We start from the raw sequence: 112,564 nt of genomic DNA, 5'->3' as shown, positions 1-112,564 counted from the left end.
TGTCGACGACCTGTTCAAGTTCCCCGACGACGGGAACCGTTACGAGCTCTTCAACGGGAGCCTAGTAGTGAGTCCTGCCCCCACCCCCCGGCACCAGCGGGTCATCACCCGGTTGCTGACCATACTCCAAGCTGCGGCACCGCCTGAGCTGGAGTGCTTGACAACCGTCAACGTCAGCCCGAGCAACGAGGATCTCTACATCCCCGAGCTTGTCGTCGTGCCCGAGCAGGTGTCTGAGGCGGTTGACCTCATGTACGCGCCCAGCGACCTACTCTTGGCCGTGGAGGTGGTCAGCCCGAGCAGCAAGGCGCATGACAGAGCGACCAAAGTGGCGGCATACGCAGAGGCGGGTATCCCCCTCTACTGGCGCGTCGAGCCCATGGAAGGGCCGACGGTCTACGTCTACGAGCTCGATGGTCGCACCTACGCAGGACCTGTGGCCTACAAGGCAGGAACCACGGTCGCCTTGTCGTCGCCCTTCCCTGTGAGTTTCGACCCCGCTGACTTGATGCGCCTCCGCGGCTGGAACCCGTAATCTTCGGCTGCTCCTCGGGCCGTGACGCGCCCGGCCTCGAGGTCGGCCAGGATCGCCTCGGGGTCGCGTCCGGCGGGTGGGCCGAGGCCGGCGCCGCCCGTCGTCTCCACGATGAACGCCTCCCCGGCCGCGAACCGCACGTTGTTGACCTTGGACGCCAGCCGTTCCACCGTCCCGTCCAGGTGGCGCCTGAAGAAGCCGCCGAGCCGCCCCGGCTGCCCGCCGGCACGGCCAGGGGGCGGAAGGCGGAGGCGGTCGCCGCGGGTGGTGACGTGGCAGTCGGCCAGGAAACGGTAGACCGTGCGCGAGCCCAGCCCGCCGCGGAACCGGCCGGGGCCGCCCGAGTCCGGGATGGTCTCGACGGACTCGACGATCAGCGGGCAGCGGCTCTCCACCGGCTCCGCCTGCGGGACCGAGTTGCGGCCGATGCCGAAGTGCACGCCCGTGGCGTCCGGGCCGTCCAGGCCCCGGCGGGCGCCCACGCCGCCGAAGTCGTAGGAGAGGTGGATCCAGTACGGCGCCCCGACGGCGGCGATCGAGAACGGCTGCAGGATCCCGCTGGGGGCGATGGCACGCTCGGGGACGGCGTCGGACATGGCCTGGAAGACGGCCTCCATGGCGGCGTAGATCGGGACGTACCGGCCGCCGCACGGGTAGGGGGAGCGGGCGTTGAGCAGGGAGCCCTCGGGCAGGCGTACGTCGATGGCGCGCAGGCAGCCGTCGTTCATGGGGATCGTGGGGTCGAGGAAGCAGCGGACGGCGAAGACGGCGGCGGCGAGGGACTGCGAGGCCGAGGCGTTGATCGCGGCGGGGACCTGCGGGCCGGTGCCCGCGAAGTCCAGCACGGCTCGTTCGTCGCCGAGGGTGACGGCGACCCGGATTTCATGCGATTTTTCGGGATTTATGCCGTCATCGTCGATCGGATATGCCGCCTCGAACCGGCCCTTCGGCAGCTCGGCCAGCGCCGCGCGGGTCCTGGCCTCGGTGTAGTCCAGGTAGTCGTCGACGCCCGCGCTCAGGCCCTCCGCGCCGTACTCGCCGACCAGGGTCTCCAGCCGGGCGGCGGCCACCGCCGTCCCGGCCACCAGGGCCCGCACGTCGCCCATGACCTTGTCGGGGGTACGGCTGTTGGCCCGCAGGATGGCCTCCACGGTCGGATCCAGGCCCTCCTCGGTGGCCAGGCGCACCGGGGGGAGCTGGAGGCCCTCAAGGAAGATGTCGGTCGCCAGCGGGGCCATGCCGCCCGCCGAGAGGCCGCCCAGGTCGGAGACGTGGATCATGGTGGCGGTGAAGTACGCGGGGGCCTGGCCGACGAAGACCGGGCGGTAGACGAGCAGGTCGTTGGTGTGCACACCGCCCCGGTAGGCGTCGTTGAGCACGTACACGTCGCCCGGGCTCATCCGGTCCGCGGGGATGTCCTTGAGGAGCTCGGGGAGCGCCACCTTGAGCGCCATGCTGTTCATGAGGGTGGTGGCCATGGACTGGGCGATCAGGCGGCCCCGGGCGTCGAGGACGGCGGCCGAGGCGTCGGAGCCCTCCACGATGAACGTCGAGTACGCGGAGCGGACCACCACGATGCTGGCCTCTTCCGCCGCGACGACGAGCGCGTTCCTGAGCACCTCGGCGGTCAGGAGGTCGGGCATGTCGTGCTCCTGGTGAGGTGGACGGCGCGGGTCTCGGCGAGGGTGGCGGTCCAGCCGGGCGGGACGACGATCGTGGACTCGGCGTCCTCGATGATCGCGGGGCCGTGGAGCGGGCCGCCGGCCATGGTGTCCCTGGTGTGGACGGGGACTTCGGCGTAGCCGCCGGTCTCCGGGAAGTACGCCCGCCTCGCCCGGGGCACGGCCGCCGCCGCCCCGCCCCCGGCTGTCGCGTCCCCGGCCGTCCCGTTCCCGGCGGCCTCATTCCCGATGATGCCGGGGGGTGGGGAGGTGGGGGCGGTGAGGTGGATGCGGTAGCTGACCAGTTCGATCTCGCCCCGTTGCGCGATCCCGTACACCTCCTCGTACCGCGCGAAGAAGCGGGCCGCCAGCTCCTCCCGGGAAGACGTCCACTCGACGGTCAGGTCGTGGGACTGGCCCTTGAAGCGGACGTCCACCGACCGTGACACCAGCACCCCGGGGTCCGAGAGTGAGACGCCCAGGTCGGCGGCGGCGTCGGTGGCCAGGGAGGTGAAGACGGCGGAGGGGTCGGGGGCATCCAGGCGGGACAGGACGCGGTCCGTGGAGAGGGCGCCGGTGAGGAGTCCGGCCGCCGAGGCGACGCCGCAGTGCGCGGGCACCACGACCGTCCCGATCCCGAAGCGCTCCGCGACCCGGGCCGCGTGCATGGGACCGGCGCCGCCGAAGGCGACCAGGGCGAAGCCGCGCGGGTCGATGCCGCGCTGCACCGTCACCACGTGCACCGCCGACGCCATCGAGGCACTGACGATCTCGTGCACGGCGTACGCGGCCTCCTCCCGGGAGACCCCCAGCGGTGAGGCCAGCCGGTCGAGGGCCTTGGCGGCCAGGTCCGGGGTCAGGGGGAGCGAGGCCGAGGAGAGGTAACCGAGGACCAGGTTCGCGTCCGTGACCGTGGGTTCGGAGCCGCCCAGGCCGTAACAGGCGGGCCCGGGGGAGGAGCCCGCCGAGTGCGGGCCGACGCGGAGCGCGCCGGCCGCGTCGAGCCAGGCGACGCTGCCCCCGCCCGCCCCCACCTCCGCCAGGTCGATGGCCGGGGTCTTGATGGGCACGCCGGTGCCCGCGCGCCGGCCGCCGAAGCTGCCCTTGCCGCCGACGTGGAACTCGTTCGTGATCTCGGGCGTCCCGCCGCGTACGACGCACGCCTTGGCGGTGGTCCCGCCCATGTCGAACGAGATCACGTCCGGGAACCCGGTCCCGGCCGCCGCCAGCACCCCCGCCGCCGGGCCCGACTCGATCGTGGCCACCGCGCGCCGGGCGGCCAGCTCGGCGGAGATCACGCCGCCGCTCGACTCCATGACGTGGACGGGCGCGCGGATCCCGATCTCGGCCAGCCGCTCCCGGAGCTGCGAAAGGTACGAAGCCATCAATGGGCCGATATATGCGGACATGATGGTGGTTGTGGCGCGCTCGTACTCGCGGATCTCCGGCCAGATCTCCGACGAGGTCACCACGTCCGGGATCGACTCCCGCAGGAGCTCGGCGACCTGCCGCTCATGGGCCGGGTTGGCGTACGAGTGCAGCAGGCAGACCGCCGCCGACGTGATGCCGCGGGCCGTGATCGCCGCGGCGGCCCGGCGTACGGAATCGAGGTCCAGCGGCGTGAGCACCGCGCCGCGCGCCGAGACGCGTTCCACCACCTCGAAGCAGTCGCCCGCGGCCACCGGCGGAGGCGGCGGCGAGAAGCGCAGATCGTAGCGGTCCTCCTCGACCCGCGCGTAGCGCCCGAGCGGGACGGCGGCGCGAAAGCCCTGGGTGGTGACAAAAGCCACCCGGACCCCCTTGCGTTCGAGCACCGCGTTGGTGGCCAGCGTCGTCGCATGGACGACCCGTGTGACCTGCGCGGGGTCGCGGTCGCCGAGTGCGCGCGTAACGCCGACCACGATGCCCGCGATGGGGTCGTAGTGGGTGCTCAAACATTTGGCCACGGCAATCGCGCCGAACGTGCCTCCAAGGACCACATCGGTGAAGGTGCCACCGACATCTACGCCGATCGTGTAGCCCACCCAGGTACGTTATGCCCCCTAGCAAGCGCTTGTCTACGTGGCGGTCTATTGACTTACAGCATGCGATTGGGACCCTGGTCCTAGACCTGCGTTGGGAGCGGAGATGGCGCGCCTCACAGCTCTTGCCGGTGGCGTCGCGACGGCACTGGTGCTGATCGCCATGCCGGCCGCGGCTCACGAACACCCGAGCGGGATCACCGACCTGGTGACCCCGGCCGTGGTGCGACTGGAAGCCGTGTCTCATGTGGAGATCACCCTGCTCGACCACATCGGCGAGCTCAAACATGTGGAGCGGTCCTACGACATCCCGTTCGCCGCGGGCACGGGGACCGTCGTCAACCCCGACGGCACGATCGTCGCACTCCGGCGCCTGGCCGTGAACCCCAACGACGTCGCGATCTACGCGGCGAACAAGGTCTTCGCCGAGCACCACAAGGTGAAGATTCCCCTCGACTACGAGAAGCACAAGCTCAAGGACGACCTGCTCAGCCACCACCTGGCGGAGTGCTACCCGCCGAAGACCGACACCGCCACCTGCATCATCAACGTGACCACCGAGATCACGGCCTATCCCAACGTGTCGCCGCCGACCCCCAACGGCATCAAGGTCAAGTGCATCAAGGCCGGCCCGACGCCCGACAGCCCCGCCGTGCTGGTGCCGGTGACCCCCATGACCGGAGGCGTCGGCATGCCCACCGCGCCGCTCGCCGACCAGGTGCCCGAGCAGGAGGGCGCGCCCACCAACGTGGCGGGCTTCCTCGGCCGGCCGGGCCCGAAGGTCCTGGAGACCGTCGAGATCGCCCACCTGGGCAAGGGTGGCGGGGGCGGTGACAACGGCAGGCCGTTCGCCGACCCGGAGAAGAAGGTGGACGAGCCGGTCAAGCTGGGCGGCCTGGCCGACCAGGGACTCATCGGCGCCCCCGTGATCGGCGACAAGAACGGCCACATCATCGGCCTGCTGGTGGGTGGCGGCAAAGAGGGCAGGATGATCGGCGTCAGGGAGATCAACGGCATCCTGGCCGCCGCCAAGGTGGTGCCGCGCAGAGGCGCGATCGACACGGCGTTCGAGGCGGCGCTGACCCGCTATCACACCAAGTACTACACGGAGGCCGCGCCCGGCTTCCAGCGCGTGCTGGAGCTCTATCCGGGCAACGTCGTGGCCGCCAAGCTGCTGAAGACCTCGCTGGAGAAACGGGGCGGGCCGGAGGACCAGGGCACGAAACAGGTGGCGGCCACCACCACCCGGTCGACCCCGCTGTGGCCGTTCATCGTGGCGGCCGGAATCCTTTTCATGGCAGCCGCGGGCGGGGCGTATCTGCTGTGGCGCCGCCGTGCTCCTGAAAAGGTGACAGAGCCGCCAGAACCACCGGGGGCGGCCGCGCCACCGCTCGACGACGGGGCCAACCAGACCGTGGTCGTACGGCGGTCGCAGGCCTTCCCCATGGTCCCGCAGCAACAACAGCAGGTGATGACCGCGCCGAACCCGGCGATCAAATACTGCACCTCGTGCGGCATGCGACTCGGGCCCGCGCATCGCTTCTGCGGTTACTGCGGCCACCCCATCGAGACGTGATGCCATTGAACGAAAGATCGCTCATCGGCCAGGAGGTGGCCGGGTACTACATCGAGGACATCGTCGGCAAGGGCGGCATGGCCGTGGTCTACCTTGCGCTCGACCCCAGGTTGAGCCGCCGGGTGGCGCTGAAGATCCTCAACCCGGTGCTCAGCGTCGACGACCGGTTCAGGCAGCGGTTCATCCTGGAGTCCAGAACGGTCGCCAGCATCGAGCACCCCAACATCATCCCGATCTACGAGGCCAACGCGGACGCCGACGGCGTCCTCTACATCGCCATGCGCTACGTCGACGGGCTCGACCTGCGCCGGCTCATCTACGACCGCGGACCGCTGCCGATCGCCCAGGCGAACCAGGTCTTCGCCCAGGTCGCCGCCGCCCTCGACGCCGCGCACGCGCACGACCTGATCCACCGCGACGTCAAACCGGCCAACATCCTGATGGCCGGCGACCACGTCTACCTCACCGACTTCGGCATCACCAAGCACCGCTCGTCGATCTCCGGGCTGACCCAGACCGACCAGTTCATCGGCACGCCCCGCTACATGTCGCCCGAGCAGATCAACAAGGAGCACATCGACGGCCGCGCCGACCAGTACGCGCTGGCCTGCGTGGTCTACGAGGGGCTGTCGGCGCGGCTGCCGTTCCAGCGCGAGAACGACATCGCCCTGCTCTGGGCCCACCTGGCCGAGCAGCCGACGCCGCTGTCGCAGCTCAGGCCCGACCTGCCCGCGCAGATCGACGCCGTGATGATGCGGGCGCTGGCCAAGGCGCCCGAGCAGCGTTACGCCACCTGTACGGAGTTCGTGACCGCGCTGCGTGACGCGATCAGCGGGCACCAGCCCGACCCCATGAGCGGCCCCACCAGCGGGCCCCACCTCGTGCCCCGCCAGGGTGCCCACTCCGGGCCGCACCCGGCGCCGTACCCCGCGCCTGTCCCGGGGCCCACGACCGGACCCACGACGGGCCCCACGACCGGCCCTCCGACCGGCCCCGCTTCTGGGCCCACCTCAGGCCCGCGTCCCGCGCCCGTCCTGGGGCCCCCGTTCACGCCGATCGGGTCGGACCGGGCCCCCGCGCCCCCCACGCATCCGACCGCGCCCAAGAAACGCCCGGGACGCGTCCTGATCGTGGCCACCACGCTGGTCGCCGCCGTCGCGGCCCTCGCGCTCGTCGCCATGATCATCATGAACCACCGCGGCGACACCTGGTCCCGCTACAAGACCAGCTCGGCCGCGCCGCTCACGTTCGAGTACCCGGGCGACTGGACCGTGCGCACCCACCAGGACCTGTTCGCGGTGGTCTCGCCGCACGCCCAGGAGTTCGAGTCCCTGTTCGTGGCCGGCCCCGGAGCGGACTGGTCGGCGATCTCCCAGGTCGTCGAGGACGACCCCGACTCCGCCTCGGGCGTCTACGTCCAGGTCTCCGACACCCTCGACGCCGGCGGCAACTCCGAGCAGATGAAGGCCAAGATGGAGGCCCTGCTGCCCGGCCAGGTCGACGTCGGCAAACCCGTGCCGGACCAGGCCGGCACCAGCCCCGCCACCCGCTTCGACGGCTCCCTGCACGACCCCGCGTCCGGCACCAGGCTGGGCTTCGTCAGCTACGTGATCGACCGCCAGCCCAAGACCATGCTCGTGATGTACTTCTGCGCCAAGGCCACGTGCGACGACGCCACCCAGACCCGCATCCGGCAGAGCGTCCATGTGTCGTGACTTGTGACTCACTTGCGTGCGGCTTGGCCTGGGTGTTCAAGGCGGGTGCCCGGCGTCTACCCTCCGGCTTGTGGGCATTCGCATAGTCATCGCCGACGATCAGGCGATGGTCAGGGCCGGGCTGCGCATGGTCGTCGACAGCGACCCCGGCATGGAGGTGGTCGGGGAGGCGTCCGACGGGCGCGAGGCTGTCGCCGTGGTCAGGCGTACGCGGCCGGACATCGTGCTCATGGACATCTCGATGCCCCGGCTCGACGGGCTGGCCGCGGCCAAGGAGTTGCTGGACGACCCGTCGCCGCCCAAGGTCATCACGCTGACCACGTTCGACACCGACGAGAACCTCTACGCCGCGCTGCGCGCCGGCACCAGCGGGTTCCTGCTGAAGGTGTCGCCGCCGGAGCAGCTCCTGGAGGCGATCAGGGTGGTGCACGCGGGTGACGCGCTGCTCGACCCGGCCGTGACGAGCCGGGTGATCGCCACGTTCGCGGGCCGGGCCGAGCCGACGCCCTCGCCCCGGCTGGCCGAGCTGACGCCGCGCGAGCTGGAGGTGCTGCGGCTGCTGGCGCGCGGCCTCACCAACGCGGAGATCGCCGGGGAGCTGTACGTGGGGGAGGCCACGGTCAAGACGCACGTGGCGCGGGTGCTGATGAAGCTGTCGCTGCGCGACCGGGCGCAGGCCGTGGTCTTCGCGTACGAGACCGGGGTGGTCCGGCCGGGTGCCGCCTGAGGGTTTGGCGGAACATGGAGCATCATGTGTATATTTTCCGTCAGAAGGCGGTAGATACAGGAGATATTTCATGCAAGCGTTCCCTCGGGTGCTGTTCGACGAGGCTCACAGCGAGTCGTGGACCGTCCGGCGCGAGGTGGCCGAGGCCATCAACCCCGCCCATCCCGACGACAACAGCTACGCCCGCGCGGCCGGGCTGCTCCGGCACCTGGGGCACACGGTCGGCGCCCACACGTCCGGCGCGCTCACGCCCGAGACGCTCGCCGAGCAGGACGTCTTGGTGATCGCGCACCCGTCGGGAGAGCGGTGGGAACGTACCATCGGGCAGGGCAGCCCCCTCTTCACCGCCGCCGAGCTGGACGCGATCGAGTCCTTCGTCGCCGACGGCGGCGGGCTGGTGGTGCTGGCCGAGGAGGAGCAGGACAAGTACGGCAACAACCTGCGTGAGCTGCTCGGGCGGTTCGGGGTGGGCGTGGCGCACACCACCGTGCGCGACCCGAAGCACGCGCACCGGGATGTGGCCACCTGGGTGCTCGCCGAGCCCGCCACCACCTCCGGCCTGCTCGCCGGGGTCCGCGCGGCCTGCTTCTACCGCACCGGCGTCCTCACGATGGCGAGTGAGGGAGCGGGCGCGGGCGAGGTGCTGTTCGCGACCTCGCCGACCGCCGACCCGGCGGGCGCGCCGCTGGCCGCCGCCGTCCGGTACGGCAAGGGGCGCGTGGTAGCGTTCGCCGACTCCGACCTCTTCGGCGACGACTCCATCGAGGACTACGACCACCGGCGCCTCTGGGGGAACGTGGTCACCTGGGCCGCCCGCGTCCCGGACGCCGGCGGCGCCGCAGCGTCACGCGACGAGGCCAAGGCGGCCGGGTTCGCCCGGCTCAAGGCGGCCGTCGAGGAGCTGCGTCCGCTGCAGGTCAAGGACGGCTCGGTGCCGGAGGAGAAGGAGCGGGCGAAGGCGCTGGTGGCCGAGATCGGCGCGCGCCTGGGCGAAATATCGCCATATTTCCCGCATGACGCCGCGTACCTCCAGGCCGTCCAGGGTGACCTGGCGAAGTGGGCCGAGCAGGACCTCGGCGTGCCCGACTTCCTCGACTCGCTCGACCTGTTCCACCCCGACACCCAGCGCGAGGACGGGCTGGAGCACGTCGTGGTCTTCCCCATGTACACCCAGAACGGCAACCCCGCCCGCAACCTGGAGGCCGTCTGGATCCGGACGATCTGGCCGGACTGGCTGGCCGGGCTGGAGGCGGGCGGCTACGACAACCCGATGTTCGTGCCGATCGCGTTCGAGGACTTCACCTCCGGCTACGACACCCACTCCGCCGTGCTCTTCCCCGAGACTGTCGCGGTGCGGCAGGCTCCGGCGCGCTTCACCTGGGGCGGGATCTTCGCCGACCGCGAGGCCGCCAGGTTCAGGCGGGTGTCGCAGGCCGCCGCCGAGACGCTCAAGCTCGACCTGCCGCCGGACGCGGCCAGGCTGCTGGCCTCGCAGCGGCTCGCGCAGGACACGTTCGTGCTCTGGGACCTGGTCCACGACCGCACCCACAGCCACGGGGACCTGCCGTTCGACCCGTTCATGATCAAGCAGCGGATGCCGTACTGGCTGTACTCGCTGGAGGAGCTGCGCTGCGACCTGACCGCGTTCGGCGAGGCCGTCAAGCTGGAGGCCCAGGGCGTGCCGCACGCGCGGTACGTGCAGGTGGCGATCCTGTTCGACCGGCTGTTCAGGTTCCCGATCACCGGCGAGCGGGTGCGGAACTACGACGGGCTCGGCGGGCAGCTGCTCTTCGCGTACCTGCACCGCAACGACATCGTGCGCTGGACGGACAACCGGCTCACGATCGACTGGGAACGGGTCGCGGACGGGGTCGCCGACCTGCGGGGCGAGGTCGAGAAGCTGTATCGCGACAGCATCGACCGGTCCAAGCTGGCGCACTGGCTGGCGGCGTACGAGCTGGTGGGCGCGTACGTGGCGCCGCATCCCGGCTCCGTCTGGGCCAAGGGCGTCCAGGCGCTGCCGGAGGAGCAGAAGGCCAAGGTGGACGCGGTGCTGCCGGACGAGTTCCCCCTGAGCATGTTCTACGAGGCACTGCGCCGTAAGCTGGGCGAAGTGGTCGAATCGACTAAGGGACTTCGCGCATGATCATTCTGGTTACGGGTGCTGGAGGGCCGACGGGGGAGGCCGTTTCCGAATATTTCCGGAAAAATGGTCATACGGTGATCGGGGTCGACAAGGAGGACGTGGACCTGCTGGACCGTACCGCCGTACAGGGCCTGGCCGACTGGATCGAGCGCGATCACGGCCGCGTGGACGGCGTGGTGCACCTGGTCGGCGGCTGGCGCGGCGCCGGCTCGTTCGCCGAGACCAGCCTCGACGACTGGGATCTCCTGCACGACCTGTTGATCCGCACGCTCCAGAACGTGTCGCTGGCCTTCGAGCCGCTGCTGCGGGACAGCGACAACGGCCGCTTCGTGATCGTCTCGGCCAAGGCGGCCGAGCGGCCCTCCGCCGGGGGCGCCGCCTACGCGGCGGCCAAGGCGGCGGCGGAGGCGTGGACGCTCTCCCTCGCCGACTCTCTCTCCGGCACCGGCAGCGCGGCCACCATCCTGGTGGTCAAGGCCCTGGTGAACGACGCCATGCGGGCCGAGAAGCCCGCCGCGAAGTTCGCCGGCTTCACCGACGTACACGACCTCGCGGAGGCCATCGGCGGCCTCTACGACCGCCCCGCCGCCGAGGTCAACGGCACCCGATTGGACCTTACTGCGTGACTTCCCGGCACGACCCCCGGCTCAAGGCGTTCGCCAGCGACAACTACGCCGGGGTGCACCCCGAGATCCTCCAGGCCATCGCCGCCGCCAACGGCGGCCACCAGACCGCTTACGGCGAGGACGTCTACACCGAGGCCATGGCGGAGGTCTTCAAGCGGCACTTCGGCGAGCAGGCGCAGGCCTGGCCGGTCTTCAACGGCACCGCCGCGAACGTCGTCTCCCTCCGTTCGATGACCGCCCACTGGGAGGCGGTCATCTGCGCGGAAAGCGCCCACATCCACACCGACGAGGGCGGCGCGCCCGAGGTGGCGGGCGGCATCAAGCTGCTCACCGTGCCCACGCCCGACGGCAAGCTCACGCCGGAGCTGATCGACCGGCAGGCGTGGGGGTTCGGCGACGTGCACCGGGCGCAGCCGCGCGTGGTGTCCATCTCCAACACCACCGAGCTCGGCACCCTCTACACGGCCGACGAGATCGCGGCGATCTGCTCGCACGCCCATGACCTGGGGCTGCTCGTCCACCTCGACGGCTCCCGCCTCACCAACGCCGCCGCCGCCCTCGACGTCCCGCTGCGGGCCCTCACGACGGACGTGGGGGTGGACGTGCTCTCCTTCGGCGGCACCAAGATCGGGCTGCTGTACGGCGAGGCCGTCGTCGTCCTCAACCCGGCCGCCGCCAGCGGGGTCGACTACATCCGCAAGACGTTCATGCAGCTGTCGTCGAAGATGCGCTTCGTGTCGGCGCAGTTCGAGGCGCTGCTGTCGGGCGACCTGTGGCTGCGCAACGCCCGCCAGGCCAACGCCATGGGCCGGCGCCTGGCCGGGGCGGTCAGCGGCATCCCGGGGGTGACGCTCACCCGGCCGGTGGAGGCGAACGCGGTCTTCGCGATCCTGCCCCGGGACGTGACGGAGCGGCTGGCCAAGCGGTTCCGGTTCTACACGTGGAACGAGGCGACGGGGGAGGTGCGGTGGATGTGCGCCTTCGACACGACGGAGTCCGACGTGGACGCCTTCGCCGCCGCTCTGGCCGACGAAATGCACCCCTGACCCCTGCGTCGCCGGTGGTCGTTATGGTTTGGCGGGGGTGGCCTGCAGGGCGAGGCGGGCCGCCTGCCAGCCGCCCATCCCGTGTACCGACGGGCCGGGTGGGGTGGAGGCCGAGCACAGGAAGACGCCCGGCAGCGGGGTGCGCCACGGCGCCGGCGACCAGACGGGGCGGCGGAGGAACTGGACCAGGCTGGTCAGGCCGCCGGTGATGTCGCCCCCCACCAGGTTGGGGTTGGCGGCCTCCATCGCGGCCGGGCCCATCGTGTGGCGGGCCAGGACGCGGTCGCGGAAGCCGGGCGCGTACCGCTCGATCTGGGTCTCGATGGCGTCCGTCATGTCCACCGTCGAGCCGGCGGGCACGTGGCAATAGGCCCAGAACGTGTGCCCGCCTCTCGTCGGATCCGCCGCGTACGGCTGGACCGCCAGCACGTACGGCCGGGGCGAGTGCCGGCCGGCGGTCGTCTCCGCCTCGCTCAGCGCGATCTCCTCCAGCGTCCCGCCCAGGTGCACCGTGCCCGCGTCCGCCACCGCCGGATCCCGCCACGGCACCGGCCCGTCCAGGGCCCAGTCCATCTTGAAGACGCCGGGACCGTACCGGAAGCGGGCCAGCCGCCGCCGGTAGCCCGCCGGGAGGTCCGCCATCGCGAGGAACTGCCGGGGCGAGACGTCCAGCACCACCGTCGGCGCGGACAGCTCCGACAGCCGGCGCACGCGGTGGCCGGTGACCGCCTCCCCGCCCAGCGACCTGAGCTCGGCCACCAGCGCGTCGGCCAGCACCTGCGACCCGCCCCGCACCAGCGGCCAGCCCGCCAGGTGGGCCAGGGACGCCAGCATCAGCCCGTATCCGGCGGTGATGGGCGCGCGCAGGTCCCGTACGGAGTGGGCGGCCATGCCCGCGATGAGCGCCCGCCCCTCCACGGTCCGGAACGCCCGCCGGGCGAACGTCGTGGCGGGCAGGGCCGCCGCGAGCCCGAACCCGGCCGCCTGCGCGAACGTACGCGGCCCCGTGGCCCGCCACGGGCCGAGCGGCTTGAGGAGCAGGTCCACCAGCGGGAGCCCGGCGCGGGCGGCCGCGCCCACGGTCGCCAGCCAGGCGCCCGCGTCGCGGCCCAGGCCCTGGGCGGTGCGGTGGGCGTCGCGGTGCACGAGTACGGCCGGGCGGTCGTCGAGCGGATGGGCCACGGGCACCGGAGGATGCGCGAACTCCACACCCGGAAGGTCCAGCGCCCGGAACGCGGGAGACGCCACCGCCATCGCCATCACCGTCGCGCACAGGTCGTGTACCCGCCCCGGCAGCGTCAGCTCGCCGGAGCGCAGCCCGCCGCCGAACCGGTCGGCGGCCTCCAGCAGCAGCACCCTGCGCCCGGCGCGGGCCAGCGTGACGGCGGCGACGAGCCCGTTGGGCCCGGAGCCCACCACGACCGCGTCGGCGTCCCCGTCCACGGCCGGCCTTACTGGGGCTTGAGGATCGACGGGTAGGGCTGCGCGCCGCGCTGCTTGAGCAGCTCCGTCATGAGCTTGATCTCGCCGCTCTGCCCCTGGACGATCTTCTGCGCCATGCTGACGACCTCGGCGCGCGTGGACAGCTTGAGCAGCCCCTCGGCCATCTGCACACCCCCCTCGTGGTGGCGGATCATCAGCTGCAGGAACAGCACCTCGGCCTGCGTGCCCTGCGCCTCCTTGAGCTGGGTCAGCTCCTGCGGCGTGGCCATGCCGGGCATGGAGCCGGGCGCGGCCCCGTTGGCGGGCGTCGCGGTGCCGCCGTGGCCGTGGCCGGCCATCCAGGCCATCGGCTTCTGGTCGGTGGCCTGGTCGAGACCCCACTGCTGCAGCCAGCCCAGGAACATGCCGCGCTGGTTGGCCTGGGTGTTGATGATGTCGAAGGCCAGGTTTCTGATCTCCTTGGCCGGGCCCTTGTCCCTGACGATGAACGACATGTCCACGGCCTGGGCGTGATGCGTGGCCATGTCGCGGGCGAACCCGGCCTCGGCCGAGGTGTCGCCGGGCGTGCCGTCACGGCCGAACAGGAAGAATGCGGCCACGGCGAGCACGAGCACGCCGCAGGCGATCAGGATGGGTTTACTCACGGGCTTTTCCATGGCCCGTCCAGCGTACCCACCGATGACGTCGTGATCGGACGCTTATAAGCGCCTTATTCTCCGCATACGCCGGGAGGCAATAGGGTGACCGGAGTTGGTACGCCGATGGAGGAACGATGACGAAGGAGAAGGCGCAGGCGAGGCGCGAGCATCTTGCGAAGATGCGGGCCGAGCAGAAGCGCAAACAACGCCGCGCCGCGCTGCTCATGTGGGGGACGGGCGGTCTGATCATCGTGGTGCTCGTCGGCGTGGTCGGCTTCTACCTGGTCAAGCAGGCCAGGGAGACCTCGTTGGACGCCGTGGCCAATTACAAGTACGAGGCCGGGCAGCACGTGTGGAACGCGGTCACCTACAAGGAGAACCCTCCGGTGGGCGGCCAGCACAACAACTACTGGCAGGCGTGCTCGGTCTACGACAAGCCCATCCACAATGAGCACGCCGTGCACTCCATGGAGCACGGGGCCGTCTGGATCACCTACCGGCCCGACCTGCCCAAGGCGCAGGTCGACAAGCTGAAGGAAGTGGCGTCGTCCACGGGCCAGCAGGACTACATGCTGGTCAGCCCGTACCCCAACCTGCCCGCGCCGGTGGTCGCGTCGTCGTGGGGGCACCAGCTCAAGCTGAACGACTCCGCCGACCCGAAGCTGGGGGCGTTCATCAAGAAGTTCCAGAACGGTAAGGACACGCCGGAGCCCGGCGCCACGTGCGGCGGCGAGGACGCCATCACGACGACGGCCGACCAGGCGCCGCTGCCGCCGGAGCCGAAGGGCAACCAGCAGCAGCCGCCGATGGAGACCATCTCGCCGACGCCCAGCCAGTCGCAGAAGTAGCCCGCGCGGGGCCGGTGGGCATCGGCCGGAGCCGGGAACGGCGGTACGCCGGAGGGGCGGGTGGGTGGCCCCTTCGGCGGCGTGGCCGCCCCCTCGTGGGTGTGGGAACTCCGGCCGACGCCCGTGACGGGGCTCTCACACCCCGTCGATGAGGAGGCCCTGACGGGCGCGGGAGTACTCCTCGAAGGAGATGCGGCCGTCACCGTCGGCGTCCACCCGGGAGAAGGCCGCGGCGAGGTCGGTGTCCGCACGGTTCCAGACGGTCCGGAAATCCTCCATGGTGATCCAGCCGTCGCCGTCGCGGTCCGCGACGGCGAAGGTGGCCCGGGTGATCGGCGCGAGCACGGCTTCGAGCGCGCCCGTGCGTACCAGCGACTCGAAGGACGTGACGTACTCCTCCTTGCTGATCCGCCCGTCGCGGTCGGTGTCGAGGGCCCGGGCGTGGGTGTCCCAGGCGTTGAGGAACGCGTTGACGACCGCCTCGGCCTCGGGCGAGTCCGCGCGCACGCCGGTCTGCTCCAGCCGCCGCTGGGCCAGCGACAGGTAGTCGTATCGGGTCAGGAAGCCGTCGCCGTCGGCGTCCAAGTCCTTGAAGTTGCGCTCCGCGCTCTCGCGGAAGCTGCTCTTCTGCGCCATCATGACTCCGATCAGTTACTCTAAGTAGTCTAACGCTACTTAGAGTAACTCGCACCGGATGTGATGGACAGAAGGCTCACGAAAGAGCGTGTTCGACGGGCGTCCACTCCAGACCGTGCGCCTCGGCCACCGGGCGGCTGGTCAGGTGGCCGTCGTAGGTGCTCAGGCCCAGCGCGAGCGCCGGGTCCTCGCGCATGGCCCGCTTCCAGCCCAGGTCGGCGATGGCCAGCGCGTACGGCAGCGTCACGTTCGTCAGCGCGAACGTCGAGGTGTGCGGCACCGCGCCGGGCATGTTGGCCACGCAGTAGAAGATCGAGTCGTGCACCCGGTACGTGGGCCGCTCGTGCGTGGTCGGCCGGGAGTCCTCGAAGCAGCCGCCCTGGTCGATCGCGATGTCCACCAGCACCGAGCCCGGCTTCATCCGGCTCACCAGGTCGTTGCTCACCAGCGTCGGCGCCTTGGCGCCGGGCACCAGCACCGCGCCGATGACCAGGTCGGCCTCCGTCACCGCCTGCTCGATCTCCAAGGTGTTGGAGGCGACGGTCTGGCAGTGGCCCTGGTAGATCAGGTCGGCCTGGCGCAGCTTGTCGATGTTGTTGTCGAGCAGCAGCACCTCGGCCTGCATGCCGAGGGCGATGGCGGCGGCGTTCATGCCGGACACACCGGCTCCGATGACCACGACCTCCGCCGCGCGCACGCCGGAGACGCCTCCCATCAGCACGCCCCTGCCGCCTCCCGAGCGCATCAGGTGGTACGCGCCCACCTGTGGCGCCAGCCTGCCCGCCACCTCGGACATGGGCGCGAGCAGCGGCAGCGCCCGGTCGGCCGTCTGGACGGTCTCGTAGGCGACGGCGGTGCTGCCGGAGTCGAGCAGGGCCTGCGTGCAGGGCCTGGACGCGGCCAGGTGCAGGTACGTGAACAGCACCTGCCCCTTGTGCAGCCGGTGGTACTCCTCCGGCACCGGCTCCTTCACCTTCATGACCATGTCGGCGGTCGCCCAGACCTCGTCGGCGTCCGGGACCATGACGGCCCCCGCCGCGGCGAAGTCGTCGTCGGGGATCGCGGAGCCGACGCCCGCCCCCTGTTCCACGAAGACCCGATGCCCGTGGCGCACGAACTCGTGCACTCCGGCCGGGGTAAGGGCCACCCGATATTCGCTGTTCTTGAGCTCTTGCGGAACACCGACTTTCATGGCCGAACTCTTCTCGCTCTTGTGCGCTTACGCTTCCATTCTTCCTCTCTCCCCCGAATAGGTGAGGATTATCGGGCTGATTACCCCGGTGCCGCCGTACCTCGATAGGCTCACCGGCAGTCCGAACGTCAGGATGGGATCGCCATAGATGGACAAGCCGGAAGAGCCGCCGCCCGCGGACCCCGGGGAGCCGAAGGCCAGCAAGGCCACCACCATCTTGCTGATCGTCTCGCTCGTGCTCGTCGTGCTGGTCGCGGGAGTGGTCGGCTCGATCGCCGTCCTGATGACCAAAAATCCCGACACGCCGCTCCTGGGTGCCGCGCCGGCGCAGCAGCTGGCCGTGCCCATCCACTTCGCCCCCGTACGCGAGGCCAAGGCCGCGCCGTGCCCCGGCGCGGAGGCCGTGCTCGACCAGGAGCAGAAGAACTGCTACTTCCTGGAGGACGGCGTCACCGTCGACGCCGTGCAGCGGATCGAGCCGGTGCGCGAGAAGGACGGCCAATACTCCGTGCGCATCGCGATCGCCCCGCGGTTCAGGGAGCGCCTGGTGCAGCTCATCGACGAGCTGGTGCCCGACCAGCGGCAGGTGGCCATCGTGCTGGCCCCCGCGCAGCCTGACGCGCCCAAGGTCGTGCTGGCGGCGCCCGTCGTCACCCAGTACATGGACGGCGACAGCATGAGCATCTCGGGCTTCGAGAAGCAGGAGGCCGACGCGCTGGTGACCCGCCTGCTGGGCACCACGCCGGGCGCGTCCACGCAGCCCACGGACCCGGCCTCGCAGCCGCAGCAGCCCGGCGGCACCCCGCCGCAGACCAACCAGACCCCTCCCGGCCAGCAGAACAACCCTCCGGGCCAGCAGAACACCACCCCCGGCACCGCCACCACCCCGGGCACCAACCCCGCCGCCACGGGCCCCGCCACGGGCCCCGCGTCGGGCCCGCGGCGCACCCCCGACAAGCGCTACGCCAGCTGCAAGGAGGCCGTGGCCGCCGGGGACGGCCCCTACTCCAAGGGCACCCACGAGGAATACTCCTGGTACGTGGACGTCGACGGCAACGGCGTGGCCTGCAACAGCGGCGACATGCGCTAACCGAACAGCTCCTCCAGCCCGTCGATCGCGAAGTAGGCCACGAAGATCAGCGAGACGATCCAGAGCAGCCACGGGATCTCGGAGAAGCGCCCTCTGGCGGCCTTGACGAGGGTGTAGGCGATCACGCCGGCGCCGACCCCGTTCGTGATCGAGTAGGTGAACGGCATGAACGCGATCGTCAGGAACGCCGGGATGGCCACGTCCAGCTCGTCCCAGGGCACGTTCCTGCTCTGCGTCATCATCAGCGCCCCGACCAGCACCAGTGCGGGCGCGGCAGCGGCGGCGGGCACCACCGAGGCCAGCGGCGTGAACAGCAGCGTCAGCCCCAGCAGCGCCCCGGTCGCCACGCTGGCCAGACCGGTGCGCGCGCCCTCGCCGACGCCCGCGGCGGACTCGACGAAGACGGTGTTCGCCGAGGAGCTCACCGAGCCGCCGATCATGCCCGCCACGCCGTCCACGGTCAGGATGCGGCCCAGCCGGGGCACCTGGCCCCGCTCGTCCACCATCCCGGCCTCGTCGCTCACGCCGATGATCGTGCCCATCGCGTCGAAGAAGCCCGACAGCACCAGCGTGAACAGCACCACGGCCGCCGTCAGCGCCCCCGCCCTGCCGAACCCGCCGAACAGGTCGAACGCGCCCACCAGCCCGAAGTCCGGCGCCGCGACCAGGCGCTCCGGCACGCGCGGCGTGACCACGCCCCATGACCGGGGCGGGATCTTGGCGACCGAGTTGACCAGGATGGCCAGGGCCGCCGTCACGACGATGCTGATCAGGATCGCGGCCGGGGTCCTGCGTACGAACAGGACGATCATCAGGAGCAGGCCGAAGCAGAACACGACGACCGGCCAGCCGACGAGGTGGCCCGTGGCGCCGAGCTGCACGGGCGTGCCGGTTCCCCGCGTCACGAACCCGGAGTCCACCAGCCCGATCAGGGCGATGAACAGCCCGATGCCCACGCTGATGGCGTGTTTGAGCGCGAGCGGGATGGCGTTCATGATCAGCGTGCGCAGGCCCGTCACGGCCAGCACGATGATGACGAAGCCCTCCAGCACCACCAGGCCCATGGCCTGGGCCCACGTCATGTGCGGCGCGGCCTGGTAGGCGACCACCGCGTTGAGGCCGAGCCCGGCGGCCAGGCCGAAGGGCGCGTTGCCGACGAAGGCCATCAGCAGCGTGGAGACGGCCGCGGCGAGCGCGGTGGAGGTGGTGAGCTGGGCGATGGAGAGCCGGGCGCCCGTGACGTCCGTGGCGCCGGCCAGGATGATCGGGTTGAGCAGGATGATGTAGGCCATGGCCACGAACGTGGTGACCCCGCCACGCACCTCGCGGCCGACGGTCGTCCCCCGCCCGGTGAGCTCGAAGAAACGGTCGAGCACCCGCCATCCCCCTTCGCATGATCAAGGGGGATGGCGCATAGCTACCCGGCGGGTGAGGAGATCACGCCTTCTCGTGGCGCCCGTGACCCACGAGCCCCATGAACTCCTCCAGCCCGATCGTCCCGTCGCCGTCGTTGTCGGCCGACTTGATGAACGCCTCGATCTCGCTCTCGGACGCCCCCTGCCCGCCCAGCGCCTCGTTGGCCCGGCGAATCTCGTCGGCCGTCAGCAGGCCGTCGCCGTCGGTGTCGAAGCGCCGGAACTCCGCCTCGGCCGCTTCACGAGCGCTTGCCATCGGATACCCCCATTGTCGATCCGTCATCAAACAACGCGATATCTTCTGGCCTAATCGGAACCCGAGTCAACCGCAGCCCGGTCGCGGCCCGCACGGCGGCGGCGACGGCGGGGGTGGAGGAGAGCGTCGGGGGCTCGCCCGCGCCGCGCAACCCGTACGGCGCCGCCGGATCGGCATTTTCCAGGATCTTCATCTGCATCGGCGGCATGTCGAGGATCGTGGGGATGAGGTAGTCCGTGAACGACGGGTTCAGCACCCGGCCGTCGCGGACCTGGATCTCCTCCATGAGCGCCAGCCCGAGCCCCTGCGCGGACCCGCCCTGGATCTGGCCCTCGAGGGCCTGCGGGTTCAGGATGCGGCCCACGTCCTGGACGGCGGCCAGCTCGACCACCTTGACCAGGCCCAGCTCCACGTCCACGTCCACGACGGCCCGATGCACGCACAGGGCGAGCTGGGTGTGCGAGTCGCCCTGCCCGGTGATCGGGTCCATCGGGTACGTGGGGCGGTGCCGGTACTCGCGCGTCTCCTCGATCGGCCCGAACTTCTCCAGCGCTTCCTCCGGCGGCAGCCCGTTGAAGCGCTTGCGCACCGCCTCGCAGGCGGCCCGCACCGCCCCGCCCGTGACGTACGACTGGCGCGAGGCCGACGACGAGCCGGCCGAGCCGACGGAGGTGTCGGCGGTGGCCACGGTCACGTTCGCGATGCCCAGCTCGGTGCGGGCGATCTGGGCCTGGATCGTCACCAGGCCCTGGCCCACCTCGGCGGCGGCCGTGTGCACGGTGACGTGCGGCTCACCGCCCACCAGCTCGGCGCGGACCCTGGCCGTGGAGTAGTCGTCGAAGCCCTCGGAGAAGCAGATGTTCTTGATGCCGACGCCGTAGCCGATGCCGCGGCGCACCGACTCGCCGTGCGTGGTCTGGGACACGCCTCCGGGCATCGACCGCAGGTCATCAAGGGGTTCCGACGGTAGCGGCATCGCCTCCAGGTCCCGCAGCATCTCCGCGAGCGGGGCCGGGGAGTCGATCACCTGGCCGGTGATGAGGTGGGAGCCCTGGGAGACGGCGTTGCGCACGCGGATCTCCACGGGCGACAGGCCGCACGCCTCGGCCAGCCGGTCCATCTGCGACTCGTACGCGTAGCACGCCTGGACCGCGCCGAAGCCGCGCATCGCGCCGCACGGCGGGTTGTTGGTGTAGACGCCGGTGGCGTCTATCTGCACGTTCTCCACCTCGTACGGCCCCACGCCCAGCGACGCGGCGTTGCCGACCACGGCGGGGGAGGAGGAGCAGTACGCGCCGCCGTCCAGCAGGATGTCGGCCTTGACGTAGACCAGCTTGCCGTCGCGGGTCGCGCCGTGCTCGTAGCGCATCCGGGCCGGGTGGCGGTGCACGTGGCCGAAGAACGACTCCTCCCGGCCATACACGATCTTCACGGGCCGGTTCAGCCGCAGCGCCAGCATGCACGCGTGCACCTGCATCGACAGGTCCTCGCGGGCGCCGAACGCGCCGCCGACGCCGGACAGCGTCAGGCGCACCTTGTCCGGGGGCAGGCCGAGGCAGGGGGCGAGCTGGTCGCGGTCCACGTGCAGCCACTGGGTGGCGATGTAGAGGTCGACACCGCCGTCCTCGGCCGGGACCGCCAGGCCGGACTCGGGGCCGAGGAAGGCCTGGTCCTGCATGCCGACCTCGTACTCGCCGGTGACCACGACCTCGGCCTCGAACGTGTCGCCCCGCCGCACCGGCTGGTGCCGCACGAAACGCCGGGCCTGGCGGGGGTCGGTCACGGCCTCGCGCACCTCGTACTCGACCACGATGGCCGCCGCCGCCCTGCGCGCGGTCTCGGGGTGGTCGGCGGCGACCACCGCCACCGGCTCGCCCTGGAAGCGGACCTGGTCGATGGCCAGCACCGGCTGGTCCTTGTGGTCGAGCCCGTAGAACTTCTCGCCCGGCACGTCCTCGTGCGTCAGCACGGTCAGCACGCCCGGGATCTTCAGCGCGGGCCCCACGTCGATCGACCGGATCCAGGCCGACGGGTGCGGGCTGCGCAAGGTCGCGCCCCACACCATGCCGTCCAGCCACAGGTCGGAGGCGTAGGCGAACTCGCCGGTCACCTTCAGCGTCGCGTCGGGCCGCCGCGCGCTCTCACCGACCCCCGCGCCGTGCAGGGTCGTGTACGCGGTCTCCGTCATCTTCCGAGTAGAGCACCGCCGCCGCGCCGGATCCTATGCGCGTCGCGTGAAATCCAGGTCAGCGGTTGGCCTCGGCGCCTTGTATATTCCTCCAAGTGCGCATCTCTGACCTGCTGGCCATCGACGAACTGCGCCTGACCCTGCTCGCCGGCGACCCCTCGCGCGAGTTCGGCACCGTGCACATCACCGACCTGCCCGAGCCGGGGCGCTACCTGAGCGGCGGCGAGCTGGTGCTGTCGGGGCTGATGTGGTGGCACGAGCCGGGAGACTCGGCCAGGTTCGTGGCGGCGCTGGTGGAGGCGGGGGTCGCCGCGCTGGGCGCCGGGCAGGCGTGGCTGGGCCACGTCCCGGCCGACCTGGTGGCCGCGTGCGAGGCCGCCGGTCTGCCGCTGGTCGAGGTGCCGACGGAGGTGTCGTTCCGGACGCTGGCGGAGCTGGTCGTGCCGCGGCTGGCCGGCGACGTGCGCGACGCGCTCGGCCGCCACCGCAGGCTGGTCGCGGCCATCGCCGAGGGTGCCGACCTGCGCGAGCTGTTCGCGCTGACCGCCGCCGAGCTGGGCGTCACCGGCGCCGTGCTGTCCGCGTCGGGCGAGGTGATCGTGGGCGCGGCCAGGGATCCCGTACGGCTGGCGAGGGCGTACCTGACTGCGCCGCGGCTGCCCGCGCGCGTCGGCGACCACACGATCTTCGCGGTCGGGCGCGGCCACCGGGCCGCGGGCTGGGCGCTGGCCTGCGACGGCGACCTGATGGGCCGCGCCGACCTGGGCTACGAGCTGGCGTCCTGCGTCGGCCTCGAACGCAACCGCATGGAGGAGGGCCGCCGGGTCGAGCGCCGCCTGACCGAGCAGCTCATCGTGGCCGCGCTGGCCGAGTCCGACGCGGCCGAGCTCAACGCCAGGCTGCGGACCTGCGGGATCGACGCGGCGGAGCCGTACGCCGTGGTCAACGCCACCGCACCCAGGCAGGGCGCCACCCGCGGGCCCGACCCCGCCACGCTCGGCGGGCAGGTCGTGGAGGAACTGCTCGGCCGCGAGGTCGTGGCGGCGGCGGGCGCGGACGGCGCGATCGCCGTGGTGCCGCTGCGCGATCGCACCACGGCCGAGCTGGCCGACCGGCTGCGCGCCGGGGCGCAGGTGCTCGCCGCCCTGCCCGACACCCGCCTGTGCGTCGGCGTCAGCGGCGCGCTGACCGGTGCCGGCGCCCTCAAGGGCGGCGTGGAGGAGGCCGGGCACGCCAGGCGCCTGGCCGAGGCCCGCGCCGGGGGAGTGGTCACCAGCGACGAGATCTACACGCACGCGCTGCTGCTGGCCACGGTGCCGGGAGACGTGCGCCGCTCGTTCACGGCGCGGCTGCTGTCGCCGCTGCTCGACTACGACCGGCGGCACCAGTCCGACCTGGTGCGCACGCTCGGGATCTTCCTCGACTGCGCCGGCTCGTGGAACACCTGCGCGGAGCGGCTCCACGTGCACGTGAACACGGTCCGTTACCGGATCCGCAGGATCGAGGAGCTGACCGGGAGGAATCTGGCGACGATGGCCGACCGGGTCGACTTCTTCCTGGCGCTCAGGGACACGGGCCCGCCCCGCTAGCCCCCCGTGCCTCGTCCACGGCCGCCTTCTCCTCCCTCAGCCGCCGCTCCCAGCGGGCGTGGCCGAGCCCGCCACCGCCGGCCAGGGCCTCGTCGACGTAGGACAGGGCCCGGCCGGGATCCTTGAGCATCCGGTACGCCCGCGACAGCCCGATCAGGCAACGCACCTTCCCGATCCGGTAACCGCTCGCCTCGAAGAGCTCGCGAGTCCGGAGAAGGTGCGGCAGGGCCTGCTCCGGGTCGTCCAGGCCGAGGTAGGTCTCGCCGAGCGCGAGCCGGCTGTTCGCCTCATGGGTGGCGTCGCCCGCCTCCTCGGACTCGGCCAGCGCCTCGTGCAGCGCCTCACGCGCCATTTCCGGGCGTCCCATGCCCAGGTGGGAGTGCCCGATCATCAGCAGCGCGTACCGGATCCCCACCTTCGCGCCGATGCTCTTGGCCAGGGCGAGCTGGCGCTCCGCCCAGGGCAGCATCTCCTCGTAGCGTTCGCCCGAGTTGTAGGCGTTGGCCACGTTGCCCAGCGCGCGCATCTCGCCGAAGGCGTCGCCGATCCGCCGGGCGAGGTCCAGCGAGGACAGCTGGTGGGCGACGGCCTCGTCCGTGTGTCCCGTCATGCGCAGGGCGTTGGCGATGTGGCCGTGCGCGACCAGGGCGCCGGCCTCGTCACCGAGGCGCTCGCTCACCCGCAACGCCAGCGTGTTCAGCTCCTTCATCCCCGCCATGTGGTAGGCCCGCTCCTGGGGCCAGATGAGGCCGAACGTGAGGTTGACGCCGAGCCGGGCGATCGCGTCGTCGGGGGAGTTCATGGCCTGCACGGCCGCGGCCGACAGGACGGCCTCCTCCTCCCGCAGCCACGCCTTCGCCTCCTGCGCGGTGCGGACCTCGCGCGGGACCGCGTCGAGCGGGGTCGCCGGCTGCGTCCGGTGCGGGTCGCTGACGTGGCTGGCCAGGCGCGTGGAGGCGGCGTAGTACGACAGCGCGCGGATCAGCGGCCCGCGCCGGTCGGCGGGACGCAGTTCGCCGGCGAAGAGGCGGACGAGGTCGTGCAGCTGGTAGCGGCCGGGGGCGGCGCGATCGAGCAGGTGGGCGTCCACCAGCCGCTCCAGGGCCGCTTCCGCCTCGCCGGACGTGACGTCGGCCAGCGCCCCCGCGACCTCCGCGGTCATCTCGGGCACGTGCAGGAGCCCCAGCAGCGACAGCATGCGCGCGGCCAGCCGGTTCACGGGGCGCGAGCCGCGTTCGAGCGCGGTGTGGCTGGCGGCCAGGCTGGAGCGGACCGCCAGGTCGCCGGTCGCGAGCTCGTGCAGCCGGGTCCGCTCGTCGCTCAGCCGGGAGGCCAGCGCGGAGACGCTCCAGTCGGGGCGACCGGCCAGGCGCGCCCCGGCGATGCGCAAGGCCAGCGGGAGACCGTCACACAGGCGGACGAGCCTGGCCGTCTCGCCCGCGTCGGCCGAGATCCGGCTCGCGCCGGCCAGGTTGGCCAGCATCGTGGCCGACTCCGCCGGCGACATCCTGGCGAGCTCCAGCTGGACGGCGTCCTCGCCCCAGCTCATGGTCTCCCGGCTGGTCACGAGCAGCGTGTTGCCGAGCGAGGCCGACAGCAGCGGCCGGATCTGCGCGAGGTCGGCGGCGTCGTCCAGCACGACCAGCACCCGCCGGTCGTGCAGGCGGCTGCGCCACGCGGCCGCCGCCTCGTCCAGGTCGGCGGGCACGAAGGTGGGCGGCACGCCGAGCGCGCGCAGGAACCGCCCGAGCAGGTCGAGCGGGGTGAGCGCGGGCAGCTCGGGCGTGGCGCCCCGGCAGTTGACGTAGAGCTGGCCATCGGGGAATTGGTCCATGGCCAGGTGGGCGACGTGGGCGGCGAGCGCCGACTTGCCGACGCCCGGCGGCCCGGTGATGATCAGCAAAGGGCTCGGCGAGGTCGCGAGCCGCTCCTTCAGCCGCGCGATCTCCGCGGACCTGCCCACGAACTCCGCCAGCGGCCTGGGTAACTGGTGAGGCGTCTCTTGAGGTGCCGGCGCGCTCGGGGCGGGTGCCGCATCGGCCCGCAGCACCATCTCGTGGCACCGGCGCAATCCCTCGCCGGGCGACAGGCCGAGCTCCTCGGCGAGCAGGACCCGGCCTTCCTCGTAGACCGTCAGGGCCTCGGCCGGGCTGCCCGAGCGGAACAGGGCCGTCATGAGCAGCTCGCGGACCCGCTCGCGCAGCGGGTTGCGGCTGGTGAGATGGCGCAGCTCCTCGACGATGTCCCGGTGGCGGCCCAGGCGCAGCAGGCTCTCCGCGCGCAGCTCGAGGGCGGCGAGCCGGAGCTGCTCCAGGCGGTCGCGCTCCGTCTCCACGAACGGGCCGGACAGCCCGCTCAGCGCGGTGCCGCGCCACATCGCCAGGGCCTCGTCGAGCAGGCGCACGGCCTGGGGGTCGTCACCGGCGCGCCGGACCCGCCTGGCCTCCTCGACCCTCTCGGCGAACAGCAGCGCGTCCACCTGGGCGGACTCCACCCGTAAGACGTAGCCGGCCGGGGTCCCCGCCAGCACCCGCGACGGCTCGCGCCGCCCGCGACCGGGCTCGAAGGCCCGGCGCAGGCCGGCGATGTAGGTGTAGACGCTCTGCTCGGCATTGCGCGGGGCGTCCTCGCCCCAGATGCCGGCGATCATGTGGCTCATGGGAATGGGCCGGGCCACGGCGGCGGCCAGGATCGCGAGGGTGGTCTGCTGCCTGGCGGGCCCGAGATCGACATGCTCTACGGCCGTTCCGCGGTGGAGCTCCGCGGTCACCGCCCCCAGCAGGCGAATGAAGATCCCCTCGCCCACACGACCTCCTTGACTCGCCCTCGAACCGCGTCAACAGGGCAGCGTAATCAAGATCGTCGTTCCGTGAAGGCCTGCGGGACCGCTGTAGATCGAATGTAGACGTGGCCGATACATTGCCTAACAATCCGTGCCCGCCGGGCAGCAGGCCACATGACCTGACTGACCGGCGACTCAGGCAAGGTCGCCCGGACGGCAGATGGCGGGGCCAAGAGGCCCCTCACCGGCCGGGCCACGGTACGACGGGGCACGGAGTGCGGTTGCGTGCCCGGTATGCCGCCTTGCCTCGCCTGACGATTGCTGCTCAGCAGCAGTACACGTCCGATTGTCCAGAGGACAGGGAAGACGTTGCGGCACTTGTGGCCGTAGCATTACCTCCAACGGTTACCGCGGCGGTGATCACGGCAACCAGGACGGACAGGACAATGCGCATGCGCACGGGGGTTCTCCCTAGCCTATGTGAGTTGCTTGGACTTCATCTTCTCAGGGAGCGGCTGCTGTGACCACATCTGACCTAGTCGGTCTCCGCATCAAGACGGTTCGGCGGCAACGCGGCTTGTCACAGGCCCAGCTGGCGCACCCCGAACTGTCCGACAGCTACGTCTCGTTGATCGAGAGCGGAAAGCGTACCCCCACCCCTGCGGTCTTGGAGCTGCTGGCCCAGAAGCTGGACTGCTCGCTGTCCTACCTGATCAACGGCGTCACCGCCGAACAGATGGAGGACATCGAGCTCGCCCTCGGCTACGCGCGGCTGGCGCTCGAGAACGGCGAGGTCGCCGAGGCCCGGACGCGCTTCGAGGAACTGCTGGGCAACAGCAACCTGACAGGTCTTACCTCACTTCGTCAAGAAGCCGAATTCGGTCTGGCCCTCGCCACCGAGGCCGGGGGCGATCTCGACCGGGCGATCTCGATCATGCTCAAGCTCCGTGAGGAGGAGCTCCCCGCCGAGCAGAACATCGAGGTGGCCATCGCGCTGTGCCGCGCCTACCGGGAGCGCGAGCGGCTGAGCGAGGCCGTCGAGGTGGGCGAGCAGATCCTCAGCGGCAAGTCCCGGCAGGGCTGGACCGACCTGCTGGTCGAGCTGGGCGCCACGCTGCTGGCGGCCTATCTGGAGCGCGGCGACATGCTGCGCGCCAGGCAGTTCGCGGCCGAGCTGCTCAACGCGGCCGACGCGCTGGGCACGCCGCGCTCCATCGTCGCGGCCAACTGGAACGCCTCCATCGTCGCCCGCGCCACCGGGCACAACAGCGAGGCGGTGGCCTTCGCCGAGCGGGCCCTGGCCGTGCAGGTGGAGCACGGGCAGCCGCGCAACACCGCGAGGATGCGGCTGCAGTTCGCGCGGACGCGGCTCAGGACCGGCGCGCAGGACGCCGCGGCCGTCCGCGACGGGCTGCGCACGGTGGTCGCGGAGTTCGAGCAGACCTCGACCAGCACGATCGACCAGGCCATGCTCTACATGGAGCTGGCCAGCGCCGAATACATGACCGGAGACCTCGACCAGGCCGCCGAGCACGCCGTGATCAGCAGAAACCTGCTCCCCGAGTTCGGCCACGTGCTGGGCGCGGAGGCCAACCTGCTGCTCGGCCGGGTCTGCGGCGCGGTCGGCCGGGTCGACGAGGGGCGCCGGCACGCCGCCGCCGTCAAGGGCTGGCTCACGCCGCTGCCCGACTCCCGCCGCTCGGCCCGCACCTGGTACGCCGCCGCCGAGACCATGGAGTTGCTGGGCGAGACGGACGAGGCGGTGGAGGCGTACCAGCGGGCGCTGGCCTGCGCGGGGCTGTAGCGAGGTCCGGACCGGGCGGTGGCGTCGGTAGCCTTGGGGGTGCCATGAAGAGATCCCCGCTTGCGGCCCTCGCCGCGACTGCCGCCGCCCTGCTCGTGCTCGTGTTCGGCATGGCGGCTCCCGCGCTGGCGCACGACGCGCTCAAGAGCAGCTCCCCGGCCAAGGACGCCGAGGTCAAGAGCCTCGACGAGGTGCGGCTGGAGTTCACCGCGGGCGTGCGCCTGCCGTTCGTCATCGTACGCGGCCCCGGCGGCGCCGAGCTGCAGAGCGGTAAGCCCGAGGCCGACGGCAAGGTGGTGACCCAGGCGGTCAAGGAGCCGCTGCCCGACGGGAAATACACGATCGCCTACCGCGTCGTGTCGTCCGACGGGCATCCGATCGAGGGCGAGATCCCGTTCAAGGTGAAGGGGGCGGAGACACCGTCCCCCAGCCCGAGCACCGCGAGCCCCAGCGACTCCGCCCCCGCGACGCAGGCCGCGCCACAGCCCGCACAGACGTCGCCCGCCACCGATCAGGCCTCGGCCGGCCAGCCGGTGGGCTTCCCCGTCTGGCTCGTCATCGTGATCGGCGCGCTCGTCGGCATCGGCATCGGTTTCCTGCTCAGCGCGCGGAAGAAGAAGCCATGAGCAAGGCGGCGCGGCTCGCGCTCGGCGGGGCGGCCGCCGCGGTCGTCGCCCTGGTCATCGGCATGATCGCCGGCGGCAGGGCGTTCCCCAGGATCATCCCGGGCCTGCCCGACTCCGGCGCGGTCGTCCGATGGGGGCTGCCGCTGTCCAAGCTGCTCATGGACGTGGCCGGCGTGACCACCGTGGGCCTGCTGCTCATGGCCGCCGCGCTGCTGCCCAACGACAAGGGCGTGCTCGGCAGGACCGCCGGCCAATACGTCAAGGCCGGCTCGTGGGCGGCCCTGGCCTGGGCCGGCTCGGCCTTCGTGGCCATCGTGTTCAGCACCGCCGAGTCCATCGGCAGGACCGTTCCCCAGATCCTCGACCGCACCTTCCTCACCAGCTACGCCACCCAGACCACGCAGGGCGTGGCGCTCACGCTCGTGGTGCTGTTCGGGGTGGCGATCGCGCTGTTCTCCCGCGGCGCCATCACCGCGGGGGCCGCGGCGGGCCTGCTGGTCTTCGCGCTGGTGACGCTGCTGCCCGCGCCGCTCACCGGCCACACCTCCTCCTCGCCCAACCACGACCTCGCCACGTCGGCGGTCTCGCTCCACCTGCTCGCCCTCGCTCTGTGGGTGGGCGGGCTCGCCGTGCTGGCCATTCACGCGGTCCGCAAGCAGCCGCAGCTCGAGGTGGCCGCGCGCCGGTTCTCCGACATGGCCGTGTGGTGCTACGCCGGGGTGGGGCTGTCCGGCGTGTTCAGCCTGATCGCGCGGCTGGGCGCGGTGTCCGACCTGTGGACCACCCAGTACGGCCTGCTCGCCGTGGTCAAGATCGTGGCGTTCGTGCTGCTCGGCTACGTCGGCTACTGGCACCGCCAGCGCACGCTGGCCGACCTCGACAAGGGCAGACCGCGCGCGTTCACCCGGCTGGCCGGCGGCGAGATGCTGCTCATGCTGGCCACCATCGGGGTGGCCGTGGCGCTGTCGCGCACGCCGCCGCCCGACTTCAGCGTCCCCGCCGACCGGGCCTTCGAGCTGCTCGGCTTCCCCCTTCCGGCCGAGATCACGCTCGGCAACGTGTTCACCATGTGGTGGTTCGACCTGTTCTTCGCCACGGTCGCCGCCGTGCTGGCCGGGCTCTACGGGTTCGGCGTGTGGCGGCTGCGCAAGCGCGGCGACAAGTGGTCGTGGGGGCGCACGGCCTCCTGGTACGTCGGGGTCGCGCTGCTGGTGTTCGCCACGCAGAGCGGGCTGGCCCGCTACGCCAAGGTCATGTTCGACGTCCACATGATCGAGCACATGACGCTCTCCATGGTCGTGCCGATCTTCCTCGTCATGGGCGGGCCCGTCACGCTGGCCCTGCGTGCGCTGAAGCCTGCCAACCGGCGGGGCGACAGGGGGCCGCGGGAGTGGATCACGACGATCCTGCACAGCCGCTTCACCAAGGTCGTCACGCATCCCGCCATCGCCACGGCCATCTTCATCGCCTCGACGTACGCGCTGTACTTCACGCCGCTCTTCGAGTCGGCCATGGAGGAGCACCTCGGGCACATCTGGATGACCCTCCACTTCCTGCTCAGCGGGTGCCTGTTCTTCTGGGTGATCGTCGGGGTCGACCCCGCGCCCAACCGCCTCCCGTACGTCGGGCGGCTGCTCATGCTCTTCATCACCATGCCGTTCCACGCGTTCTTCGGGGTCGCGTTGATGATGATGGGCACGGTGATCGCCTCCGGCTGGTACGAGCAGCTGGGCCGCACCTGGGGCGCCACGCTGCTGCAGACGCAGCAGGACGGCGGGGCCATCGCCTGGGGCTTCGGCGAGATTCCGACGCTCATCGTGCTGCTGGCCATCGCCATCCAGTGGTATCAGGACGACGAACGGCAGGCGCGGCGCACCGACCGCAAGGCCGACCGCTCAGGCGGCTCAGGGGATACGGAACTCGATTCCTACAACGCCTACCTCGCCCGTCTCAACCGCGCGGACAAAGGTGAGTGACAAGGTTTCCGGCGAGTAGCCGTTCGGCCATGGCCTTCTATCTTCCCACTACAAGTCTCTGTACCGCCAGGTAGCCTGTCTCCCAGGGGAGACGGGCATAACCCCATGACCAGCGTGCGTAGGCCTTGAGGGGGGACGCGCACCGCCAGGTGAGGGCGCCGGAGTGGGGACCGGCGTGAGCCCGGTGTGCCTAGGAAGGCGAGAGCCATTGTCGGAAGAGACACGGATGCGCGGGGGGCAGAGCCTGGCCGAGGCTCTTGAGAGCTGTCTGGCCGAATGGTCCGAGCGCACGGGGATCGCCGTCGAGACGTGGGCGCTGCCGGCCACCGACGTGTCTTCGCGGGTCTCCAGGGCCGTCATGGCCACGATCGACGAGGCCCTGTCCAACGTCGAGCTGCACAGCCGGGCCCGGACCGTGTCCATCGCCGTGACGGTCTCCAAGAGCGGGCTGCGCATGACGGTCAGCGACAACGGCCAGGGCTTTCACCCCGCGGGGGCGGGGAGCGGGATCGCCAGGATGCGGGCCGCCTTCACCGAGCTCGGCGGGAGCCTGTCGGTCAACAGCGTGCTCGGCGAGGGCACGACCGTGACCGGAGTGGTGCCCCGACGCGCCTGACGGGGTCAGGAGAGCGTGAGGATCTCGCTGCCCGTATCGGTGACCACGATCGTGTGCTCGAACTGGGCCGTGCGCTTGCGGTCCTTGGTCACGGCCGTCCACTTGTCCGGCCAGATGTCGTACTCGATGGTGCCCAGCGTCAGCATGGGCTCGATCGTGAACGTCATCCCCGGCACCAGCTCCACCCGCAGCGACGGGTCGTCGTAGTGGGGAACCATGAGCCCGGAGTGGAAGCTCGTGCCGATCCCGTGGCCGGTGAAGTCGCGGACGACGCCGTAGCCGAAGCGCTTGGCGTACGCCTCGATGACCCGGCCCACCACGTTGAGCTGCCGCCCCGGCGCGACCGCCCTGATGGCGCGCATCATGGCCTCGCGCGTGCGCTCCACCAGCAGCCGCGACTCCTCGTCCACCTCGCCCACCAGATAGGTGGCGTCGGTGTCGCCGTGAACGCCGCCGATGTAGGCGGTGATGTCGACGTTGACGATGTCGCCGTCCTGGAGCACGGTGTCGTCGGGGATGCCGTGGCAGATGACCTCGTTGATCGACGTGCACAGCGACTTGGGGTAGCCCTTGTAGCCGAGCGTGCTCGGGTAGGCGCCGTGGTCGACGAGGAACTCGTGGCCGACCCGGTCGAGCTCGTCGGTCGTGACACCCGGGCGGATGTGCTTGGCGACCTCGTCGAGCGCCTGGGCGGCGATCCGGCCGGCCACCCGCATGCGCTCGATGATCTCGGGGCTCTTCACGTCGGATTCGCCGGTCTTGGGGCGCTTCTTGCCGACGTACTCCGGCCGCTCGATGTGGGCGGGGACCTTTCGCATGGGCGAAACTCGCCCGGGCTGGAGCAGTGTCGTCATGAAACATGAGTCTACGGGGCAGAATTGACCCCGTGAGCGAAGGCCAGTGGTGGTTCTGTCTCAAGCACATGCGGGTCGAGCCCGAGAAGGGCTGCCCCAACAAGGACCGGATGGGTCCCTACACCTCCGAGCAGGAGGCGGCCGGGGCGCTGCAGCGCGCCGCCGACCGCAACAAGGCCTGGGACGAGGCGGAGAATGACGACGACTAGGGCACGACCGCGTACGCCCTGACCGGGAAGGTTCCCATGCCCGCGACCATCGGGGGCGCGGCGTGGAACCGGAAGCCGTCCTGAGGCAGCGCGGCCAGTCCCGTCAGATGCTCTACCAGCGGGATGCCCGCCTTCAGCAGGATCGTGTGGGCGGGGCGCTCGCCATGCGGCGGGGTGTCGTCGATGTTGAGCGAGTCGATGCCCACCAGCGCCGCCCCCTGGTCGGCCAGCCACTGCGCCGACCTGGGCGCGAGGTAGGGGTGGCCGTGCAGGTAGGCGTCGGTGCCGAAGTGGCGGTCCCAGCCGGTGTGGATCAGCACGGCCCGTCCCCGTACGTCCAGGTCCTCGCCGATCACCACCTCGCGGCCCGCGCCGGCCCGCACCACGAGGCCCGGCAGGTCGGCCAGCTTGCTCACCGGCACCTGTGACAGGTCGGGCCCGTCGGGATAGCGGTGGTACGGAGTGTCGAGGTAGGTGCCGGTGTTGGCGGCGAGCGCGATCGTGGCGATGTGGAACTCCGTGCCCGGCGCGTAGACCTTGCGCGAGTCCTCCCGGCTCAGGTGCACCCCCAGCGTCGGGCCGGGAATGCCGGGATAAGTGACCATTCCGTCAACGATGCGGTGGCTGAGTTCGACGATCATGCGGACGCTCCTACCCGTGCGAGCTTGATCAGGGCCAGGACGCCGATGCCCGCCCAGATCAGGTTGAGGCCGGCCGACGGCCAGGCGGAGCTGTAGGCGCTGTTGGCCATGAGCCCGAGCGAGCCGGCGAGGTTCATGAGCTGGTACGCCGCGCCGTCGCCCGGCAACCGGGACTGCGTGACCAGGACGTACCCGGCCAGCAGCAGGGCGGCGCCGATCCAGCCGACGGCGGCGAAGAGGAGGTCCATGGCCGTCATTGTCGGGACTGACAGTCGTAAAGTACAAATAAAGAATGCTAAAGGTGCGCGTAAGCTGACCTGCATGGACATCGATCCACGGCGGCTGCGGATCCTGCACGAGGTCGCCCGCCGCGGCGGCGTCATGCGGGCCGCCGAAGCGCTCTATCTGACCCCCTCGGCCGTCTCCCAGCAGCTTGCCCAGCTCGAACGCGAGGTCGGGCTGGCCCTCATCGACCGCTCCCAGCGCAGCGTCTCCCTCACCCCGGCCGGGCGCGTGCTCGCCGGTTACGCCGAGCGGGTGGAGGAGGAACTGCTGGAGGCCAGGCGCGAGCTCACCCGGTTCACCGAGCGCCTGGCCGGGCCGGTGCGCGTCGCCGCCTTCCCCACGGTCATCACGCACGTGCTGGTGCCGGCCATGCGGGACCTGGCCGCACGCCACCCCAAGATCACCCCGGTCATCCACGAGGTCTTCGGCCCGCCCGCGCTGCAGGAGTTGCGCATGGGCGCGGTGGACGTGCTCATCACCGAGCAGGACATGGGCCTGCCCGGGCTGTCGCAGCCGTCACTGAGCGCACGGCTGCTCTACGTGGACGAATACCGCATCGTGCTGCCGCCCGACCAGCCGGACCCGGGGTCGGTCCCCGAGCTGCTGCGGTTGCCCTGGGTGGCCAGCGAGCCGAACCAGGCGTGCGGGCAGGCGCTGGAGCGGCTGGCGGGGCTGCACGGGTTCGAGCCGCGCAAGGTGCACGTCATCACGGAGTTCGGGCCCACGCTGTCGCTGGTGGCGGCCGGGCACGGGGTGGCGATCGTGCCCGCGCTGGCCCTGCTGGACGTGCCGGAGGGCGAGGTACGGGTGAGCGAGGTGCGTGACGTGGGCGCGCGCCGGCTGGACGCGGTCACGCGGGTGAGCCGTACCCGGTCGGGGGAGCCCGACCCCGTGCAGGCCGTGGTGATCGGCGCGATCGAGGAGGCCACGGCGGCGCTGGAGACGTCCCTGAGCGGACGCCTGCACAGTGCTCCCAGTGCCCGCAGTGCCACCAGCGCCTCCGAGCCGGAGCGGTCGCGTCCCTAGTCGGCCTGTTGGGGGCCGCTGACCTTGTCCAGCAGGCGGGCCAGGCGCTCGCGCAGGCCGGGGCGGCGTTCGGGCTCTCCGGCCGCCGTGCTCACCAGGTGCTGCGCCCCGTCGAAGGTCACCAGCCCGTCCCGCGGCACCTCGATGCAGTCGTGCGCCAGCCCGGCCAGCTCCCGGTCGCCGCCCTCGATGGCCAGGATGGTCGCTCCTGTACGCCGGGCATCGTCCACGCGTTCGAGCAGCGGCACCGGTGCCTCCCGCTCGGCCAGCACGAACAGCGTCTCGCCCCGGGCCGCGCGCTCCAGGCGTTCGATGCCGACGCGCAGGTGGGCGGGCGCGTCGGCGGGCGGCGCCCAGCGCACCAGCGTGGGCGTGAGCTGCGCCATTCCGGAGAACCTGGCCTCGTCGGCGAGGTGCGCGGTCAGGTGCCAGGGCTCCTCGTCGGGGGTGCCCACCAGCAGCAGGCCGCCGGGCGAGCGGGTGGCCCGCAGGGCGACGCCCAGCTCGCGGGCGCGTTCGAGCCAGCCGGTCTCGGCCAGGAGCTCACGCAGCAGTGCCACCGATCCTGAGTCCATTTCCCCATGGTGCCTGACGTCGCACGCGCGGGGTGGCTGATTCGGGAGTGATGTGTTGACACGAGGTGCGTTTCCCCGTCATTTCGGGCCTTGACAGGAGGTTACTCCCGGGTAACGATCGGCTCGCGGCGCCGCCGTCCCAAGTATGTGGTCCTCACGGAGAGGGGCGGTACATGTCCTTACGTGTCCGCGTCAGCATGTCCATGGTCCTGTTATTGATCATGTCCCTCATCACGACCCCGGCCCGCGCGGCGACGCCGGGCGACGTGGTCTCCGCCCAGCCCACCACCGTCTACCTCCTGCCGGGCAAGCTCCTGGAGGTTCCGGTCAACGCTTGGCACCTCCTCTACAACTCCACGTCCGCCACCGGCTCGATCAACACCGTGTCGGGGACGCTGCTCGTGCCCAAGAGCGGCTACCCGCTCGGCGCGCGCCCCATCGTCGGGTACGCCGTCGGCACCCACGGGCTCGGCGACCAGTGCGCCCCCTCGCTCAGCATGAGCCAGGGCCGGGAGGCGGAGCTCGCGCTGGTGAGCCTGTTCCTGCTCAAGGGGTACGCGGTGGCCATGACGGACTACGAGGGGCTCGGCACGCCCGGGCCGCACACGTACATGGCCGGGATCTCGCAGGGGCATGCCGTGCTCGACTCGATCAGGGCGGCCACCCGCGTGTCCGGGGCCGGGCTGTCGAACCGGGCGCCCGTCGCCGTCATGGGCTACTCCCAGGGCGGGGCGTCGGCCGGTTGGGCGGCGCAGCTGCAGCCCTCGTACGCGCCCGAGCTGCGGCTGAAGGGTGTCGCGGCCGGAGGCGTGCCCGCCGACCTGCACGCGGTCGCGGACCATCTGGACGGCGGGTCCGACTTCGGGCTGGCGGCGGCGGCCGGGGTCGGGCTGGACGCGGCCTACCCCGAGCTGAACCTTCAGGCGGACCTCAACGACCGCGGGCGTGCCCTGCTCGCCGACGCGGCCGACGACTGCGTGGGCGACCTCGGCAAGCTGTCCGGGTTGAGCTTCTCCGACCTGAGCCCGATCGACCTGCTCAACCAGCCGAAGTGGCTGGCCCGGCTCGGGGAGAACCGCCTGGGCGCCACGGCTCCGCGGGTGCCGATGTTCCTGTATCACGCGCGGGGGGACCAGATCATCCCGCTGTCCGTGGGCTCGACGTTGCGGTCCGAGTACTGCCGGGCCGGGGTGAACGTCCGCTGGACCGCGCTGCCGGCGCCGGACCACGTCACTGGAGCCGTCGAAGGAGGGCCGCTCGCCATCGAGTGGCTGGCCCTGCGGATCCTCGGGCTGCCCGCGATCGGCAACTGCTAGCCCGTACGCCGGCCGGGCCCGCACGACCGGGCCCGGCCCACCCGGTGGCGGGTACCGGGCGGCCGAGCTGGCATGATCGGGCGTATGACAGATGTGAGCGGGCTTTCCATCGGCATCCTCGGCGGTACCGGTGACCAGGGGAAAGGGCTGGCGCGGCGGTTCGCGCTGGCGGGGCACCGCGTGCTGATCGGGTCGCGTAGCGAGCAGCGCGCCCAGGACGCGGCCGGTGACATCGGGGCGGGTGCGAGCGGGGGCGCGAACGCCGCCGTCGCCGCCGAGGCCGACATCGTGATCGTGGCGGTGCCGTACGAGGGGCACAAGGCGCTGCTGGAGTCCCTGCGGGCCGAGCTGGCCGGGAAGATCGTCGTCGACTGCGTGAACCCGCTCGGGTTCGACAAGCAGGGCGCCTACGCGCTGCCGGTGGAGGAGGGCAGCGCGGCGCAGCAGGCGGCGGCGGTGCTGACCGAGAGCCGGGTGGTGGCCGCCTTCCACCACGTGTCGGCGGTCCTGCTGATGGACCCGGCCGTGGAGAAGGTGGACCTCGACGTGCTGGTGCTCGGCGACGACCGCGAGGCCACCGACACGGTGCAGGCGCTGGCCGAGGTCATCCCGGGCGTGCGCGGCGTGTACGGGGGGCGGCTGCGCAACTCCCACCAGATCGAGGCGCTCACCGCCAACATCATCTCCGTGAACCGCCGCTACAAGGCCCACGCCGGGCTGCGCATCACCGACATCTGACCCGCCACCCACTTCGTCCACCGGCGGCACCGTCCACCGCCCGCACCACCCATCGGTGGTGCCGGTGCCCTTCCGCGAAGGGACCTCAGCCCCGGTCGGCGGGATGGGTGCGTCACAGCCAGCCCGCGTCCTCCGCGATGCGGATGGCGTCGATCTTGTTGCGGGCTCCCGTCTTCGTGATCGCCCCCGTCAGGTAGTTGCGCACGGTGCCGGGGGAGAGGTGGAGGCGGGAGGCGATCTCCTCGGCCGAGGCGCCCCGGGCGGCCTCCCTGAGCACGGTGGACTCGCGCGGCGTGAGCGGGCTCTCGCCGTACTGCATGGCCGAGGACACCAGCTCGGAGTCCAGCACGCGCAGGCCGGTGGCGGTGCGCCTGATCGCGTCCGCCAGCCGGTCGCCCGGGGCGTCCTTGACCAGGAACGCCTCGATGCCCACGGCCAGAGCCCGGCGTACGTGGCCCGGCTGCCCCATGGCCGTGAGCACCAGGACGCGGCACGACGGGAGGCGCTCCAGCAGCGTGGCGGCGGCGGTGATGCCGTCCACCACCGGCAGGTCGATGTCCACGACCGCGACGTCGGGCCGCACCCGCAGGGCCTCGGGCACGATCTCGTCGCCCCGGGTCACCTCCGCGACCACCTCGATGTCCTGCTCCAGGCGGAGGAGGGCGGTGAGGGCGGCGCGGATCATGTGCATGTCCTCGGCCAGCAGCACCTTGATCACGCCGCGACCTCCATCGCCAGGAGGAAGCCGCCGGCGCCGGTCGGGGCCGCGGTGCACGAGCCGCCCGCCTGGGCCGCGCGTTCCGCCAGCCCGGTGAGGCCCCCTCCGTCGGGGCCGGGCTCGGCGAGGACGCCGTCGTTGGCCACCTCCAACCGGAGCGTGCCGCCGTTCACGGACGTGGTGATCGTGCAGGTCGTGGCGCGGCTGTGGCGCAGGACGTTGGTGACGGCCTCGCGTACGGCCCACGCCAGCGCCTCCTCCGAGCGGCCCGGCAGCGTCACGTCCGCCAGGTGCGCCTGCACGCCGACCCCCGAAGACTCCAGCAGCGCCACCGCCCGGTTCACCTCGCCGGCCAGCGACAGGGCCCGGTAACCCCTGGCGACGTGGCGTACGTCCTGGGCCGCCTCCCTGGCCACCTGCACCAGCTCGCCCACCTCCGTCCGGGCGGCGGCCGGGTCGCGCTCCATGAGCCGGGAGGCCAGGTCTCCCTTGAGCGCGATCGCGGTCAGGCTGCGCCCGAGGCCGTCGTGCAGGTCGCGGGAGATGCGCAGGCGCTCCTTGAGCACCGCCGCGTCCGCCAGCTCGGCCCTGGCCTCCTCCAGGTCGGCCGCCACGCGCGTGAACCGTACCAGCGCGTAGGTCATGGCACCCGTGGTCGGCACGGTGACCACGTAGAAGAGGACGACGATGTAGGGGACTCCGCCCCACCACAGCGCCGTGCCCTCGTACAGCATCATCAGCACCACCAGCGCGCCGCCCCAGCCCAGCGGCAGGAACACCAGCAGCGTTCCGGCCAGCATCGGAGCCGTCACCCCCGACATGCCGCCGGGCAGCAGGTCGGGCAGGTACGTGACGACCGCCTGGAGCACGATCGTGAGCGGGTAGGCGGGCGGGCGCTCGCCGCGCAGCCCGGCCCGCATGTTCAGGTAGTGCGTGCAGATCACGGCGATCGTGGCGACCGCGGCCGCGGCGCCGTAGCCGGGGCCGTGCAGGAAGTAGGTGAGGGCGAGCAGTGAGTAGGCGGCCGACACGGCGGTGATGAGGCCGGTCGCGAGCCGTCTGGCCGAGGAGGAGACCACGGGGTGATTATCCTTATGATCGGCGCGGTTCCCAGCGGAACCACAGCCGGAGCGCGACGAGCCCGACGACCGTCCAGGCGGCCAGGATCAGGGCGGGCACGGCCAGGTCGCCGGTCTTGACGGCGTTCACGACGGCGCTGGTGGGCAGCAGGTCCAGGGCCGGCCGCAGCCACGAGGGCAGCGGGATCGGGCCCATCGCGCCCGCGGAGACCCCCGCCACCAGGAAGACGGGCATGGTGAACGCGGCGGCCAGCTCGGCGCGGGGGATGGCGGCCGTGTACGCGGCGCCGAGCAGCGACAGCACCGCCGACCCCGCCACCGTGATCGCGGCGAACCCCAGCGGGTCGTCCGGGAGCGGCACGCCGGCCACGACCCGCACGGCCACCGTGCTCAGCGCGATCATGGCAATGGTCTGCGTGGCCGTGCTGGCGATCTGGCCGAGCAGGATCTGCCCGTCCGTCAGCCGGCTCGCCCGCAGACGCTTGAGTACGAGCTGGTCGCGGCGGGTGGCCAGGGCGACGGCGACGTTCATGAACGCGGTGATCGCCAGCAGCACCGAGATCGTGCTCTGGAAGATCGCGGCGGCGGCCGAGGGACCGACCACGTTCCTCATGAGCAGCGGCATCCCCACGGCCAGCCCGACAGGGGTCACCACGGAGGCGAACAGCATGGACCTGTCCCGCCAGAACAGGCGCGTGCCGAGGCGGTAGGTGGCGGTCAGGCTCATCGGGCGCTCTCCAGGAAGAGGTCTTCGAGGGTGGCGGCGCGGACCTCCAGACCCGACAGGCGCAGGCCGCGCCCGGCCGCCCAGGTCAGCAGCGTCTGCGCGGCCAGGTCGGGGTCGTCGGCGCGGCAGACGGCCGTCTCGCCCTCCATGGTGACCGGCAGCGGCAGATCGGCCGGGTCGACGTCCGCGGGCAGCCGGAACGCCACTCGCCCCGACCGGGCGGCCAGGGTCTCGGCCATGTCGCCGGACGCGACGATCTCGCCGGCGTCCAGGATGGCCATGGCCGTGGCCAGGCGCTGCGCCTCCTCCAGGTAGTGCGTGGTCAGCAGGATCGTGGTGCCCTGCCTGGCCAGGTCGCGGACGACGGTCCAGGTGTTCCTGCGGGCCTCGGGGTCCATGCCGGTGGTCGGCTCGTCGAGGAACAGCACGTCGGGGCGGCCCAGCAGGGCCAGCGCCAGGTCGAGCCGGCGCTTCTCGCCGCCGGACAGCTGGCGCACCTTGGTGCCCCGCCTGTCCGCCAGCCCGGCCAGCTCCAGCACCTCGTCGCGGGGACGGGGCGCGGCGGTGAAGTCGCGCCAGGTGTCGACGGTCTGGGCCACCGTCAGGTCAGGGAAGAACCCGGCCTCCTGCAGCATGATCCCGGTGCGCTGCCTGACGGCCGCGCGGTCGGTGTACGGGTCGAGGCCGAGCACGCGCACGGTCCCGCCGTCGGCCCGCTGGAAGCCCGCCAGCACCTCGACCGTGGTGGTCTTGCCGGCGCCGTTCCTGCCGAGGAGCGCGAAGATCTGCCCCTGCGCAACCTCGAACGAGATGCCCTTCACCGCCTCGAACCCCTGGTGGCTCTTCCTGAGCCCGGTCACTTCGATCGCTGTCATGCGTACGAGTGTTTCCGGGGCGATCGCGGGGCGACAGTGAAGAATTCACGACTTGCGCGAGAGCTTAAGCAGCGCGTCCGTGACGCCCTCGGGGTCGACGAGCTGGTGCAGGTGCCGGCCGGGCACGCGGACCACGGGCCAGCCCCGCCGCCCCGCCTCCTCGGCGACCTCCTCGTACGGCGGGCCGAACCACAGGCACGAGCACCTGACCTCGTCCCACCCGGCGGGCACGGGGACGGGCTGGGTGTAGTAGTCGAGCGGCAGCCGCGGCTGCTCCGCCGCCACCTTGATGCGCACGGCGGGGTCGGGCAGCATGGCCACCACGTCCTCCTCGTCCCACCAGTCGGTCCAGCGCGGCAGCACGCCGTCGGGCCCGGCCAGGTCGTGCAGGAACGGCAGGAAGCTCTCCTCCGCGACCTTGATCAGCCCTTCGCGCGGCGGGATGTGCGCGTCGGCGAAGACGCACGCCACCACCCGCTCGCCCAGCCCCTCCTTGATCAGCGGCAGGAAGAAGCCGGCGTTGCTGTGCGCGGCCAGCACGACGGGCGTGTCAGGGGTGACCGCGCGCACCGCCTCGACCACCCGTGGCCAGTACGGCGCGCCGCCCGTCGCCACGCCGGTCAGGTCGGGCACCACGGCCGCGTGTCCGCGGCGTTCCAGCGACTCGGCCACGGGAGCCCAGGTCGAGGGCCCGACGGAAGGGCTGTGCACGAGTACGAAGGTCGTCTGCATAGGCCCACCCTGTCAGACCACGAGGGTGTGCCGGGACACCGGGCGATCGGTGCCGTCGAAGAACGCCCAGGCCACGGCCAGGTTGTTCACCGCTCGCGAAAGCTCGTCCTCGGGGAACAGGAAGTGCAGGCGCATGCGGTCGGTGTGCCCGCCCAGCGGGTCGAACGATCTCCCCGGCGGCACCGCGACCCCGTGCCTGAGCGCCACCTGGGCGAAGGAGTCCACGTCGCCGTGCGGGATCCGCACCCAGATGGTCTGGCCGCCGAGCGCGGGCTCGAACTCCCACGACGGCAGCCGTTCGCGCAGCTCCGCGCACAGGTGGTCGTGGCGCCGGCGCAACGTGCGCACGCGCGCCGCCCGTACCTCCTCCAGGCGGCGCAGCAGCGCGACGGCGGCCAGCTGGCTGAAGACCTCGCTCCCGAGGTCGAGCACGGCCCGCAGCCTGGCCAGCCGCGACACCAGCGGCGCCGCCGCGCGGATCCACCCGACCCGCAGCCCGCCCCAGACGAGCTTGCTCAGCGAGCCGACGGTGATGAGGTGCTCCCCGCGCTCGAACGACGCCAGCGGCGGCGGCGTCTCGCCCGTGAAGCAGAGCTCGGCGCACACCTCGTCGTCGATCAGCGGCACGTCGTGCTCGGCGGCCAGCGCGGCCAGCCGCCGGCGGGCCGGGGTGTCCATGACCGCGCCGTCCGGGTTGCGGCTGGTGGGGACGAAATAGGCCAGTGCGGGGCGTTCGCGCAGGTCCTCCGCCGTCCCGGGCCGGACGACGGCGGCGGCGTGCCGGAACACCTCCAGCGCCCCCGGGTACGTCGGCGCCTCGGTCAGCACGGTGTCGCCGGGGGCCACCAGCAGCCCGGTGAGCAGGGTGAGCGCCTGCTGGGCGCCCGTCGTCACCATGATCTCCTCGGCCGTCGTCGGCACGCCGCGGCCGGTGTAGTAGGCGGCCAGCGCGGCACGCAGGGCCGGGTTGCCCGCGGGCTGGTAGCCCAGGTCGCGGGTGCCGGCCAGCCGCGCGCCCGCCTCCTCGTACGCCTCGAACATCGCCGCCGGCATGTCGTCCGGCGCGGCGCACGTCAGGAGCTGCACGCCGTCCGGCGGGTGCAGGATGTGGAGCAGGAGCGGATTGGTCGGCACGCCGTCGGCGGCGCGCGTCGCGGGCAGCTCGAGCGCGGCCACCCGGGTGCCGCTGCCCTGGCGGCGCACCACGCGGCCCTCCTGCTGCAGCAGGTCGTACGCGGCGACCACGGTGCCCCGGCCCACCGCGAGCCGCTTGGCCAGCACCCGGTCCGGCGGGAGCGCCCGGTCCGGCGGCAGCACGCCGTCGTCGATGAGCGCCCGCAGCCGGGCCGCGAGCAGCAGGTAGAGCGGGCCGCGGCCCGACGCCCAGCGGCCCAGGAGATCGACGAGGTCGCCGTCGGCGAGATTGGCCCCATTCATGGACCAATTCTGCCGGATTGGCTCTGATGCCGGACCGTTTCGCGGGCGATCCTTGACGCATGACCGATTCTCATCCCTCTGAGCTCCGCCCCGAGACGCGCACCGTCCACGTGCCGCAGCCCGTCATCGAGGGCAGCCGGCCGATCACCGTGCCGATCTACCAGACCTCCGGATTCGTCTTCGACGATCCCGCCGTGATGGCCGACGCCATGGGGCGGGCCGACGGGCCGTTCGTGTACGGGCGCTACACCAACCCCACCGTCCGCTCCCTGGAGGAGGCCGTCTCCGGGCTGGAGGGCGGGGTGGGGGCCGTCGCCACGGGCTCGGGCATGGGCGCGATCAACACCGTCCTGCTCGGCCTGCTCAAGCCCGGCGACCATCTCATCGCGCAGAAGTCCCTGTACGGCGGGACCGCCGCCATGATCAACGACCTGGTGGGCAGGTTCGGGATCACGGTGACGTACGTGCCCGAGAACGACCCCGCCGCCCTGCGCGCCGCCGTCCGCCCGGAGACCCGGCTCGTCTACCTGGAGACGATCAGCAACCCGATGACGCTGGTCGCCGACCTGCCGGGGATGTGCGCGGCGGCCCGCGAGCTGGGGATCGTGTCCGTGGTGGACAACACGTTCGCCACGGCCCTGCTCTGCCGGCCCATCGAGCACGGGGCGGACATCGTCGTACACTCCACCACCAAATACCTGTCCGGGCACACCGACGTGGTGGGCGGGCTCGCCGTCTTCGCCTCCACCGAGCTCTACGAGAAGGTCTGGCACTTCGCGATCGAACTGGGCGCCTCCGCCGACCCCTTCGCCGCCTGGCTGTCGCTGCGGGGGCTGCAGACCCTCGCCCTGCGCATGGAACGCCACTGCTCCAACGCCCGCCTCCTCGCCACCCGCCTGGCCTCCCACCCCGCCGTCACCGCCGTGCACTGGCCGGGCCTGGCCACGCATCCCTCCCACGAGCTGGCCGGGAAGCTGCTGTCCGACTTCGGCGGGGTGCTCTCGTTCGACCTCGCCGGCGGGCGGGCGGCGGGGGAGAGGTTCATGAGCTCCGTACGCCTCATGCTCCTCGCCCCGTCGCTGGGCGGTGTGGAGACGCTCGTCATGCATCCGGCGACGACGTCCCACCGCTCGCTCAGCGCCGGGGAGCTGGCCAGGCACGGGATCGGCGAGGGCACCGTACGCATCGCCGTGGGCATCGAGCACCCCGAGGACCTGTGGGCCGACGTGGCGCAGGCGCTGGCATAGTGGCGTGTGTGGATTACTCGGATGTGCTGGCGGCGGCCAGTCGTATCGACGGGCTCGTGCTGCGTACGCCGGTGCTGGAGGTCTCGCCCGGCGTCTTCTTCAAGCTGGAGCTGCTGCAGCATTCGGGGTCGTTCAAGGTCCGCGGGGCCTTCAACCGGATGCTGTCGGCGGGCGAGCTGCCGCCCAGCGGGGTGGTCGCCGCCAGCGGCGGCAACCACGGGCTGGCCGTCGCCTATGCGGCGCGGGTCCTGGGGGTGCGGGCGGAGATCTTCGTGCCCGAGGTGACGAGCCCGGTGAAGGTCGCCGGGCTCGAGGCGCTGGGGGCCCACATCACGCAGACCGGGGCCATCTACTCGGAGGCCGCCGAGGCCGCCGCCAAGCGGGCCGCGGAGACGGGGGCGTTGGCGGTGCACGCGTACGACCAGGCTGAGGTGGTGGCGGGGCAGGGGACCACGGGGCTGGAGATCGTCGAGCAGACGGGTGGCGTGGACACGGTGGTGGTCGCCGTCGGCGGGGGAGGCTTCGCCGCCGGCATCACCCTCGGCACCTCCGGCGCGAGCCCTTCGCCGGGCCACACGCCCGCAACCCCACCCACCCCGGTGCCTGGCTCCGCCGTGGCGCCCGGCTCTGCTGTGACGGCCGGCTCCGGGCCGCGGATCATCGCGGTCGAGCCCGAGCGGATCCCGACCCTCCACGAGGCGCTGCGCGCGGGACACCCGGTGCCCGTCGAGGTGAGCGGGGTGGCCGCCGACGCGCTGGGCGCCACCAAGATCGGCACCATCGCGTTCGAGGTCCTGTCCTCACCTCGGGTGGAGAGCGTGCTGGTGACCGACGAGGCGATCGTGGAGGCCCGGCGTACCCTCTGGGCCCGTCACCGGGTGGCGGCCGAGCCCGCGGGCGCGACGGCGTACGCGGCACTGCTGTCGGGCGCGTACACGCCGGCTCCGGGGGAGCGGGTGGCCGTGGTGCTGTGCGGCTCCAACACCGACCCCGGCACCCTCACCCCCTGACCACCTCCCCCACCTCATGCCCAGCGTCGGACGCGGCGCCGCCCCCGTGCCCAGCGCCGAAGGCGGCGTCGCCTGATCCCCAGCGACGAACGCGGCGCCGCCCTGTGCCCAGCGGACGGGCGCGGCGTCGCCTCACGCCGCGCCCGAGCCCTTCGACGCCGGGCCTGAGCCCCGTCGCCTGACGCGGGTGCCCCGCAGCGCGGATCCGGACCCACGGCCCAGAATCCGCGCGCTCGGAACAGCAGCCCAATAGCGGTGGCAACCTCAGTGGTCATCCCGTCGCAGGCGGCCGTACCGCCGAGTAGGGGGCGCGTCGTCGGGCCGCCGTCAGTTGTACGTGTGCTCAGCAGCCGGGAAGGCGCCCGCAGTCACGTCGGCGGCGAAGGCGCGGACGGCGCGATCCATCTCGGCGGCCAGATCCGCGTAGCGCTTGACGAACCGGGCGGGACGCGGGGTGAGCCCCATCAGGTCCTGCCACACCAGAACCTGCGCGTCCGTCCCCGCGCCCGCGCCGATGCCGATGGTGGGGATCGTCAGCGACGCCGTCACCCGCTCCGCCAGATCCGCCGGCACGCATTCGAGCACCACCGAGAACGCCCCCGCCCGTTCCAGGTCCTTGGCGTCCGCCATGAGCTCGTCGCCCGATTGGCCGCGCCCCTGAACGCGGTAGCCGCCCAGGACGTTCACCGACTGCGGGGTCAGCCCGAGGTGGGCCATGACCGGGACACCGGCCGAGACCAGCGCCTCCACCTGCGGGACGACCCGGCGGCCGCCCTCCAGCTTGACGGCGTGCGCCCCGGCCTCCTTCATGAAGCGCGCGGCCGACTCCAGCGCCTGCTGAGGTGAGGACTGGTACGACCCGAACGGCAGATCCGCGACCACCAGCGCCCGGGACGAGCCGCGCACCACGGCCGCCGTCAGGGGCAGGAGGTCGTCGACCGTGACGGGCAGCGTGGAGTCGTACCCGTAGACGACCATGGCCGCCGAGTCGCCCACCAGCAGAACGGGGATGCCCGCGTCGTCGAAGACCCTGGCCGTCATCGCGTCGTAGGCGGTGACCATGGGCCACCGCTCTCCGCGCTCCTTGGCGGCGGTGAGGTCGCGAACGGTGACCCGGCGCCCGGAGACGCCCCCGTACAGTGTGTTTGAAGAGGACATGTGTGAACCCTCCAGAAACGTCTCGAGGCGCCCCAGTGGCGTCCCCGGACCCTTCCGATGATGGCACGCGCCGTCACGTGCCGAAAAACCTGTGGCGAAACTGTCGGTGCCTCTTGCGAGAATCAGCGCGGAGGTTGAAACGACATGGCTCTCGCCCCTTACCGACGACTGGTCAAGATCCCGGGCGTTCCCGCGTTGCTGCTGATGGGGCTGCTGGCGCGGGTTCCGTCCACGGCCATGGGGATGACGCTCACCCTGCACGTGGCCATGGCGCTCGACCTGGGCTACGGCAAGGCGGGGCTGGTCACCATGGCCAACACCATCGGCATGGCGATCGGCTCGCCGTTGTCGGGGAGGTTCGTCGACAAGCATGGGTTACGTCCTGTGGTCATGGTCACGACCGTGGCGCAGGCGGTGTTCTGGGCGTGTGCGTGGGCGCTGCCGTTCCCGGCCCTGATCGGGACGGCGGCGGTGGCGGGGCTGCTGGCGTTGCCGGTGTTCAGCGTGACCAGGCAGTGCCTGGCCGCCATGGTGCCGGTCTCCCAGCGGCGCAGCGCGTTCGCGCTCGACTCCATGCTGGTCGAGCTGGCGTACATGGCCGGTCCCGCTCTCGCGGTGGCCGGGCTGACGACGCTGGACAGCAGGGTGACGATGACGATCATCGGAGTCGCCACGGCGGCGGCGGGCCTGGGCATGTTCATGCTCAATCCGCCCACCCGATCGCCCGACGAGCTCGAGGCGCAGTCGATCAAGGTGTCGAGGCGGCAGTGGCTGACGCCCGGGTTCGTGGCGTTGCTCGGGACGGCGGCGGCGGCCACGTTCGTGCTCACGGCCACGGAGCTGTCCCTGATCGCGACCATGAACAACGCCGGCCAGACCCAGTGGGTCGGCCTCGCCGTCGCCATCTGGTGCGTTTACTCCCTGATCGGCGGCTTCGTGTACGGCGGGCTGTCACGTGGCTTCTCACCCTTGGTGCTCATCGCCTCCATGGGCCTGCTCACGATCCCGGTCAGCCTGGTGAGCAGCTGGCAATGGCTGGTCGTGATGCTCCTCCCGGCAGGCCTCCTCTGCGCGCCGGCACTGTCGGCCACGGTCGACGTGCTCTCCCGGTGGGTGCCCGCCGCGGCGCGAGGCGAGGCGATGGGCTTCCACGGCACGGCCCTGCTGATCGGCGGCGCGAGCTCGGCCCCCATCGCGGGCGCCGTGATCGACGCAAGCGGGCCGACGTGGGCGTTCGTGCTCGCGGGCCTGGTGGGAGTGGCCATGGTGCTCGCCGCCGCCCCCTTCTGGCCCCGCCGCCCCGCCGACCCCCTCCCAACCTCCACCCAGACCCCGTCGGCCTCGCCCCCTTCGACCCTCACCGAGCCCACTCCAGCACCAGCCGAGGCCCCTTGAGCCGGTGACCAGCAGGGCCCCGGCGATCGGCGGCTTCTTAAGCCGACGGCCGGTGGTCCTCCGACCGGTGCGCGCGGGGGACGGGTGATCGTCGGCGGCTCGCGCGGCGGCCTGAGAACACGACGGCCAGTGGCTTCACGCGCCCGCTGGCACCGAGTCGGGTGCGCCATCGCGTCGGACGACAGCAGTCCGGGGCCACGCGGTGGTGTGGGGGATGGGTGCGTGGTGATGCGGCCGTAGCGCTCCGGCGGTCACAGGCAGCGCCCGCGGGAGCACTACGGCCGCGGGCGCCGGCTGTCGCCGCAGCCGAGGCCTTGGGCGCGCTTCCTTGCCAGCGGCAGGAGCGAGGACGGCCGGAGAAAGCGGGAGACGGCTGGGCGAAGATGATCCCGAAGCAGCGGCCGACCGCGGTCAGCACCTCGGCTCGCGAGCGTTGGCGAGAGTTAACCCAGGGTTTACGAAACGGGACCGTTGCGTATCGGAATACCTTGCGATACGGTGTCGTTGCGAAACTCGTACGTATCGAAATTGGGGGCTCTTCGTGAGAGACGTAGTAGTGGACCCGAACGCGGGCCATCCACGCCGATGGGGGATCCTCGGCGTGCTGGTGTTCAGCCTGCTGGCCGTCGTGCTGGACAACACCATCCTCAACGTGGCGATGAAGACCATCGCCGACAAGACGGTCGGTTTGGGGGCGACGCAGAGCGAGCTGGAGTGGGCGATCAACTCCTACACGCTGGTGTTCGCCGGGTTGCTGTTCACGTTCGGGGTGATCGGCGACCGAACAGGGCGCAAGCGGATGTTGTTCATCGGCATGGCGCTGTTCGGCCTGGCCTCGCTCGCCAGCGCCTACTCGCAGGATCCGATGCAGTTGATCCTGGCGAGGGCGGCGATGGGCATCGGCGGGGCGGCGATCATGCCGGCCACCCTGGCGATCATCTCCAACGTTTTCCCGCCCGGTGAGCGGGGCAAGGCGATCGGCGTGTGGGCTGGTGGTGTGGGTCTCGCGGTGGCGATCGGGCCGATCACGGGTGGTCTGCTGATCCAGCACTTCTGGTGGGGCTCGGTCTTCCTGATCAACGTGCCGATCGTGATCATCGCCATGATCCTCATCGCGACCCTCGTACCGGAGTCGCGTGACCCGAAGCCGTCCAGGCTGGACCCGGTCGGTGTGCTGTTGTCGATCATCGGGTTGGTGGCCGTGGTGTACGGCATCATCCGCGGCGGCGGCCTCGGCACCGTCTTCAGCGCGGAGGTCCTGGTGCCGACGCTGTTCGGGCTGGTGGTGCTGGGTGCGTTCGTGTGGTGGGAGCGGCGCATCGACCACCCCATCTTCGACGTCCGCAACTTCGGCAACGTCCGCTTCAGCTCGGCCATCGGCATGATGGGCATCGTCTTCTTCGCGATGATGGGCGGGATGTTCTTCCTGACCTTCTACCTGCAGACCGTGCTGGGCTTCTCGCCGGTGCAGGCGGGGGCGCTGATGATCCCGTTCGCCGCCGCGCAGCTCATCTTCGCGCCGCTCAGCCAGCGGGTGAACGAGCGGTTCGGCGCCAAGCTGTCGGCCACCGTGAGCATGATCGTGGTGACGGCGGCCCTGGCCAGCTACGCGCTCATGGACCAGGACACTTCGATCGTGCTGATCGAGGTCATCTTCTTCGTCCAGGGCGCCGCGATGGCGAACATCATGCCGCCCGCGACCACCGCCATCATGGAGTCGCTGCCCAGGGAGAAGGCCGGCGTCGGCTCGGCCATGAGCAACACCGTCCGCCAGGTCGCCGGCGCGCTCGGCGTGGCCGTGCTCGGCTCGGTGCTGTCGTCCAACTACCGCGGCGAGATCACGCCCTCGCTGGCCGGCCTGCCCGCCGACGTCCAGCACACCGCGGGCGAGTCGATCGTGCAGACGATGGGCGTCGCCCAGGCGCTCGGCGAAAAGGGCCAGGCCCTGATCAAGCCCGCGTTCGCCGCGTTCGTCGACGGCATGCACGTGACGGCGCTGGTGTCGGCGGTGATCGCGCTGGTAGGCGTCGCGGTGGTGGCGAAGTGGATGCCGGGCAAGACGCGCCCGGCCACGCAGGCGGAACAGAAGGAACCGGCTGTAGTGTGAGGCAGCGATGACGATCCAGGAATCAGGGACTGCCCGTCCGGCGGGGCGTCCGCGTAGCGAGAAGGCCGAGAAGGCGATCATCGAGGCCACCCTCGATCTGATCGGCGAGGGCATGGGCGTCTCCGATCTGTCCATCGAGGCCATCGCGTCGAGGGCGGGTGTCGGCAAGACGACGATCTATCGGCGCTGGTCCAACAAGGAGGACCTGGTCGTCGACGCTCTCGCCACGCTCAAGGCCCCGGTGCCGTCGCTCGCCGGTACGTCGGTGCGTGACGACCTGATCTCCCTGCTCGACGCGATGCGCAGCGAGTCGGGTGTGGCCCGCAACCGCTGCGTGATGAAGATCGCCATGAGCGAGGCCGATCGGTATCCGCAGTTGATGGACCGGTTCATGAAGCGGGCCATCGAGCCTCGGAGGCAGGCGATGCGCGCGGTGATCGAGCGCGGCATCGCCAACGGCGAGCTCCGCGCCGACCTGGACGTCTCGATGGGCATGGCCGTTCTCACCGGCACCATGCTCTGGTTCACCAAGTGGGGTCCGGCCGGTGACCTCGACGTGGATCTCGCCGAACGCGTCGTGGACGTGGCGCTGGCGGGAATGGCCCCCTGACGGCAGACGGCGGCCACCTGCGCATGTCCCGGGCCTGTGCCGTGTCCTTCGGATGATGGCGTGAGTGCCGTTTTCGGAGGCATGGGACCTCGGGGTGATGACTCCCGGCGGGGGCGTGTCAGCGCCGCCCCCGCCGGGCTTTGCCTCATGTGGGTTTGTGGCAACGGGGTCCGTAGGTGATCGTTTTGGCCTAGGCAGAACGTGAGCATTGTTCTAATCTCGCGGCCATGCCCCCCATGCGAAAAATCGCGACAATCGTCGTGCTCACGTCAGGTCTGCTGTTATCCGGCGGCACCGCTTTCGCCCATGAGGAGCGTCCGGTGACGCTGCCTGATGGTACGGGGACGGTGCCGGTGCTGCGGTCCGGGGAGCCGGATCTGCTGGTGTGCAAGACGGATAAAGCCGACTTCGAGCGTCGAATCGCGAAATTTCCGGATGAGCTCAAAGCCCGCAACCTCGACCTTTTCGCGAAATGTCAGCAAAAAGGGGTTAGGCACCTCCAAGAAGCCGTCGACCAGGTCGACCGCCCCGGAATGACGATCGCCATTCTCCCCGGCCTCTACCGCGAGGAACCCAGCCAGCCCGCCCCCACCGGCGCCTGCGCCCAGCTCCCCGCCCGCCGGTCCACGTGGGGCTACCAGATCCTCTCCTTCGAACAGCAGCGTCAGTGCCCCCACAACCAGAACCTCGTCGCCATCCTCGGCAAGAAGGACCTGCAGATCGAGGGCACCGGAGCCGATCCGCTCGACGTCGTGATCGACGCGGAGTACCGCAAGCTCAACGCCGTCCGCGCCGACCGTACCAATGGCATCTACTTCCGGAACTTCACCGCCCAGCGCACCACGTTCAACTCCCTGTACGTGCTCGAAACCGACGGTTTCGTCATCGACCGCGTCCTCACCCGCTGGAACGACGAGTACGGCTTCCTCACCTTCGCCAGCGACCACGGCCTGTACACCGACTGCGAGGCGTACGGGAACGGCGACGGCGGCCTCTACCCGGGCAGCGCCTCCAACCTCAACGACGGCCGCGGCCACGACGTCCCCAGGTACGCTATCGAGATCCGCCGCTGCAGGAGCCACGACAACGCGCTCGGCTACTCGGGCACCGCGGGCGACTCGATGTGGGTGCACGACAACGAGTTCTACGACAACATGGTCGGCGCCACGATGGACAGCCTCTGGCCCTCGCACCCCGGACTGCCGCAGAACCACGCCAAGTTCGAGAACAACAAGATCTACGACAACAACCGCGACTACTACCGCTACACCCGCGACGGCACCTGCGCCAAACCCCCGGCCGAACGCGGCTACGAGCGGGGCGTGGTGTGCTCGCAGGTGGGCGTGCCCCCGGGGACGGGCATCCTGGTCGCGGGCGGCAACTACAACGTCTTCAGGAACAACCGCGTCTGGGGTCACCGGCGGGCGGCCTTCCACCTGTTCGGGGTGCCCGCGTTCATCAGGGGCGAGAACGACCTGGCCAAGCAGGCCGACACCTCCGACTACAACCGCTACGAGGGCAACGTGTTCGGCGTGAGCCCGACGGGCGAGCGGCGGCCCAACGGGCTGGACGTGTGGTGGGACGGTCAGGGCACCGGCAACTGCTGGCAGGGGGACACGGGCGCGTCGTCGCCCGCCGTCCTGCCGGTCTGCGCCGCCACGGCGCCCGCGCTGTCGGGCGGCGCGAACCGCCTGCTGGCCGAGCCCGTGAAGCTGATCAAGCTGTACCTGTGCGCGGACTTCAGCGCCTCGCAGGCCCGCCTGCCGGCCGGGTGCGACTGGTTCGGCGCCTCGGGGCTCGGCAAGGTGGAGGCGCAGCTCGCCCTCGGCGGGTCGGCGGTGCTCGGGCTGCTGCTGGGGCTGTTCTGGTGGCGTTCGCGGCGGGGCGCGCGGCGGCACGGCGGCGACGGCCGGTCGGGGAACGGCGTGGCGCCCGCGGTGACGGCGATCGTCCGGCGCCGGCACCGGCTGGTCGTGGCCGGGAGCGTCGCCGGGGCCGCCGGGCTCGTGCTCGACGTGCTGGCGGCGGCCGTGGACAGCACGTCGCAGGCCGGGGCCGCGTTGCTGCTCATGGGGGCGTGGTGGCTCTGCCTGGGTGCGGCCCTGCGGGGCAGGCGGCCGGCGTTCGGCCTGCTCACGATCGTGGTGGGGCTGCTGGCCTGCGCCGACGCCTTCGATCGGCTGGTGTACCTGATCCCCGTCGTCCCGCTGGGGCCGGGGTGGATCCGGGGGCTGCTGACCGGGCTCTGGGTGCTCTGCGCGGTCGTGGTGCTGGCGCCGCGGCGCAGGGGCACCGCGCGGGAGACGCCCGCCGAGGCCGAGGTGAGTGCGTGAGCGGGTTCGTCCGCATGGCCGGGTGCGTGCTGGCGGGCTGGCTCGTCACGGCGTGCGGGCCGCTGTCGGAGACCCACCACAATCCGGGCAACAGCCACGAGGTGGCCACGGAGGCGCCGAGCGGGCAGGCGGACGCCGTGATCACCATCGCCCGCGGCCAGGTGAGCCCGCCGCCGGGCTGGCTGGAGGTGGCCAAGGGCCGGCAGGTCAGCATCACGGTGACCAGCGACGTCGCCGACGAGCTGCACGTTCACGGCTACGACATCGAGGCCGAGCTGCGGCCGGGGGTGCCCGCGACCGTGCGCTTCACGGCCGGCCTGACCGGGGTGTTCGAGGTGGAGACCCATAAGAGCAAGCTGGTCCTCACGCAACTGGCGGTCCGGTGACGGCGGGGGTCCTCGCGCACGGGATCGGTACGCGCGGCGACCTGCCGATCCCGCTCTTCTACGCCTACGCGGGCGCTTTCGCGGCGCTCGTCGTCTCGTTCCTGGCGCTCGGGCTGCTCTGGGCCGACTCCCGCTTCCGCGGCGACCGGGCGGGCCTGGTGATCCCGTTGCGCCTGCCGGACCGCCCGGCGCGCGTGCTGACCCTTGTCCTCTCCGTCTACACGATCGGCCGGCTCGTGGCGGATCCCGTGGACGGGAACGCGGGGCCGTACCTGGTGTATGTGCTCTTCTGGGTGGGTCTGGTCCCGGCGTCGCTGCTGTTCGGCCCGGTGTGGCGGGCGCTGAGCCCGTTCCGGCTGCTGCCCGACCGGCCCCGGTGCCCGCTCCCGCGCCGGCTCGGTTACTGGCCCGCCGCCGCGGGGCTGCTCGCGTTCACCTGGACGGAGCTGGTCGCCCCCGAGCCCGCGGCGCCGCTCACGCTGCTGACCTTCTGCGCCCTGTACGCGGCCACCCAGCTCACGGGCACCCTCGTGTACGGCCACGCCTGGCTGGAACGCGGCGACCCGTTCGAGGTGTACTCGACCCTCATCGGCCACCTGTCACCCCTCGGCAGAAAGGCGAACGGCGACCGCGTCCTGCGCAGCCCTTTCGACGGCCTCGACGCCATCCAGCCCGCCCCCGGCCTGGTCGCCACCGTCTGCGTCCTGCTCGGCGGCACCGCGTACGACGGCTTCTCCGGCACCCCCGCCTGGGTGAACGCCCTCCAGTCAGGCCCGCTCGGCCGCACCGGGCTCGGCACGCTCGGCCTGCTGGCCACCGTCGCGGGGGTGGCCCTCCTGTACGCCGCCTGCCTCGGCGCGGCCGGACTGATCGGCGGCACCAGGGGGCTGACCGCCCGCTTCGCCCACTCGCTGGTGCCGATCGCCACCGGTTATCTCATCGCCCACTACTTCTCCCTCCTGGTCATCGAGGGCCGGCACGGCCTCCTCCTGGCGCTCGGCGTGGCCGCCCAGCCCGACCCGATCGCCGTCGAACCCGCCACGATCGCCGTCGTCCAGGTGCTGGCCATCGTGGTCGGCCACGTGGTGGGGGTGGTGGCCGCCCACGACCGCTCCGTCCGCCTCCTGCCGCCCGGCCGCGCGGTCGCGGGCCAGATCCCGCTGTTCGTCCTCATGGTCTGCTACACGATCGGCGGCCTGACGCTGCTGCTGTGAGCGGAACGGGCCCGACTTCCGGTGGAGATCCGGGGCCTCGGGGTTCAGCCTCTGGTCGGTCGTCCGCCGAAGGGCCCTCTTCTAGCGTCGAAGGCATGATCGAGGTACGGGAGCTCACCAAGCGGTACGGCGGCGTCACCGCCGTACGCGATCTGTCCTTCACGGTACGGCCCGGCCAGGTGACCGGGTTCCTCGGCCCCAACGGCGCAGGCAAGTCCACCACCATGCGTGTCATCCTGGGGCTGCACCGGCCCAGCGCCGGGGCCGCGACCGTCAACGGCCGGCCCTACGCCGAACACCCCGACCCGCTCCGGCAGGTCGGCGCGCTGATGGAGGTCACGCCGGCGCACGGGGGCCGCACGGCGTACCAGCACCTGCTGGCGCTGGCCCGCACGCACGGGATCGCGCCCGCCCGGGTGGCCGAGGTGCTCGAGTTGGCGGGGCTGTCCTCGGTGGCGGGGCGGCGGGTGGGCGGGTTCTCGCTGGGCATGCGGCGGCGGCTCGGGGTCGCGGCGGCGCTGCTCGGGGACCCGTCTGTGGTGATCATGGACGAGCCGGTGAACGGGCTCGACCCCGACGGGGTGCTGTGGGTGCGCACCCTGCTGCGGTCGCTGGCCGACGAGGGGCGCACCGTGCTGGTGTCCAGCCACCTGATGAGCGAGATGGCGCTGACGGCGCGGCAACTCGTGATCATCGGCCGGGGGCGGCTGCTGGCGGAGACCTCCGTGGCCGACCTGATCGCGCGAGCCGGGACGGGCGCGGTGCTGGTCCGCTGCCCGCGCGCCACGGAGCTGCGGGATCTGCTGGTACGGCACGGGGCCTCGGTGACCAGTGCCGAGGCGGGCGTGCTCGAGGTGGGCGGGCTGGCCGGGGAGGCGATCAGCGCGCTGGCCGCCCGCGAGGGGCTGGCGCTGCACGAGCTGACGCCGCGGCAGGCGTCGCTGGAAGAGGCGTACATGGAGCTCGCACGGAGCGAGAGGGGGATCCGATGAGCGGGCTGACGTTCGGGAAGGTCGTGCGCGCGGAGTGGACCAAGCTGTTCGCGCTGCGCTCCACCTGGGTGGTGATGGGGGTCGTGCCACAACTGCTGGTCGGGTTGGCGGCGCTGATCGGCTGGAACGCCTCGGGGGCCGCCGAGGCTCCGGGCGGGGTGACGCAGGCGGTCGGGGGCGGGTTCCTGGTGTTCGCGGTCGTGTTCGGCGTGTTCGGGGTGCTGGTCATGACGGGCGAGTACGGGTCCGGGCTGATCGGGGCCACGTTGGCGGCCGTGCCGCGGCGGCTGCCGGTGCTGTGGGCCAAGGCCGTGGTCCTGGTCGTGACGACCGGGCCGCTCATGGTCGTGACCTCCCTGCTGGCCTTCCTGGCCAACCAGGCGTTCGCCGCCCATCCGATCACGCTGGGGGATCCCGGGGTCGTGCGGGCGATCCTGGGGGTGTCCGCCGCGACGGTCGCGGTGGCGCTGCTGGGCCTCGCGATCGGCACGATGCTGCGGCACACCGCGGCCGCGGTGCCCGTCTACATCGGGGTGCTGGTGCTGCTGCCGCCGGTGCTCCTCGCGGCGCTGCCCGGGGCGGTGCGGGAGACCGTGCTGCCGTACCTGCCCACGCTGGCGCTGCAGGCCATGTACCACGTGGGGGACGACGGCGTGCCCGTGCTCGGCCCGGCGGCCGGGGCGGCGGTGTCGCTGGCCTGGGTCGCGGTGGCCCTGGCGGGTGCGGCCGTGCTGCTGCGCCGGCGCGATGCCTGAGCCGGAGGTGGAGGCGATGGTCGGGCCGGGGGCGGGGGTGGGCCGCCGGGTGGTGCGTGGCGCGCCGGGCGGCCCTAGCCTGGGGAGCGTGCGCCGACTTCGCGCCCTCGCCCAGCGCTGCCCGCGGGTGGTGGACGCCTGCCTGGCCGGGCTCGTCGCGGCGGTGAGCGTGCCGGTGACGATGGGCGGCGGCGGCGCCCCCGGCGTGTTCGAGCCGGGCACCGGCGTCACGGGGGCCGGCTGGGTGTGGTTCGCCGCCGTGCACGTGCCGCTGGTGTGGCGGCGCAAAGCCCCCGTGCTGGTGTTCTGGGCGGTCATGGCGCTCGTGGCGGGCTGCGTGCTGGTCGGCCGCTTCACCGGCGTCTTCCTGGTCTTCGTGCCGCTCGTCGCCGTGTACGCGGTGGCCCGGCACCGCCCGGCCCGCCACCTGTGGCCCGCGGCGGGGGCGGCCGTGCTGGCCATGGGTCTCGGCCGGCTGCGTGACGACCCGGGCTGGCCGGTCATGATCGGGGTGGCCTCGCTCACGGTGGCCACGGCGCTGGCCGGGGTCGTCCTGCGGCTGCGGCGGGCGTACGTGGCGGATCGGGCCCGTCACCTGGAGCGGGAGCGCGACCAGCAGGCCCGGCTGGCGGTGGCCGCCGAACGGGCCAGGATCGCCCGCGAGGTGCACGACATCGTGGCCCACAACCTGGCCGTCATGGTCGCGCTGGCCGACGGCGCCACGTACGCGGGGCCCGAACGCGCCGCGGACGCGATGGGGAAGGTCGCCGCGACGGGACGGGAGGCGCTGTCGGAGATGCGGCGGCTGGTCGGGCTGCTGCGCGAGCAGCGGGCGCCGCAGCCGGGCTTCGACGACCTCGACCGCCTGCTGGAACAGGTGCGCGCGGCCGGCCTGCGGCTGGTGGTCACCCACGAGGGCGTGCCCGGCGCGTGGGGCCCGGGGGCGGGCCTGGCCGTCTACCGGATCGTCCAGGAGGCCCTGACCAACACGCTCAAGCACGCGGGCCCGGGCGCCCGCGTACGGGTCCGGCTCTCCTACACCCCGGAGGCCGCCGACCTGGAGATCCTCGACGACGGCGCGGGCCGCGCCGTCGTCCCCGACGACCGGACGGAAGCGGAAATGCCACCCCAAGGGGGACACGGGCTGATGGGGATGGCCGAGCGTGCCGCCCCGTATGGCGGGCAGGTGGAGGCCGCGCCGGTGCCCGGCGCGGGATGGCGGGTGCGCGCCCGGCTCCGCTTCGACGACGGCGTGGTGGCGTCGTGACGGCCGGGGTCCTGCTGGTGGACGACCAGCCGCTGCAGCGCCTCGGCTACCGCATGGTGATCGACGCCCAGCCCGACCTGGAGGTGGTGGGGGAGGCGGGCGACGGCGCGCAGGCGGTCTCGATGACCCGGGCGCTGCGGCCGGACGTGGTGCTGATGGACGTGCGCATGCCGGTGCTCGACGGCATCGAGGCGACCAGGCGCATCGTCGGCGCGGGGTCCGCGTCGCGGGTGCTGGTCCTGACCACGTTCGACCTCGACGAGTACGTCTACGCCGCCCTGCGGGCCGGGGCCAGCGGCTTCCTGCTCAAGGACGTGCCCCCGGCGGACCTGCTCACGGGCGTACGCGCGGTCGCCGCCGGGGACGCCATGGTGTCGCCCGCCGTCACCCGCCGCCTCATCGACGCCTTCGCCGCCCACCTGCCGGACCCGGACACCGGCCGCACGGCGGCCGACGAACTGCTGCACCGGCTCACCGAGCGCGAGCGGGACGTGCTGATGGAGGTGGCGCGGGGCCGCTCCAACGTGGAGATCGCCCAGGCTCTGACGGTCTCGGAGGCGACGGTCAAAAGCCACGTCGGACGTATTCTCGCCAAACTCGATCTGCGCGATCGCGTGCAGATCGTGGTGCTGGCGTACGAGACGGGAATCGTCCGGCGCGGCGACGGCGGAGTGACCTGATCAGAGCGCGTGTCTACGCCGTGACCGCGAGGAGCACCGCGGTGACGTTGTCGTGCCCTCCCGCGTCCAACGCCCGCCCGACCAGCGCCCGAGCGTCCGCCAGCAGCTCGCCGTGGGAACGCAGGGAGTCCAGGCCGGGCAGGTGCCGCCACAGGCCGTCGGTGCACAGCAGCAGGCGGCCCGGCCCGGGGGGACGGTAGCTGCGGATACGCGGGTCGGGGTCGCCGGAGTCGGCGCCCAGCCAGGCGGAGAGCGCTTCGTGCGCGCCCGTGTCGTCCTCGGTCAGCGCCATCCCGGCACCCGCGTCCGGCAGCCAGTACGCGCGGCTGTCGCCGATCCAGCAGGCCCAGATCCCGCCCTGGCCGGCGACGCCCGCGACGTACGTGCAGGCCGGTGCGGCGTGCGCCGACTCGGCCAGGGCGGCGACCGCCCGGCCCGCGCGGGTCGCGGCGTCGGCGAGCGCGGTTTCCGGCAGCGCGCCCGCCCGCAGTCGCACCGCCAGGGTGGACGCGCCCGTGTCGGCCGCGATGCGGGCGGCGCGCTCGGAGCGGGGCGACATGGACACGCCATCGCACACCACACCGATCGTCCACGCGCCCTCCCCGGCCAGCGCCATCGCGTCGGCGTTGACGCCGCGCCGCAGCCCGCGGTCGCTGACCCCCGCCCCGCCGCCGGTCGTGATCTCCAGATGTGAGCGGAAGGCCGGTTGGGCCTGGCCGCAGTCCCAGCAGTGGCCGTCCGGAGTTACGGTGCCGCCGCCACAGAGGGCGCAGTGTGTCGTCATCTCCCCTCAATCGTGGCGGAGCGCGGCGATCCGGGCGCGGTAGCTTGGGCGCACCGGGAGGGGGACAGGCGATGGCGGACGAGGCGACGGCGGCGGGCGAGGCGACGGCGGGCGAGGCGACGGCGGGCGAGGCGACGGCGGGCGAGGCGACGGCGGGCGAGGCGACGGCGACGGCGGCGGAGCTGCTGGCCGCGGCGCGGGGTGGGGACGACCTGGCGTTCGGGCGGCTGGTCGGGCCGCTGCGGGACGAGCTGCGGGCCCACTGCTACCGGATGCTGGGGTCCGTCCACGACGCCGAGGACGCCGTGCAGGACACGCTGGACCGGGCGTGGCGGAACCTGGCGCGGTTCGAGGACCGCGGGTCGATCAGACCGTGGTTGTACAGGATCGCGACGAACAGGGCGCTGACGCTCATCGAGAGCCGGGGCCGCCGCGAGCTGCCCGCCGACCTCGACCCGGCCGGTGGCGAGGTGGCGTGGCTGGAGCCGTACCCGGACAGTCTGATGGCCTGGACGGCGGGACTCGGACCCGAGGCGCGGGCGGTGGCCAGGGAGAGCGTGGAGCTGGCGTTCGTGGCGGCGCTGCAGCACCTGTCGGCCGTGCAGCGGGCCGTGCTGCTGCTGCGCGACGTCCTCGGGTACGCCGCCCGCGAGGTCGCCGACCTGCTGGACACCACGGTCGCGGCGGTCAACAGCGCTCTCCAGCGGGCCAGGAAGAACCTCGCCGAGCTGCTTCCCCCGAGCACCCAGCGGCAGACCCTCGGCGAGCTGGGTGAGGCGGGGAGCCGGGAGTTGGCCCGCCGGTACGCGGCCGCCTGGGAGGCCGGGGACGTGGACGCCATCGTGGCCATGCTGGCCGAGGACGCGAAGTACTCGATGCCGCCGCTGGCGGCCTGGTTCGAGGGGCGCGACGGCATCCGCGGATTCCTGCTCGGCGGACCGCTCAAGGAGCGCTGGCGGATGCTGCCCGCGTGGGCCAACGGGCAGCTGGCGTTCGGCACGTACATGTGGGACGAGAGGCGGGCGGCCTACCTCCCGGCCGGGCTGGACCTGCTGGTGGTGCGGGGCGGTCAGGTGGCGGAGGTGGTGTCGTTCCTGGAGGCCGATTTCGCCGGTTTCGGCCTTCCCGAGGAAGTGCGATGAGTTTCGGGATCCGCCCGGGTTGTACGTCCGGAACGAAGGTATCGACCCGGAAGGACCCCATCCATGTCCACGAACGAAGACCAGATCCGCGACCTCGTCCTGCGCTGGGCCGAGGCGGTGCACCGCGGCGACCTGGAGACGGTCCTCGCGGACCACGCGGGGGACATCGTGATGTTCGACGTGCCGGAGGACGTTCGCGGCATCGAGGCGTACGAGAAGGCCTGGCCGCCGTTCTTCGAGTGGCAGGCACAAGGGGCGGCGTTCGAGATCGAGTCGCTGGACGTCGTCGCCGGTGACGGCGTCGCCTTCGCGTACGCGCTGCTGCGGTGCGGCATGCCCGCCGACGACCGGCGGCTGCGGCTGACGCTCGGCCTGCGCGAGGAGGGCGGCCGGTGGGTCGTCGCGCACGAGCACCACTCGTTCCCGATCGCCGACGACGGGGCGGCCGTGCGGGAGGTGCGCGGGGTGCACGAGCGGTGGTACGCGGGCACCGCGGCCAAGGACCTGGACGGCATGATGGCCGCCATCGCCGACGACGTCGTGTCGTACGAGCACGACGTGCCGCTCGAGTACGTGGGCGTCAAAGCGGTGCGGGAGGTCTGCGCGCGCGGCCTCGACGAGGGCCCCGACGTCCGCTTCGACATGCCGGAGCTGAGGGTCATGGCCCGGGAGGACCTCGCGGTCGCGTGGGGGCTGAACCGGGTGCGCGTCGGCGGGGGCGGTGAGACGTGGTCGCGGGGGACGCGGGTGTTCGAGCGGCGTGACGGCTCCTGGGTGATGATCCACCAGCACGTCTCCTACCCGTACGACCCGGCCACGGGCGAGGCGCGAACCGACCTGCGCCCCGGGCCTGCCCGGCGCTAGGCGGGCGGCAGGACGGTGGCGAGCATGGTGTCGAGGGCGCGCTGGGACGTCTGCAGCCGCTCGATCGTCCCGGCGATGCGCTCGCGCTCTTTCCGCAGGTTGTTCACCATGCCCGGGCATGCCGTCGGCACCATCCCGTCGCCGTCGTCGTGGACGCAGGGGAGCAGGAGGGCGATGACGGTCGTCGGGAGCCCGGCGGCCAGCATCGTACGGATGTGGCGCACCGACGCCACGTCCGGCTCGCCGTACTCGCGGTAGCCGTTGGGCAGCCGCACCGGCCGCAGCAGCCCCTGCTCCTCGTAGTAGCGCAGCAGCCGCCTGCTCACTCCGGTGCGGCGGGCCAGCTCTCCGATCTTCATATGCTCCTTGACCTTCACATCGATGTGACGCCTTAGCTTCCGATCACAACAACGGAAAGGAGCCGATGATGCCTGGAGTTGTGATCATCGGAGCGGGGCCGGGGATCGGCCGGTCCGTCGCCCGCCGGTTCGCGCGGGAAGGGCTGCCGGTCGTGCTCGTCTCGCGTACCGGCACGACGCTCGACCTGGACGGGGTGCTCGCGTACAAGGCCGACAGCGCCGACGAGGACCAGCTCAGGGCGGCCCTCGACGCGGCCGCCGCCGAGCTGGGCACGCCGGACGCCGTGGTCTACAACGCCGCGATCATCCGGCCGGACGCGCCGGGCGAGGCGAGCGTGCGGGCCCAGCTGGACGCCTGGGCCGTGAACGTGGTGGGGGCGCTCGTCGCGGCCGCGCACGTGGCGCCCGCGATGGCCCGGCGCGGCAGCGGGTCGTTCCTCATCACCGGGGGGATGCCCGAGCCCAAGGCCCGGTACGTCAGCCTCTCGCTCGGCAAGGCGGGCGTGCGGACGCTGGCGGCGCTGCTCGACCAGGAGTACGGGCCCTCGGGGGTGCACGTGGCCAGCGTCACCGTGGCCGGACCGGTCGCGCCCGGCACGGCCTTCGACCCCGACGACATCGCCGAACACTACTGGCGCCTGCACACCCAGCCTCGGGAACGGTGGGAACGGGAAGTCCTCCACGACGGCACGGCATCACGTCCGTGAGGCTGTCGAGCCGCGGGAGCCGGCGACGGCACGGCATCAGGCTGCCGAGCTGCGGGTGTGAGTTTCCGGAGCCGGCGGCGGTACGGCATCACGTCGGTGGGGCGGTCGAGTCGCGAGGCGTGAGTTTCCAGAGCCAGCCGATCGCGTCGAACCCGAGCCGTCCGGCCACCCGCTGGGAGGAGTGGTTGTCGGCACTGGTGCTGTAGAACAGGCGGATGCCCGGCAGCAGGCCGGCCCACGCCGCGGTGGTCGCCGCCGCGTACCCGCGGCCTCGAAAGGCGGGCGAGGTCCAGGTGCCCGCCTCGGCTCCCTCGGGGGTCAGCCGGGCGCTGTGGCAGATCGCGGCCACCTGTCCGTCCTCGACGATCATCGCCCAGGGCGCGCCCGCGCCGCCGGCGAGGAGCTCGCCCCACTCCGCGGGCTCCCATTCCGCGGGGCGCAGCGGTCTCAGGCGTGCGGCGTGCGACGGGTCGTCCGACCTGATGACCTCGGCGGGCGCCTCGAACCTGAGCGGCGGACGCACCAGATAGCACGGCCCTCCGGACACCGCCCGCCCGCCGCCCAGCAGGGCGTCGCACCGCGCCAGGAGGTCAGGCGGGTGGCCGGGGGACGACGGGACGCCTTGGGAGACGAGGTCGAGAAGCTGCGTGGCGACCGGGCCGGGCACGTCGGCGCGGACCGCGGCGGTCATGCCGTCGGCCGCCACGCCGATCACCAGCTCCTCAGGCCCCGGCAGGCGGCCTCGGTCGTCGAGGTGCCAGATGACGCCGAGCTCGACGCGGAGCAGATCGACGCTCATGACTCCTCCGGCCCTGGCAGGCAGCCTCGGCCGTCGAGGCACCAGACGACAGCGAGCAGGTCGACGGTCATGATTCCACCAGTGTGAACGCGGCGCTGGCCGCCACCCTGCCGTTGACGATCACGTCGAGCTCCCGGGTGCCCGGCGGCTCGTCGCGGGTGGTGACCGGGCGGAAGGAATGGCTCTTGCGCACGGTGAACGTCGTGCCCGGACCCTCCGCCTCCCGCCGGCCAAGGTGGAACACCCGGCGCGAGCCCGCCCGCCGGATCGCGTACTTGAGCAGCACAGGACCCGGCGCGCCCGCCGTGACCGTGACGGCGAAGGCCAGCCTGCCGCCGACGGCCACCGTGTCGGAATCGAGGGCCAGCAGGTCGACCGCGCCGCTGCCCGGGGTGGCGCCCATCAGCGCCAGCGCCTCGGGATGGCCGGAGCGCAGCAGCCCGCGTACGGCGTGGCGCAGCACCTTCTCCACGTGCGAGCCGCCGTCGGAACGCCATCGGGCCAGCAGCTCCAGCGCCACCTCCGGATGGTCCTTGGCCAGGTCGTTGACGTGGTTGGCGACCGAGCGGCGGACGTATTCGCTCGGGTCGTCGCGCAACCGGTCGAGCAGGGGCAGGGTCGGCCCCGGCGCCATCAGCCAGCGCACCCGGGCGCCCCACGGCAGCCGCGGGCGCGACCCCTCGGAGGCCAGGCGGCGCAGATGCTCATCGGGGGACTCCGCCCAGCCGTACATGATCTTGAGCGCGTCGTCGCGATAACGCTCCAGGTAGGGCCGTACGGCGAACTCGCCCGTCGCGTACGGCGTGAGCACGGCCAGCGTGCCCATCCCCGCCTCCAGGTGGTCGAGCCCCTGGACGGCCGTGTGATCGGTGGCCGGCCAGCCGCTCCACATGTCCAGCGCGACCCGCGAGGCGCACTCGCGCACGACCTCGGCGGCCTGCGGGTAGGGCAGCGGCAGCGCGTCGTGCAGGGCCGCGGCGACATGCCGGACGCGGTCCTTGAGCTCGAATCCGTCCAGCCCTGTCAGGGCGCGCGCGGTGAAAGCGGCCCGTGGGAACGGCGACCAGGCGGCGGCCAGCCCGTCGGCCAGCACGGATATGGACCCGGCGTTGATCATGTCCTTGAGCGGTTGAGGCACGCGCCCACTGTGCCAGCCGCCACCGACAATCCGTCAGCCCTGCCGGGAGACAATGCCTCAGCCCTTGCGGGAGGCATTCCCCCAGCCCTGTCGGGACAGTCCTCAGCCCTGTCGGGACAGCCCGAGGAAGTAGGGCCGCATCGAGGGATAGTAGTCGTCGAAGTCCGGCGTGGGGGAGCCGTCGCGGGAGGCCACGAGCATGTCGAGGTAGTACTCCCAGCCGGGGCCGACCTCGCCGATCGCGTCCTCGGTGTCGAGATGGTGGACGAACCGCAGCTCCGTCGTGCCGTCGCGCTCCTCCAGCAGCAGCTCGACCCGCCAGGCCCCGAACTCGTCCAGCGCGGACAAGGCCAGCCGCCTCGGCGGTTCGCATGCCTCGATGCGCATTTCGGACCAGGGGGCCTGCTCCTCGTACACCAGCCGCACCTTGATCGTTTGGCCGGGCGCGCCGTGACCCTCCCACGGGCCGAACCAGCGGGCGGTGCGGTCGGATTCGGTGATGCTGGCCCACACGTCCTCGGCGGGCGCGCGGAACGTCCGGCTGAGTACGAGGTCGCTCCCCTCGCTCGTCCCGAACAACCGGCCGGTGGGGATGCGGTTCATGCTGATTCTTCCTCTCTGCTGCTCTTGGTCCCGGTGGTCGGGCGGCGCTCGCGGCGGGTCCGGTAGACCTCGGTCTCCAGCGCGTCCAGGCGGTGCTCCCACCCGGAGGGCCGGCCGAACTGGGCGAGCCAGGTGATGAGCTCGTCGAACTGCTCGGGTTCGAGCGCGTAGAAGCGCTGCCTGCCGATCAGCTCCACGCGAACCAGCCCGCTCTCCCTGAGCACCCGCAGGTGCCTGCTCACGGCGGGCCGGCTGATGGCGAACCGCTCGGCGACCTCCCCGGCGGACAGTCGCCCGTCCCTGAGCATCTCCAAAATCTGCCGCCGCACCGGGTCCGCGATCGCCCCTGCCACCTCGTCCACGGTGAAAGCGTAACCTACTGGTTACGCGTTCGCCAAGCGCGTCTTCCTGGACGGCGCCCGCTCGCGCGCGTGGAACGCGACCCAGCACACCGCCAGCGCCAGCCCGAACACCGGCACCCAGCCCAGCCGGGCCAGCACCCACTCCGGCCCGTCGGGCACCGTGTGCAGGCCGGGGAGGGCTTCGCCCGTGAGCAGCCCGAGCGCGGTGACAAGGATCATCGCGCTCTGGTGCCACAGGAAGATCGTCATCGCGGACAGGTTCACCAGCGCCACCGCCGCCCACACGACCGGCCGCCGCAGCGCCCGGCGCAGCGGGCCGAGCAGGAGCAGGGCCGCCCCGCACTGGGCCAGGCCGAAGGAGACGGCCGCGAGCGTGGGCGGGTCGAGGTTGGAGACGGCGGCGCCGGGCACCCCGACCATGGCCGCCGGATACCCCGCCCCGACCACCAGCCCCACCGCTCCCACCGCCCCGCCGACCAACAACACCCACCCGGCGGTACGACTCCGCAGCGCTCCGCGTGCCCAGGCCGCCCCCAGGCAGTACGGCACCAGCCACCCGGCCACGACGTTCACGGAGCCGAGCGACTCGCTCAGCCCGTGGGACTCCAGCCACCCGGCCAGGACCTTTATGGATCCGAGCGAGTCGCTCGGCCCGAGGGACGCCGGCCACCCGGCCAGGGCGCTGACGGCGCCGACCCACGAGGACCCGCCCACGCCGTACCGGACCAGATCGATCACCGCGACGGTCACCAGCGGCCACATCGGGTGTAACCGGGCCACCAGGGGAGTCGCCGCCGTCAGCACCGCGAACACCACCAGGAACCACATCGGCGACAGCACCAGCTTGACCAGCCTGGCCACGGTCACGGTGTCGGCTCCTGCGGCCAGCATCCCGGCCACCGTCACGCTCCAGACCGCCAGCACCACGCCGACCGGCCGGAACAGCCGCGCCAGCCGGGCCCCCAGCCACTGCCGGTACGCCCCGCCCGCCGCGCCCCGGCTCCTCGCCGCCGCGTACCCGCCCACGAGGAAGAACACCGCCAGCGTCTGGAACAGCCAGGTCGCGGGGGCCAGCTGCGGCATGTACCGCAGCGGGCTGGCCACCCGTATCGCGCCGCTGTCGAGCACCAGCGCCGTCACCAGCCAGTGCCCGAGCACGACACCACCGATGGCCACTGCCCGGAGAGCGTCGATGGCGCGGTCACGATCGGGCGGGGTGTCACGCTCGACCCGCCGCACGAGGTCACGCAACGGCGCGAGTACGCGGCGCCGCCCGGTCGCGGCGGCGCGGCCGACCCGCGATGTGAGCTTGCGCACCGGCTCGCCGGCGCGGCGCTGCTCGGGCGAGCCGCCGTGGACAGCCCGCCGCACGAGGCCCCGCGAGGGCGCGCGGCCCCGGCGCCTCCCAAGCCGCGCGCGAGCGGAGTCACGCATGACGGCCCACCTCGCGGACCGCCTGCCCGGTGACGATCCTGGCGATGTTCTCCAATGCCGGCGAACCAGACCTGAGATAGTCGCTGTGCCCACCGCCGCCCGCCGCGAAGACATGGGCACCGAACTTCGGGGACACCGGATCGGTGCCGAACCCGGCAGTGAGGAAGGGCAGGCGGAGCCGTACGTTCGGGATGCGCGCGACCCAGTCCCCGCCGCCCCGGCCGGCCCAGACGGTGGCCCTCGTCCGCAGGGCGGCGACGTCGGGCGCGATCACGCCGGGGCTCCCGTACAGGACGATGTTGCCGACATCCAGCCCGGGCGCGGCCCGCGCGCACACCACGGAACCGTACGAGTGACACAGCAGCGAGATCGCGGCGGCAGGCTTGGCGGCGGCGAGCTCCCGTACGAACGCCCGCAGCCCGGGGACGGCCCCATCGGCCCAGCCGGCCGACATCGCGGCCAGACTGACGGTGCTCGGGGTCCGGTATCCGAGCCAGGCTATGACGGCGGCCCGATCCCCGAGCGCCTCCCGCAGCCGCATGGCTCCGCCGCGAAGGAGTCCGTACTTGTCGAGATTGGTGTCGGAGCCGGGGACCAGGACGGCGATCCTGCCTGCTGTCGCCAGATCGCCGAACACCTCGACGGCCCGGCCGCCATCACGCCCGTCGAAGGCCAGGAACCGGCGGGACGCATCCGCCATGTCCCGCAACATCGCAGCCCGCCACAGATGCCCATACCGGACCGCCATCCGCTCAGCCGCCCGGATGTCCTCCCTGCTCGCGGCATAGCGCCGCGCAAGAGCAGCGGGAGCGGCACTCCGGAGCGTCCCGAGATGATCGGGTACGGGCGCCGCCACGGCCCCCGGCCACGCCGCCCCCGAAACCGGCACGCCCACGGCGACGGCGACAAACGCACCAACCAGAAAACGCCACCAACTCCGTCCCCGAAGCGCTCCCCCCTCCCTAGCCCTCAGCCATCTCCTCCCACACCCCCACGCAATCCGGCCGCACCACGCCGCCGGCTTCGCGTTGGACGGTGTTTGCCTGACCGACCAGCCCGTCGGCCTCGAGCACCACCACGTCCGCCTGGCTGACCACCGTGGCGGCCTTGCTTGTGTCGCCCGGCCGGCTCGGGTCGCCGTCCCGCGACGTGGGACTTCTTCATGGACTTCGATCACCCAGGCGACGCTGCCGCACCCGACACCCCCGCCACATCGAACCCACGACCGCATTCCAACGACCCAGGGTGGACCCAAGATGTACGACCGTGGTCCGATGCCCCGCCCAACATCACACAGCTACCATCGGCCCATGCAGGTCACCCCACCCCTCCCGCTCCTGAGGCGGGTGCCATCCGGCCTCTGGACGGCACTGGCCTGGTGTGCGGGCCTGGCGCTCACGTTCCTGATGCGCGTCAGGCTGCCAGGTGAGGCGGAGCCCGCCTACAGCCCCGGTGCGTTGCTCTACCGCTGGGACGGCCTGTCGTTCCTGATCGTGGCCACCGCGCTGGTCGTGGCGGGCAGCATCCTGCTGGACCGCCGCCCACTCCCGGCCCTGACCCTGCTGCTGGCCGCCTCCGCCGTGGCGTGCATGCCCCTGGGCGTAGCAGAGATCCCTGCGGCCCAGTTCCTGGCAGTCGACGCCGCCCTCTACTTCATCGCGGCCACCGCCCCACGCCGTACGAGCATCACCGCCATCACCATGGCGCTCATCACGCTGGCGGGCTATCTGGGGACGCGGCTGCTCTTCGGCTGGGTCGTCGGGACCTCGGCGGAGCTCGCCGTGGCCATGACGGCCGTCATCGCCTGGCTGGTCGGCCGCTCGGTGCACCAGGCCCATGACCACGCCGAGAGCCTGCGCATCCAGGCCACAACCCAAGCCATCACCAGCGAACGCCTCCGGATCGCCCGCGAGCTCCACGACATGGTCGCGCACAGCATCGGCATCATCGCGCTGCAGGCGGGTGCCGCTCGGCGAGTGATCGACACTCAGCCCGTACGCGCCCGCGAAGCGCTGGGCGAGATCGAGACGGTCGGCCGCGAGACACTGTCCGGCCTACGCCGGATGCTGGGCGCCCTCCGCCACCCCGAGCCAGCCCAGCCACGAGAAACGACACCCACCACTCACCCCAAACCAGCCCAGCCATCGCAGAGCGAGTCGTCCGCCCGCTCCGCACCGGTCGACCAGCAACCCGGCACGCTGCCCATTCCAGCCCAGCCATCGCAGAGCGAGCCGTCCGGCCACTCCATGCCGGTCGACCAGCAACCGGGCGCGCTGCCCGATCGGCTCGCACCGACCGAGCAGCGACCGGACGCGTCGTCCAGCCGATCCGCGCCGGTCGAAGCAGGGCCCGCCCAGCGCACGCCGGTTGAGTCGGGGTCGGGTGCTCCGTTCAGTGGGCCTGCGGTGGCTGAGGAGGGGTTCGGTCGGTGTGCGCCGGTGGAGCTGGGGTCGGGTGCTCCGTTCGGTGGGTCTGCGGTGGTTGAGGAGGGGTTCGGCTGTTTTGTGCCGGTGGAACTGAGGCCTGGTGTGCCCCTCGACCGGCCTGCAGCGGCCGGGCTGGTTGAGCAGGGGGCAGGCCGGTGCGGGCCGATTGAATCGGGGCCGGATGGGTCTTTCGGCGGGTTTGCGTCGGCTGAGGAGGGCCCGGATGTGGCGCTCGGCCCGCCTGCGCAGGTCGAGCAGGGGCAGGATGCATTGGCCGGGTGGAGCCAGCAGGGGTTGCTCGGCTCGCAGGGGTTGCTCAGCCCGGATGGGTCGCTCAGTCAGCACGCGGCGGTCGACCTGCCACAGCGGAGACGGTCCGATTACCCCGAATCGGGCCAGGTGCCGCCGGCTGTGCCTCTCGGTCAACCCGAATCTGGCCCCGCACCTTCGATAGCCCCGCTCGCCTCCGGCCTGGCCCCGTTTGACTCGGGCCTGGCGCCGCTTGACTTGGGCCCTGCCCGGTTTGACCCGGGCCTCGCCCCGACTGGGCTGGCCGACCTGGAGCGGCTTGCCGCGACGACGACGGCCGCCGGTGTTCAGGTCCAGGTGCGCTGGCGGGGTGTACGGCGTTCGCTCCCTCCGGAGATCGACATGTCCGCCTACCGCATCGTCCAGGAGGCGGTCACCAACGTCACCCGCCACGCCGAGCACCCCTCGTGCCAGGTGACCATCGACTTCGGTGATGAGGAGTTGGCCATCGAGGTCATCGACCCCGCACCAAGCCCCCACCCCAGCCTTCCCCCGGACCCTGGTCTGGCTCTTTCCTCGGGCACCATCCCGGCCCTTCCTGCGGACCCCATCCCAGTCCTTCCCTCGGGTCCCAGTCTGGTTCTTTCCTCGGACCGTAGTCTGGCTCTTTCCTCGGACTCCGGTTCGGATCTTTCCGCAGGCTCGAGTTCAGGTCTTTCTTCGGGCCGCAGTCTGGCCTTTGCCTCGGGCTCTGGTGCGGGCGTTTCCTTGGGCCGTAGTCCGGGTCCTTCCTTGGACTCCGCTTCGGGTTCTTCCCCGGACCGCAGCCGGGGCGTTGCCGCAGCTCCCGCTCACGATCTCAACTCCGCCGTCGACCTCACTTCCCCCTTCGGTCCCAGTTCCGACGCCAGCCTCAGTCCGGGCTCCGGTCCTGGTCTCGGTGCTGTCACTGCTCACAGCTCCGGCTCTGGTGCTGGGCGTGGTTTTGGGTTTGGAGGTGGCCGGGGACCAGGTCGGGGGCGTAAGACGGGGGTTGGGTATGGTCTGGTCGGGATGCGTGAACGAGTGGCTCTGCTGCATGGCGTCTTCTCTGCCGGGCCACGTCAGGAAGGCGGGTTTCGGGTGGTGGCACGCTTGCCCGCACCGGCGCGGGTGCGATGAACGTCCGTGTCCTGCTGGCCGACGACCAGCCGCTCATTCGGACCGCCCTGCAGATGGTCATCACCGACGCGCCGGATCTCGAGCTCGTCGGCGAGGCGGGAACGGGTACGGAGGCGGTTCGCCAGACCGAGGAACTGCGGCCCGATGTTGTGGTGATGGACATCCGCATGCCTGGCATGGACGGCATCGAGGCCACCCGTTTGATCATGGCCGGCCCCACCGATGCCCGCGTCATCGTCCTGACGACGTTCGACGAGGACGATTACGTGTACGGGGCGTTGCGGTCCGGGGCGTCCGGGTTTCTCGTCAAGGACATGGCGCTTGATGACATTCTTGCGGCGATTCGCGTAGTCGCTGCGGGAGATGCCCTGATCGCGCCTAGTGTCACCCGTCGGCTGATCGAGGAGTTCGCTGCTCGCCCTCAGCCCGGTCCGCGCCATCGGTCCCTCGACGGCATCACCGATCGGGAACGCGAGGTGCTGACCCTCATCGCTCGTGGGCTGTCCAACACGGAGATTGCCACCGACCTGGTTCTGAGCGTTGCCACGATCAAGGCGTACGTGACGAGGCTGCTGACCAAGCTGCACGCCCGTGATCGCGTTCAGCTCGTCATCATCGCCTACGAGGCGGGCCTGGTGTCAGCGTCCCGCGACGGATAGGTCGCCTTGCGACGAGGAGCCCCTCGCCGGGTGACGTAGTTTCCGGCAGGCGTCTGGCGAGAGGCTTTCCCTCGCGTGGGGGGAGGTCTGTCGGAGGGGGTCGGTTGGATCTGCCGGGAGAGGTCTGCTGGAGGGGGTCGTCGGGGGTTCTGTCAGCCGGGAGGGTCGCTGGAGGGTGGTCGGGCGAGAGGTCGCTGGAGGGTGGTCGGGCGAGAGGGCTGCCGGAGCGATGGGCAGGGACATCGGACCGTTAAGGCCGGACCGGACACTTGCGGGCGGGAAGGACTCCGGGCGGGAGGAACCCCGGACCCGGACCCGGAGCCCGCATCCCCGGACTCCGGACTCCGGACGCCGGACCCCGGACGCCGGAGGACGGGCCGCGGACCACGGGCCACGGGCTGGGGGCCGCGGGTCCCGGGTCCAGGACGACGGGCCGCGGAGCACTGGCCGCGGAGCACGGACCCCGGAGCACGGGTCCCGGACAACGGGCTGCGGGCCCCGGGCCCGGGCCCCGGACACGAGCTGTGTCGTCCGGGTGCGGCGTGGGCGCGGGGGAGCAGGATGCTTGACACCGTTCGGAGAGTGTTCGGCTGAGCGATGTGCGACTCAGGCTCAGCCCTCAGGACGGTAGGCCGAGTGCGCCTTCCAGGTGGGCCTTGCGGAAGGTTGTGCCGTCCAGTTGGGCGCCGGTGAAGTCGGCCTGGCGGAGGTCGGCGCCGGTGAAGTCGGCTGTCCGGAGGTCGGCGCCGGTGAAGCGGGCTTGCGGAAGGGCGGCGTTCTTGAAGTGGGCCGTACGGAGGTCCGCGTTGGTGAAGCGGGCCTGGGACAGGGTGGCGTCCGTGAAGTCGATGCCGCGCAGGTCCGTGCCCGACAGGTCGGTGGTGCGGAGGGTGACGCCGTCGGCGGCCACGGGGCCGGTGGAGACGGGGCCGCGGTCGGACTTGCGGTCGCGGCGGCCGAGCACGGTCAGGGCGGCCTCGACGGTCAGGTGGGGGCGAGGGGTCGCCTGGCCGCGGGCCCGGTCCTGCAGGTACGCGGCGATGCTCAGGGTCACCTTCCAGGCGAAGGACGGCGCCTCGTGGGAGATGTCCTCCAGTTCGTAGAGGCCCTGGACCCGGGCGCTGGAGTCGCTGGACCTGAGGTCCTTCAGCGCCTGGTCGTAGCGCGCCTGAAACTGCTTCTGGGTCTCGAGCGAGACGGTCTGGGAGCTGAAGTAGAACGTGCCGACCAGGCCGGCCAGGGAGAGCGCGGCGGTGACGAGGGAGCCGACCTGCATGAGCATCGTCCGGGTGGCGGTCACCGCCTCGGCCCGCTGGTCCGGCGCAAGCGCTTTGACGTCCGCGGTCATCCGGCGGGTGACGGGGCCGAGCAGCGCCCCGACGGCCACGGCCGAGCCGGCGACCACCACCCCGAGCACGATCATCAGAAATGTCATGGTGCGCCTCTTCCGCTGATAAGGCCGGCGTCCGAAGGATCGGCCGGGCCATATTAGCGGCGAGGTAATGGCTATTTCTTGGGTTGATCGTCGTGTTGGGATAAGAGCCCTATCGCCGATTAATGGGCGGTTTCGCGCCATCTGTTGGTGATGGGGAGGCGGCGGTCGCGGCCGAAGTTCTTCGGGGTGATCTTGGGGCCGGGCGGATACTGGCGCCGCTTGTACTCGGCCAGGTCGACCAGCCTGATGACCCTCGTGACCAGCTCCGGATCGTGGCCGGCCGCGATGAGCTCCGTCGAGCCCATGTCCTTCTCCACGTAATCGTCCAGCAGGCGGTCGAGGATTTCGTACGGCGGAAGGGAATCCGTGTCGCGCTGGTCGGGGCGGAGCTCGGCGCTCGGCTCCTTGGTGATGGAATTTTCGGGGATGGGGGTTTTCGCGTCGAGCAGGAATTGCGGCAGCGAATTGGCGTTGCGCCACCTCGACAGTTCCCAGACCATCGTCTTCGGGACGTCCTTGATGGGGGCGAAGCCGCCGGCCGAGTCGCCGTAGAGGGTCGAGTAGCCCGTCGCCAGCTCGCTCTTGTTGCCGGTCGTCAGGACCAGGTGGCCGTGCTGGTTCGACAGGCCCATGAGGATCATGCCGCGTACCCTCGCCTGGAGGTTCTCGGCCGCCAGGCCCGAGAGCTCGATCTCCTTCTCGAAGGCGTCGACGATGTCGCCGATCGGGGCGATCCGGGAGTTGACGCCCTGCCTGCGGACGAGTTCCTCGGCGTCGGCCAGGGAGTGGTCCGAGGAGTAGCGGGACGGCATGAGAACCACGTTGACGCGCGAGGGGCCGATGGCGTCGGAGGCGATGGTGGCGGTCAGGGCCGAGTCGATGCCGCCGGACAGGCCCAGGATGACCGACTGGAAGCCGTTCTTGGCCACGTAGTCCCGCACCGCCAGGACCAGGGCCGCGTACACCTCGCCATGCAGGTCGAGGTGCTCCGCGATGGCCGCGGGAGCCGGTTCGTACGGCTCCAGGGGGTCCGAGGAGAGCACGAGGCGCTCGACGGTGATGGTGGAGCCGTCGCCCGCGTCGTACGGGAAGAAGCCCGGCTCGGCGTCCGAGACCGGCAGTTCCAGATCGACGGTCAGCAGCTCCTCCCGGAACTGGCCCGCCCGTGCCACCAGCTCGCCCGAGGCGTCCACCACGATCGAGTCGCCGTCGAAGACCAGCTCGTCCTGGCCGCCGACCTGGTTGACGTAGACGAGGGCGCAGCCCGCCTCGCGGGCCCGGCGCGCGCACAGCTCCAGGCGTACGTCGTCCTTCTCCTTCTCGTACGGCGAGGCGTTCGGCGAGATCAGCAGCCCGGCGCCCGCCTGGCCCACGACGGACACGGGGCCGCCCTCCTGCCAGAGGTCCTCGCACACCGCGATCGCCACGTCCACGCCGTGCAGCCGGAAGATCGGCAGCCGGTCGCCGCGCACGAAGTAGCGGTATTCGTCGAACACCCCGTAGTTGGGCAGGTGGTGCTTGGCCGTACGGGTCACCACCTGGCCCTTGTGGAGCACAGCGGCCGCGTCCAGCGGGGCCCCCTTCGGCTGGCCGACCCGGGGCGCCAGTCCGGCGCGGTCGACGTAGCCGACCACCACCGGCAGGTCGCCCAGGCCCTCCCGCTCCAGCCTGCGCGCCACCTCCTCCAGGGTCCGGATGCTGGCGTCCACGAAGGACGTACGCAGCACCAGGTCCTCCACGGGATAGCCGGTGAGGAACATCTCGGTGAAGACGACGAGGTGGGCTCCACGATCGGCGGCGTCGCGGGTCCACGCGATCAGCCGCTCGGCGTTGCCGTCAAGGTCGCCGACGGACGGGTTCATCTGGGCCAGGGCGATACGCAGTTGTGCCACGTCGCCAAGCCTAGTACGGCGCGATTTTTATCGTCAAAGCGACGAAAAGGAAGTCTTTTCCCCGGGTGTCACAAAACCTGACTCATACGCGGCCATAACCAGCTGTGCGCGGTCGAACAGGCCGAGATGCTCCAAGAGCGACTTGACCATGATGGCCACCTCCTCCTCGGACAAGGAGAGCGTCTGGCCGATCTGGCGGTTCGTCAGGCCGCGGGCGACGAGTTTCAGCACGTCGAGCTGGGAGTCGGCGAGCCCGGCCAGCGCCGGGGGAGAGGCCGGGTCGACGCGTCCCGCGAACCCCGCGATCAGCCGGGTCGTGATCGTCGGGTCGATGAGCGCGTCCCCGGCGGACGCGGCCCTGATCGCGGCCAGGAACTGCTCGGGAGCCGACGTTTTCAGGATGAATCCACTCACTCCTGCACGCAGTGCCGCATAAAGGTTCTCATCGCTGCCGAACGTGGTCATCATGATCACCTTCGGCGGCCGGTTTTCGGACAGGATGCGGCGGGCGGCGGCCAGACCGTCCAGATGGGGCATCTGGATGTCGAGCAGCACCACGTCGGGGCCGGTCTCGGCCACGAGCGCGATCGCCTCCTCGCCGTTGGTCGCCTCGCCGACCATCGTCACGCCTGGTTCGGCGTCAAGCATCGCCCGCACGCCCGCCCGTACGAGCGCCTGATCGTCGGCCACCACGACCCGCAGCGGCGCGATGTCGGAAACGGCGGCGGGCGCTTCCACAGGAACCTGCTCCTCGGGGGCCGGGGACTCCAGGCGCTGGGCGAGCATGTCGGCCTCCAGGCGCTGCAGCCCGGCCGACAGGTCGAGGCCCAGCTCGTCCCGCCACACCGAGCGCGCCCTGCGCAGCGCCGCCAGCGCGTCGCCCTGGCGCCCGAGCCCGTACAGGCCCGTGGCGAGCAGCCGCCAGGCCTCCTCCCGCAGCGGGTACGCCGACGCGTGCGCCTCCAGGTCGGCCACCAGCGACGTCGCCCGGCCCAGCGCCAGGCCGGCCCCGGCGCGGCGCTCGACGGCGATCAGGCGCAGCTCCTCCAGCCTGCCCGCCTCCGTGGCGGCCCAGCTCAGCTCGCCGAACTCGGCCAGCGCGGGCCCCCGCCACAGCTCCAGCGCCGTGTCCATGGCCGCCCACACCCGGCCCGGGTCGCCTTCCGACTTCACCAGGGCCTCGAACCGCCACGCGTCCACCTGCTCGGTCGCGGCCCGCAGGGCGTATCCGGGCGGTGCGGAGACCAGGACGCGGGCCTCCTCGCGGGGTGCGCGATCGGGTTCGAGGGCGCGGCGCAGGCGGGAGACGTATCCCTGGATGGTGGACAGGGCCTGTGCGGGCGGCGCGCCCGGCCAGAGCTCGTCGATGAGGGTGTTCACGGGTACGGCGCGGCCGCCGGCGACGAGCAGGCGCGCGAGCACCGCCCGCTGCCGCTGGCCGCCGAGATCGAGAGGGGCGCCGTCGGCCCAGGCCTGGAACGGTCCCAGCGCGGTGAATGTCAGCATGTCAGGCGTAACTTTAGAGGGAGACGGTTCCTGGGTATATGGCGAATTCTCCCAAGGTGCGCGTCTCCCGTGACCCGAGATGCCGTCAGCGGCGCCTGATCGCGGGTCCGAGCAGCAGCATGCCCGCGGCCGACAGCACCCCCACCCCGCCGATCGTGAACCACAGAGCCTGGGAGCCGATCTCCAGCAGCGGCCCGCCGATCAGCGGCGCCAGCACCGCCGCCAGCGACCACGAGAACCCGAACAGCCCCGAATACCGCCCCCGCAGCTCGGCCGGCGCCAGCGTGGCCACGACCGCGCCCGGGATGCCCGCCGTGATGACCTCGCCCGCCGTCCACACCACGATCGTCACCACCAGCCCGAAGGTGGTCTCGACGAACGCCGTCATCGCGAACCCGAGCGCCATCACCGACAGCCCCAGCGCGAACATGCGGGCGGGGTCCCGGCGTCCCAGCCACCCCGACACCAGGGGCTGCACGATGACGATCAGGATCCCGTTCAGGGCCATGGCCACCCCGAACTCCCCGGCCGACAGCCCCACGACCTTCGTCATCGCCACCGGCAGCATGGTGAACGTCTGCGAGTAGACCAGCGCGTTCCCCAGCGCCACCAGCGTGAACCCGATCATCACCCGGTCCCGCAGCACCACGCCGAACCCGCCCGCGGACTCCCGCGCCGCCGGCCTGGTCTCGGGGACGGCCCGCCACACCAGCACGGCGAAGACCACGCTGGACAGCGCGTCGATCCAGAACAACCAGAGGAACCCGAGGCCGGCCAGCCAGCCCCCGGCCGTCACGCCGACCGCGTACCCGAGGTTGATCCCCCAGAACAGCAGCCCGTACGCCCGGGGCCGCTCCTCGGGCGAGACCAGGTCCGCGACGAGGGCGGACGAGGCGGGCCGGTAGATGTCCATCACCAGGCCGAGCACGAGCATCGAGGCCACGACCGCCGGCAGCGAGGAGCTGTAGCCGAGCGCCAGCATGGTCGCGGCCGTGGCCAGCATCCCGCCCGACAGCGTGGCGCGGCGCCCGATCCGGTCGGTGAGCACCCCCGCGACCAGCTGCGACAGCAGCGAGCCCACCCCGAACACGCCCATCACCAGGCCCGCCGCCGCGACCGACAGGCCGCGGCTCTGCGTCAGGTAGACGCCGGTGAAGGGCAGGACCATGGTGCCCAGGCGGTTCACCACCGTGCCGCCCCAAAGGGCCCAGAACGCGCGGGGCAGCCCGCCGATCTGGGACCGGAAGAACGACTTTCGCTCAAGAGTTGTGCTCGACACGCGACAAAGCCTGATATGCCGGGTTTGTGGGGGCGAACGATTTAGTGCAGGCTAAAATCATGCCGATCGAGTGGATGCTGAAGCCGGAGGACGTGGCCCGGATCCGGTTCGCGTTCTCGCCGATGTGGGAGCTGGTCGCCAGCCTGCGCACCCTCCAGGGGCCGTCCAGGCAGTCGATCCACCTGCCCTGGCTCAAGGCCGTACGCCCCCGCCTGGCGGCGCTGGACCTGGCCGAGCTGTTCGCGCTCGTGCCCGCGACCGGCTACATGGCCGACTTCATCACGCCGCCGCCCGACACGCCGATGCCGGAGTTCGCCGCCGAGCTGGAGCGGGTCAGGAGCGCGGATCCCGGGCAGGCCCGCGAGGAGGCGGCGAAGATCGTGGGGACCGACCGGGCCGTGCTGGAGCGGTTCATGGCCGACCCCGAGGCGGGCGTGGCCAGGGTCGCCGCCACGCTGGAGGCGTACTGGGAGGCGTGCTTCGCGGAGTTCTGGCCCCGCGTGTACGGGCTGCTCGAACGGGACGTGCTGCGCCGGTCACGGCAGCTCGCCCAGGGCGGGGCGCGCGAGCTGTTCGCCGCGCTCGATCCGGCCGTGGTGTGGACGGGGGAGCGGCTGCTCATCGACCGGCCCTGGTGCGAGGCGGGCGGCCTGCACGGCGACGGGCTGGTGCTGGTGCCCAGCGCGTTCTGGGGACCGGCCGCCGTGGCGGTGATGACGGCGCCGTACCAGTCGATGCTGGTCTACCCCGTGCTCGGCGTCGGCACGCTGTGGGAGCAGGGCCCGCCGCCCGCGCCCGGCGCGCTCGCCGCGCTGATCGGCAGGAGCCGGGCGCAGATCCTGCTCGCCCTCGCCGAGCCCGCCACGACCTCGGCCCTGGCCACCCGCATGGCGCTCACGCCCGGCGCGGTCAGCCAGCACCTCGGGGTGCTCAGCGGCGGCGGGCTCACGGTGGGGATGCGGGTCGGCAAACAGGTCGTCTACCGCCGCACCCCCACCGGCGACACGCTGGCGGGTCACGCGTAGCGCTTGGACTCCAGCAGCCAGTCGAGGTGGGCGCGCGGCGCCGCCAGGTACGCGCAGGCGACCTTGCTGACGTCCCTCGCCTCCTTCGGCGCCAGATCGTCCAGCGGCAGCCGCCTGGCGGCCTTGTGCATGTCCTGGCAGCGCGCGGCGATCCGGTCGAGCACCCAGGCCGTCGCCTCCCGCTCGCCCAGCCCGAGCTGGCGCATCGCGAGCACCACGAAGTTGTGCACGTCGCCGCGCTCCTTCGGCCGGGAGGCCACGTCGTTGCACCACGCCGTGACGTCGCTGCACGCGCTCACCAGCTGCTGCCACGGCTCGCACTCGTGCACCCACACGGGCACCTCGACCCGCAGGCACGGCTCGACCAGGTCATAGAGGTACGGCCCCACGGTGCCCCTGCGCAGCGCCGGATATTCCTCCAGCGTCGGCATCCGGCCCGCCGCCCGGTTGTCGGCCTCGGTACGGCACGCGTCGTGCTGGCGCCGCAACCCGACCGCGAACCTGGCCCGCCACCGGTCGCTCATCCGCGCGCTCGTCACCCGCCACAGGTCCGCGAACGCCGCCTCCAGCGGATGCCGGGCCGCGCCCCTGAGCATGCCGTCGAAGATGTCCAGCGGGCAGGAGCCCTCGTCCAGCTCGTCGTCCAGGTGGAACAGCCACGTCAGCCACTGCGCGAACAGCGCCGCCGCGGCCGCGTCGAACTCGGCGAACGCCCGGCCCGCCATCCGGTGGTAGCCCACGCCCGGGGCGGCCCGCAGCCCGGTTCTCCTGGCCCAGTCGATGACCGCGGCCTCGATCGCGTACACGGCCGGGTGCATCCGGCACGGGGCCGCCATCGCGGGCACCCGCTCGGTGAGCGGCAGCAGCGCCATCGCGGCCGAGCCGCCCCTGCGCGGCAGCGGCAGCACCGAGGTCAGGGCCGAACGCAGCGCGGTACGCACCGTCGCGAACACGGTGGTGCTCGCGGTGGTGTCAGCAGTGCTCTTCACAGCGGTCTTCTCGCCGGTCCTCACGCCCGCCCTCACAGCGGGCCGAAGAGCCAGTTGCCCGCGGCATTGGGGTCGGCGCCGCGGTAGTAGTCGGAGGCGGCCTGGACCAGCTCGTCCACGGTGAGCGTGCCCCTGCCCTCGCGGTCGAGGCGGTCGAAGGCCGCGTCGACGTCGTCGTACGCCACGCCGAACGCGCTCAGCATCGTGCGGAAGTCGCCCGGGCCGATCTCCCCGTCACCGTCGCCGTCGCACAGTTCGGCGACCGCCACCGTCGCGGGCCTGAACACCGCGTCGTACTGGTCGCCCGTGACGAACGCCGCCACCATTCCGGCCCGGAAGTCCGGGCGCGCGATCCCGAAGTCGATGTCGCGCTCGAGCGCCTTCGACAGCGCCGACCAGATCTCGTCGAAGCCGTCGACGAGGCTGGCCCCGGTGACCGAGGTGGGGGACTCCCCGAAGCCCACCAGGATGCGGGCGCCCAGACCCAGCAGGTCCTCCCGCTCGACGACGCCGTTGCCACTCGCGTCTATGTGGTCGAATGCCCGATCTAGCTTGTGATTGAGCAGGTCGATAGCCACCAATGCCTCCCCCGAGACTGACTGCGTGATCACAGTAAGCTCGGGGCGGGGCCTTTGTCAGCGAGGCTCGCACCGGCACCCCCCGTAACGTGTGCGAAACACGGGCACGGCATGCTGGTAGCTGTACCGGTACTGACAGATATGAGGGGACGCTGTGGACCGCCAGCAGGAGTTCGTGCTCCGCACGCTTGAGGAACGCGACATCCGGTTCATCCGGCTGTGGTTCACTGACGTGCTCGGTTTCCTCAAGTCAGTGGCCATCGCCCCGGCCGAGCTCGAAGGCGCGTTCGCCGAGGGCATAGGTTTCGACGGCTCGGCCATCGAGGGTTTCGCGCGTGTCTACGAGTCCGACATGCTCGCCAAGCCCGACCCGGCCACGTTCCAGATCCTGCCCTGGCGCAGCGAGACGCCGGGCGCGGGCCGCATCTTCTGCGACATCCTGATGCCGGACGGCTCGCCGTCGCACGCCGACCCGCGCTGGGTGCTCAAGCGCACGCTGGCCAAGTGCGCCGACATGGGCTTCACCTTCTACACCCACCCGGAGATCGAGTTCTTCCTGCTGAAGAACCGCCCGGAGGCCGGCGAGCGGCCCGAGCCGATCGACTCCGGCGGCTACTTCGACCACACGCCGCACAGCGCGGGCCACGACTTCAGGCGCCAGGCGGTGCTGATGCTGGAGTCGATGGGCATCTCGGTGGAGTTCAGCCACCACGAGGGCGCCCCCGGCCAGCAGGAGATCGACCTGCGCTACGCCGACGCGCTGACCACGGCCGACAACATCATGACCTTCCGCCTGGTCATGAAGGAGGTCGCCCTGGAGCAGGGCATCTGGGCCTCCTTCATGCCCAAGCCGTTCACCGAGCACCCCGGCTCCGGCATGCACACCCACATGTCGCTGTTCGAGGGCGACCGCAACGCCTTCTACGAGGCCGGGTCCGAATACCGGCTGTCCAAGATCGGCCGCTCGTTCATCGCCGGGCTGCTCAAGCACGCCGCCGAGATCACCGCCATCACCAACCAGTGGGTCAACTCCTACAAGCGGCTCTGGGGCGGCGCCGAGGCCATCGCGGGTCAGGGCGGCGAGGCCCCCTCCTACGTGTGCTGGGGCCACAACAACCGCTCCGCCCTGGTCCGGGTGCCGATGTACAAGCCGCACAAGGGCGGCTCGACGCGCATCGAGTTCAGGTCGCTCGACTCGGCGTGCAACCCGTACCTCGCCTTCGCGCTGATCCTGGCCGCGGGCCTGAAGGGCATCGAGGAGAGCTACGAGCTGCCCGCCGCCGCCGAGGACAACGTGTGGACGCTGACCAGCGCCGAGCGGCGGGCCCTCGGCATCCAGCCGCTGCCCGGCTCCCTCAACGACGCGATCGCGGTGATGGAGCAGAGCGAGCTGGTGGCCGAGACGCTCGGGGAGCACGTCTTCGACTTCTTCCTGCGCAACAAGCGCGCGGAGTGGCGCGAATACCGGCGGCACGTCACCGAGTTCGAGCTCGGCCGCTACCTGCCGGTGCTCTAGACGGCTCCCTGAAACTCGCGGACCTCTATGGGCAGCAGGGCCACGGCCCCCGCCAGTTTGCGGGCCCATTCCAGGGCCGCGTCCATGTCGGGCGCCTTGATGATCGTGAAACCGCCGATGTGCTCCTTGCCCTCCACGTAAGGGCCGTCGGTGGTGAGCGGCTCGCCGTCGCTCATCCGCACCACGCGGGCGCTGGAGGGTGACTGGAGCGCGCCCGAGAAGACCCAGACGCCCGCGTCCCGCATCTCCTGCTCGACGGCGCCGATGTCGCGCATGATCGGGTCCAGGACCTCGGGCGGGGGCGGGGGCCCGTCGGGCTGCTGCATGCTGAGCACGTACTGCTTCATGTGACTTTTCCTTTCCGTCGCCTCTCACACGAACGCGGTGCGGCCGTATCGACATCCGGCGCGCGGAAATCTCATCGCGTGCGTGTCGGCGTCCGGTCGAACACGATCTCCTGGAGCAGCCCGGCCTGGACCCGGTCGACGATGAACGCGCCGGTGGCGGGCCCGGGGTCGCCGGACTTCACCCTGGCCGACAGGCTCTCCCACCTGCGCCGATGGCGCGCGAACGTCCTGGGCGCGACCACCCGGCCCCTGGCCAGCTGCCCCGCCAGCGCCTCCTCCGGCGGCGCGTCGAGCAGGAGCAGGTGGAAGCTCGCCCGGTGCCTGCGGGCCAGCCAGGCGAAACCCCGCAGCACGTACGGCGCGCAGCCCCGGTTGTGGGCGATGATCGAGTGCCCCAGGACCAGGGCGCGGCGGATGCGGCTCAGGTGGGTGACGAAGACCACAACGCGGCGTAACGGGCCAGGGGCCCAGCCGAGCCGCTCGTGCCAGTGCCGCTTGGACTGGTAGGTGTCGATCACCACGACCGTGCCGACGGTGACGGGCAGGCTCTCCGCGCCGTGCAGTCCGTACAGGCGCCGCAGCAGCGTGGTCTTCCCCGCGCCCGGCAACCCCGTCAAGATGACCAGCGACCCCGGCGGAAACCGCAACCTCGCCGCCTGCACAGACCCACCCCCGCTTCTGTCGTGTTGCTTACAGCTTCTCCGAGGTTGGCCCCGGACGCGCACTTGGGATCGGGCGGTTTTGTCACGGGCCAAGGGAAACCCGGGATAGGGTAAAGGGAACGCCTTGATCGGCCTCACATCGGGGAAGCCCGGAGTGGGGCCGATTTTCGTTGCTTCTAACCTCCGGGTCACATCCCGGCGATGTGTGGCGCATAGCGTGTCGGTGGGCGGGAAGTTTCGGGCCCCTTCGAGGCGTTATGTGGTGGTGTCGATCAGCCTCAGGACCCCCGAGATCTGGTGAAACCGGGCGTCCAGTAAAATCGGCCTGCTTCTATTGACATTTCTGGACTTGTCGCCGTATGTGGCGATATTGGAGGGTGTGGCATGACGACGTCTGCCCTGCAGACAGTGCTGACGGTTCCGGAGCGCTTCCGGGGCCCGGCGGGAGTCGCCAACGGCGGCTGGATCGCGGGCACCATGGCGGAGGCGCTGAACGGGGGCCGATCAGCGGTCGAGGTCACGTTGCATGCGCCGACCCCTTTGCGAACCGAGTTGCGCCTGGAGCACGTCGCCAACTCCGTCTCCCTCTACGACGGCGACAAGCTGCTGGTCGAGGCCATCCCCGTGGCCGAGGACCTGGAGGGCCCGGGGTTCGTGCCGTTCAACGACGCGGCCCGCGCCGAGGCGGGGTTCGTGGGCCTGAAGGCGCACCCGTTCGCCGAGTGCTTCGCCTGCGGGCTGCGCGAGCCCGGTGACGGCCTGCGCATCTTCCCCGGCCCGGTGGAGGGCACGGACCTGGTGGCGGCCGGCTGGCGGGTGCCGTTCACGGTGACGGGCGAGGACGGCGTGCCCGCCTCGATCGTGGGCGCCGTGCTCGACTGCATCACCGGCTGGGCCCACTTCGGCCCGGGCGAGAGCGCGCTGCTCGGCCGCCTGGCCGTGCAGATCCACCGCCCGGTCCAGCCCGGCGGCCGCTACTCCGTCGTGGCCCGCCCGACCGGCCGCGACGGTCGCAAGATGTACGGCCAGAGCGCCATCTACGAGGCGGACGGCACGCTGGTCGCCGCCGCCCGCGCCACCTGGATCGCTCCACGCTGACCTGCGGTCCCGGCGATCTCGGAGAACGGCCCCTGAGCACGGCTCGGGGGCCGTTCCGCGTTTTGTCAGGCGGAGCCGGTGAGGTGGGTGACGACGGACGAGACGCAGCGGTCGTCGAACAGGATCGTGTAGTGGTTGCAGTCCGGGATCACCTCGTCCCGCAGCCCAGGGAGGCGGGCGGACCAGGGGCGGACCAGGTCGTCGGGCAGCATGCCGACGTCCTGGTTGAGCAGGCCGCGCGGCGCCCTGAGGAGGGAGAGCGGTGACGTGATGGCGGTCAGGGCGGCGGCGATGGCCTCCGACTCCAGGCGCAGCCAGCGTCCGTCCTGCAGCACCGCCTCCGGGGCCACCCGCGACCTGAGCGCCCCGTCCGGGCCCGTCAGGTCATAGCGGACGTACGCCTCCACGTCGGCGTTCCAGTGGCCGGCGAAGGCCGGATGCGCCTTGAAGAAGTCGACGTAGGCGTCCGCGGTGGGGAACGTCTGGCGCAGCCGGGCGAGCGCCGGCCCGAGCGTGGCCTCCATCGCCTCGTCGGCGTCCACCCCCTCGGGCAGCGGGGGGAAGGGCAGGCCGCCGTCCACCAGCACGACCCGCGCGAAGTCCCGCTCCGCGGCGGCCAGGGCGGCCACGTACGCGCCCATCGAGTGCCCCGTCAGCACCGCGTCCGGGCCCGCCCCCACGTGGTCGGCGACGCGCAGGACGTCCTCGGCGTGCCTCGGCAGCCCGTACGGCCCGGGCAGCGAGGCGCTGTGCCCGCGACCGCGCAGGTCCATGGCGACCATCGACCACTCCTCGGGCAGCCGCCGCGCCACCGCGCCCCAGGCCATCAGGGAGGCCGTGATCCCGTGGACCGCGATGATCGTGCACGGTCCCGTGCCGAACCTGGCGATCCGCAGACCGCCGACATCGTCCAACTCGAAGCTCATGGTCGGAGCTTAGGCATCCGGGTGATCGGGCGGGCAGGGGGGGCGGTGTGGGGAATTGTAGTGATATTCCGGATAATGCCCTGATATGCGTATAACCGTTGTTCAGCACGAGGACGAGGCCGGGCTCGGATACCTCGGTGACTGGCTGGGGCTGCCCTGTGACGTCGTCCGGCCGTACCTCGGCGAGGAGATCCCCGCGCGCCCGGTGGACGGGCTGATCGTGCTCGGCGGCGCGGCGGCCGCCTGGGAGGACGAGCGGAGCCCCTGGCAGCCCGCCACCCGCGACCTGCTGCGCCGGGCCGTGGAGGAGGGCACGCCCACGCTGGCCATCTGCCTGGGGGCGCAGTTATTGACCATGGCCTGCGGCGGCACCGTCGAGCGGGGGACGAACGGGCTCGAAGTGGGCGCCTGCGAGGTGGTCGCGCTGCCCGCGGCCGCCGATGACCGGCTGCTGGCCGGGGTCGGGACGGCGGTGGCCGTCCAGTACCACCAGGACGCGATGACGCGCCTGCCCGACGGCGCGGTGCCGCTGATGACCGGGGCGCAGTACCCGAACCAGGCCTACCGGCTCGGGGAGGCCGCGTGGGCGATCCAGTTCCACCCCGAGGCCACGCCGGAGATCTTCACGTCCTGGACCGACGGGTCGGGGCTGGACGCGGCCGAGGAGCTCAACACCGCGGTCAAGACCGCCGAGAGCGAGCTCGTGGCCACCTGGCGGCCGGTGGCGGAGGCGTTCGCGGAGGTAGTCAGGACAGGCGGCCGCGCCTGAACCACCGCGTCCGCCCGGCCCCGGCCGTGTCCGAGCAAACGGCCCTATCCGAGCGGGGCCGGGTCAGGGCGTGGGCCGCGGCGTGCACGCCGGCCAGCACGACCGGGAGCGCGGCCAGGCCCGCCCAGCCCGACGCCCCCGTTCGCACGGGTACACCTTCGGCCCGCAGCCGCCGCCAGGCCCACACCGAGAACGGGATGACCACCACGGGCGCGGTCACCGTCCCCGGCGTGTACCCCCGCGTCACCGCGGCCTGCGCCAGGTGCATCACCCCGTGCGCCCCGAACCCCAGCAGCGCCGCCTGGAACACCGGGCTCCGCCCGCCCGTACGCGCCCCCAGCGCCGAGGCCCCCGCCATCACCCCGCCCATGAGGCCGATGGCCACGTTCACGTGCCGCTGCGAGACCTCCAGCCGCTCCCACGGCACCCACGGCAGCCGCTCCTCCAGCCGGGGCCGGGCCGAACGCGTCCAGCCCGCCATGGTCGCCAGCTCCTCCACGTCGTGCACCGCCCACGCGGCCAGCAGGCCCCACGTGACGGCAGGCGGAACCATCGCCGATCGCCTCCCTAGAATGCAACGCAACGTTGCGTTTCTATGCTACGGCCGAAGTCCTGTCAAGATGGAGGGGTGCCCAGGATCGAATCCACCGCCGCGCGGCTGGCCAGGCTCGGCTTCGCCGACGGCGCCAGGGCCGCCCAGCTCATCCGGCAGGCCGGAGCCGAAGTGGACGATCTCCTGGAGTTCCTGGTGGACGTGGCCGACCCCGACGAGGCGCTGGTCTCGCTGACCCGCCTGGCCGAGCGCGATCCCGCCGTGCTCGACGTCCTGCGCCGCGACGAGGGGCTGCGTACGAGGCTGCTGGCCGTCCTGGGCGTCAGCGCCGCACTCGGCGACCATCTGGTGCGCCACCCCGGCCAGGTGGCGCTCCTGGCCGCGCCGTTGCCGGGCGACGCGCGGGCCGAGCTGCTCAAGGCGGTCGGCGCGCAGCCGGGGGAGGCCGCCACCGCGGAGCGCCCGCTGGAGGCGCTGCGCGTGGCCTACCGGGGCCGGCTGCTGCATCTGGCCGCCCGCGACCTCACGGGAGAGGCCACGCTGGCCGAGGTCATGGCGGAGCTGTCCGACCTCGCGGGCGCCGCGCTGGAGGCCGCGCTGGCCATCGCCCGGGCCGAGGTCGACGACGGCGAGGTACGCCTGGCGGTCATCGGCATGGGCAAATGCGGCGCCAGGGAGCTCAACTACATCAGCGACGTCGACGTGATCTTCGTGGCGGAGCCGCGCGAGGGCGCCGACGAGACCAAGGCGCTGCGCACCGCGACCCGGCTGGCCCAGGCCATGATGCAGGCCTGCTCCGCCACCACGTCCGAGGGCTCCCTGTGGGAGGTGGACGCGGGCCTGCGGCCGGAGGGCAGGTCGGGCCCGCTGGTGCGCACGCTCGGCAGCCACCTGGCCTACTACCGGCGCTGGGCCAAGACGTGGGAGTTCCAGGCGCTGCTCAAGGCCCGGCCGGTCGCGGGCGACATGGAGCTCGGCTCGGCCTACGTCGAGGCGGTCAACGACCTCGTGTGGACGGCGGCCACGCGTGAGCACTTCGTCGAGGACGTGCAGGCCATGCGCCGCCGGGTCGAGGCCCACGTGCGGGCCGAGGGCGACCGCCAGCTCAAGCTGGGGCCGGGCGGGCTGCGCGACATCGAGTTCGCGGTGCAGCTGCTCCAGCTCGTCCACGGCAGGCTCGACCCGCTGCTGCGCCGCAGGGCCACGCTGCCCGCCCTGGCGGCACTGTCCCGGGGCGGCTACGTCGGCCGCGACGACTCGCGCGGGCTGGCGGAGGCGTACTCGTACCTGCGCCAGATCGAGCACCTCCTGCAGCTCCACCGGCTGCGGCGCACCCACATCGTGCCCACGGACGAGTCAGACCTGCGCAGGCTGGGCCGCGCGCTCGGCATGCAGACCGACCCGGTGGGGGAGTTCACGGCGCGGTGGCGGCGGCACGCCATGGAGGCGCGGCGGCTGCACGAGAAGCTGTTCTACCGGCCGCTGCTCCAGGCGGTGTCGCGGCTGCAGGAGTCGGAGGCGCGGCTGTCGACCACGGCGGCCAAGGCCAGGCTCGAAGCGCTCGGCTACGTCGATCCCACAGGCGCGCTGCACCACCTCGCCGCCCTCAGCGCGGGCGTGTCCAGGCGGGCGGCCATCCAGCGCACGCTGCTGCCCGTCATGCTGGGGTGGTTCGCCGACACGCCCGACCCGGACGCGGCGCTGCTCGGGTTCCGGCAGGTCAGCGACAAGCTGGGCAGCACCCCCTGGTATCTGCGGCTGCTGCGCGACGAGACCGCGGTGGCCTCCAGGATGTCGCGCGTGCTCGGCACCAGCCGCTACGCGACCGGCCTGATCATGAACGCGCCCGAGGCGGTCGCGATGCTGGGCTCGGACGACGAGCTCGCCGTGCGCTCCCGGGAGTCGCTGGCCGGCGAGGCCTCGGCGGCGGTCTCCAGGCACCAGGGCGACCCCGAGCCGGCCGTCGCGGCCGTGCGGGCGCTGCGGAGAAAAGAGCTGTTCCGGACGGCCGTGGCCGACATCTTCGGGCTCATCGACATCGAGACGGTCGGCGGCGCCCTGTCGTCCCTGACCGACGTGACCCTCCAGGCCACCCTCGACGTCGCCCTCGCCAAGGTCCCCCGCGTCACGAGGTTCGCCATTATCGCGATGGGCCGGCTCGGCGGCATGGAGAGCTCCTACGCGAGCGACGCCGACGTCATGTTCGTGCACTCGCCGCTGCCGGGCGTGGCGGAGCGCGAGGCCACCGACGCCGCCTTCGCCGTGGCCAACGAGGTGCGCCGGCTGCTCTCGCTGCCCGCCCCCGACCCGCCCCTGATCATCGACCCCGACCTGCGTCCCGAGGGGCGCCAGGGCCCGCTGGTGCGGACGATGGCCTCCTACCGCGCCTATTACGCGCGCTGGTCGTCGCCGTGGGAGTCGCAGGCGCTGCTGCGGGCCAGGTTCTCGGCGGGCGACGCGGAGCTGGGGCGGGAGTTCACCTCGATGGTCGACGAGCTGCGCTACCCGAAGGGCGGCCTGCACGACGACGCGGTCAGGGAGATCAGGCGGCTCAAGGCCCGCATGGAGGCCGAGCGCCTGCCGCGCGGCGCCGATCCCGGCCTGCACACCAAGCTGGGCCCCGGCGGGCTGTCCGACGTGGAGTGGGTGGCCCAGCTCCTGCAACTGCGGTACGCGGGCACGCTGGGGTCCCTGCGCACCACCCGCACGCTCGACGCCCTGCGCGCGGCCGTGGCCGAGGGCTTGATCGCCCCGGCCGACGAGGCCGTGCTGGTCGAGGCGTGGCGCTTCGCCTCCCGCATCCGCGACGCGATCATGCTGGTCAAGGGCCGCCCGGGCGACAGCGTCCCGCGCGACTCGGGCGAGCGGAAGCTGATCGCCCAGACGCTCGGCTACCCGCCGGACGGCTCGGAGGACTTCCTCGACGACTACCGCCGCGTGACCCGCCGCGCACGACAAGTGATGGACAGAGTTTTCTACGGGGCTTGATCGGCGGCGCGTACGGGTGTATCAAAGCCCGCGTGTTATCCGTTTACGTGGATTTGGCCCTGGGCCTGGTGGTGTCGTTCCTGCTGCTGTCGCTGCTGGTGAGCGGGCTCAACGAGGCGTTCGTGCGGGTGCTCGCCATCCGCAGCAAGTTCCTGTGGGCCTACCTCAGGGACACCATGGACGGTTCCGACGCGCAGGGCAGGTCGTGGCTGCCCGCCAAGGTGCGTGACGTCTTCGCGGCGCTGCCCTTCATACGCGACCCCCGGCCCAAGCACAGCGACCAGCCCTCGCCTCCCGAGCCGGGGGCGCTGCCGGCGCAGGAGACCAAGGCCGAGGACGCCATGGTCAACCTGCTCTACCAGCGGGTCCAGGGGATCGACCATCCGAAGAAGGGCCGTACCAGCATCTCCAACATCCCTCCCGCGCGCTTCGCGGTGGCCCTGATGGAGCTGGCCGCGGGGGATCCGGACGGGGTCGAGGGGTTCCTGGAGAAGCTCAAGGCCATGCGCAGCCCGCTCTACGGCCACCTCAAGGGCGTGTGGGAGACCGCGCAGCGCGACCTCGACCGGTTCCGGCAGGGGGTGGAGAGCTGGTTCGACGGCGAGATGCAGCGGCTGTCCATGCTCTACAAGCGCTACGTCAAGTGGGTCGTGGCCGTGCTCGGCGTGGTCGTGACGCTGGTGTTCACGATGGACGGGCTGGAGTACGCCAAGACGCTGCTGCGCGACAACGCCTTCCGCGCCTCGGTGACGGCCGTGGCGGGGTCGGGGACGGACGCGTACAACGAGCTCAAGGCGCGCTGTACGGGCGGCGACCCGGTGCCGTGCGTCACCGAGACGCTGAGCCAGCCCGCGCTGGTCAAGATGCTCGACCATGCGCTGGTCAGCGTGTCGATCCCGGCGGAGGGCGACCCGTCCGTGCACTGGAACGGCGGCCTGTGGTGGCAGCGGATCACCACGCCCAGCCACTGGCCCGGCTTCCTGCTGACGTACGTGGCGCTGCTGTTCGGGGCGTCGTTCTGGTGGGACGTGCTGCGCCGCCTGACCGGGATCAAGAGCCGCCGCTGAGCCCGCCCCTGGCCGCCAGGGTGATCACGTCGGCCAGGGCCGCCAGCTCACCGGGGTCGTCGGTGAGCCGGGCCGTGGCCAGGCGCAGGTGGTGCGTGGTCGCGGGGCCGATCACGTACCGGCTGCCGGCCGCCACGGAGATGCCGTGCGCGGCCAGCGTGACCAGCGCCGCCGACTCCTCGCGCACCGGCACCCACAGGACCAGCCCGTCGCCGCCGCCGGTGGGCACGCCGCGCTCCGCCAGCTCCGACTTCAGCCGCGCCCGCCGCCCGGCGTAGACCGTGCGGGCGTGCGCCACGCGCTCGCGCACCTCATCGTCCCCGAGCAGGTGGGCCAGCGTGTCCTGCAGGATCCTGCTGGTCCAGCCGATGCCGAAGCTCCGCAGCACGCGCACCCGCTCGACCGCGTCCGCCGCCCCGCCGATGATCGCGATGCGCAGGTCGGGGCCGTGCGACTTGGAGTACGAGCGCACCAGCACCGTGCGGTCGGGAAAGCGCGTCCCCATGCTCACCATCGGCGAGACCGACAGCTCGCCGATCCCGTCGTCCTCCACGATGAGCGTCGAGGTCGGCTCCAGCAGGGCGGCCAGCTCCTCCGAGCGCTCGGCGGTCACGGCGTGGCCGCAGGGCGACTGGCCGCGCGGCTGGTACACGAACGCCACCGGCCTGGCCCGCAGCGCCTTGGCCAGTGACTCCGGGATGGGCCCCTGCTCGTCGCAGGCCACCGGGACGATCTGGACGCCGATCGTCTCCAGGATGTCCAGCAGCCGGGCGGCGGTCGGCTCCTCGATCGCGATCCGGTCGCCGGGCAGCGCGGTCGTCTGGCAGAGCAGCTGCACCCCTTCGTATCCGCCGCCGACCGCGAGCCAGCCCTGCGCCGGGAACGGCCAGTCCGGCTCCACGGCGGCACGCAACCGCGGCGTGATCGTCTCGCGGGCGTAGTCGTTGAGCCCCTCCGCGCCGGCCGCGGCGATCAGCGCGGCCTCCAGCGGCGGCAGCAGCGCCGGGTCCGGGGAGGCGATGGCCAGGTCGATCGCCAGCCGGTCGCCCCAGTGGCCGATGCGCTCGTAACGGATGGGACGGGGCACGTCGGGCGGCCCGAGCACCACCGTGCCGCGGCGGCGATCGGTGTGGATCATCCCGTGCCGCCGCAGCTCCGACCAGGCCTCCGCGACGGTCCCCGAGCTCACGCCCAGCTCCCTGGCCAGGCTGCGCACGGTCGGCAGGCGCGTCTGCGCGGTGACCGTGCCCTGCCTGATCAGGTCGGTCAGGGCGGCGGCTATCCCGCGTGCGGTCGGCTCGCCGATGCGCTGCGCCAGCCAGGCGGATTCCACATGACCTCCTGTAAATCTTTGTTCAGCAACAAAGATCGTCTTGTGTGGGGCGTTGCCTGAACATAAGGTTTCCAGCAATTCAAAGCAAGGGAACTTTGGGGTGTTTGTGCATATTCGGTTGGGTCTGCGGGATTGGGACCATCTCGTACCGGTGGCGACGGGGGAGGTGCGGCCCGAGGGGTTCGAGCTGGACCTCGAGTCCCGCACCGTCACCCCGGACGTCCTGAGCGAGCCGGGCCTGGACGGCGGTGAGACGTCCTTCAGCAGGTACGTGCTCGGCCGCGCCGCGGGCGACGACCGCCTGGTGGGTCTGCCGGTGTTCGTGATGCGGGGCTTCCGGCACCGGTGCGTCCTGGTCCGCCGCGACAGCGAGCTGACCTCGCTGGAGGAGCTCAAGGGCGCCCGCATCGGCCTGACCGGCTGGCCGGACTCCGGCAACACCTGGACGCGCGCCCTGCTCAGGGCCGCCGGCGTGGACATCAGGGGCATCGAGTGGACGGTCGGCCCGCTGGTCGCCGGGGAGACCGGCAAGGACCGCGTCGGCCCCGTCCCGTTCCCCGACAACGTCTCGCTGACCGGCGACGGCCTCGCCGAAGGGCTCGCCGAGGGCCGTTACGACGCGATCATGACCCCGTTCATGCCCGACGAGTTCTTCACCCCGGACAGCCGCTTCCGCCACCTGCTCGCCGACCACCGCGCCGCCGAGCTGGCCTACTACCGGGAGACCGGCTTCGTGCCCGGCATCCACCTCGTGACGCTGAAGCGCGAGGCCGTCGAGCGCGACCCTGGGCTGCCGCGGGCCGTTCAGGACCTGCTCGAACGCTCCAAGCGGCACTGGCTGGCCCGGCGGCGGCTGCTCACCGACACCACGCCCTGGCTGCTCGCCGACCTGACGGAGACGGCGCGGACCTTCGGCCCCGACTGGATGCCGTACGGCGTCGGGCCCAACGCCGCCATGATCGCCGCCTTCTGCGAGGAACTGCACGCCCAGGGCATCTCGAACCGCCGCATCCGACCCGAGGAGGTCTTCGACATATGAGAATCGCCGTTGGACAGTTCGCGTCCTCGGAGGACTGGACGGACAACCTCAAGACCTGCCAGGACCTGATCGACCGGGCCACCGAGGGCGGCGCCGACCTGCTGGTCCTGCCCGAGGGCGCGATGGCCCTGTTCGTCGACGAGCCGACGCGCATCCGCGAGGCCGCACAGCCGCTGGACGGGCCGTTCGTCAGCGGGCTGGTCGAGCGCACGCGCGGCTCGTCCACCACCGTGATCGTCGGCGTGCACACCCCGTCGGGCGACGGCCGCGTGTTCAACGTCCTGGTGGCCGCCAGGGACGGCGAGATCGTCGGGACGTACACCAAGCTGCACCTGTACGACGCCTTCGGCCGGCGCGAGTCCGACAACGTCGTGCCCGGCACGAACGCGCCCGTGGTGATCGACGTGGCCGGCTGGAAGGTCGGCATGATGACCTGCTACGACGTGCGTTTCCCCGAGCTGGCCAGGCTCCTGGCCGACCAGGGCGCCCAGGTGATCGCGCTGCCCACCGCGTGGGTGCGCGGCCCGGCCAAGGAATGGCATTGGGAGGTCATGGTGACCGCCCGCGCCCTGGAGAACACCGTGTACCTGGCCGCCTCCGGCGAGTGCGGCCGCCGCAACATCGGCGCGAGCATGGTCGTCGACCCGCTCGGCATCACCCGGGCCCGCCTCGGCGACGCGCCGGGCCTGCTCTGGGCCGACGCCTCCATGGAAGAGCTCGAGCGAGCCCGCCTCAGCCTCCCCGTCCTCGAGAACCGGCGCTTCGCCGTCGACCCCCGATTGGAGCGACATGTCTAAGCACGCGACGGCTGCCCTGCTCGGCGCCGCCCTCCTGATTGCCGGCTGCGGCGCCAACCCGGAGGAGGCCCAGGGCGCGCTGAGCTCCCAGTCCGCCCCCTCCGGCACTGTGGCCGCCCAGGGCAAGGACCAGGCCCTGTACGACCGGCTGCCCGACAAGGTGAAGACCGCCGGCAAGCTGGTCTCGGTGAACAACGGCTCGTTCCCGCCGTACGAGATCGCCGGGGCGGACGGCAAGTCCATGACCGGCGCCGCGGCCGACCTGTCGGAGGCCCTCGGCCAGGTGCTCGGCGTCAAGATCGAGCACGTCACCGTGGACGGCCTGCCCAGCCAGCTCACCGGCATCGCGTCGGGCCGCTACGACCTGGCCATCGGCCCGGTGGGCGACTTCCCGGACCGGCAGAAGTCCAACGACTTCGTGGACTGGGTCAAGGAGTTCGTGGTCTTCGCCGTGCCGAAGGGGAACCCCAAGAAGATCAACTCGGTGGCCGACACGTGCGGGCTGAAGATCTCGGTCATGGCCGGCGGCTCCGCCGAAGCCGTGATCAAGAACCAGTCCGAGACCTGCGCCAAGGACGGCAAGCCGAAGATCACCGTACAGTCGTACAAGGACCAGCCCACCTCGGTGCTGGCGGTCAGCTCGGGCCGGGCCGACGCGTTCTTCTCCTCGCAGGCGCCGCTCACGTACTTCGTGTCGCAGTCCGGCGGCAAGCTGGAGCTGGCGGGCAAGGGGCAGGCCAACGGCTTCGACGACCTCTTCCAAGGGGCCGTCGTCGGCAAGGACTCGCCGCTGCGTGACGTGGTCAGGGACGGCATCCAGAAGCTGATCGACAACGGCGCCTACGCCAAGATCATGGACAAGTGGGGCACCTCCGACAACAAGCTGGACAAGGCCGGCGTCAACCTGGCGGGGTCATGAGCGGACTGCCGGACGTCGACGTCGCGGGCGCGTCCCGCACGCGCCATCCGCTGCGCTGGGTGGCCTCGATCATCCTGCTGGTGCTGGCCGCCCAGCTCGTGAGCCTGCTGGTCACCAACCCCAACTTCCAGTGGGACGTGGTCTTCAAGTACGTCAACGCGCAGGTCATCGGCCAGGGCGTCTTCACCACGCTGCTGCTCACCGTGATCGCGATGTTCGTGGGCGTGGTGCTCGGGGTGCTGCTGGCCATCGGCCGGCTCTCCGAGAACCCCGTCGCGCGGGCGGCCTGCGGGCTCTACGTGTGGTTCTTCCGCGGCACGCCGGTGCTGGTGCAGCTCGTGCTCTGGTACAACCTGTCGTACCTGCTGCCCAAGATCTCCCTCGGTGTCCCGTTCGGCCCGGAGTTCATCAGCGCCGACACGAACCTGGTCATCACCCCGCTGCTCGCGGCCATCCTCGGGCTCGGGCTGAACGAGGGCGCGTACATGGCGGAGATCATCCGCGGCGGCCTCATGTCGGTGGACCCCGGGCAGACCGAGGCCGCCTCGGCGCTCGGCATGAGCAACGCGCGCACCTTCCGCAGGATCGTGCTGCCGCAGGCCATGCGGTTCATCATCCCGCCCACCGGCAGCCAGGTGATCAGCATGCTGAAGGCCACGTCGCTGGTGAGCGTCATCGCCCTGGCCGACCTGCTGTACACGGTGCAGTCGATCTACAACCGCACCTTCCAGACCATCCCGCTGCTGATCGTCGCCTGCGTCTGGTACCTGGTCATCACCTCGATCCTGTACGTCGGCCAGTCGTTCATCGAGCGGCACTACGCCCGCGGGGCCACCAGGCACGCGCCGCAGAGCTTCTGGGCCTTCCTGACCTTCCGCCGGCGCCGTCCCCCGGAGGTGACGTCATGACCGTCCCCATGGTCCACGCCCACGCCGTACGCAAGCACTTCGGCCACCTCGAGGTCCTCAAGGGCATCGACCTGGACGTTCAGGCGGGGGAGGTCGTGGTGATCCTCGGCCCCTCCGGGTCGGGCAAGTCGACGTTCCTGCGCTGCGTGAACCACCTGGAGACCATCGACGGCGGCTCCATCTTCGTGGACGGGGAGCTGATCGGGTTCCAGGCGTCCGGCGGCAAGGTGCGGCACCTGCGCAAGCGCGACATCACCCGCCAGCGCCGGGAGATCGGCATGGTCTTCCAGCAGTTCAACCTGTTCCCGCACTTCACGGTGTTGCAGAACGTCATGGAGGCGCCGGTCGGCGTCCGCCGCGAGTCGCGCGAGCAGGCCCGGGAACGGGCGTTCGGCCTGCTGCGCCGCGTGGGGCTGGAGGACAAGGCGGGCAGCTATCCCAGGCAGCTCTCCGGCGGGCAGCAGCAGCGGGTGGCGATCGCCAGGGCGCTGGCGATGCGGCCCAAGCTGATGCTGTTCGACGAGCCGACCAGCGCGCTGGACCCGGAGCTGGTGGGTGAGGTGCTGGCCACCATGAAGAGCCTCGCGGAGGACGGGCTGACCATGATCGTGGTGACCCACGAGGTCGGGTTCGCGCGGGAGGTGGCCGATCGGGTGGTGTTCATGGACGGCGGCGTCGTGGTCGAGTCGGGCACGCCGAAGGAGGTCCTCGACAACCCCACCAGCCCCCGCACCAAGGCCTTCCTCAGCCGCGTCCTGTAGCCCCCGCCCCCTACGCCGTGGCCCTGCCTGGCCTCCGCCCTGCCCCACGCGCCTCCCTTCTGCGCGCACGGCCTCGTCCCTCTTCCGACCGATCGTTCCCTTCTCCCCGAAGGACGGATGGGACGTCGGTGGGAAAGGCGCGGGCGGGCCTATCGTGGGTGGGATGGAGACCCAGCGTTTGATCATGCGCAGATGGCGCGACGAAGACCGGGAACCATTCGCCGCGATGAACGCCGACCTCGAGGTGATGGAGCACTTCCCCGCCCCGCTCACCCGCCCGGAGAGCGACCACTTCGTCGACCGGATCGAGGAGGAGTTCGACAAGCACGGCTACGGGCTGTGGGCGCTGGAGGTGCGCGGGAGCGGCGAGTTCATCGGCTTCGCCGGCCTGATCTGGCAGACGTTCGACGCGCCGTTCCTGCCCGCCTGGGAGATCGGATGGCGGCTGGCACGGCCCGCCTGGGGCCACGGGTACGCCACCGAGGCGGCCAGGGAGGTGCTCGGGCACGCGTTCGAGAAGGCCGGGCTGGACGAGATCGTCTCCATGACGGCCAAGAGCAACACCCGCTCCCAGGCCGTGATGAAGCGCCTGGGCATGACCCACCTGACCGATTTCGGCTACTCGCGGCTGGCGTCGGACCACCCCCTGTTCCCGCACGTGGCGTACCACATCAAGCGCCCGTAGGGGCGCTCATGGCGTAGAGGACGTCGCGCAGAGCGGGCTCGCGGCCGCGTAGCCAGACCAGCCGCAGCGCCAGCGCGGGAGCCTCGAAGCCGAGCCGCACCAACGCGCCGGAGGCCAGGTCCGGCTCCAGCGCGAAGTCAGGCAGCAGCGCGCTGCCGAGCCCCTGCCTGGCCCATTCGCGGGCGGTGGCGATGCTGGTCAGCTCCCTGCGCGGCACCTCCGCGCCGAACGCCCGGTCGGCGGCCAGCCGGATCGAGCAGCCCGGCGGGCTGACCAGCAGCGGCTCCCGATCCCCGTCCGGCGCCGCGACCAGCGCCAGCCCGACCTCACCCACGTCCAGGAAGTCCAGATCGGGCGTCATCGGCCCGGAGCCGGGGTCGTGCGGCACGGTGAACCCGAGCCCGCCGATCCGCAGGCCCGTGTCCAGCAGGAGCACCGCGTCCAGCTCGCCGCCCGCCACCCCGGCCAGCAGCGACTGCCTGGTGTGCGAGCGCACGTCCACGTCCAGGTCGGGACGGCGTTCCGACAGGCGGCGGATCACGGCGGGCATCCTGGCCGCGGCGAGCATCTCCAGCGCCCCGATCCGCACCTTGCGCCGCTGCCCGGTGACGGCGCGGCGCACCTCGTCGGCGTGGTCGAGCAGCCCCTGTGCTCGCGCCAGCAAGGTGGCGCCCTGCTCGGTCAGCCGCATGCCCTGGGGCGTGCGCTCGAAGAGCGCGACCCCGAGGCTCCGCTCCAGCCGGCGCACCTGCTCCGACACCGACGCGGGGGCGAGGCCGAGGCTGTTCGCCGCCCCGGTGACGGTGCCCGTCCCCGCCACCGCGACGAACCCCCGCAACTGCCGCAAGTCCATGACCGCCAGCATACGGTTTTCCCGAACGCCCCCTGAGGTCGCGCCTGTTGAGGGTGGATGTGGCGTTTCAGCAGGCTGAGGCGCATGATGTTCGGATTCTCCCTCGCCTACTTCCTCGTGATCCTCGACACGACCGTGCTGACGATCGCGCTGCCCGATCTGCGGGCCTCGCTCGGCGGTTCGCTGGCCGGGCAGCAGTGGGCGGTGAACGCGTACACGGTCGCCTTCGCCGCCTCGCTGCTCGTCGGGGGAGCGGTGGCCGACCGGTACGGCGCGGCCCGGGTCTTCAAGGCCGGCGTGGTGGCGTTCGGCGCGATCTCGCTGCTGAGCGCCGCGGCGCCGCACCTGGGCGTGCTGGTCGGGCTGCGGGCCCTGCTCGGTGTGGCGGGCGCGCTCTGCACGGGCGGCTCGCTCGGCCTGCTCCCGCAGCTCTTCCCCGACCCGGCCGCCCGCGCCCGCGCCACCGGCCTGTGGGCGGCCATCACCGGCACCGCGCTCGCCGCCGGCCCGCTGCTCGGCGGTCTCCTGGTGGACCTGTACGGCTGGCGCGCGGTCTTCCTGCTCAACCCGCCCCTCGCCCTGATCAGCCTGCTGGCCATGCGCCGGGTGAGCTCGCCGCGCGGCCACCGCGGGATCGACTGGCGGGTCCAGGCGCTGGCCTGCGCGTTCCTGGGCCTGGTGGCGCAGGCCCTGATCGGCCCCTCGGTCCTGGCGGGCGTCGCGGCCGTGGCCGTACTGGCCGCGCTGGTGCCGGTGGAGCGCCGCAGCCACGCCCCCGCGCTGCCCGGCGGCCTGCTCGCCGCCACCTGGCCCGAACTGCTCGCCGGCACGGTGGCCAACTTCGCCTTCTCCGGCGCCCTGTTCGTCCTCACCCTCCTGCTGCAGGACACCCGCCATCTGGACCCGCTGGCCGCCGGGCTGGCCTTCCTGCCGCTCACCCTCCCCATGACCGTGAACCCGCTGCTCACCGGCCGCCTGGTGGCCCGCTACGGCCCGCGCCCGCCGATCCTGTGCGGCCTCACCCTGCTCGCGACCGGCCTGGCGGGGGTCGCCCTCGCGGACGCGCTGGCGTTGTGGCTGGTGGTGATGGGGTTCGGGCTGTCGTTCGTGCTGCCCGCGCTGATGGCGGGCATGGTCAACAGCGCTCCGCCGGGGACGGCGGGCACCGCGGGCGGCGTCCTGAACGCGTTCCGCCAGGCCGGCGCGACCCTCGGCGTGGCGGTCATGGGCGTGGTCGGCCGGCCCCTGCTGGCGGCGGCCGTACTGACGGCCCTGACCTGCCTGTGCTACGCGGCGGGCGCCTGGCGCGCCCGCACGGCCGCCCTGACCTGACGATGCGGGTATCGTGATCGGCTGGGGTTTGTCCGGGAATGGCGAGGTGGACCGTGCGTTTCCAGCATTCGAGTGACATCTGGCGGGACTTCCCGGAGCTCGTGCCCGGCGTGCTCGTCGCGCCGGGCGTCTCGGCGGACGTCTCCGTCGACGACCAGGTCTCCCGGTTCGGCGAGCTCGCCGCGGAGCGGCTCGCGACCTCCTCGGAAGGCGAGCTGCCGGAGATCCAGGCGTGGCGGCGGGCGTTCTCGAAGATGGGCCTCAAGCCGACCCAGTACCGCTGCGCCTCGGAGTCCCTGCTGCGCCGCTTCAGGAAGGAAGGCGCGCTGCCGCGCCTGCACCCGCTGATCGACCTCTGCAACGCGGTCTCCATCGCGTACGCGATCCCGGTGGCGGTGTTCGACGTCTCCAAGATCACGCAGTACGTGGAGGTCAGGTACGCGGCGGGCGACGAGACGTACCTGACCTTCTCCGGCGAGACCGAGCACCCGCCGCCCGGCGAGGTGATCTTCGCCGACGCGGAGGGCAGGGCGCACGCCCGCCGCTGGACCAACCGCCAGAGCGGCCTCTCGGCCGTCCGCGACACGACCACCGACGTCCTGATCGTCGCCGAGGCGCTGCACGACACGGCCGGGAAGGACGTCGACTCCCTCCTGGCCACGCTCTCGGACGAGCTGGCCGCCGTCTGGCCCGTGACACCGGATTCCGCGATCCTCGGCCCGTCCGAGCCCCGGTTCGAGTTCCCGGCGTGACGTTTCGCGACGTGAAACGGCCCGGGACCGTGATCGGTCCCGGGCCGTTCGCCGTGTGCGGGCCGGACTACACGTCGTAGTACAGCTCGAACTCGTGCGGGTGCGGGCGCAGGCGGATCGGGTCGACCTCGTTCTCCCGCTTGTACGCGACCCACGTCTCGATCAGGTCAGGCGTGAAGACGCCGCCCTCGAGCAGGTAGTCGTGGTCCTCCTCCAGCGCGTTGAGCACGTCGGTGAGCGAGCCGGGCACCTGCGGGATGTTGCGGGCCTCCTCCGGCGGCAGCTCGTAGAGGTCCTTGTCGACCGGCTCCGGCGGCTCGATCTTGTTGCGGATGCCGTCGATGCCCGCCATCAGCATCGCCGCGAAGGCGAAGTACGGGTTGCAGGACGGGTCGGGCACCCGGAACTCGATCCGCTTGGCCTTCGGGTTGGAGCCCGTGATCGGGATCCGGACGCAGGCCGAACGGTTGCGCTGGGAGTAGACCAGGTTGACCGGGGCCTCGTAGCCGGGGACCAGGCGGTGGTAGGAGTTGACCGTCGGGTTGGTGAAGGCCAGCAGCGACGGCGCGTGCTTGAGCAGGCCGCCGATGTAGTAGCGGGCCGTGTCGGACAGGCCCGCGTAGCCGACCTCGTCGTAGAAGAGCGGCGAGCCGTCCTTCCACAGCGACTGGTGGCAGTGCATGCCGGAGCCGTTGTCACCGAAGATCGGCTTGGGCATGAACGTGACCGTGTGGCCGTACTCGAGCGCCGTGCTCTTGATGATGTACTTGTACAGCATCAGGTTGTCGGCGGTCTTGAGCAGCGTGCCGAACTTGAAGTCGATCTCCGCCTGGCCCGCCGTGCCGACCTCGTGGTGCTGCATCTCGACGTCGATGCCGCACTCGATGAGGTTGCGCACCATCTCGGAGCGCAGGTCGGTGAAGTGGTCCATCGGCGGGACCGGGAAGTAGCCGCCCTTGTAGCGCGGCTTGTAACCGAGGTTGCCGCCCTCGGTGGCCTTGCCGGTGTTCCAGGCGCCCTCGATGGAGTCGATGTAGTAGTAGCCGGCGTTCTGCTTCGTCTCGAAGCGCACGTCGTCGAAGATGTAGAACTCGGCCTCAGGGCCGAAGTAGACCGTGTCGGCGATGCCCGTGCCCCGAAGGAACTCCTCGGCCTTGCGCGCGACGTTACGCGGGTCGCGGCTGTAGGCCTCGCCGGTCAGCGGGTCGTGCACGAAGAAGTTCAGGTTGAGCGTCTTGTGCTGGCGGAACGGGTCCACCACGGCGCTGGACGGGTCGGGCAGCAGAAGCATGTCGGACTCGTGGATCGCCTGGAAACCGCGGATCGACGAGCCGTCGAACATGAGTCCGTCGGTGAAGACGCTCGCGCTGAAATTTTCTACCGGGAAGGTGAAGTGGTGCGTCGTCCCCGGCAGGTCGGTGAACCTGACATCGACGAATTGCACCCCTTCGTCACTGATGAACTTCAGGACGTCGTCGGCGGAGTTGAACACTCTCGAACCTCCCTGGGGACTGGCCATCATACCGACGCTAGGGCGTGGCCGTTTCCGTGTGGTGTCTCGATTGTTTCGCACATGTTACGCAGGTCAGGTGCCCTTCGAAGCCGCACAGCCCTTGGGTTCGTCCCGTTCCAGCTCATACGGATCGGTGGGCGGTCCCGTGGGCGCCACCGTACCCCGAGGCGAGTCCTCGTACTCGGGATGGATGAAGCCGTCGCGCGTGTCGCAGCTCGCCGGGGTGCTGCTCGCCCCCCAACGCAGCGGCCACGCGACCAGCCGCCCCTCCTCGCGGTACAGCAACACGCGGCCCTTGGGATGGGCGACGACCCGGATCGTGGTGTCCGGCCGGCCCGGGCGGTGCACGGCGTAGACGACGATGTGGTTCAGCTTGAGCTCCACGCCGCGCCGCCAGCGGTCCTTGAACGTGCCCAGCTTGACGCGGCCGTGCACCTTGATCACATCGGTGGAGAACTCGGCCGTGCCCTTGGCGAACTGGATGACGAAGGCCGCCGAGCCCTTGTGCTTCTTCATGTCCCGGAGGAACCAGTCACGCTGGTCGGGGCTCAGGAGCTTGCTGAACGCCGACGGCTTGCCGCCCAGGACCGCCTTCTTGTCGAGGAAGGCCGCCGCCATCAGCTCGCGGGTCAGCTTCAGGCCCTTCGCGACGTCCTTCTTCGACAGCCCGCCCAGCGCCTTCGCCTCCGGCATCGCGAAGCCGGCGGCCCCCTCGGCGTACTTCTCGGCGGGGGATCCGGCGAACGGGCTCGTCGGCTCCTCGCTCGCCCCCTCCGTCGGCTCCTCGGCGGCTTCGTCCGCCGGATTGCCGGCGGGTTCGACGGCCGGCTCGGCGATCGGCACCGGTGGGTCGTCCACGACGACGCCCGAGGTGAGCAGATCGGGGCGGAAGGTCACGATCACACCCGCGGTCGTGATCAGCGAGGTGATCACGGCCATCGCGATCCAGGCCCGCCCGATCCGCTGCCGCGGCTCGGACCTGTAGTCCCCGTGTCCCCCGGATTCTCCGGATAAGCGCGCCGACCTGCTCTCGCGCCTGGCTAAGCGGTCGGTACGCCGCTGTTCTTTCGCGCCTTTGACGGCCGCGGCGCGCATCCTGCGCTGTTGCTCCTCGTCTATCTGCGCGACCAGCTCGTTGAAGCGCGCGTCAAGGTCATCCCCGTGTGGCATGGCGTACATGATGGCCGTTCTGCGACGCGGTTGGGTCACGATGCCGACCGGCCTACCGGGCGGATACCGTTGAGAGCATGAGCAGCAAGGAGCCTCGGTGGACGCAGACCTGGCTGGGCGGGGTCAGGTCCGCCGGGGTCGATCTCGGATACCCGGGGGAGCGCCTGGGGCTGCCCGAGGAGGGCAGCGGGTCGATCGCCGGCTGGGGGCGCAGGATCGCCGCGCTGGTCATCGACTGGATGATCTGCACGTGGGTCGTCGTGCAGCTGCTGCTCAGGATCAACCCGGCCGAGCAGCCGTGGGCGCCCGCGGCCGTCTTCGCCGTTCAATACCTGATCCTGGTCGGGTTCATGGGGCAGACGTTCGGCCACCGGCTGGCGGGCGTCAGGGTGGCCGCGATGGACGGCGGCGACCCGCGCTGGCTGCCCGTGCTGGTGCGCTCGGTGCTCCTGTGCCTGGCCGTGCCCGCCCTGATCTGGGACCGCGACCACCGCGGGGTGCACGACCGCGTCTCCAACACGATGGTCGTCCGCATGTAGCCGAGTAAAAAACCGTACCGGGTTCAAAAATGTACCCGGTACGGTTTATGCTGCCCTCATGGGGTTGAGGGAGCGGAAGAAGGAGCAGGCGCGGCGGCGGATCGCCGAGGTGGCGCTGCGGCTGTTCGACGAGCGCGGCTACGACGCGGTGACCGTCAACGAGATCGCCGAGGCGGCCGGGGTGGCCAAGGTGACGCTGTTCAACTACTTCCCGACCAAGGACTGCCTCGTCACCGAAGGGGTCAAGGAGGACCTGGCGGCGATCGTGGCCGGGCGGGGCGAGGGGCGCTCGCCCCTTCAGGCGCTGCGCGAGCACTACCGCTCGATGGCCGCCCGGGGCGCGGGAGCGGTGGATGTCGAGGCGCTGCTGGCCAGGGTGCGGGTGATCGGGTCGAGTCCGGCCCTGATGGGCGCGCTGCACGCGATGCACATGAGCGAGCGCCACGAGCTGGCCGAGGCCCTCGGGGAGGCCTACCCCGGCGACGATCTGACCGCGCAGCTCATGGCCGGGCAGATCACCGCCGCCGTCACCACCATCCAGGAGGCCTTCTTCCATCGCATCGCGACGGGCGAGCCGCTGGAGGAGGCTGGCCGGCGCCTGGCGGGTGACGTGGAGCTGGCCTTCGACCTCCTGGAGCACGGCCTCACATACGTAAAAAAGGGGATAAATCATGAAAAAGGGGATCAACTATGATGTCGGGTTCCTGCCGGGCGACAGCCTGAGCCGCAGGTCGTTCCACATCGAGGACGTCCGGCGCGACATGCGGACGATCGCGGAAGACCTGCACTGCGCGTCCGTACGCATCTCCGGCCGCGACCCCGAGCGCGTCGAGGCGGCCGCCAGGGAGGCCGCGGCGGCCGGGCTGGAGATCTGGTTCACCCCGTTCCCCGTGGACCTCACCCAGGACGCGATGCTGGAGGTCTTCGCGGACGCGGCCCGGCGCGCCGAGTCGGTGCGCCGCGACGGAGCCGAGGTCGTGCTGGTCACCGGCTGCGAGATCACCGCCTTCGGCCACGGCTTCATCGACGGCGACGGGTACGGCGACCGGCTCGGCGCCATGATGGCCGGCGACATGGCGTGGTGGACGTCCCTCATGGAGGTCATGCCGCGCTTCAACGCCTACCTGGCGAAGGTGGCCGAGACCGTGCGGCCGCTGTTCGGCGGCCGGCTGAGCTACGCCTCGGCGCCGTGGGAGCCGGTCGACTGGGCCCCGTTCGACGTGGCGGGCGTGGACGCCTACCGCGCCGCCTACAACGCCCACGACTTCGCGGACGAGCTACGCGCCCAGTTCAAGCACGGCAAACCGGTCGCCGTGACGGAGTTCGGCACCTGCGCGTACCGCGGCGCGGGGGAGCACGGCGGCTCGGCCTGGGTGGTGCCCGAGGGCGCGGTGCGCGACGAGGGCGAGCAGGTGCGTTACTTCACCGAGCTGATGGACGTCTTCGAGCAGGAGGGGGTGGAGACCGCGCTGTGGTTCACGTTCGCCGCCTTCAACCGGCCCGGCGAGGCCGACCTGGGCTCCTACGGCGTGGTCAGGATGCTCGACGAGCGGCGCTGGGAGCCCAAGGAGGTCTTCCACGCCATGGCCGCTAGGTACGCGCGCAGCTGAAAATGGCCGTGCCCGGGAGGTGACGGCCGCGCAGCGGGCTCCAGCCGCCCCACACCCGCTCGTGCCCCTCCGGCCACTCGGGCTCCAGCAGCCCCGTGACGGTCAGCCCGGAGGCGACCAGCAGGTTCACCCAGTCACCCATGGTGCGATGGTGCTCGGCGTACGTGACCGTGCCCCGTTCGTCGTGCTCCTCGTAAGGGGAACGGTCGAAGTAGGACCGGTCGGACGTCAGCCCGCGCGGCCCCGGATCGTCCGGGAACGCCCACCGGATCGGATGGCTCACCGAGAACACGAACCGGCCGCCCGGCCTGAGCACCCGCCGCACCTCGCGGAAGACGGCGAGCGGGTCGGCCACGAACGGCAGCGCCCCGAACGCCGAGCAGGCCAGGTCGAAGGCGGCCGCGGCGAACGGCAGCGATTCGGCGTCGGCCTGGACCACCGGCACGCGCAGCCCCGTGTCGAGGTCGATGCGCTGGGAGTGGCGCAGCTGCCGGTGGGAGACGTCGAAGGCGGCCACCTGCGCGCCCTGCGTCACCAGCCAGCGGGCGCACTGCGCCGCCCCGCAGCCGATCTCGAGCACGCGCCGTCCGCGCACCTCGCCGAGGAGGTGCGCGTCGGCCTCGTCGACGCCTTCGGGACACCACACGAACCCGGTGTCACGCAGGAACTCGCCGTGTTCGAGCTGGTAGTCGTCGGCGTTGCCGTCCCACCACCAGCGGTTGGCCCGTGCGGAGGAGGACAGCACTAGCGCATCTTGGGGCCGCGCGGCATGCGCGCGCCCTTGGGCATGGGGCCCTTGGGCAGCGGCATGTTCTTCGGCAGCGAGCGCAGCCGGTCCTTCACCTCGTTGACCGCGGGCTTCTTGAGGTTGCGCGGCAGCTTCATCAGGTGGCGCTGCAGCTTGCCGAGCGGCACCTGCCCCTCGCCGTCACCGCACTGGATGTCGTAGATCTCGATGCCCAGGACCACCCGCGCGACCCGCTTCTTCTCGGCCGCCAGCATCTTCGCCACCCGGTTGCCCGGCCCCTCGGACACCAGCACGACGCCCGGATAGCCGACCACGAGGTGGATGAGGTCCTGGTCGCGGTTGACCGCGATGGCAGGGGTGACCTGCCAGTTGCCGCGCATGCCCTGCAGCACCGCCGCCGCGGCACCCGTCTGGCCGTGCAGGATCGAATATTGGGCCTTCTGGGCGAGCTGCCCGAAGACCACCAATCCGACCGTGAGCGCGGCCAGCACACCGATGAACACCGAATACCACAAGTAGTCCGTGACCAGGCCGATCACGACGACCACAGCCAGCGTGCCCACCGCCGAGAGGAAGACGATGGGCAACCCCTTGGGGTTGGCCTGCTTGATGATCTGCGCGATCATGCGGAGCTGCTTGATGCGCCCCGGCTTCTCTGGATCCTCGGACTTTGCCATGCTCTGAAGGATACAAACCAACAGGTGCGGTATGGAAAACGTGACCCCGTCATTTCGCGCCCGGCTAGATCTTCACGGTCGCGGACAGGCGCGGATCGGCCGCGTGGCGGCCCGCCTCGACCGTGTGAACGCCCTCGACGGTCCGCCAGCCGCCCTCCTCCCAGACCTGGAAGGCCCGCTCGGGCAGGAACACGGTCGTGATCACGGTCTCCCCGGGGGCCGCCTCGACCACGTCGAACCCGGCCAGCGCCCCGTCGACGTACACCTGCACGACCTCGCGGCCCGGGCGGTCGCCGGTGTTGGTGACCGCCACCGTCACGCTCGTGCCCTCGGCCGCGATCGAGTCGTACGACCAGGTGGTGTAGCCCAGGCCGTGCCCGAACCAGAACGCCGGCGCGCGACCCGTGCGCTCCCACGCCCGGTAGCCGATCGAGGTCCCCTCCTCATAGGCCACCACACCGTCCACCGGCGTCACGTCGACCACGGGAGCGTCCTCCAGCCGCCGCGGCCACGTCGTGGGCAGCCGCCCGCCCGGCTCGGCGTCCCCGAACAGCACGTCCGCCAGCGCCGCCCCCGCCTCCTGTCCCGGGAACCAGGTGAGCAGCACGGCCGCCACCTCCTCCGCCCACGGCAGCTCGACCGGCGAACCCGCGTTGACCACCACGACGGTGCGCGGGTTGGCCGCGGCCACCGCGCGGATCAGCTCGTCCTGCCGCCCCGGCAGCCTGAGGTCCGCGCGGTCGAAGCCCTCGCTCTCCACCTCGGGCGTGGTCGCGGCCACGACCACCGCCACGTCGTACTCCGCCGCCACCCGCACGGCCTCGGCCATGAGCTCATCTTCGCCGGGGCCGGGGTTCGCGTGACCGAGCGTGAAGGACACGAACGCCATCCCGCCGAACGCCCCGGCCGGGTGCGTCACGACCACCTCGTACGCCTGCCCGGCGGCCATCGGCAGGCTGACCCGCCGCTCGGGCGGCGACAGGAACGCCATGGCGGGGTCGTCGCCGTCCGGGCCGATGCTCTCGTCGAAGGCGCTCTCGCCGTCGACGGTGACGGCGAAGGCGCCCACACCCGCGACCGACAGCTGGTGCTCGCCCGAAACGTCCGGCGTGTACGTGGTACGCAGCCGGACCGCCGCCAGCCGGTCGCCGTCCACGCCCGGCGGCAACTGGCCGATCCACCGCGCCTCGGCCGTGGCCAGCGGCTGCTCCGACAGCACCGCGCCATCGGCGTCCAGGAAGGCGGCCGTGGCCGGGCCGGGGAGCGGGGACAGGCGGATCCGGGGGTCGGTGCCGAGCGCGTACCGGACCTCGGCCCGCTCGCCGAGCCCCTGCAGCGGCGAGACGATCCGGCCCGGGAAGACCTGCGCGCTCCCGCCGCCCATGACGCGCGCCTCGGCGGCGGCCGCCCCGATCACGGCGATGGTCCTGACCTGCTTGAGCGGCAGGATGCCGTCGTTGGTGAGCAGCGTGAAGCCGCGCGTGGCCACCTCACGCGCCAGCGCCACCCCGTCGACGGCGGGTCGCTCCTCGGCGGGTGGGGGCTCCGCGCCGTGCAGGGCCCCGACGCGGTGGGCCAGGCGCAGGATGCGGCGCACCCGATCGTCCACGACCGACTCGGGCACCCGCCCCTCCCGCACGGCGGCCTCCAGCCTCTCTCCCCACGGCCCGTGCGGACCCGGCATCGCCACGTCGGTGCCGCCCAGCGCCGCGGCCTCGGTCGTACGCACCGCCGTCCAGTCCGACACCACGAACCCGTCGAACCCCCACTCGCCCTTCAGTACCCCGTTCACCAGCTCGGCGTGCTCGGTCATGGTCGTGCCGTTGACCGAGTTGTAGGCGGTCATGAGGCCCCACGCCCCGGCCCGCACCACCCGCTCGAACGGCCGCAGATAGACCTCGCGCAGCGCCTTCTCGCTCACCCGGACGTCCGCGGTGAAGCGGTCGGTCTCGAAGTCGTTGGCCACGAAATGCTTCGGGGTGGTGGCCACCCCGCCCTCCTGGACACCCTCGACGTACGCGGCGCCGATCTCGCCCGTCAGGTACGCGTCCTCGGAGAAGCACTCGAAATGCCGGCCGCCGAGCGGGGAGCGGTGCAGGTTGATCGTGGGGGCGAGGAGCACGTGCACGCCCTTGCGCCGGGCCTCCTGGGCCAGCAGCCGGCCCGCCCGGCGGACCAGGTCCACGTCCCAGGTGGCGGCCAGCGCGGTCGGGCTGGGCAGCGCGATCGAGGGATCGACCGCGCTCCACTGCTCGCCGCGTACGCCGATCGGGCCGTCGCTCATGACGAGCCGATCGAGGCCGATCTCGGGCAGCGGCGGGAGCGACCACATGCCGGCCCCGGTGAGCAGGCGGACCTTGGTGCGGAGGTCGAGCCGGGCGATGAGTTCGTCGAAGTCCACGAGCCCAGTCTCCACCAGCTCGCGCGGGGCCCAACTGAGGCTCGGGCGGGGCTCATGGGGGCTCAGGCGGAGGGCTCAGACGGAGGGCTCAGGCGGTGGCGAAGAACTCCAGGAGCTCGGGCACCAGCGCCTGCGGGGCCACGTTGTGCGCCTGGCCCTCCAGGACCCGCCGTACCGCGCCCGGCACGGCCGCCGCGACCGCCAGCCCCGCGTTCGACATCCACCCGGGGCTGTCCTCGCCGTTCAGCACCAGCGTCGGCTGCCTGACGGCGGCCAGCCGCCCGGCGGGCAGCGCGTTGCCCGGCCCCAGCACGGCGGCCTCGTAGGCGAGGGTGTGGGCCAGCGCCTCCAGCTGTGCCCAGGACGGCTGCGCGCGCATCGCGGCCACCGCCTCCGGCGGCGCCTCGGCCGCCTCCACCATGAACCGCTCGACGGCCTCGCCCCGCCTGCCCGCCCTCACCAGCGCCTCCAGCCGCGCGGCGAAGTCGTCCGGCAGCGGGGGCGCGCTGCCGTCCACGTGGTACGGCGGCTCCCACAGGGCCAGCTTCGTGACGGCCGGATTCCGCGCCGCGGCCTCCAGCGCCAGCGCGGCCCCCGACGAGCCCCCGAACACCATGGCCGACCCGCCCGCCGCCTCGATGACCGCCGCCAGATCCTCGATCTCCCGCTCGACCGCGTACGGCTGGGTGTCCCCGCTGTCGCCCCGCCCCCGGCGGTCGTAGTCGTACACCGTGAACCACGGCGCCAGGGCGGCCGCCACGCCGGCCAGCGTGACGTGGCCCCGCACCCCGAACGCGCCGTGGACCAGGACGACCGCGGGCCCCTCGCCGTAGCCGTCGAAGGCGATGACGGTCCCGTCCGCCGAGATCGCCTTGCCGCTCAGGCGGCCGGCTGCGCCAGGCACAGCGCCTCCCAGTGGTGTCCGTCGAGGTCGGCGAAGCCGCGCTGGTAGCGGATGCCGTCCTCCTGCTTCACGCCCGTCGGGGTGGCGCCGAGCGCCAGCGCCTTGTCCACCAGCTCGTCCACCTGGGCCGGGTTCTCCATGCCCAGCACCAGGATCGCCTCCGTGGCCGTGTCGGCGGCGGCGATCTCCTTGGTGATGTACGAGCCGAACGTCGGCTCGGTCAGCAGCATGACCTGGGTCTGCTCACTGATGATCACCGACGCCATGCCCTCGGCCATGCCGAACAGGTTGAAGCCGAGTTCGGCGAAGAACTTCTTCGACCGCTCGAGATCCTTGACCGGCAGATTGACGAACAGCTGCATTTTCCTCATCCCTTCCTTCGATGTGCCTTCAGTCTGCCGATCGAAGGGGGTGCCGGTCTTGGATCTGGGTGCCAGGCGGATTGACGTTCAGCGCACGGTGTTCAGCACGGTGTTCAGGCGCCGGTATTCGGCGGGCGGCATCCCGTACGCGCTCTTGAAGAGCCTGCTGAAGTGGGCCGAGTCCGGCAGCCCCCACCGGGCCCCGATCTCGCTCACGGACCGGGTGCCGCCCGCGGCCAGCTCCGCGCGGCACCGTTCCAGCCGCCGCTGCCGGATCCAGGCGGCCACCGTGGTGTGCTCCGCCTCGAACAGCCGGTGCAGGTAGCGCACAGAGATGTGGTGCGCGGCGGCGACGGTGGCCGGGTCGAGGCTGATGTCGCCCAGCCGCTGCTCAATGAAGGCGTGGATCTCCATCAGCAGCACGCGCTGCCGGGAGTCCTCCGGTAACGCCCGCGTCAGCTCGACGCGTTCGGCGACGGCGGTGCTGACCAGGTCGGTCACGATGCCCGACAGCCTGGCGGCGCTGCCCGGCCGGTACGTCTCGATGTCCTCGGCCACCCGGCGCAGCAGCGGCACGGCCAGCGCGGCGGCGCCTGTCTCGGCGGTGATGGGGACGGCGGCGAGCGCGTCCACGGCGCCGGACGGCAGCGCGAGCAGGTCGCGCGGGAAGCTGAACAGCGCGAGCCGCACCGCCGAGTCGTAGGCCAGCTCGTAGGGCCTGGTGAAGTCGTAGATCGTGAACTCGCCCCGGCTGAGCTGCGCGTCCCGCCCGTCCTGGGAGAGCCGCGGGCTGCCCTCCAGGGCCAGCACGACGCGGTACATCTCGGGGCTGCCGCTGTCGATCATGCCCGGGGTGCGGTGCACGCTGTGAGGCGTGGACGTACGGATCCGGCCGACGGTGACCGAGCCCAGCCCGCCGGTCACGATCTCGCCCCGCAGCGGGGCGCCGGGGGCGATCCTGCAGTCGAGCGGGCCGAGCGTGTCACACACGATGCTCCGCCAGGCGTCGTGACGTCGCTTGGCGGGCAGGTCACTCGTGCGGATCAGAACCGCCATGTCCGCTCCCGGGGTCGCCTGCCTGCCATGCTAGTGCCGCATTGGCAACATTTGCCTGTGATGGGCCACGACCGACAGGAGCCGAAAGCCCCGGTTACGGTGCCGGGTCGTTGACCGTGCGGAAGGTCACTGACACGCGCCGCGTGCGCGGGACGCGGCCTGCCGTGGTGGGGTCGCTCTTGCGTGCGGCGATGCTGTGACGCCAGGTGTATCGGGCGGGTCCTGACATGACGCACAGGCTGCCGGGGGCGAGAGATATCGCCACCTTCGTACCGTCCGCAGGATGAGTGAAGTCCATGACGCAGGCGGAGCCCAGGGAGATCGCGGCGACGACCGGGCCGAAACAGGGCACGCAGTCGACGTGTGGGCTGATGCCCTGCCCCGGCCGGTACTCGTTGATGATCACTTGGTTCGCTTCGCTGTCCATGACTCCTTCGCGGACCAGGCGTACGGCCTGCTGTCGTGCCCATCCCGGGATCGGTGGAGCGGCGGCGATCAGGGGATCCCTCGCCACGCTTCGGCGGCCGTAGTCGTAGCGGTGGCCGTAGTGCTGCACTCGTCGTCGCAGTTGTGTCGACCACTCGGCGGCGTCGAGGGATGAAAGCAACGACGCGCAGGCGTCGGGAGCAAGCCAGCCGGCGATGTAGCGCAATCCCGGCACCATCTCATCGCGAGATGCCGACGGGAGGCCGTCAAAGGACAGTTGATCGAAAGACTCCGGCATGCCGCAAACAGTAACCAGCCGTCAAAGGACTTCGAACGATTTTGTGGTGGCGGTGCCATGAGCGTGGCCGGGTACGAAGCAGCCCCGGGACCGTACGGGTCCCGGGGCTGGAGGTTGGGAGGTCAGGCCGTCTGGCGAGCCTCGATGGCCTGCTTGTAGAGGCGGCCCGCCCGGTACGACGAGCGCACGAGCGGCCCCGAGAGCACACCGGCGAACCCGATGGCCTCGGCCTCCGCCTGCAGCTCCACGAACTCCTCGGGCTTCACCCACCGCTCCACCGGATGGTGCCGGGGCGTGGGCCGCAGGTACTGGGTGATGGTCAGCAGGTCGGTGCCGGCCGCGTGCAGGTCGCGCATGGCCTCGACGACCTCCTCGCGCGTCTCGCCCATGCCCAGGATCAGGTTGGACTTGGTGACCAGCCCGGCCTCGCGGGCCGTCGTGATCACCGCGAGGGACCGCTCGTAGCGGAACGCGGGACGGATCCGCTTGAAGATCCGCGGCACCGTCTCGACGTTGTGCGCGAACACCTCGGGCCGGCTGGAGAAGACCTCCTCCAGCTGGTCGCGGTTGCCGTTGAAGTCGGGCACCAGCAGCTCGACGCCGCACCCGGGCAGCAGCCCGTGGATCTGGCGGGCCGTCTCGGCGTAGAGCCAGGCGCCGCCGTCGGGCAGGTCGTCGCGGGCGACACCGGTCACGGTCGCGTACTTCAGGCCCATCTGCTGCACGGACTCGGCCACGCGGCGCGGCTCGTCGCGGTCGTACTCCTTCGGCTTGCCCGTGTCGATCTGGCAGAAGTCGCAGCGGCGCGTGCACTGGTCGCCGCCGATGAGGAAGGTCGCCTCGCGGTCTTCCCAGCACTCGTAGATATTGGGACAGCCCGCCTCTTCACAGACCGTGTGCAGGCCCTCCCGGCGCACGAGCGATTTCAGCTCGGTGTATTCGGGGCCCGTCTTCAGCTTGGTCTTGATCCACGGGGGCTTGCGCTCGATAGGGGTTTCGGCGTTACGCACCTCCAGGCGGAGGAGCTTTCGGCCTTCAGGGGCAACGGTCACGTTCTCAGCTTACGTCTCCCGGAAAAGCGGCCTGGCCGGGGGGTGCGGAGCTGTTGGTGTTCGATGCGACGCTGGTTACGCCATCGCCACAGTGCGTGTCCACCGGCGCTTGCCGCGCATATGTTCTACCCGGCGGATTCAACTCTTGGTATCGTTGTGGCCACGCAACGTGAAAGCTGGAGAGGGGGCGAATGCTCGTCATGCGACCGTGCTTGTTCGGCCGCCGTCCAGCGGCATCGGCAGTGCGCCGCGCCTCCGCCCTCCCTTCAGTCGCCGACTGCGCCGCACCGCAGGCCCTCCGGCATGGCTGAGCTGCGCCCGATCGCCTCCTCCTTCGTGGTGCCCGGCCCGTCCGGTGTCGCCGTCCGTGACCGGCTCAAGCACCTCACCCCCGCAGACGAGCAGGTACTGTGCCTGGTCGGCGCGCATCTGGGCGCGCTGGCCTCCGCCGATCTGAAGACCAGGTGCGCCGATGGGCTGGGGCACTGTTCCGATACCTGGGCGGCGCGTAAGCGTGAATTGACCGTGCAGTCGTCGTCGCGCTGGGCCGGGGCCATCACCAAAACCTCCCACGATCAGTGGGCGCTGGCCCGCCGCGGCCAGGCCGACCACATCCGCGACCTTCAGGCCGCCATCGCCACGCTCATCCGTCGGCTGTCCCTGCCCGTCGGAAGGAAAGGAACCCGCAAGGAGCCGGGCGGCTACCGCTCCAGACAGGAGTGGTTCGCCAAGTCCCGCCGCCTGCACCTCCTGCAAGACCGGCTCAAACGGCGGAAGGCTGACCACCAAGCCGGGCGGGTCCGCGTGGTGCGGGGCGGCAAACGCCTGGCCCGCACCCGGCACCACCTGGACGCCGCCGGACTCACCGAGTCCGAGTGGCGGAACAGGTGGCAGGCCGAGCGCTGGTTCCTGGCCGCCGACGGCGAGTCCGGCAAACGTCACGGCAACGAGACCATCCGCATCACCCCCGACGGCCAGGTATCGATCAAGCTGCCCGTGCCGCTGGCACACCATGCGAACGCGCCGCACGGCCGCTACGTGCTCACCTGCCGGGTGACCTTCGCCCACCGCGGGGTGGAATGGCGGGATCGCATCGAGGCCAACCGGGCCGTGGCCTACCGCATCCACCTGGACGCGCAACGCGGACGCTGGTACATCACCGCCTCCTGGCAGATTCCTCAAGCCCCGACCGTGCCCATGGCTACCGCACTCGCCTACGGCGTAATCGGCGTGGACAGCAACGCCGACCACCTGGCCGCCTGGCGCCTGGACACCCACGGCAACTCGATCGGCAGCCCTCGCCGCTTCACCTACGACCTGTCCGGCAACGCCGAGCATCGCGACGCCCAGATCCGCCACGCCCTGACCCGGCTACTGCACTGGGCCAGGGCCTGCGGTGTGCACGCCATCGCCATCGAAGACCTCGACTTCGAAGCCGACAAGACCCGGGAGAAACACGGCCGCCGCAAACGCTTCCGCAAGCTCATCTCCGGCATGCCCACGAGCAAGCTCCGGGCCCGGCTCACCTCGATGGCTGACCAGACGGGTATCGCGATCATCGCCGCCGACCCGGCCTACACCTCCCGATGGGGCG

105 protein-coding genes (1 of these 105 cut by a window edge) are annotated in these 112,564 nt (G+C 71.7%); 53 read left to right on the top strand and 52 right to left on the bottom strand.

All coding sequences use genetic code 11. From position 1 onward, the window contains the following. A protein-coding gene (locus ACIHFD_RS40235; RefSeq protein ID WP_397371416.1) for a Uma2 family endonuclease crosses the window boundary here: on the top strand, positions 1-535 show its 3' portion. 53 nt of this gene lie to the left of the window's left edge; 535 of the gene's 588 nt are visible here — the last part of the coding sequence; its start codon lies beyond the left edge, outside the window; its stop codon occupies positions 533-535. On the opposite strand, the gene ACIHFD_RS40230 is transcribed toward ACIHFD_RS40235, so the two are convergent. Both ACIHFD_RS40230 and ACIHFD_RS40225 read right to left on the bottom strand, forming a co-directional pair. Then, a complete protein-coding gene (locus ACIHFD_RS40230) occupies positions 442-2,178 on the bottom strand; it encodes a hydantoinase B/oxoprolinase family protein (protein ID WP_397371415.1) in 1,737 nt (578 codons plus the stop codon). The two genes, ACIHFD_RS40235 and ACIHFD_RS40230, sit on opposite strands and share 94 nt — an antisense overlap. Further along, positions 2,163-4,220, bottom strand: a complete 2,058-nt coding sequence (locus ACIHFD_RS40225; RefSeq protein WP_397371414.1) for a hydantoinase/oxoprolinase family protein — start codon at positions 4,218-4,220, stop codon at positions 2,163-2,165. The genes ACIHFD_RS40230 and ACIHFD_RS40225 overlap by 16 nt, the downstream gene beginning before the upstream one ends. A gap of 103 nt (positions 4,221-4,323) precedes the next feature. On the opposite strand from ACIHFD_RS40225, the gene ACIHFD_RS40220 reads away from it, so the two are divergent. The 6 genes from ACIHFD_RS40220 (at position 4,324) to ACIHFD_RS40195 (ending at position 12,053) form a co-directional block, all read left to right on the top strand. Further along, complete coding sequence (locus ACIHFD_RS40220; protein WP_397371413.1) at positions 4,324-5,793, top strand: zinc ribbon domain-containing protein; 1,470 nt, start codon at positions 4,324-4,326, stop codon at positions 5,791-5,793. Next, the gene (locus ACIHFD_RS40215) at positions 5,793-7,508 is read left to right on the top strand and encodes a serine/threonine protein kinase (RefSeq protein WP_397371412.1); all 1,716 of its coding nucleotides are present in this window, start codon (positions 5,793-5,795) and stop codon (positions 7,506-7,508) included. The genes ACIHFD_RS40220 and ACIHFD_RS40215 overlap by 1 nt, the downstream gene beginning before the upstream one ends. A gap of 70 nt (positions 7,509-7,578) precedes the next feature. Beyond that, positions 7,579-8,235 (top strand): response regulator transcription factor, encoded by a 657-nt coding sequence (locus ACIHFD_RS40210; RefSeq protein WP_185072735.1) that lies wholly within the window; start codon positions 7,579-7,581, stop codon positions 8,233-8,235. Between the two features lie 70 nt (positions 8,236-8,305). After that, the gene (locus ACIHFD_RS40205) at positions 8,306-10,381 is read left to right on the top strand and encodes a DUF6421 family protein (protein WP_397371411.1); all 2,076 of its coding nucleotides are present in this window, start codon (positions 8,306-8,308) and stop codon (positions 10,379-10,381) included. Beyond that, entirely contained in the window at positions 10,378-11,007 is a 630-nt protein-coding gene (locus ACIHFD_RS40200) for an SDR family NAD(P)-dependent oxidoreductase (RefSeq protein WP_397371410.1), read from the top strand. The genes ACIHFD_RS40205 and ACIHFD_RS40200 overlap by 4 nt, the downstream gene beginning before the upstream one ends. After that, positions 11,004-12,053, top strand: a complete 1,050-nt coding sequence (locus ACIHFD_RS40195) for a threonine aldolase family protein (protein ID WP_397371409.1) — start codon at positions 11,004-11,006, stop codon at positions 12,051-12,053. Before ACIHFD_RS40200 ends, ACIHFD_RS40195 begins: the two co-directional genes overlap by 4 nt. A 21-nt stretch (positions 12,054-12,074) precedes the next feature. Here ACIHFD_RS40195 and ACIHFD_RS40190 read toward each other — a convergent pair whose 3' ends face one another. Together ACIHFD_RS40190 and ACIHFD_RS40185 are read right to left on the bottom strand one after the other, a co-directional pair. Next, positions 12,075-13,496 (bottom strand): phytoene desaturase family protein, encoded by a 1,422-nt coding sequence (locus ACIHFD_RS40190; RefSeq protein WP_397371408.1) that lies wholly within the window; start codon positions 13,494-13,496, stop codon positions 12,075-12,077. A gap of 8 nt (positions 13,497-13,504) precedes the next feature. Further along, complete coding sequence (locus ACIHFD_RS40185; protein ID WP_397371407.1) at positions 13,505-14,140, bottom strand: DUF305 domain-containing protein; 636 nt, start codon at positions 14,138-14,140, stop codon at positions 13,505-13,507. Positions 14,141-14,268: 128 nt separating this feature from the next. Between ACIHFD_RS40185 and ACIHFD_RS40180 the strand changes: the two genes are divergently transcribed. Continuing rightward, the gene (locus tag ACIHFD_RS40180) at positions 14,269-14,982 is read left to right on the top strand and encodes a DUF3105 domain-containing protein (RefSeq protein WP_397371406.1); all 714 of its coding nucleotides are present in this window, start codon (positions 14,269-14,271) and stop codon (positions 14,980-14,982) included. Between the two features lie 135 nt (positions 14,983-15,117). On the opposite strand, the gene ACIHFD_RS40175 is transcribed toward ACIHFD_RS40180, so the two are convergent. Both ACIHFD_RS40175 and ald read right to left on the bottom strand, forming a co-directional pair. After that, a complete protein-coding gene (locus ACIHFD_RS40175; RefSeq protein ID WP_350728689.1) occupies positions 15,118-15,621 on the bottom strand; it encodes an EF-hand domain-containing protein in 504 nt (167 codons plus the stop codon). A 73-nt stretch (positions 15,622-15,694) separates the two neighbouring features. After that, positions 15,695-16,810 (bottom strand): alanine dehydrogenase, encoded by a 1,116-nt coding sequence (ald, locus tag ACIHFD_RS40170; protein ID WP_397371405.1) that lies wholly within the window; start codon positions 16,808-16,810, stop codon positions 15,695-15,697. Positions 16,811-16,958: 148 nt separating this feature from the next. On the opposite strand from ald, the gene ACIHFD_RS40165 reads away from it, so the two are divergent. Next, positions 16,959-17,900 carry an excalibur calcium-binding domain-containing protein gene (locus tag ACIHFD_RS40165; protein ID WP_397371404.1) on the top strand — a complete coding sequence of 314 codons (942 nt, stop codon included), beginning with the start codon at positions 16,959-16,961 and terminating at the stop codon, positions 17,898-17,900. On the opposite strand, the gene ACIHFD_RS40160 is transcribed toward ACIHFD_RS40165, so the two are convergent. The 3 genes from ACIHFD_RS40160 to ACIHFD_RS40150 all read right to left on the bottom strand — a co-directional run bounded on the left by ACIHFD_RS40160 (position 17,897) and on the right by ACIHFD_RS40150 (position 21,759). Next, entirely contained in the window at positions 17,897-19,276 is a 1,380-nt protein-coding gene (locus ACIHFD_RS40160; RefSeq protein ID WP_397371403.1) for an NCS2 family permease, read from the bottom strand. The two genes, ACIHFD_RS40165 and ACIHFD_RS40160, sit on opposite strands and share 4 nt — an antisense overlap. Positions 19,277-19,337: 61 nt before the next feature. Beyond that, positions 19,338-19,571: an EF-hand domain-containing protein gene (locus tag ACIHFD_RS40155; protein WP_357729518.1), complete on the bottom strand. Its 234-nt coding sequence runs from the start codon at positions 19,569-19,571 to the stop codon at positions 19,338-19,340. Further along, the gene (locus tag ACIHFD_RS40150) at positions 19,555-21,759 is read right to left on the bottom strand and encodes a molybdopterin cofactor-binding domain-containing protein (RefSeq protein WP_397371402.1); all 2,205 of its coding nucleotides are present in this window, start codon (positions 21,757-21,759) and stop codon (positions 19,555-19,557) included. The genes ACIHFD_RS40155 and ACIHFD_RS40150 overlap by 17 nt, the downstream gene beginning before the upstream one ends. 95 nt (positions 21,760-21,854) lie before the next feature. Here ACIHFD_RS40150 and ACIHFD_RS40145 point away from each other — a divergent pair, with 95 nt between their 5' ends. Next, complete coding sequence (locus tag ACIHFD_RS40145) at positions 21,855-23,348, top strand: PucR family transcriptional regulator (protein ID WP_397371401.1); 1,494 nt, start codon at positions 21,855-21,857, stop codon at positions 23,346-23,348. On the opposite strand, the gene ACIHFD_RS40140 is transcribed toward ACIHFD_RS40145, so the two are convergent. After that, on the bottom strand, positions 23,323-26,154 hold the full coding sequence (locus tag ACIHFD_RS40140; RefSeq protein ID WP_397371400.1) for a BTAD domain-containing putative transcriptional regulator: 2,832 nt from the start codon (positions 26,152-26,154) through the stop codon (positions 23,323-23,325). The two genes, ACIHFD_RS40145 and ACIHFD_RS40140, sit on opposite strands and share 26 nt — an antisense overlap. Before the next feature lie 496 nt (positions 26,155-26,650). Here ACIHFD_RS40140 and ACIHFD_RS40135 point away from each other — a divergent pair, with 496 nt between their 5' ends. The 4 genes from ACIHFD_RS40135 (at position 26,651) to ACIHFD_RS40120 (ending at position 31,152) form a co-directional block, all read left to right on the top strand. Beyond that, positions 26,651-27,934 carry a helix-turn-helix transcriptional regulator gene (locus ACIHFD_RS40135; protein ID WP_363963249.1) on the top strand — a complete coding sequence of 428 codons (1,284 nt, stop codon included), beginning with the start codon at positions 26,651-26,653 and terminating at the stop codon, positions 27,932-27,934. A 44-nt stretch (positions 27,935-27,978) separates the two neighbouring features. Then, positions 27,979-28,560 (top strand): copper resistance protein CopC, encoded by a 582-nt coding sequence (locus tag ACIHFD_RS40130; protein ID WP_397371399.1) that lies wholly within the window; start codon positions 27,979-27,981, stop codon positions 28,558-28,560. Further along, on the top strand, positions 28,557-30,536 hold the full coding sequence (locus tag ACIHFD_RS40125) for a cytochrome c oxidase assembly protein (RefSeq protein ID WP_397371398.1): 1,980 nt from the start codon (positions 28,557-28,559) through the stop codon (positions 30,534-30,536). Before ACIHFD_RS40130 ends, ACIHFD_RS40125 begins: the two co-directional genes overlap by 4 nt. Before the next feature lie 226 nt (positions 30,537-30,762). After that, a complete protein-coding gene (locus tag ACIHFD_RS40120; protein WP_397371397.1) occupies positions 30,763-31,152 on the top strand; it encodes a sensor histidine kinase in 390 nt (129 codons plus the stop codon). Positions 31,153-31,157: 5 nt separating this feature from the next. Here ACIHFD_RS40120 and map read toward each other — a convergent pair whose 3' ends face one another. Further along, positions 31,158-32,006, bottom strand: a complete 849-nt coding sequence (map, locus tag ACIHFD_RS40115) for a type I methionyl aminopeptidase (RefSeq protein ID WP_350728707.1) — start codon at positions 32,004-32,006, stop codon at positions 31,158-31,160. A 5-nt stretch (positions 32,007-32,011) separates the two neighbouring features. Between map and ACIHFD_RS40110 the strand changes: the two genes are divergently transcribed. After that, positions 32,012-32,215, top strand: a complete 204-nt coding sequence (locus ACIHFD_RS40110; RefSeq protein WP_350728709.1) for a hypothetical protein — start codon at positions 32,012-32,014, stop codon at positions 32,213-32,215. Here ACIHFD_RS40110 and ACIHFD_RS40105 read toward each other — a convergent pair. Further along, positions 32,212-32,856, bottom strand: a complete 645-nt coding sequence (locus ACIHFD_RS40105) for a cyclase family protein (RefSeq protein WP_397371396.1) — start codon at positions 32,854-32,856, stop codon at positions 32,212-32,214. The two genes, ACIHFD_RS40110 and ACIHFD_RS40105, sit on opposite strands and share 4 nt — an antisense overlap. Next, positions 32,853-33,104, bottom strand: coding sequence for a hypothetical protein (locus ACIHFD_RS40100; protein ID WP_397371395.1), 252 nt, complete (start codon positions 33,102-33,104; stop codon positions 32,853-32,855). The genes ACIHFD_RS40105 and ACIHFD_RS40100 overlap by 4 nt, the downstream gene beginning before the upstream one ends. A gap of 73 nt (positions 33,105-33,177) precedes the next feature. On the opposite strand from ACIHFD_RS40100, the gene ACIHFD_RS40095 reads away from it, so the two are divergent. Continuing rightward, a complete protein-coding gene (locus ACIHFD_RS40095) occupies positions 33,178-34,167 on the top strand; it encodes a LysR family transcriptional regulator (protein ID WP_397371394.1) in 990 nt (329 codons plus the stop codon). Here ACIHFD_RS40095 and ACIHFD_RS40090 read toward each other — a convergent pair. Next, the gene (locus ACIHFD_RS40090; protein ID WP_397371393.1) at positions 34,164-34,742 is read right to left on the bottom strand and encodes a hypothetical protein; all 579 of its coding nucleotides are present in this window, start codon (positions 34,740-34,742) and stop codon (positions 34,164-34,166) included. The genes ACIHFD_RS40095 and ACIHFD_RS40090 overlap by 4 nt on opposite strands. 173 nt (positions 34,743-34,915) lie before the next feature. Here ACIHFD_RS40090 and ACIHFD_RS40085 point away from each other — a divergent pair, with 173 nt between their 5' ends. After that, a complete protein-coding gene (locus ACIHFD_RS40085; RefSeq protein WP_397371392.1) occupies positions 34,916-36,058 on the top strand; it encodes a lipase family protein in 1,143 nt (380 codons plus the stop codon). Positions 36,059-36,142: 84 nt separating this feature from the next. Beyond that, the gene (gene npdG / locus ACIHFD_RS40080) at positions 36,143-36,796 is read left to right on the top strand and encodes an NADPH-dependent F420 reductase (RefSeq protein ID WP_185072761.1); all 654 of its coding nucleotides are present in this window, start codon (positions 36,143-36,145) and stop codon (positions 36,794-36,796) included. A gap of 112 nt (positions 36,797-36,908) precedes the next feature. On the opposite strand, the gene ACIHFD_RS40075 is transcribed toward npdG, so the two are convergent. Genes ACIHFD_RS40075 through ACIHFD_RS40050 form a run of 6 tightly spaced genes read right to left on the bottom strand, consistent with a single transcriptional unit; the run spans position 36,909 to position 42,364 of the window. Then, complete coding sequence (locus tag ACIHFD_RS40075) at positions 36,909-37,514, bottom strand: DNA-binding response regulator (RefSeq protein ID WP_397371391.1); 606 nt, start codon at positions 37,512-37,514, stop codon at positions 36,909-36,911. Then, entirely contained in the window at positions 37,511-38,593 is a 1,083-nt protein-coding gene (locus tag ACIHFD_RS40070; RefSeq protein ID WP_397371390.1) for a sensor histidine kinase, read from the bottom strand. Before ACIHFD_RS40070 ends, ACIHFD_RS40075 begins: the two co-directional genes overlap by 4 nt. A 13-nt stretch (positions 38,594-38,606) precedes the next feature. Next, positions 38,607-39,320 carry an ABC transporter permease gene (locus ACIHFD_RS40065; RefSeq protein WP_397371389.1) on the bottom strand — a complete coding sequence of 238 codons (714 nt, stop codon included), beginning with the start codon at positions 39,318-39,320 and terminating at the stop codon, positions 38,607-38,609. Next, complete coding sequence (locus tag ACIHFD_RS40060; RefSeq protein WP_397371388.1) at positions 39,317-40,195, bottom strand: ABC transporter ATP-binding protein; 879 nt, start codon at positions 40,193-40,195, stop codon at positions 39,317-39,319. The genes ACIHFD_RS40065 and ACIHFD_RS40060 overlap by 4 nt, the downstream gene beginning before the upstream one ends. 45 nt (positions 40,196-40,240) lie before the next feature. Further along, entirely contained in the window at positions 40,241-40,927 is a 687-nt protein-coding gene (locus ACIHFD_RS40055; RefSeq protein WP_397371387.1) for an alpha/beta hydrolase, read from the bottom strand. A gap of 12 nt (positions 40,928-40,939) precedes the next feature. Further along, positions 40,940-42,364, bottom strand: a complete 1,425-nt coding sequence (locus tag ACIHFD_RS40050) for a PLP-dependent aminotransferase family protein (RefSeq protein ID WP_397371386.1) — start codon at positions 42,362-42,364, stop codon at positions 40,940-40,942. 59 nt (positions 42,365-42,423) lie between these two features. On the opposite strand from ACIHFD_RS40050, the gene ACIHFD_RS40045 reads away from it, so the two are divergent. Beyond that, complete coding sequence (locus ACIHFD_RS40045; RefSeq protein WP_350728728.1) at positions 42,424-43,611, top strand: aminotransferase class I/II-fold pyridoxal phosphate-dependent enzyme; 1,188 nt, start codon at positions 42,424-42,426, stop codon at positions 43,609-43,611. A gap of 8 nt (positions 43,612-43,619) precedes the next feature. Beyond that, positions 43,620-44,621 carry a pyridoxal-phosphate dependent enzyme gene (locus ACIHFD_RS40040; protein WP_397371385.1) on the top strand — a complete coding sequence of 334 codons (1,002 nt, stop codon included), beginning with the start codon at positions 43,620-43,622 and terminating at the stop codon, positions 44,619-44,621. A gap of 327 nt (positions 44,622-44,948) precedes the next feature. On the opposite strand, the gene panB is transcribed toward ACIHFD_RS40040, so the two are convergent. Next, positions 44,949-45,779, bottom strand: coding sequence for a 3-methyl-2-oxobutanoate hydroxymethyltransferase (panB, locus tag ACIHFD_RS40035; protein ID WP_397371384.1), 831 nt, complete (start codon positions 45,777-45,779; stop codon positions 44,949-44,951). A gap of 144 nt (positions 45,780-45,923) precedes the next feature. On the opposite strand from panB, the gene ACIHFD_RS40030 reads away from it, so the two are divergent. From ACIHFD_RS40030 to ACIHFD_RS39985, 10 genes are all read left to right on the top strand, one after another. Further along, positions 45,924-47,174: an MFS transporter gene (locus tag ACIHFD_RS40030; RefSeq protein ID WP_397371383.1), complete on the top strand. Its 1,251-nt coding sequence runs from the start codon at positions 45,924-45,926 to the stop codon at positions 47,172-47,174. A 556-nt stretch (positions 47,175-47,730) separates the two neighbouring features. Next, complete coding sequence (locus ACIHFD_RS40025) at positions 47,731-49,281, top strand: MFS transporter (protein WP_397371444.1); 1,551 nt, start codon at positions 47,731-47,733, stop codon at positions 49,279-49,281. 7 nt (positions 49,282-49,288) lie between these two features. After that, positions 49,289-49,891 carry a TetR/AcrR family transcriptional regulator gene (locus ACIHFD_RS40020; protein WP_350728736.1) on the top strand — a complete coding sequence of 201 codons (603 nt, stop codon included), beginning with the start codon at positions 49,289-49,291 and terminating at the stop codon, positions 49,889-49,891. Positions 49,892-50,211: 320 nt separating this feature from the next. After that, positions 50,212-52,224, top strand: a complete 2,013-nt coding sequence (locus ACIHFD_RS40015) for a hypothetical protein (protein WP_397371382.1) — start codon at positions 50,212-50,214, stop codon at positions 52,222-52,224. Continuing rightward, complete coding sequence (locus tag ACIHFD_RS40010) at positions 52,221-52,610, top strand: hypothetical protein (protein WP_397371381.1); 390 nt, start codon at positions 52,221-52,223, stop codon at positions 52,608-52,610. The genes ACIHFD_RS40015 and ACIHFD_RS40010 overlap by 4 nt, the downstream gene beginning before the upstream one ends. Next, the gene (locus ACIHFD_RS40005) at positions 52,607-53,824 is read left to right on the top strand and encodes a hypothetical protein (protein ID WP_397371380.1); all 1,218 of its coding nucleotides are present in this window, start codon (positions 52,607-52,609) and stop codon (positions 53,822-53,824) included. Before ACIHFD_RS40010 ends, ACIHFD_RS40005 begins: the two co-directional genes overlap by 4 nt. Before the next feature lie 95 nt (positions 53,825-53,919). Next, positions 53,920-54,816: an ABC transporter ATP-binding protein gene (locus tag ACIHFD_RS40000; RefSeq protein WP_397371379.1), complete on the top strand. Its 897-nt coding sequence runs from the start codon at positions 53,920-53,922 to the stop codon at positions 54,814-54,816. Continuing rightward, positions 54,813-55,571, top strand: coding sequence for an ABC transporter permease subunit (locus ACIHFD_RS39995; RefSeq protein WP_397371378.1), 759 nt, complete (start codon positions 54,813-54,815; stop codon positions 55,569-55,571). Before ACIHFD_RS40000 ends, ACIHFD_RS39995 begins: the two co-directional genes overlap by 4 nt. 88 nt (positions 55,572-55,659) lie before the next feature. Further along, positions 55,660-56,838: a sensor histidine kinase gene (locus tag ACIHFD_RS39990; protein WP_397371377.1), complete on the top strand. Its 1,179-nt coding sequence runs from the start codon at positions 55,660-55,662 to the stop codon at positions 56,836-56,838. Beyond that, on the top strand, positions 56,835-57,518 hold the full coding sequence (locus ACIHFD_RS39985) for a response regulator (protein ID WP_397371376.1): 684 nt from the start codon (positions 56,835-56,837) through the stop codon (positions 57,516-57,518). Before ACIHFD_RS39990 ends, ACIHFD_RS39985 begins: the two co-directional genes overlap by 4 nt. Positions 57,519-57,531: 13 nt before the next feature. On the opposite strand, the gene ACIHFD_RS39980 is transcribed toward ACIHFD_RS39985, so the two are convergent. Next, positions 57,532-58,302 carry a PP2C family protein-serine/threonine phosphatase gene (locus ACIHFD_RS39980; RefSeq protein ID WP_397371375.1) on the bottom strand — a complete coding sequence of 257 codons (771 nt, stop codon included), beginning with the start codon at positions 58,300-58,302 and terminating at the stop codon, positions 57,532-57,534. Positions 58,303-58,373: 71 nt separating this feature from the next. Here ACIHFD_RS39980 and ACIHFD_RS39975 point away from each other — a divergent pair, with 71 nt between their 5' ends. Beyond that, on the top strand, positions 58,374-59,444 hold the full coding sequence (locus ACIHFD_RS39975; protein ID WP_397371374.1) for a sigma-70 family RNA polymerase sigma factor: 1,071 nt from the start codon (positions 58,374-58,376) through the stop codon (positions 59,442-59,444). Between the two features lie 63 nt (positions 59,445-59,507). Continuing rightward, positions 59,508-60,308, top strand: coding sequence for a YybH family protein (locus ACIHFD_RS39970; protein ID WP_397371373.1), 801 nt, complete (start codon positions 59,508-59,510; stop codon positions 60,306-60,308). Here ACIHFD_RS39970 and ACIHFD_RS39965 read toward each other — a convergent pair. After that, complete coding sequence (locus ACIHFD_RS39965) at positions 60,305-60,667, bottom strand: MerR family transcriptional regulator (protein ID WP_397371372.1); 363 nt, start codon at positions 60,665-60,667, stop codon at positions 60,305-60,307. The two genes, ACIHFD_RS39970 and ACIHFD_RS39965, sit on opposite strands and share 4 nt — an antisense overlap. Before the next feature lie 65 nt (positions 60,668-60,732). On the opposite strand from ACIHFD_RS39965, the gene ACIHFD_RS39960 reads away from it, so the two are divergent. Continuing rightward, positions 60,733-61,374 (top strand): SDR family NAD(P)-dependent oxidoreductase, encoded by a 642-nt coding sequence (locus ACIHFD_RS39960; RefSeq protein WP_397371371.1) that lies wholly within the window; start codon positions 60,733-60,735, stop codon positions 61,372-61,374. A gap of 88 nt (positions 61,375-61,462) precedes the next feature. On the opposite strand, the gene ACIHFD_RS39955 is transcribed toward ACIHFD_RS39960, so the two are convergent. The 7 genes from ACIHFD_RS39955 to ACIHFD_RS39925 form a co-directional block, all read right to left on the bottom strand. After that, positions 61,463-62,173, bottom strand: coding sequence for a GNAT family N-acetyltransferase (locus tag ACIHFD_RS39955; RefSeq protein WP_397371370.1), 711 nt, complete (start codon positions 62,171-62,173; stop codon positions 61,463-61,465). 67 nt (positions 62,174-62,240) lie between these two features. Then, positions 62,241-63,311 carry a hypothetical protein gene (locus tag ACIHFD_RS39950; RefSeq protein WP_397371369.1) on the bottom strand — a complete coding sequence of 357 codons (1,071 nt, stop codon included), beginning with the start codon at positions 63,309-63,311 and terminating at the stop codon, positions 62,241-62,243. Between the two features lie 102 nt (positions 63,312-63,413). After that, positions 63,414-63,914, bottom strand: a complete 501-nt coding sequence (locus ACIHFD_RS39945) for an SRPBCC family protein (protein ID WP_350728762.1) — start codon at positions 63,912-63,914, stop codon at positions 63,414-63,416. After that, positions 63,911-64,276, bottom strand: a complete 366-nt coding sequence (locus ACIHFD_RS39940) for a metalloregulator ArsR/SmtB family transcription factor (RefSeq protein ID WP_397371368.1) — start codon at positions 64,274-64,276, stop codon at positions 63,911-63,913. The genes ACIHFD_RS39945 and ACIHFD_RS39940 overlap by 4 nt, the downstream gene beginning before the upstream one ends. 21 nt (positions 64,277-64,297) lie before the next feature. Beyond that, a complete protein-coding gene (locus tag ACIHFD_RS39935; protein ID WP_397371367.1) occupies positions 64,298-65,710 on the bottom strand; it encodes an acyltransferase in 1,413 nt (470 codons plus the stop codon). Beyond that, positions 65,703-66,410 carry an alpha/beta hydrolase gene (locus tag ACIHFD_RS39930; RefSeq protein WP_355206222.1) on the bottom strand — a complete coding sequence of 236 codons (708 nt, stop codon included), beginning with the start codon at positions 66,408-66,410 and terminating at the stop codon, positions 65,703-65,705. Before ACIHFD_RS39930 ends, ACIHFD_RS39935 begins: the two co-directional genes overlap by 8 nt. A 262-nt stretch (positions 66,411-66,672) precedes the next feature. Further along, positions 66,673-66,807, bottom strand: coding sequence for a hypothetical protein (locus tag ACIHFD_RS39925; protein ID WP_397371366.1), 135 nt, complete (start codon positions 66,805-66,807; stop codon positions 66,673-66,675). 213 nt (positions 66,808-67,020) lie between these two features. Between ACIHFD_RS39925 and ACIHFD_RS39920 the strand changes: the two genes are divergently transcribed. Together ACIHFD_RS39920 and ACIHFD_RS39915 are read left to right on the top strand one after the other, a co-directional pair. Then, positions 67,021-69,546 carry a histidine kinase gene (locus ACIHFD_RS39920; RefSeq protein ID WP_397371365.1) on the top strand — a complete coding sequence of 842 codons (2,526 nt, stop codon included), beginning with the start codon at positions 67,021-67,023 and terminating at the stop codon, positions 69,544-69,546. Next, complete coding sequence (locus ACIHFD_RS39915; protein WP_397371364.1) at positions 69,543-70,205, top strand: response regulator; 663 nt, start codon at positions 69,543-69,545, stop codon at positions 70,203-70,205. Before ACIHFD_RS39920 ends, ACIHFD_RS39915 begins: the two co-directional genes overlap by 4 nt. A gap of 619 nt (positions 70,206-70,824) precedes the next feature. Here the strand turns inward: ACIHFD_RS39915 and ACIHFD_RS39910 are convergent. The 4 genes from ACIHFD_RS39910 to ACIHFD_RS39895 all read right to left on the bottom strand — a co-directional run bounded on the left by ACIHFD_RS39910 (position 70,825) and on the right by ACIHFD_RS39895 (position 76,317). Beyond that, positions 70,825-71,640, bottom strand: coding sequence for a pentapeptide repeat-containing protein (locus tag ACIHFD_RS39910; protein ID WP_397371363.1), 816 nt, complete (start codon positions 71,638-71,640; stop codon positions 70,825-70,827). Between the two features lie 119 nt (positions 71,641-71,759). Beyond that, positions 71,760-73,532: an NAD+ synthase gene (locus tag ACIHFD_RS39905; protein ID WP_397371362.1), complete on the bottom strand. Its 1,773-nt coding sequence runs from the start codon at positions 73,530-73,532 to the stop codon at positions 71,760-71,762. A 33-nt stretch (positions 73,533-73,565) separates the two neighbouring features. Continuing rightward, positions 73,566-75,038, bottom strand: coding sequence for a BTAD domain-containing putative transcriptional regulator (locus ACIHFD_RS39900; RefSeq protein ID WP_397371361.1), 1,473 nt, complete (start codon positions 75,036-75,038; stop codon positions 73,566-73,568). A gap of 85 nt (positions 75,039-75,123) precedes the next feature. Next, on the bottom strand, positions 75,124-76,317 hold the full coding sequence (locus ACIHFD_RS39895; RefSeq protein WP_397371360.1) for an MDR family MFS transporter: 1,194 nt from the start codon (positions 76,315-76,317) through the stop codon (positions 75,124-75,126). A 59-nt stretch (positions 76,318-76,376) separates the two neighbouring features. Between ACIHFD_RS39895 and ACIHFD_RS39890 the strand changes: the two genes are divergently transcribed. Next, a complete protein-coding gene (locus ACIHFD_RS39890) occupies positions 76,377-77,342 on the top strand; it encodes a DUF5937 family protein (protein WP_397371359.1) in 966 nt (321 codons plus the stop codon). Here the strand turns inward: ACIHFD_RS39890 and ACIHFD_RS39885 are convergent. Both ACIHFD_RS39885 and ACIHFD_RS39880 read right to left on the bottom strand, forming a co-directional pair. Continuing rightward, complete coding sequence (locus tag ACIHFD_RS39885) at positions 77,333-78,331, bottom strand: terpene synthase family protein (RefSeq protein WP_397371358.1); 999 nt, start codon at positions 78,329-78,331, stop codon at positions 77,333-77,335. The genes ACIHFD_RS39890 and ACIHFD_RS39885 overlap by 10 nt on opposite strands. A gap of 32 nt (positions 78,332-78,363) precedes the next feature. After that, positions 78,364-78,909 carry an EF-hand domain-containing protein gene (locus ACIHFD_RS39880; RefSeq protein WP_363963327.1) on the bottom strand — a complete coding sequence of 182 codons (546 nt, stop codon included), beginning with the start codon at positions 78,907-78,909 and terminating at the stop codon, positions 78,364-78,366. Between the two features lie 154 nt (positions 78,910-79,063). On the opposite strand from ACIHFD_RS39880, the gene glnA (ACIHFD_RS39875) reads away from it, so the two are divergent. Continuing rightward, a complete protein-coding gene (gene glnA / locus ACIHFD_RS39875) occupies positions 79,064-80,425 on the top strand; it encodes a type I glutamate--ammonia ligase (protein ID WP_363963329.1) in 1,362 nt (453 codons plus the stop codon). On the opposite strand, the gene ACIHFD_RS39870 is transcribed toward glnA (ACIHFD_RS39875), so the two are convergent. Together ACIHFD_RS39870 and ACIHFD_RS39865 are read right to left on the bottom strand one after the other, a co-directional pair. Further along, a complete protein-coding gene (locus tag ACIHFD_RS39870; RefSeq protein WP_397371357.1) occupies positions 80,422-80,772 on the bottom strand; it encodes a YciI family protein in 351 nt (116 codons plus the stop codon). The two genes, glnA (ACIHFD_RS39875) and ACIHFD_RS39870, sit on opposite strands and share 4 nt — an antisense overlap. Positions 80,773-80,843: 71 nt before the next feature. Next, a complete protein-coding gene (locus ACIHFD_RS39865) occupies positions 80,844-81,419 on the bottom strand; it encodes an AAA family ATPase (protein ID WP_397371356.1) in 576 nt (191 codons plus the stop codon). Positions 81,420-81,818: 399 nt separating this feature from the next. Between ACIHFD_RS39865 and ACIHFD_RS39860 the strand changes: the two genes are divergently transcribed. Beyond that, a complete protein-coding gene (locus tag ACIHFD_RS39860) occupies positions 81,819-82,532 on the top strand; it encodes a PaaI family thioesterase (protein WP_397371355.1) in 714 nt (237 codons plus the stop codon). A gap of 65 nt (positions 82,533-82,597) precedes the next feature. Here the strand turns inward: ACIHFD_RS39860 and ACIHFD_RS39855 are convergent, their stop codons facing one another. Further along, positions 82,598-83,458, bottom strand: coding sequence for an alpha/beta hydrolase (locus ACIHFD_RS39855; protein WP_397371354.1), 861 nt, complete (start codon positions 83,456-83,458; stop codon positions 82,598-82,600). An 85-nt stretch (positions 83,459-83,543) separates the two neighbouring features. Here ACIHFD_RS39855 and ACIHFD_RS39850 point away from each other — a divergent pair, with 85 nt between their 5' ends. After that, a complete protein-coding gene (locus tag ACIHFD_RS39850; protein WP_397371353.1) occupies positions 83,544-84,227 on the top strand; it encodes a type 1 glutamine amidotransferase in 684 nt (227 codons plus the stop codon). Here ACIHFD_RS39850 and ACIHFD_RS39845 read toward each other — a convergent pair. Then, a complete protein-coding gene (locus ACIHFD_RS39845) occupies positions 84,205-84,780 on the bottom strand; it encodes an HXXEE domain-containing protein (RefSeq protein WP_397371352.1) in 576 nt (191 codons plus the stop codon). The genes ACIHFD_RS39850 and ACIHFD_RS39845 overlap by 23 nt on opposite strands. Before the next feature lie 42 nt (positions 84,781-84,822). Here ACIHFD_RS39845 and ACIHFD_RS39840 point away from each other — a divergent pair, with 42 nt between their 5' ends. After that, positions 84,823-87,768, top strand: a complete 2,946-nt coding sequence (locus ACIHFD_RS39840) for a bifunctional [glutamine synthetase] adenylyltransferase/[glutamine synthetase]-adenylyl-L-tyrosine phosphorylase (protein ID WP_397371351.1) — start codon at positions 84,823-84,825, stop codon at positions 87,766-87,768. A 32-nt stretch (positions 87,769-87,800) separates the two neighbouring features. Further along, a complete protein-coding gene (locus tag ACIHFD_RS39835; RefSeq protein WP_397371350.1) occupies positions 87,801-88,835 on the top strand; it encodes a hypothetical protein in 1,035 nt (344 codons plus the stop codon). On the opposite strand, the gene ACIHFD_RS39830 is transcribed toward ACIHFD_RS39835, so the two are convergent. Continuing rightward, entirely contained in the window at positions 88,819-90,168 is a 1,350-nt protein-coding gene (locus tag ACIHFD_RS39830) for a PLP-dependent aminotransferase family protein (protein ID WP_397371349.1), read from the bottom strand. The genes ACIHFD_RS39835 and ACIHFD_RS39830 overlap by 17 nt on opposite strands. A 151-nt stretch (positions 90,169-90,319) precedes the next feature. Here ACIHFD_RS39830 and ACIHFD_RS39825 point away from each other — a divergent pair, with 151 nt between their 5' ends. The 6 genes from ACIHFD_RS39825 to ACIHFD_RS39800 all read left to right on the top strand — a co-directional run bounded on the left by ACIHFD_RS39825 (position 90,320) and on the right by ACIHFD_RS39800 (position 95,277). Next, entirely contained in the window at positions 90,320-91,207 is an 888-nt protein-coding gene (locus ACIHFD_RS39825) for a hypothetical protein (RefSeq protein ID WP_397371348.1), read from the top strand. Then, positions 91,204-92,004 carry a deaminated glutathione amidase gene (locus ACIHFD_RS39820; RefSeq protein ID WP_357729342.1) on the top strand — a complete coding sequence of 267 codons (801 nt, stop codon included), beginning with the start codon at positions 91,204-91,206 and terminating at the stop codon, positions 92,002-92,004. Before ACIHFD_RS39825 ends, ACIHFD_RS39820 begins: the two co-directional genes overlap by 4 nt. After that, positions 91,997-92,923, top strand: a complete 927-nt coding sequence (locus tag ACIHFD_RS39815; RefSeq protein WP_397371347.1) for an ABC transporter substrate-binding protein — start codon at positions 91,997-91,999, stop codon at positions 92,921-92,923. Before ACIHFD_RS39820 ends, ACIHFD_RS39815 begins: the two co-directional genes overlap by 8 nt. Beyond that, entirely contained in the window at positions 92,920-93,831 is a 912-nt protein-coding gene (locus tag ACIHFD_RS39810; RefSeq protein ID WP_397371346.1) for an amino acid ABC transporter permease, read from the top strand. Before ACIHFD_RS39815 ends, ACIHFD_RS39810 begins: the two co-directional genes overlap by 4 nt. After that, the gene (locus ACIHFD_RS39805) at positions 93,828-94,592 is read left to right on the top strand and encodes an amino acid ABC transporter ATP-binding protein (protein WP_397371345.1); all 765 of its coding nucleotides are present in this window, start codon (positions 93,828-93,830) and stop codon (positions 94,590-94,592) included. Before ACIHFD_RS39810 ends, ACIHFD_RS39805 begins: the two co-directional genes overlap by 4 nt. A 163-nt stretch (positions 94,593-94,755) precedes the next feature. After that, a complete protein-coding gene (locus ACIHFD_RS39800) occupies positions 94,756-95,277 on the top strand; it encodes a GNAT family N-acetyltransferase (RefSeq protein WP_397371344.1) in 522 nt (173 codons plus the stop codon). Here ACIHFD_RS39800 and ACIHFD_RS39795 read toward each other — a convergent pair. Next, on the bottom strand, positions 95,264-96,130 hold the full coding sequence (locus ACIHFD_RS39795; RefSeq protein WP_397371343.1) for a LysR family transcriptional regulator: 867 nt from the start codon (positions 96,128-96,130) through the stop codon (positions 95,264-95,266). The two genes, ACIHFD_RS39800 and ACIHFD_RS39795, sit on opposite strands and share 14 nt — an antisense overlap. An 84-nt stretch (positions 96,131-96,214) precedes the next feature. On the opposite strand from ACIHFD_RS39795, the gene ACIHFD_RS39790 reads away from it, so the two are divergent. Together ACIHFD_RS39790 and ACIHFD_RS39785 are read left to right on the top strand one after the other, a co-directional pair. Next, positions 96,215-97,462, top strand: a complete 1,248-nt coding sequence (locus ACIHFD_RS39790; protein ID WP_397371342.1) for an MFS transporter — start codon at positions 96,215-96,217, stop codon at positions 97,460-97,462. 53 nt (positions 97,463-97,515) lie between these two features. Continuing rightward, positions 97,516-98,214: a B3/4 domain-containing protein gene (locus ACIHFD_RS39785; RefSeq protein ID WP_397371341.1), complete on the top strand. Its 699-nt coding sequence runs from the start codon at positions 97,516-97,518 to the stop codon at positions 98,212-98,214. Positions 98,215-98,281: 67 nt separating this feature from the next. Here ACIHFD_RS39785 and glnA (ACIHFD_RS39780) read toward each other — a convergent pair whose 3' ends face one another. Both glnA (ACIHFD_RS39780) and ACIHFD_RS39775 read right to left on the bottom strand, forming a co-directional pair. Further along, a complete protein-coding gene (gene glnA, locus ACIHFD_RS39780; protein WP_350728806.1) occupies positions 98,282-99,706 on the bottom strand; it encodes a type I glutamate--ammonia ligase in 1,425 nt (474 codons plus the stop codon). A gap of 93 nt (positions 99,707-99,799) precedes the next feature. Further along, on the bottom strand, positions 99,800-100,897 hold the full coding sequence (locus ACIHFD_RS39775) for a hypothetical protein (protein WP_397371340.1): 1,098 nt from the start codon (positions 100,895-100,897) through the stop codon (positions 99,800-99,802). A 77-nt stretch (positions 100,898-100,974) separates the two neighbouring features. Between ACIHFD_RS39775 and ACIHFD_RS39770 the strand changes: the two genes are divergently transcribed. The 3 genes from ACIHFD_RS39770 to ACIHFD_RS39760 are packed head-to-tail and all read left to right on the top strand — an operon-like array spanning position 100,975 to position 103,046. After that, positions 100,975-101,436: an RDD family protein gene (locus ACIHFD_RS39770; RefSeq protein WP_397371339.1), complete on the top strand. Its 462-nt coding sequence runs from the start codon at positions 100,975-100,977 to the stop codon at positions 101,434-101,436. Between the two features lie 58 nt (positions 101,437-101,494). Beyond that, positions 101,495-102,130: a TetR/AcrR family transcriptional regulator gene (locus tag ACIHFD_RS39765; RefSeq protein WP_397371338.1), complete on the top strand. Its 636-nt coding sequence runs from the start codon at positions 101,495-101,497 to the stop codon at positions 102,128-102,130. After that, entirely contained in the window at positions 102,108-103,046 is a 939-nt protein-coding gene (locus ACIHFD_RS39760; RefSeq protein WP_397371337.1) for a hypothetical protein, read from the top strand. The genes ACIHFD_RS39765 and ACIHFD_RS39760 overlap by 23 nt, the downstream gene beginning before the upstream one ends. On the opposite strand, the gene ACIHFD_RS39755 is transcribed toward ACIHFD_RS39760, so the two are convergent. The 8 genes from ACIHFD_RS39755 to lipA all read right to left on the bottom strand — a co-directional run bounded on the left by ACIHFD_RS39755 (position 103,027) and on the right by lipA (position 110,970). Next, positions 103,027-103,791 carry a class I SAM-dependent methyltransferase gene (locus ACIHFD_RS39755; protein WP_350728816.1) on the bottom strand — a complete coding sequence of 255 codons (765 nt, stop codon included), beginning with the start codon at positions 103,789-103,791 and terminating at the stop codon, positions 103,027-103,029. The two genes, ACIHFD_RS39760 and ACIHFD_RS39755, sit on opposite strands and share 20 nt — an antisense overlap. Then, positions 103,791-104,471, bottom strand: coding sequence for a DUF4191 domain-containing protein (locus ACIHFD_RS39750; RefSeq protein WP_350728818.1), 681 nt, complete (start codon positions 104,469-104,471; stop codon positions 103,791-103,793). The genes ACIHFD_RS39755 and ACIHFD_RS39750 overlap by 1 nt, the downstream gene beginning before the upstream one ends. Before the next feature lie 64 nt (positions 104,472-104,535). Next, a complete protein-coding gene (locus tag ACIHFD_RS39745; RefSeq protein WP_397371336.1) occupies positions 104,536-106,872 on the bottom strand; it encodes a glycoside hydrolase family 3 C-terminal domain-containing protein in 2,337 nt (778 codons plus the stop codon). Between the two features lie 88 nt (positions 106,873-106,960). Further along, positions 106,961-107,776 (bottom strand): alpha/beta fold hydrolase, encoded by an 816-nt coding sequence (locus ACIHFD_RS39740; protein WP_397371335.1) that lies wholly within the window; start codon positions 107,774-107,776, stop codon positions 106,961-106,963. After that, complete coding sequence (locus tag ACIHFD_RS39735; protein WP_397371334.1) at positions 107,752-108,147, bottom strand: VOC family protein; 396 nt, start codon at positions 108,145-108,147, stop codon at positions 107,752-107,754. Before ACIHFD_RS39735 ends, ACIHFD_RS39740 begins: the two co-directional genes overlap by 25 nt. 78 nt (positions 108,148-108,225) lie before the next feature. Further along, complete coding sequence (locus ACIHFD_RS39730) at positions 108,226-109,194, bottom strand: helix-turn-helix domain-containing protein (protein ID WP_397371333.1); 969 nt, start codon at positions 109,192-109,194, stop codon at positions 108,226-108,228. A 94-nt stretch (positions 109,195-109,288) separates the two neighbouring features. Next, the gene (locus ACIHFD_RS39725) at positions 109,289-109,846 is read right to left on the bottom strand and encodes an alpha-ketoglutarate-dependent dioxygenase AlkB (protein WP_397371332.1); all 558 of its coding nucleotides are present in this window, start codon (positions 109,844-109,846) and stop codon (positions 109,289-109,291) included. Positions 109,847-110,040: 194 nt separating this feature from the next. Continuing rightward, on the bottom strand, positions 110,041-110,970 hold the full coding sequence (lipA, locus tag ACIHFD_RS39720; protein ID WP_350728831.1) for a lipoyl synthase: 930 nt from the start codon (positions 110,968-110,970) through the stop codon (positions 110,041-110,043). A gap of 303 nt (positions 110,971-111,273) precedes the next feature. Here lipA and ACIHFD_RS39715 point away from each other — a divergent pair. Beyond that, on the top strand, positions 111,274-112,564 hold a 1,291-nt coding region (locus ACIHFD_RS39715; protein ID WP_397371331.1), incomplete at its 3' end, for an IS200/IS605 family accessory protein TnpB-related protein.

This window comes from Nonomuraea sp. NPDC051941, assembly GCF_044593615.1.
Note: the sequence above shows the minus strand (reverse complement) of the source record. Positions and strands in the feature narration are given on the sequence as shown.

Excerpts from the sequence above, each read along its gene's own strand:
- ACIHFD_RS39730 (WP_397371333.1), bottom strand. The coding sequence starts at position 109,194 with ATGGCGGTTCTGATCCGCACGAGTGACCTGCCCGCCAAGCGACGTCAC.
- ACIHFD_RS39910 (WP_397371363.1), bottom strand. The coding sequence starts at position 71,640 with ATGACATTTCTGATGATCGTGCTCGGGGTGGTGGTCGCCGGCTCGGCC.
- ald (WP_397371405.1), bottom strand. The coding sequence starts at position 16,810 with ATGAAAGTCGGTGTTCCGCAAGAGCTCAAGAACAGCGAATATCGGGTG.
- ACIHFD_RS39850 (WP_397371353.1), top strand. The coding sequence starts at position 83,544 with ATGCGTATAACCGTTGTTCAGCACGAGGACGAGGCCGGGCTCGGATAC.
- ACIHFD_RS39770 (WP_397371339.1), top strand. The coding sequence starts at position 100,975 with ATGAGCAGCAAGGAGCCTCGGTGGACGCAGACCTGGCTGGGCGGGGTC.
- ACIHFD_RS40105 (WP_397371396.1), bottom strand. The coding sequence starts at position 32,856 with ATGATCGTCGAACTCAGCCACCGCATCGTTGACGGAATGGTCACTTAT.
- ACIHFD_RS40175 (WP_350728689.1), bottom strand. The coding sequence starts at position 15,621 with ATGATGGCGCAGAAGAGCAGCTTCCGCGAGAGCGCGGAGCGCAACTTC.
- ACIHFD_RS40045 (WP_350728728.1), top strand. The coding sequence starts at position 42,424 with ATGACCGATTCTCATCCCTCTGAGCTCCGCCCCGAGACGCGCACCGTC.
- ACIHFD_RS39775 (WP_397371340.1), bottom strand. The coding sequence starts at position 100,897 with ATGCCACACGGGGATGACCTTGACGCGCGCTTCAACGAGCTGGTCGCG.
- ACIHFD_RS40100 (WP_397371395.1), bottom strand. The coding sequence starts at position 33,104 with ATGGACCTCCTCTTCGCCGCCGTCGGCTGGATCGGCGCCGCCCTGCTG.
- ACIHFD_RS39915 (WP_397371364.1), top strand. The coding sequence starts at position 69,543 with ATGAACGTCCGTGTCCTGCTGGCCGACGACCAGCCGCTCATTCGGACC.
- ACIHFD_RS40200 (WP_397371410.1), top strand. The coding sequence starts at position 10,378 with ATGATCATTCTGGTTACGGGTGCTGGAGGGCCGACGGGGGAGGCCGTT.
- ACIHFD_RS40130 (WP_397371399.1), top strand. The coding sequence starts at position 27,979 with ATGAAGAGATCCCCGCTTGCGGCCCTCGCCGCGACTGCCGCCGCCCTG.
- ACIHFD_RS39870 (WP_397371357.1), bottom strand. The coding sequence starts at position 80,772 with ATGAAGCAGTACGTGCTCAGCATGCAGCAGCCCGACGGGCCCCCGCCC.
- ACIHFD_RS39815 (WP_397371347.1), top strand. The coding sequence starts at position 91,997 with ATGTCTAAGCACGCGACGGCTGCCCTGCTCGGCGCCGCCCTCCTGATT.
- ACIHFD_RS39795 (WP_397371343.1), bottom strand. The coding sequence starts at position 96,130 with ATGGACTTGCGGCAGTTGCGGGGGTTCGTCGCGGTGGCGGGGACGGGC.
- ACIHFD_RS40065 (WP_397371389.1), bottom strand. The coding sequence starts at position 39,320 with ATGAGCCTGACCGCCACCTACCGCCTCGGCACGCGCCTGTTCTGGCGG.
- ACIHFD_RS40030 (WP_397371383.1), top strand. The coding sequence starts at position 45,924 with ATGGCTCTCGCCCCTTACCGACGACTGGTCAAGATCCCGGGCGTTCCC.
- ACIHFD_RS40150 (WP_397371402.1), bottom strand. The coding sequence starts at position 21,759 with ATGACGGAGACCGCGTACACGACCCTGCACGGCGCGGGGGTCGGTGAG.
- ACIHFD_RS39845 (WP_397371352.1), bottom strand. The coding sequence starts at position 84,780 with ATGGTTCCGCCTGCCGTCACGTGGGGCCTGCTGGCCGCGTGGGCGGTG.
- ACIHFD_RS39810 (WP_397371346.1), top strand. The coding sequence starts at position 92,920 with ATGAGCGGACTGCCGGACGTCGACGTCGCGGGCGCGTCCCGCACGCGC.
- ACIHFD_RS39820 (WP_357729342.1), top strand. The coding sequence starts at position 91,204 with ATGAGAATCGCCGTTGGACAGTTCGCGTCCTCGGAGGACTGGACGGAC.
- map (WP_350728707.1), bottom strand. The coding sequence starts at position 32,006 with ATGACGACACTGCTCCAGCCCGGGCGAGTTTCGCCCATGCGAAAGGTC.
- ACIHFD_RS39935 (WP_397371367.1), bottom strand. The coding sequence starts at position 65,710 with ATGCGTGACTCCGCTCGCGCGCGGCTTGGGAGGCGCCGGGGCCGCGCG.
- ACIHFD_RS39860 (WP_397371355.1), top strand. The coding sequence starts at position 81,819 with ATGACGACGTCTGCCCTGCAGACAGTGCTGACGGTTCCGGAGCGCTTC.
- ACIHFD_RS40120 (WP_397371397.1), top strand. The coding sequence starts at position 30,763 with ATGCGCGGGGGGCAGAGCCTGGCCGAGGCTCTTGAGAGCTGTCTGGCC.
- ACIHFD_RS40110 (WP_350728709.1), top strand. The coding sequence starts at position 32,012 with ATGAGTCTACGGGGCAGAATTGACCCCGTGAGCGAAGGCCAGTGGTGG.
- ACIHFD_RS39995 (WP_397371378.1), top strand. The coding sequence starts at position 54,813 with ATGAGCGGGCTGACGTTCGGGAAGGTCGTGCGCGCGGAGTGGACCAAG.
- ACIHFD_RS39970 (WP_397371373.1), top strand. The coding sequence starts at position 59,508 with ATGTCCACGAACGAAGACCAGATCCGCGACCTCGTCCTGCGCTGGGCC.
- ACIHFD_RS40000 (WP_397371379.1), top strand. The coding sequence starts at position 53,920 with ATGATCGAGGTACGGGAGCTCACCAAGCGGTACGGCGGCGTCACCGCC.
- ACIHFD_RS39800 (WP_397371344.1), top strand. The coding sequence starts at position 94,756 with ATGGAGACCCAGCGTTTGATCATGCGCAGATGGCGCGACGAAGACCGG.
- ACIHFD_RS40020 (WP_350728736.1), top strand. The coding sequence starts at position 49,289 with ATGACGATCCAGGAATCAGGGACTGCCCGTCCGGCGGGGCGTCCGCGT.
- ACIHFD_RS40215 (WP_397371412.1), top strand. The coding sequence starts at position 5,793 with ATGCCATTGAACGAAAGATCGCTCATCGGCCAGGAGGTGGCCGGGTAC.
- ACIHFD_RS39920 (WP_397371365.1), top strand. The coding sequence starts at position 67,021 with ATGCAGGTCACCCCACCCCTCCCGCTCCTGAGGCGGGTGCCATCCGGC.
- ACIHFD_RS39900 (WP_397371361.1), bottom strand. The coding sequence starts at position 75,038 with ATGCTGACATTCACCGCGCTGGGACCGTTCCAGGCCTGGGCCGACGGC.
- ACIHFD_RS39760 (WP_397371337.1), top strand. The coding sequence starts at position 102,108 with ATGAAAAAGGGGATCAACTATGATGTCGGGTTCCTGCCGGGCGACAGC.
- ACIHFD_RS40085 (WP_397371392.1), top strand. The coding sequence starts at position 34,916 with ATGTCCTTACGTGTCCGCGTCAGCATGTCCATGGTCCTGTTATTGATC.
- ACIHFD_RS39750 (WP_350728818.1), bottom strand. The coding sequence starts at position 104,471 with ATGGCAAAGTCCGAGGATCCAGAGAAGCCGGGGCGCATCAAGCAGCTC.
- ACIHFD_RS39975 (WP_397371374.1), top strand. The coding sequence starts at position 58,374 with ATGGCGGACGAGGCGACGGCGGCGGGCGAGGCGACGGCGGGCGAGGCG.
- ACIHFD_RS40165 (WP_397371404.1), top strand. The coding sequence starts at position 16,959 with ATGGACAAGCCGGAAGAGCCGCCGCCCGCGGACCCCGGGGAGCCGAAG.
- ACIHFD_RS39955 (WP_397371370.1), bottom strand. The coding sequence starts at position 62,173 with ATGAGCGTCGATCTGCTCCGCGTCGAGCTCGGCGTCATCTGGCACCTC.
- ACIHFD_RS39765 (WP_397371338.1), top strand. The coding sequence starts at position 101,495 with ATGGGGTTGAGGGAGCGGAAGAAGGAGCAGGCGCGGCGGCGGATCGCC.
- ACIHFD_RS39980 (WP_397371375.1), bottom strand. The coding sequence starts at position 58,302 with ATGACGACACACTGCGCCCTCTGTGGCGGCGGCACCGTAACTCCGGAC.
- ACIHFD_RS40230 (WP_397371415.1), bottom strand. The coding sequence starts at position 2,178 with ATGCCCGACCTCCTGACCGCCGAGGTGCTCAGGAACGCGCTCGTCGTC.
- ACIHFD_RS40055 (WP_397371387.1), bottom strand. The coding sequence starts at position 40,927 with ATGCAGACGACCTTCGTACTCGTGCACAGCCCTTCCGTCGGGCCCTCG.
- ACIHFD_RS40090 (WP_397371393.1), bottom strand. The coding sequence starts at position 34,742 with ATGGACTCAGGATCGGTGGCACTGCTGCGTGAGCTCCTGGCCGAGACC.
- ACIHFD_RS39805 (WP_397371345.1), top strand. The coding sequence starts at position 93,828 with ATGACCGTCCCCATGGTCCACGCCCACGCCGTACGCAAGCACTTCGGC.
- ACIHFD_RS40205 (WP_397371411.1), top strand. The coding sequence starts at position 8,306 with ATGCAAGCGTTCCCTCGGGTGCTGTTCGACGAGGCTCACAGCGAGTCG.
- ACIHFD_RS40095 (WP_397371394.1), top strand. The coding sequence starts at position 33,178 with ATGGACATCGATCCACGGCGGCTGCGGATCCTGCACGAGGTCGCCCGC.
- ACIHFD_RS39945 (WP_350728762.1), bottom strand. The coding sequence starts at position 63,914 with ATGAACCGCATCCCCACCGGCCGGTTGTTCGGGACGAGCGAGGGGAGC.
- ACIHFD_RS39890 (WP_397371359.1), top strand. The coding sequence starts at position 76,377 with ATGCCGATCGAGTGGATGCTGAAGCCGGAGGACGTGGCCCGGATCCGG.
- ACIHFD_RS40125 (WP_397371398.1), top strand. The coding sequence starts at position 28,557 with ATGAGCAAGGCGGCGCGGCTCGCGCTCGGCGGGGCGGCCGCCGCGGTC.
- ACIHFD_RS39855 (WP_397371354.1), bottom strand. The coding sequence starts at position 83,458 with ATGAGCTTCGAGTTGGACGATGTCGGCGGTCTGCGGATCGCCAGGTTC.
- ACIHFD_RS39965 (WP_397371372.1), bottom strand. The coding sequence starts at position 60,667 with ATGAAGATCGGAGAGCTGGCCCGCCGCACCGGAGTGAGCAGGCGGCTG.
- ACIHFD_RS39840 (WP_397371351.1), top strand. The coding sequence starts at position 84,823 with ATGCTACGGCCGAAGTCCTGTCAAGATGGAGGGGTGCCCAGGATCGAA.
- ACIHFD_RS40060 (WP_397371388.1), bottom strand. The coding sequence starts at position 40,195 with ATGACAGCGATCGAAGTGACCGGGCTCAGGAAGAGCCACCAGGGGTTC.
- ACIHFD_RS39735 (WP_397371334.1), bottom strand. The coding sequence starts at position 108,147 with ATGAGGAAAATGCAGCTGTTCGTCAATCTGCCGGTCAAGGATCTCGAG.
- ACIHFD_RS39930 (WP_355206222.1), bottom strand. The coding sequence starts at position 66,410 with ATGGCGGATGCGTCCCGCCGGTTCCTGGCCTTCGACGGGCGTGATGGC.
- npdG (WP_185072761.1), top strand. The coding sequence starts at position 36,143 with ATGACAGATGTGAGCGGGCTTTCCATCGGCATCCTCGGCGGTACCGGT.
- panB (WP_397371384.1), bottom strand. The coding sequence starts at position 45,779 with ATGTCCTCTTCAAACACACTGTACGGGGGCGTCTCCGGGCGCCGGGTC.
- ACIHFD_RS39790 (WP_397371342.1), top strand. The coding sequence starts at position 96,215 with ATGATGTTCGGATTCTCCCTCGCCTACTTCCTCGTGATCCTCGACACG.
- ACIHFD_RS40220 (WP_397371413.1), top strand. The coding sequence starts at position 4,324 with ATGGCGCGCCTCACAGCTCTTGCCGGTGGCGTCGCGACGGCACTGGTG.
- ACIHFD_RS40180 (WP_397371406.1), top strand. The coding sequence starts at position 14,269 with ATGACGAAGGAGAAGGCGCAGGCGAGGCGCGAGCATCTTGCGAAGATG.
- ACIHFD_RS40155 (WP_357729518.1), bottom strand. The coding sequence starts at position 19,571 with ATGGCAAGCGCTCGTGAAGCGGCCGAGGCGGAGTTCCGGCGCTTCGAC.
- ACIHFD_RS39960 (WP_397371371.1), top strand. The coding sequence starts at position 60,733 with ATGATGCCTGGAGTTGTGATCATCGGAGCGGGGCCGGGGATCGGCCGG.
- ACIHFD_RS40050 (WP_397371386.1), bottom strand. The coding sequence starts at position 42,364 with ATGAATGGGGCCAATCTCGCCGACGGCGACCTCGTCGATCTCCTGGGC.